The 87,777-nt window shown below is 53.5% G+C and carries 73 protein-coding genes, 1 tRNA gene and 1 pseudogene; 32 read left to right on the top strand and 43 right to left on the bottom strand.

Annotated features, from left to right (window positions below; genetic code table 11):
• Nucleotides 1-282: 282 nt before the first annotated feature.
• Together purH and purD are read left to right on the top strand one after the other, a co-directional pair.
• Nucleotides 283-1,857, top strand: a complete 1,575-nt coding sequence (gene purH, locus HY272_13540) for a bifunctional phosphoribosylaminoimidazolecarboxamide formyltransferase/IMP cyclohydrolase (protein MBI3773707.1) — start codon at nt 283-285, stop codon at nt 1,855-1,857.
• Between the two features lie 582 nt (nt 1,858-2,439).
• A complete protein-coding gene (gene purD / locus HY272_13535; GenBank protein ID MBI3773706.1) occupies nt 2,440-3,723 on the top strand; it encodes a phosphoribosylamine--glycine ligase in 1,284 nt (427 codons plus the stop codon).
• Nucleotides 3,724-3,763: 40 nt separating this feature from the next.
• On the opposite strand, the gene HY272_13530 is transcribed toward purD, so the two are convergent.
• Nucleotides 3,764-5,662: a tetratricopeptide repeat protein gene (locus HY272_13530; GenBank protein ID MBI3773705.1), complete on the bottom strand. Its 1,899-nt coding sequence runs from the start codon at nt 5,660-5,662 to the stop codon at nt 3,764-3,766.
• Nucleotides 5,663-5,941: 279 nt separating this feature from the next.
• Between HY272_13530 and HY272_13525 the strand changes: the two genes are divergently transcribed.
• From HY272_13525 to HY272_13515, 3 genes are all read left to right on the top strand, one after another.
• Nucleotides 5,942-6,325 carry a hypothetical protein gene (locus HY272_13525; GenBank protein ID MBI3773704.1) on the top strand — a complete coding sequence of 128 codons (384 nt, stop codon included), beginning with the start codon at nt 5,942-5,944 and terminating at the stop codon, nt 6,323-6,325.
• Entirely contained in the window at nt 6,325-6,474 is a 150-nt protein-coding gene (locus HY272_13520) for a hypothetical protein (protein MBI3773703.1), read from the top strand. The genes HY272_13525 and HY272_13520 overlap by 1 nt, the downstream gene beginning before the upstream one ends.
• 248 nt (nt 6,475-6,722) lie before the next feature.
• Nucleotides 6,723-8,558 carry a carbamoyltransferase gene (locus HY272_13515; GenBank protein ID MBI3773702.1) on the top strand — a complete coding sequence of 612 codons (1,836 nt, stop codon included), beginning with the start codon at nt 6,723-6,725 and terminating at the stop codon, nt 8,556-8,558.
• Nucleotides 8,559-8,629: 71 nt separating this feature from the next.
• On the opposite strand, the gene HY272_13510 is transcribed toward HY272_13515, so the two are convergent.
• From HY272_13510 to HY272_13500, 3 genes are all read right to left on the bottom strand, one after another.
• A complete protein-coding gene (locus tag HY272_13510) occupies nt 8,630-9,826 on the bottom strand; it encodes a hypothetical protein (GenBank protein MBI3773701.1) in 1,197 nt (398 codons plus the stop codon).
• A 508-nt stretch (nt 9,827-10,334) separates the two neighbouring features.
• On the bottom strand, nt 10,335-11,606 hold the full coding sequence (locus tag HY272_13505) for a hypothetical protein (protein MBI3773700.1): 1,272 nt from the start codon (nt 11,604-11,606) through the stop codon (nt 10,335-10,337).
• Nucleotides 11,607-12,034: 428 nt separating this feature from the next.
• The gene (locus HY272_13500) at nt 12,035-13,261 is read right to left on the bottom strand and encodes a hypothetical protein (protein MBI3773699.1); all 1,227 of its coding nucleotides are present in this window, start codon (nt 13,259-13,261) and stop codon (nt 12,035-12,037) included.
• A gap of 50 nt (nt 13,262-13,311) precedes the next feature.
• On the opposite strand from HY272_13500, the gene HY272_13495 reads away from it, so the two are divergent.
• The 3 genes from HY272_13495 (at nt 13,312) to hemF (ending at nt 16,780) form a co-directional block, all read left to right on the top strand.
• Nucleotides 13,312-14,100: a Sua5/YciO/YrdC/YwlC family protein gene (locus HY272_13495; GenBank protein ID MBI3773698.1), complete on the top strand. Its 789-nt coding sequence runs from the start codon at nt 13,312-13,314 to the stop codon at nt 14,098-14,100.
• Nucleotides 14,101-14,491: 391 nt separating this feature from the next.
• Nucleotides 14,492-15,645 (top strand): IS3 family transposase gene (locus tag HY272_13490; GenBank protein MBI3773697.1). Its coding sequence is split into 2 segments (ribosomal slippage): nt 14,492-14,747 and nt 14,747-15,645, totalling 1,155 coding nucleotides; the frame shifts between segments, so codons are not numbered across the junction.
• A 214-nt stretch (nt 15,646-15,859) separates the two neighbouring features.
• The gene (hemF, locus tag HY272_13485) at nt 15,860-16,780 is read left to right on the top strand and encodes an oxygen-dependent coproporphyrinogen oxidase (protein ID MBI3773696.1); all 921 of its coding nucleotides are present in this window, start codon (nt 15,860-15,862) and stop codon (nt 16,778-16,780) included.
• A gap of 37 nt (nt 16,781-16,817) precedes the next feature.
• On the opposite strand, the gene HY272_13480 is transcribed toward hemF, so the two are convergent.
• From HY272_13480 to tsaD, 7 genes are all read right to left on the bottom strand, one after another.
• Entirely contained in the window at nt 16,818-17,384 is a 567-nt protein-coding gene (locus HY272_13480) for a hypothetical protein (protein MBI3773695.1), read from the bottom strand.
• A gap of 154 nt (nt 17,385-17,538) precedes the next feature.
• Nucleotides 17,539-18,372 (bottom strand): symmetrical bis(5'-nucleosyl)-tetraphosphatase, encoded by an 834-nt coding sequence (locus HY272_13475; protein MBI3773694.1) that lies wholly within the window; start codon nt 18,370-18,372, stop codon nt 17,539-17,541.
• 104 nt (nt 18,373-18,476) lie between these two features.
• Entirely contained in the window at nt 18,477-18,917 is a 441-nt protein-coding gene (locus HY272_13470) for a D-tyrosyl-tRNA(Tyr) deacylase (GenBank protein ID MBI3773693.1), read from the bottom strand.
• Nucleotides 18,914-19,864 carry a prolyl aminopeptidase gene (gene pip, locus HY272_13465; GenBank protein ID MBI3773692.1) on the bottom strand — a complete coding sequence of 317 codons (951 nt, stop codon included), beginning with the start codon at nt 19,862-19,864 and terminating at the stop codon, nt 18,914-18,916. Before pip ends, HY272_13470 begins: the two co-directional genes overlap by 4 nt.
• A gap of 69 nt (nt 19,865-19,933) precedes the next feature.
• Nucleotides 19,934-21,742: a translational GTPase TypA gene (gene typA, locus HY272_13460; GenBank protein ID MBI3773691.1), complete on the bottom strand. Its 1,809-nt coding sequence runs from the start codon at nt 21,740-21,742 to the stop codon at nt 19,934-19,936.
• A gap of 186 nt (nt 21,743-21,928) precedes the next feature.
• A complete protein-coding gene (locus tag HY272_13455; GenBank protein ID MBI3773690.1) occupies nt 21,929-22,966 on the bottom strand; it encodes a VIT1/CCC1 transporter family protein in 1,038 nt (345 codons plus the stop codon).
• A 202-nt stretch (nt 22,967-23,168) separates the two neighbouring features.
• On the bottom strand, nt 23,169-24,182 hold the full coding sequence (gene tsaD, locus HY272_13450) for a tRNA (adenosine(37)-N6)-threonylcarbamoyltransferase complex transferase subunit TsaD (GenBank protein ID MBI3773689.1): 1,014 nt from the start codon (nt 24,180-24,182) through the stop codon (nt 23,169-23,171).
• Between the two features lie 160 nt (nt 24,183-24,342).
• Between tsaD and HY272_13445 the strand changes: the two genes are divergently transcribed.
• Both HY272_13445 and HY272_13440 read left to right on the top strand, forming a co-directional pair.
• Nucleotides 24,343-25,686, top strand: coding sequence for an ATP-binding cassette domain-containing protein (locus tag HY272_13445; protein ID MBI3773688.1), 1,344 nt, complete (start codon nt 24,343-24,345; stop codon nt 25,684-25,686).
• 15 nt (nt 25,687-25,701) lie between these two features.
• Nucleotides 25,702-26,463 carry an ABC transporter permease gene (locus tag HY272_13440; GenBank protein MBI3773687.1) on the top strand — a complete coding sequence of 254 codons (762 nt, stop codon included), beginning with the start codon at nt 25,702-25,704 and terminating at the stop codon, nt 26,461-26,463.
• A gap of 27 nt (nt 26,464-26,490) precedes the next feature.
• On the opposite strand, the gene HY272_13435 is transcribed toward HY272_13440, so the two are convergent.
• The 12 genes from HY272_13435 to moaA form a co-directional block, all read right to left on the bottom strand.
• Complete coding sequence (locus tag HY272_13435) at nt 26,491-29,157, bottom strand: tetratricopeptide repeat protein (protein ID MBI3773686.1); 2,667 nt, start codon at nt 29,155-29,157, stop codon at nt 26,491-26,493.
• An 85-nt stretch (nt 29,158-29,242) separates the two neighbouring features.
• Nucleotides 29,243-30,289 carry a hypothetical protein gene (locus HY272_13430; GenBank protein MBI3773685.1) on the bottom strand — a complete coding sequence of 349 codons (1,047 nt, stop codon included), beginning with the start codon at nt 30,287-30,289 and terminating at the stop codon, nt 29,243-29,245.
• Nucleotides 30,290-30,300: 11 nt separating this feature from the next.
• Nucleotides 30,301-32,736, bottom strand: a complete 2,436-nt coding sequence (locus HY272_13425) for an MMPL family transporter (protein MBI3773684.1) — start codon at nt 32,734-32,736, stop codon at nt 30,301-30,303.
• Nucleotides 32,737-32,776: 40 nt separating this feature from the next.
• The gene (locus HY272_13420; protein MBI3773683.1) at nt 32,777-34,246 is read right to left on the bottom strand and encodes a hypothetical protein; all 1,470 of its coding nucleotides are present in this window, start codon (nt 34,244-34,246) and stop codon (nt 32,777-32,779) included.
• 30 nt (nt 34,247-34,276) lie between these two features.
• Nucleotides 34,277-34,687, bottom strand: coding sequence for a hypothetical protein (locus HY272_13415; GenBank protein ID MBI3773682.1), 411 nt, complete (start codon nt 34,685-34,687; stop codon nt 34,277-34,279).
• A gap of 222 nt (nt 34,688-34,909) precedes the next feature.
• Complete coding sequence (locus tag HY272_13410) at nt 34,910-35,728, bottom strand: outer membrane lipoprotein-sorting protein (protein ID MBI3773681.1); 819 nt, start codon at nt 35,726-35,728, stop codon at nt 34,910-34,912.
• Nucleotides 35,729-35,888: 160 nt separating this feature from the next.
• Entirely contained in the window at nt 35,889-36,818 is a 930-nt protein-coding gene (locus HY272_13405; protein ID MBI3773680.1) for a hypothetical protein, read from the bottom strand.
• Nucleotides 36,819-37,175: 357 nt separating this feature from the next.
• Nucleotides 37,176-37,841, bottom strand: coding sequence for a histidine phosphatase family protein (locus HY272_13400; protein ID MBI3773679.1), 666 nt, complete (start codon nt 37,839-37,841; stop codon nt 37,176-37,178).
• A gap of 67 nt (nt 37,842-37,908) precedes the next feature.
• Nucleotides 37,909-38,388, bottom strand: coding sequence for a molybdenum cofactor biosynthesis protein MoaE (locus HY272_13395; GenBank protein ID MBI3773678.1), 480 nt, complete (start codon nt 38,386-38,388; stop codon nt 37,909-37,911).
• Nucleotides 38,389-38,391: 3 nt separating this feature from the next.
• Nucleotides 38,392-38,628, bottom strand: a complete 237-nt coding sequence (moaD, locus tag HY272_13390) for a molybdopterin converting factor subunit 1 (protein ID MBI3773677.1) — start codon at nt 38,626-38,628, stop codon at nt 38,392-38,394.
• A 14-nt stretch (nt 38,629-38,642) separates the two neighbouring features.
• Nucleotides 38,643-39,128, bottom strand: a complete 486-nt coding sequence (moaC, locus tag HY272_13385) for a cyclic pyranopterin monophosphate synthase MoaC (GenBank protein ID MBI3773676.1) — start codon at nt 39,126-39,128, stop codon at nt 38,643-38,645.
• A gap of 82 nt (nt 39,129-39,210) precedes the next feature.
• A complete protein-coding gene (moaA, locus tag HY272_13380) occupies nt 39,211-40,284 on the bottom strand; it encodes a GTP 3',8-cyclase MoaA (protein MBI3773675.1) in 1,074 nt (357 codons plus the stop codon).
• A 585-nt stretch (nt 40,285-40,869) separates the two neighbouring features.
• Here moaA and HY272_13375 point away from each other — a divergent pair.
• The 7 genes from HY272_13375 to HY272_13345 all read left to right on the top strand — a co-directional run bounded on the left by HY272_13375 (nt 40,870) and on the right by HY272_13345 (nt 47,437).
• Nucleotides 40,870-41,817, top strand: a complete 948-nt coding sequence (locus HY272_13375; protein MBI3773674.1) for a DUF1668 domain-containing protein — start codon at nt 40,870-40,872, stop codon at nt 41,815-41,817.
• The gene (locus HY272_13370; GenBank protein MBI3773673.1) at nt 41,792-42,562 is read left to right on the top strand and encodes a HesA/MoeB/ThiF family protein; all 771 of its coding nucleotides are present in this window, start codon (nt 41,792-41,794) and stop codon (nt 42,560-42,562) included. Before HY272_13375 ends, HY272_13370 begins: the two co-directional genes overlap by 26 nt.
• A 183-nt stretch (nt 42,563-42,745) precedes the next feature.
• Nucleotides 42,746-42,961, top strand: a complete 216-nt coding sequence (gene rpsU / locus HY272_13365) for a 30S ribosomal protein S21 (protein MBI3773672.1) — start codon at nt 42,746-42,748, stop codon at nt 42,959-42,961.
• A 52-nt stretch (nt 42,962-43,013) separates the two neighbouring features.
• Nucleotides 43,014-43,472 (top strand): GatB/YqeY domain-containing protein, encoded by a 459-nt coding sequence (locus HY272_13360; GenBank protein MBI3773671.1) that lies wholly within the window; start codon nt 43,014-43,016, stop codon nt 43,470-43,472.
• 31 nt (nt 43,473-43,503) lie between these two features.
• Nucleotides 43,504-45,291, top strand: a complete 1,788-nt coding sequence (locus HY272_13355; protein ID MBI3773670.1) for a DNA primase — start codon at nt 43,504-43,506, stop codon at nt 45,289-45,291.
• 124 nt (nt 45,292-45,415) lie between these two features.
• Entirely contained in the window at nt 45,416-47,257 is a 1,842-nt protein-coding gene (gene rpoD, locus HY272_13350) for an RNA polymerase sigma factor RpoD (protein ID MBI3773669.1), read from the top strand.
• Nucleotides 47,258-47,360: 103 nt separating this feature from the next.
• A tRNA-Ile gene (locus tag HY272_13345) sits at nt 47,361-47,437 on the top strand.
• A 334-nt stretch (nt 47,438-47,771) separates the two neighbouring features.
• Here the strand turns inward: HY272_13345 and HY272_13340 are convergent.
• The 7 genes from HY272_13340 to HY272_13310 all read right to left on the bottom strand — a co-directional run bounded on the left by HY272_13340 (nt 47,772) and on the right by HY272_13310 (nt 53,915).
• A complete protein-coding gene (locus HY272_13340) occupies nt 47,772-48,443 on the bottom strand; it encodes an RES family NAD+ phosphorylase (protein MBI3773668.1) in 672 nt (223 codons plus the stop codon).
• Nucleotides 48,444-48,474: 31 nt separating this feature from the next.
• A complete protein-coding gene (locus HY272_13335) occupies nt 48,475-48,861 on the bottom strand; it encodes a DUF2384 domain-containing protein (GenBank protein ID MBI3773667.1) in 387 nt (128 codons plus the stop codon).
• A gap of 178 nt (nt 48,862-49,039) precedes the next feature.
• On the bottom strand, nt 49,040-50,830 hold the full coding sequence (locus HY272_13330) for a tetratricopeptide repeat protein (GenBank protein MBI3773666.1): 1,791 nt from the start codon (nt 50,828-50,830) through the stop codon (nt 49,040-49,042).
• Between the two features lie 109 nt (nt 50,831-50,939).
• Nucleotides 50,940-51,590 carry a cytochrome C gene (locus HY272_13325; protein MBI3773665.1) on the bottom strand — a complete coding sequence of 217 codons (651 nt, stop codon included), beginning with the start codon at nt 51,588-51,590 and terminating at the stop codon, nt 50,940-50,942.
• Nucleotides 51,587-52,891 carry a cytochrome b N-terminal domain-containing protein gene (locus tag HY272_13320; GenBank protein ID MBI3773664.1) on the bottom strand — a complete coding sequence of 435 codons (1,305 nt, stop codon included), beginning with the start codon at nt 52,889-52,891 and terminating at the stop codon, nt 51,587-51,589. The genes HY272_13325 and HY272_13320 overlap by 4 nt, the downstream gene beginning before the upstream one ends.
• Before the next feature lie 11 nt (nt 52,892-52,902).
• Nucleotides 52,903-53,433 carry a ubiquinol-cytochrome c reductase iron-sulfur subunit gene (gene petA, locus HY272_13315; GenBank protein ID MBI3773663.1) on the bottom strand — a complete coding sequence of 177 codons (531 nt, stop codon included), beginning with the start codon at nt 53,431-53,433 and terminating at the stop codon, nt 52,903-52,905.
• Nucleotides 53,434-53,525: 92 nt separating this feature from the next.
• Complete coding sequence (locus HY272_13310) at nt 53,526-53,915, bottom strand: c-type cytochrome (GenBank protein ID MBI3773662.1); 390 nt, start codon at nt 53,913-53,915, stop codon at nt 53,526-53,528.
• A 359-nt stretch (nt 53,916-54,274) separates the two neighbouring features.
• Here HY272_13310 and HY272_13305 point away from each other — a divergent pair, with 359 nt between their 5' ends.
• From HY272_13305 to HY272_13290, 4 genes are all read left to right on the top strand, one after another.
• Nucleotides 54,275-55,324 carry an efflux RND transporter periplasmic adaptor subunit gene (locus HY272_13305; GenBank protein ID MBI3773661.1) on the top strand — a complete coding sequence of 350 codons (1,050 nt, stop codon included), beginning with the start codon at nt 54,275-54,277 and terminating at the stop codon, nt 55,322-55,324.
• Between the two features lie 3 nt (nt 55,325-55,327).
• Nucleotides 55,328-58,396 carry an efflux RND transporter permease subunit gene (locus tag HY272_13300; protein ID MBI3773660.1) on the top strand — a complete coding sequence of 1,023 codons (3,069 nt, stop codon included), beginning with the start codon at nt 55,328-55,330 and terminating at the stop codon, nt 58,394-58,396.
• Nucleotides 58,397-58,524: 128 nt separating this feature from the next.
• Nucleotides 58,525-60,387: a hypothetical protein gene (locus HY272_13295; protein MBI3773659.1), complete on the top strand. Its 1,863-nt coding sequence runs from the start codon at nt 58,525-58,527 to the stop codon at nt 60,385-60,387.
• Nucleotides 60,388-60,407: 20 nt separating this feature from the next.
• Nucleotides 60,408-60,755, top strand: a complete 348-nt coding sequence (locus HY272_13290) for a pentapeptide repeat-containing protein (GenBank protein MBI3773658.1) — start codon at nt 60,408-60,410, stop codon at nt 60,753-60,755.
• 242 nt (nt 60,756-60,997) lie between these two features.
• Here the strand turns inward: HY272_13290 and HY272_13285 are convergent, their stop codons facing one another.
• Nucleotides 60,998-61,987 (bottom strand): phosphotransferase, encoded by a 990-nt coding sequence (locus HY272_13285; GenBank protein MBI3773657.1) that lies wholly within the window; start codon nt 61,985-61,987, stop codon nt 60,998-61,000.
• Nucleotides 61,988-62,148: 161 nt separating this feature from the next.
• On the opposite strand from HY272_13285, the gene lptD reads away from it, so the two are divergent.
• From lptD to rsmA, 4 genes are read left to right on the top strand one after another with little or no spacing between them, the layout of a single operon-like run.
• Nucleotides 62,149-64,413, top strand: coding sequence for an LPS assembly protein LptD (gene lptD, locus HY272_13280; protein MBI3773656.1), 2,265 nt, complete (start codon nt 62,149-62,151; stop codon nt 64,411-64,413).
• A gap of 19 nt (nt 64,414-64,432) precedes the next feature.
• The gene (locus HY272_13275; GenBank protein ID MBI3773655.1) at nt 64,433-65,716 is read left to right on the top strand and encodes a peptidylprolyl isomerase; all 1,284 of its coding nucleotides are present in this window, start codon (nt 64,433-64,435) and stop codon (nt 65,714-65,716) included.
• Nucleotides 65,713-66,705, top strand: coding sequence for a 4-hydroxythreonine-4-phosphate dehydrogenase PdxA (pdxA, locus tag HY272_13270; GenBank protein MBI3773654.1), 993 nt, complete (start codon nt 65,713-65,715; stop codon nt 66,703-66,705). The genes HY272_13275 and pdxA overlap by 4 nt, the downstream gene beginning before the upstream one ends.
• Nucleotides 66,702-67,505, top strand: a complete 804-nt coding sequence (gene rsmA, locus HY272_13265) for a 16S rRNA (adenine(1518)-N(6)/adenine(1519)-N(6))-dimethyltransferase RsmA (protein MBI3773653.1) — start codon at nt 66,702-66,704, stop codon at nt 67,503-67,505. The genes pdxA and rsmA overlap by 4 nt, the downstream gene beginning before the upstream one ends.
• Nucleotides 67,506-67,541: 36 nt before the next feature.
• Here rsmA and HY272_13260 read toward each other — a convergent pair whose 3' ends face one another.
• The 10 genes from HY272_13260 to HY272_13215 all read right to left on the bottom strand — a co-directional run bounded on the left by HY272_13260 (nt 67,542) and on the right by HY272_13215 (nt 78,569).
• A complete protein-coding gene (locus HY272_13260) occupies nt 67,542-68,108 on the bottom strand; it encodes a polyisoprenoid-binding protein (protein MBI3773652.1) in 567 nt (188 codons plus the stop codon).
• A gap of 29 nt (nt 68,109-68,137) precedes the next feature.
• Nucleotides 68,138-68,962 (bottom strand): hypothetical protein, encoded by an 825-nt coding sequence (locus HY272_13255; protein ID MBI3773651.1) that lies wholly within the window; start codon nt 68,960-68,962, stop codon nt 68,138-68,140.
• Nucleotides 68,963-69,080: 118 nt separating this feature from the next.
• A complete protein-coding gene (locus HY272_13250; protein ID MBI3773650.1) occupies nt 69,081-69,815 on the bottom strand; it encodes a 1-acyl-sn-glycerol-3-phosphate acyltransferase in 735 nt (244 codons plus the stop codon).
• A 205-nt stretch (nt 69,816-70,020) separates the two neighbouring features.
• Nucleotides 70,021-70,560, bottom strand: a complete 540-nt coding sequence (gene gmhB, locus HY272_13245) for a D-glycero-beta-D-manno-heptose 1,7-bisphosphate 7-phosphatase (GenBank protein ID MBI3773649.1) — start codon at nt 70,558-70,560, stop codon at nt 70,021-70,023.
• Between the two features lie 90 nt (nt 70,561-70,650).
• A complete protein-coding gene (locus HY272_13240) occupies nt 70,651-73,848 on the bottom strand; it encodes a glycine--tRNA ligase subunit beta (protein MBI3773648.1) in 3,198 nt (1,065 codons plus the stop codon).
• 187 nt (nt 73,849-74,035) lie between these two features.
• Entirely contained in the window at nt 74,036-74,983 is a 948-nt protein-coding gene (locus tag HY272_13235) for a multicopper oxidase domain-containing protein (GenBank protein ID MBI3773647.1), read from the bottom strand.
• Nucleotides 74,984-75,217: 234 nt separating this feature from the next.
• The gene (locus HY272_13230) at nt 75,218-75,565 is read right to left on the bottom strand and encodes a cytochrome c (GenBank protein MBI3773646.1); all 348 of its coding nucleotides are present in this window, start codon (nt 75,563-75,565) and stop codon (nt 75,218-75,220) included.
• A gap of 5 nt (nt 75,566-75,570) precedes the next feature.
• A complete protein-coding gene (locus HY272_13225) occupies nt 75,571-76,266 on the bottom strand; it encodes a c-type cytochrome (GenBank protein ID MBI3773645.1) in 696 nt (231 codons plus the stop codon).
• Entirely contained in the window at nt 76,256-77,359 is a 1,104-nt protein-coding gene (locus HY272_13220) for a multicopper oxidase domain-containing protein (protein ID MBI3773644.1), read from the bottom strand. Before HY272_13220 ends, HY272_13225 begins: the two co-directional genes overlap by 11 nt.
• 301 nt (nt 77,360-77,660) lie before the next feature.
• A complete protein-coding gene (locus tag HY272_13215) occupies nt 77,661-78,569 on the bottom strand; it encodes a TonB-dependent receptor (GenBank protein ID MBI3773643.1) in 909 nt (302 codons plus the stop codon).
• A gap of 108 nt (nt 78,570-78,677) precedes the next feature.
• Here HY272_13215 and HY272_13210 point away from each other — a divergent pair, with 108 nt between their 5' ends.
• The 4 genes and pseudogenes from HY272_13210 to glnA all read left to right on the top strand — a co-directional run bounded on the left by HY272_13210 (nt 78,678) and on the right by glnA (nt 82,696).
• Nucleotides 78,678-79,253 carry a hypothetical protein gene (locus HY272_13210; protein ID MBI3773642.1) on the top strand — a complete coding sequence of 192 codons (576 nt, stop codon included), beginning with the start codon at nt 78,678-78,680 and terminating at the stop codon, nt 79,251-79,253.
• Between the two features lie 518 nt (nt 79,254-79,771).
• Nucleotides 79,772-80,809, top strand: a pseudogene (locus HY272_13205) (tRNA (5-methylaminomethyl-2-thiouridylate)-methyltransferase).
• Nucleotides 80,806-81,039, top strand: a complete 234-nt coding sequence (locus tag HY272_13200) for a sulfurtransferase TusA family protein (protein MBI3773641.1) — start codon at nt 80,806-80,808, stop codon at nt 81,037-81,039. Before HY272_13205 ends, HY272_13200 begins: the two are co-directional and overlap by 4 nt.
• 250 nt (nt 81,040-81,289) lie before the next feature.
• Entirely contained in the window at nt 81,290-82,696 is a 1,407-nt protein-coding gene (gene glnA, locus HY272_13195; GenBank protein ID MBI3773640.1) for a glutamate--ammonia ligase, read from the top strand.
• Between the two features lie 120 nt (nt 82,697-82,816).
• Here the strand turns inward: glnA and HY272_13190 are convergent, their stop codons facing one another.
• Both HY272_13190 and HY272_13185 read right to left on the bottom strand, forming a co-directional pair.
• Nucleotides 82,817-83,299 (bottom strand): hypothetical protein, encoded by a 483-nt coding sequence (locus tag HY272_13190; protein ID MBI3773639.1) that lies wholly within the window; start codon nt 83,297-83,299, stop codon nt 82,817-82,819.
• On the bottom strand, nt 83,296-83,595 hold the full coding sequence (locus HY272_13185; GenBank protein ID MBI3773638.1) for a nucleotidyltransferase domain-containing protein: 300 nt from the start codon (nt 83,593-83,595) through the stop codon (nt 83,296-83,298). The genes HY272_13190 and HY272_13185 overlap by 4 nt, the downstream gene beginning before the upstream one ends.
• A gap of 246 nt (nt 83,596-83,841) precedes the next feature.
• Between HY272_13185 and glnL the strand changes: the two genes are divergently transcribed.
• The 3 genes from glnL to HY272_13170 all read left to right on the top strand — a co-directional run bounded on the left by glnL (nt 83,842) and on the right by HY272_13170 (nt 87,621).
• Nucleotides 83,842-84,918: a nitrogen regulation protein NR(II) gene (glnL, locus tag HY272_13180; GenBank protein MBI3773637.1), complete on the top strand. Its 1,077-nt coding sequence runs from the start codon at nt 83,842-83,844 to the stop codon at nt 84,916-84,918.
• On the top strand, nt 84,911-86,320 hold the full coding sequence (gene glnG, locus HY272_13175; protein MBI3773636.1) for a nitrogen regulation protein NR(I): 1,410 nt from the start codon (nt 84,911-84,913) through the stop codon (nt 86,318-86,320). Before glnL ends, glnG begins: the two co-directional genes overlap by 8 nt.
• Nucleotides 86,321-86,448: 128 nt before the next feature.
• Entirely contained in the window at nt 86,449-87,621 is a 1,173-nt protein-coding gene (locus HY272_13170) for an ATP-binding protein (protein MBI3773635.1), read from the top strand.
• Nucleotides 87,622-87,777 lie beyond the last annotated feature (156 nt).

Here is an 87,777-nt window from a genome sequence, read left to right as displayed (position 1 = left end):
TGCGTAAACTGCTGCATGCCATTCACGGCATGTTGAAGGACAACAAGCCCTTCGATAACACCCGCTTTTACGCGATTCCAGCATGAGCCGGAAAGTGCAAAAATTACAGAAAAAATGCTTGACCTCGAACAGAGTATCTACAATCAAATCTTTTGCGCAGCAAGCTGCGGTGCATACAGCCCAAAGCGATTGAAAACCTCCGCGTCTTTGCGTCTCCGCGTTGGATTTTTTACCTGTGGCATTATTGATCTCTTATTTTTCACTTAACCTCAAAAAGCAACCATGACAACCATCAAACGAGCATTGATCAGCGTTTCAGATAAAACCGGCGTCGTCGACTTCGCCCGCAGCCTGCAAGGCATGGGCGTGGAAATCCTTTCCACCGGCGGCAGCGCCAAGCTGCTGCGCGAAAACAACATCAAAGTCATTGAAGTCTCCGACTACACCGGCTTTCCTGAAATGATGGATGGCCGGGTCAAAACCCTGCATCCCAAGATTCATGGCGGCATCCTCGGCCGTCGCGGTCAGGACGATGCGGTGATGGCCGAACACGGCATTGGCGCGATTGATCTCGTAGCCGTAAATCTCTATCCGTTCGCACAAACCGTCGCCAACCCCGATTGCGATCTCGAAACCGCGATCGAAAACATCGACATCGGCGGCCCAACCATGGTGCGCGCCGCCGCCAAAAATCATAAAGATGTCGCGATTGTCGTTGACGCCATCGACTACGCCATCATCCTTGACGAAATGACGCGCAACAACGGCACGATCAGTCACGAAACCCGTTTTCACCTTGCCTGCAAGGCCTTCGAACACACCGCCGGTTATGATGGAGCCATCGCCAATTATCTGGGCAGCATTACCGATGGCGGCCACAGCACCCAACATCGCGCCGACTTCCCTCGTACCTTCAGCGCCCAGTTTGTCAAGGCGCAAGACCTGCGTTATGGTGAAAATCCGCATCAGCGCGCCGCGTTCTATATCGAGGCCCGCGCGCGCGAGGCGAGCGTCTCCACTGCGGTGCAATTGCAGGGCAAGGAATTATCGTTCAATAACATTGCCGACACCGATGCCGCGCTGGAATGCGTCAAACAGTTCAAACAACCTGCCTGCGTCATCGTCAAACATGCCAATCCGTGCGGCGTAGCGGTTGCCGGCTCGATCCTTGATGCCTACAACAAGGCCTACAAGACCGATCCGACCTCTGCCTTCGGCGGCATCATCGCCTTCAATCAAGAACTGGACACCGATACCGCACGCGCCATTGTCGAGCGTCAGTTCGTCGAAGTCATTATCGCGCCCAGTGTCAGTGACGCTGCACTTGCCATCGTCGCCGAAAAGAAAAATGTGCGGCTGCTGGCTTGCGGCCAGTGGGGCGGCGGCCAACCGGAGCTGGATTACAAACGCGTCACCGGCGGCATGTTGCTACAAACACGCGACAACGGCATGGTCAGCGAACACGACCTGAAAGTCGTCACCCAACGCGCGCCCTCGGCCCAGGAACTAAAAGATTTGATGTTCTGCTGGCAGGTGGCCAAGTTCGTTAAATCCAACGCCATTGTCTATGCCAAAAACAATATGACGATAGGCATAGGCGCCGGGCAGATGAGCCGCGTCTACAGCGCCAGGATCGCTGGCATCAAAGCCGCCGATGAAAAATTGGAAGTGAAGGGATCAGTGATGGCTTCCGATGCCTTCTTCCCGTTCCGTGATGGCATCGACGCCGCTGCCGCTGCGGGCATTACCGCGGTGATTCAGCCGGGGGGTTCGATGCGTGACGAAGAAGTGATCGCCGCCGCCAATGAACATGGCTTGGCGATGGTGTTTACCGGGATGCGCCACTTCAGACACTAAGATGACACCCAAGAAAAAGCCCGCTTCCGCGGGCTTTTTATGCCACATCGGCTGTATCACCGGCGCGTGATTACAACCGAGCAACACCCCTTTTAGGCCACGCCGCGCCAACACGACTTTTGAACGTGTCGCAGCGTCCCTGATAAACCCATCAAAGACGTGATACCAGGTCGCTTGTTAACGACGGCGAAACCGAGGGAAGAAATATAGAGTCAGACTCACAGCACGCCCGCGCAGGGAACTGCTGTTGTGTAAATCGAGCACAAACGGCTTGTAACCGTGCCGTGATGTGAACCAGTTTGGCAGCCCAAAACACAGCCGTCTCTGGCGCGTAATGCCACAAAGCTCTCATACCCTCCCATCCGGTGTCCGCAGACACCCCCACCTGGTTTGATTTTGTTACCAGCCCTGTTGTCGGGCTTTAATTGATTTAAAATCTTGTTATTAGTTTAGATTAATATTTTTTAATCGGGGAAAAGTCTAACACAGTATTTAGAATTTGACCTACCCCCTGGCACTTTTTCACGTTAGAATCACCCGCCATAACGGCAAAGCACATAACCTGTTGGGACTTATAGAAAAATGAATGTGTTGATCATTGGCAGCGGCGGCCGCGAACATGCGCTGGCATGGAAAACTGCTCATTCCCCGCGAGTAACAAAGGTCTTTGTTGCCCCCGGCAATGCCGGCACTGCCCATGAAGCCAAAGTGGAAAATGTCGCCATCGCCGTTGACGACATCAAGAGGCTGGTGGAATTCGTCCGCAACCAAGGCATCGGCCTGACTATCGTCGGCCCTGAGGTACCGCTGGTACTCGGCGTGGTCGATGCCTTCCGCGCTGCTGGCCTGCGCTGCTTTGGCCCGACCCAGTCCGCCGCTCAGCTGGAGGGTTCCAAGGCCTTCACCAAGGACTTTCTGGCCCGGCACAAGATTCCGACCGCCGACTACGGCAACTTCACCGATATCAACCAGGCCCTGGCCTATTTGCGCCAGAAAGGCGCGCCGATCGTGGTCAAGGCCGATGGCCTGGCGGCGGGCAAGGGCGTGATCGTGGCTATGACCCTGGCCGAGGCCGAGACGGCAGTGCGCGACATGCTGGCGGGCAATGCCTTCGGCAGCGCGGGCAGCCGGGTGGTGATCGAAGAATTTCTCGACGGCGAAGAAGCGAGCTTTATTTGCATGGTGGATGGCAAACACATCCTGCCGATGGCCACCAGTCAGGATCACAAACGTATCGGCGACCAGGACACCGGCCCCAACACCGGCGGCATGGGTGCCTACTCCCCGGCGCCGGTGGTCACTCCCGCAATCCATGATCGGATCATGAAGGAAATCATCGAACCCACTGTTCGTGGCATGGCCGCCGAAGGCAATCCGTATACCGGTTTTCTGTACGCAGGCTTGATGATCATGGCCGATGGCTCGCCGAAGGTGATCGAATACAACTGCCGCTTCGGCGATCCGGAAACGCAGCCGATCATGATGCGCCTGAAATCGGATTTGGTCTCACTCTGTGATGCAGCGCTTGATGGCAAATTGAATACCGTCAGCGCCGAATGGGACACGCGTGCCGCTGTCGGCGTGGTGCTTGCAGCAGACGGTTATCCCAACGATTATCGCAAAGGCGATGTTATCAAGGGCCTGCCCACCACTGAAATGACAGACCGCAAAGTCTTTCATGCGGGTACCACAGAAAAGAACGGCCAGATCGTCACCAGCGGTGGCCGTGTGCTGTGTGCTGTAGGCTTAGGCAATTCAGTGAGCGAAGCACAACGCAAGGCCTATGAACTGACGCAACAAATTTCCTGGGAAGGCATGTATTACCGCAAGGATATTGGCTATCGCGCCATCGCCCGAGAATCGTAGAGGCGGGTTTCAAACCTGCCCCTACCCGCAATTAACGATGTTATTTTTGGGGCTGCGATACAACACCACCCGCACGTTGCGCCTGCGTCAGCAACTCTTCCAACCGTTGTACGCGTAGCGAACCGGGAACAGTTTTTTTCATCTTTTGCAAAATAGTGCGCGCGTGATCAAGGCGTTTATTCAGCACATAACAAACACCCAAATGATAGAGCAGATGATCGTCTTGGGATGACATCGCCTCCGCCCGTTCCAGAAACGGCAATGCCTCTCGCGGATTGCCGTGCTGAAGGTGAATCATGCCGATCCATTTATTGGCAAAGCCAGTATTTTTTATTTGTAACGATGCATATAACAACGGCATAGCGCGCTCATGGTCATTACGCTGCAATAAATTCTCGATCGCCATCATATAAACACTGATATTGTGCGGCTCAGCAGCCATCATCGCCTCATATTCGCGAAAACCGCGATCCGGATGCCCCTGCGATTCATAAAATTTTGCCAACTCGACGTGAGCCTCTTGATATGACTTCTCGTCACGAAATGCCTGTAACGCCAACTCTTGCACCTTGCCTTGTGGCACGAAACCGACCATCGTCTGCGCTCCCGCCTTTTTCGCTGCAAACGGTGGATGATCCGTCAAATTCAGTATCTGCATTTCCCCGATCACACGATCCAGTTCTGTAATCGGCCACGATTGCCGGTAAAACCAGGGAGGGATTTGATTCGCCTTCCAGAAGGGCTCGATGAAACCATAATGCTGCATGCTGTCAAAAAAGGCCTCGCTCATCAGAAAATAACCCTCAATATTCGGATGCACGTGTTCCAACATTAAACTGGCACCGATGATGCCATTCGGCGATGCGGCTTCGAAATAGGATTTCATCGGCACCACCGGTACATTAAACTCGGTTGCCACCTGATGTATGGCTTCATTAATGACCTCGGGCGCACGAAATGGCACACCATCCAGATCCTTCGCCCGATAATAGGCTACGCGTGCCTGCTCAAACTTGCCTTCGCGCTCCAGTTGTTGGGCCTTTGCATAGACGCTGTTTGCGGCTGGCTGCGCAGCATTTTCAAGCGATGCAAACGGAGGTTGATCGCGCACATTGCTCACCACCTCGCTAATCAATACCGGCACACCCGCCGCCTTGCTCTTGGCGAATATCTCTCTTAAATTGGCCGCGTAATTGTCCCTAGCCGCCTGAAATATATCGCCACCATATTCCACCTGCCGGTCACCGATCATGCGCTGCATGAGTGTCGTATCCCGTGAATTTGTAACCGATCCAGTGAGCCAACCCTTGCCCATACCGACCACATCACGCACCAGCGCCACTGTTTTAAACTGCAACAGCGCCATGTAAGTTTTAACCAGCCACCGCGAGCGCCCCAACGAGACCGATGATGCCGCCCCCAGAGCACCATAAAATTCGTTATGCCCAACATAAATCAAAATCGCATCAGGCTGCTGCGCCAATACTTCATCGACAAAATCCGTCAATGCAAAACTATTGAGTGCGGCGATGCCGATATTGACGACTTCAACATAACGATCAGGAAAGACATCAGAAAGCCGCTGTTCCAGCACTCGCGAAAACATGGCGTTGGTAGGATAAGGCCAGCCAGCGGTGGTCGACTCCCCCAGCACGAAGACGCGATAACCATTCTCTGGTTTATGGCGCCGAAACAGCTCTACCCGTGGCGACGGGGCATAACCGTTACGGCCGAAGTAGCGCCTGGCCACTTCCTCATTAGGCATCAAATACGGCTCATTGCCATAACGATCTGAAGCCTCGACAAACAACTCGTGTGGATAACCGTAATCAAAATAACGCAGCCCCATTTCGAGAACGCCAAAAAACAGCACCGGCAACGCCAGTGCCAGCGCATAAAACAGAAAAAGCCGCTTTTTGCTTGAAGCCACCGTAGACATTGACACTTCCGCGCCTAGCAACGCATGATCTTGGTTATATTGGTATATAGCGGTTTTATGGGGGCAGGCATTAGCCTGCCAAGATTAAAACGAAAACGCCCCTCTCCCCGAGGTAGAGGGGCAATAGTAGGGGCGAGTTTTAAACCCGCCCCTCCATAAATAATCCTCTCATCCCGGCCTTCTTTCGAAGGGGGAAGGAATAAATCATTTTTCAACAGCCGGTTAAGCCTTGAGAAAAACAGCCGAAATAACTAATGAGTGCAAAGCAGCCCTGATTTCATGAACCTATATCGCAGCGAACGACAATTTGGCCTGTTACTCGCCGCCGCGGCCGTGCTGGTGGCGTTTTGGCCACTGTTCAGCGCCAGCGCACCCCGCTGGCTCTGGTTATTGCCCGCGGCGACCTTGTCCCTGATCGCCTGGCGCGTACCGGCGCTGCTCACCCCCCTCGCCCGCGCCTGGCTGTGGCTGGGGCATCACCTGGGACGGATCAACACCTTTATTCTGTTGAGCGTGGTTTTTTTCCTGCTCATCACGCCGCTGGCGCTCCTGTTTCGCATCTTCCGTCGTGACCCGCTGGAATTACATGTTCCCCACCGCAAGAGTTTCTGGCATCGTCACGCACAAGCGCCCACGCCCGAATCCTTCAGGAATCAGTTCTGATGAGTTTTCTCAGCGAGCTCTGGCAATTTCTCAAAGTCAGGAAAAAAATCTGGTTGCTGCCAGTGATCATCGTTTTGTTGATGCTCGGCGTATTGATTGTCTTTGTTCAGGGCAGCGCCCTGGCGCCATTGATTTATACGGTGTTTTAATTGACTGATATAAACACATTTAACGAGCTGGTAACGCAATCATCATGAGCGCACATTGCCATCCCCTCCCCCTCAAGAGGGGGAGGGCCAGGGAGAGGGTGAAAACGTCTGGGAAAACCCGGCAAACCGCCCTCTCCCCAACCCTCTCCCGCCTGGCGGGAGAGGGAGTGTCCGCGCAGACTTTCGATGTAGGGTGCGCCATGCGCACCGGTGCGCGCAGCGCACTCTACCTTTAGTCAGTCGCCACCATGTGGATCCTCGGCATCTCGGCTTTTTATCACGACAGCGCAGCGGCGTTGATACACGATGGCGAGATCATTGCCGCCGCCCAGGAAGAACGTTTTAACCGTAAAAAACATTATGCTGATTTTCCCACCCAGGCCATCGAATATTGTCTACGTGAAGCCAACATCACGCTCGAACATGTTGATAGCATCATTTTCTACGACAAACCATTTCTTAAATTTGAGCGCCTGCTCGAAACCTACCATGCCTTTGCACCCGCTGGCTTACGTTCCTTTATCACCGCCATGCCCGTCTGGCTCAAGGAAAAATTGTTCCAGAAGCGGCTGCTGACACAGGAACTAAAACAACTGGCACCCGGCCTTGATCTGAGCGGTAAACTTTTATTCTCGGAACATCACCTCTCCCACGCTGCCTCTGCCTTTTACCCTTCACCGTTTGATAAGGCGCTGATCCTGACTATGGACGGTGTCGGCGAATGGGCGACCACATCGGCGATGATCGGTGAAGGCCGTGAAATCAAACCCGTAAAAGAAATCCGTTTCCCGCACTCGCTGGGCCTGCTTTATTCTGCGTTTACTTATTACACGGGATTCAAAGTCAACTCCGGTGAATACAAACTGATGGGGCTGGCACCCTATGGCGAGCCGGTGTACGCCGACCTGATTCGGCAACATCTGGTTGAAATCGCCGATGACGGCAGCTTCCGCCTCGACATGCGTTACTTCAATTACTGCACCGGCCTGACCATGACCAACCGCCGTTTCGACCAATTATTCGGCCGCAAACCACGCGCTCCCGAGACTGAAATCACACAAATGGATATGGACCTGGCGCGCTCAGTTCAGGAGGTCACCGAAGAAATCATTCTCAAGCTCGCCACGTCACTACGCAAGGAATATGACTACGAAAACCTGTGCCTGGCGGGCGGCGTGGCGCTGAATTGTGTCGCCAATGGCAAACTGTTACGCAGTGGTTTATTCAAAAATATCTGGATTCAACCGGCAGCGGGCGATGCGGGCGGCAGTGTCGGCGCGGCGCTGGTCGCTTATCATTTGCATCATCAACGGCCGCGCACCCCTCATCTCGGCGTGGACGGCATGAAAGGTGCCTATCTCGGCCCACAGTTCTCGAATACCGAAATTCGTGCGGTACTGTATGCCCAAGGCGTTAACTATCAGGAACTCACCGACGCCGAACTCATTGACCACGCTGCCCTCGCACTGAGTGAAGAAAAAGTCATTGGCTGGTTTCAGGGGCGTATGGAATTCGGTCCGCGTGCTTTGGGTGGCCGCAGCATTCTCGGGGACCCACGTTCGACACGCACGCAATCGGTGATGAATCTCAAAATAAAATTCCGCGAATCCTTCCGCCCGTTTGCACCTTCGGTGTTACGTGAAGATGTGAGCCAGTACTTTGAGCTGGATAGCGACAGTCCCTACATGCTGCTGGTCGCGCCGGTGCGCCAAGAACGGCAGCGCCCACTCTCCACAACAGACCAGCACAAGACCGGCCTCGACCGGCTCAACATCCGCCGCTCCGACATTCCTGCGGTAACCCATGTCGATTACTCCGCTCGCATTCAGACCGTGCATGCCGACACTAATCCCCGTTATCACGCGCTTATCAGTCGCTTTCTCGACCTCACCGGCTATGGCTTGGTGGTGAACACCTCATTCAATGTACGAGGTGAACCGATTGTCTGTACACCACAGGACGCGCTGCGCTGTTTCCTGCGCACAGCGATGGATGAACTCTATATTGGAAACTTCCGGATACAAAAAAATGAACAATCATTAGCAGATCATACAACGAAGACATCGTTTCAGCATCAACCTTGAAGCCGTTCTTTTCGCAGAGCCCTTTAACCTCCGTTGATCTGTATTAATGAACCTCTTACGCAGCCAACCAGTTACCGGTACAGGTGCATCGTCGGCTTGTTCAACCGGTACATCTTGCCATGCGCACCAGCCATGCATATTTGCTTGTTCTCGCCGTCCAATCTATTACAGACATTGACCGCTCGTTCTTCGTCAAAGTCCGCTAGTTTTTCGATCACCCCCTCGATACACATGATCTGGTCTTGCCGCCCGCCGTGAAGGCATAGCGACGGCAGCAGCGATGGGTGATCGGCCACGTCACGTGCATACATTGCACCCAATCCGTGAAAGCAGCCGAGCTGCTGTCTATCTGTCAAATCAAGACACATATCGATCAATTGCGGCTCGTTTAATTGCTGCGCCTCGGCGATTTCGTGCAGCATATAGCGATAACACGCTGCGGGATATTTCGTAAAGGTATCGCATGGATAGTGCGGACTGACGAGACTGGCCACCTCTGCCGAATCGGCTTTTAGCTCCAGCGCATCGCGATACTCCATAAAAACTCCGGTCGCGCAGTAATAATCCATTCCCGATGTCGTAAACCTCTCGCAGCCAACGAGTGACTTGGAAATATCATGGCCCGTAATCAGCATCAGCGCATGGCCAATACTGTGCGCACAGTTTCCCAGTTTATGCAGGCTCGCCATATCACCTTGAGCACAAATCACGTCCACATTTTTAACAACGTCTTCATACTTGCGCTCACCAAAAGCTTCAACGACAACACCGTGCATGCAGGCGTTCGTGCATCCATTACCGCATAATATCAGCGATTCATTCAGATTCTTGTTGTTAGCATAAACGGCCTTACCTAATTCATGGGCTTCGCCATGACAGAAGGGGTTCTTCAGCTCCAAAAAATCGAGCATTGCGCGGGCGCCTAGTTTGTCCATGTGCTTCACAAATACGAACCGCTTGTTTTTCGCGGCAGAATAAGCGTTACTGAATTGTTCTTTTAGTTGCGAGTCTGCAGCACTCCAGGCAGCGCCTAGATCGCGACGTGCTGCACTCGCGTGGTCTTCATGCGCGCGTGAATGGTAATCATTGGATTCTGCCCCATGGTCTTCAATCATAACCCGGCCATCTTCATGCGTGCGCAGATCGTGACCATCGAATCCGGCATTTGCCACAGGGGCAACCAACCCAATCAGCAAAATAATAACAGCAACATGCGTTTTCAATACGCGCACCGTTTCAACCTCGAGTCGATTTTTATAAGAATACATTGGACACCACCGTGTCCAGAGATGATTTTGGGAACGATTGGGCACCCTTCTTCATTTAGCTTCGTATTATGCTTTGTTGGCATCTTTATTTTCACTGGAATTCAGCAGACTGAGAAGTATCACCAATTCGGCACCTGTGAAGTGGTGAACACCTTTGCCAGTTAGAGCAGATGAGTTTCATGTTCAACTCTTATATTGATCACATCGCTTTCATGCAATGCCCGATTATGCGCTCCAAAATGCCATTTTTTGACTATACTATTTGCGCGCGTGTAAACGATGTGCCAGCCACCCTATTTCTCCGGCAAACCTCGCCATCTGCAATTATACTCAGCCACGTAAAACATGCATTCAGTACTTGCAGGTTAGATAGCTTTACATTGCCCCGTTGAATAGACCGGAGTTCTTCTATGATTTTGAATTACGATGATGTGATTCCATCCGAACATTCCATCAAATTTAATGTCAACAGGCCCTAGCTTTGATTTAGTATCGTTAACCCGAGATATTAATCCCAACCCTTGCTGCCCTCGCCTTTCCGGGTTGAACCTGCGTTCATACACGCCTTCGGACCGCCTATAATATTACTACTATTCGTTAGCCAATCAGGATTTATCGTCGGTTCACAGAAGCTGGTGAAATCCTTACCTTGCGGAGTAAAACCGGTCTCGACGAAGGCCGTAGCGGCGATGTCATAGTTATAGGTGCCGCCTCCGCCCAACGCCTTGAAAGAACCGGTCCCCGCCGTATAGGTGTAAGCACCCGCCGTGTAATTAGGATTGGAATTATTCGTATAGTGCGCCGTCATCGTCGCATTGGTCGTATCGTAGTCACCTTGGTCGGCCGCTGGCGTGCCCGCACCCGGACCCGAACCAGCAATCAGATTGGTGATGTTGGTGATCTTGCCCTGCGGCCCGTTGGCTTCGGCATCAGACATCTGCGTGCCGTCGGAATAACTCTTATGCCGCATATCGATGGTGTACTGGTTATACATCCCCGACGAATTGGCAAACTGGGTAATAATCGGCTTGCTGTTAAAAACAATCGTGCCACCCGTGATGCTCATATTGCCTGTGGTCTGGTTAAACGAGACCGTCCCACCCTGCAACCCTTTCAAAAACTCGGTGTTCACTGTAGCATCGGCATTAAAAAGCGTTTGGTCCATAATCACGCGCGTCGGGTTACCTGAACCATTCGACTGTTTTAACAGCGTGCCATCGTAGGGGTTAATTTGAGCATAGGTCGCAGTCGAGATACTGGTATTGTCAGTATAGGAGGCCGAAACAGGTCCTGAACTGTCAAACGTGTAAGTGCCACTGGTCGTGGCCTCGATAATATACTCAAACGTCATCTCGTTGCGTGCTTGCCCGGCTTTCAGCTTATCGCCAATGATCACGTGAAAGTATTTTTGGGAGGTTGCCGTGTCGGTAAATAGACCCTGGAAAAATGGCGTAGCATCATCATGATTATTAGAAATGTCGCGAGAACTGCCACTACCACCGCATTCGCTGTTATTGATACCGCTGACCACGGTGTAGCTCATATTGCAAGAAAAATCGACGAGGTAATTGCCGCTACCGCCGCTGTTCTTTTTATCATAAGTACCACCCGTCACACCCACGCCGGTAAAATTGGTGGTAAAGGCCGCCTCGGTCTCATGAATCCCGGGCGCGAAAAACAGGCTGGCAACCGCCGCTGCGATTACCGCCTTGCGGAGAATCTTTCTTTTCCCTTGTCCATTGACCACCCCATCCGTAGAGCCTGGCAAATATATATTCATGCCAATCACCGCCTTCTTAGACGAATATTTTTATCTGCTTAATTATTGATCTCATATACAAGTTATCGGCTGTATGACACTGGAACTTTAGGGTGTTATACAGACAGGCGGCAAATAATTGTTGCCTCATAAGCACTTGTTTTTATTATATAATTAACAGACAAGGCCACTCGCCCATCAGCCGCAATGGCTGACTGCACCTTAAATTCCATGCCATTATTAATATATCGGCAGATTTTAGGGGTACATTAATGCGCTATCAGGAAACCAAAAAAACCCGCTGCCACGCCTGAGCACGACAACGGGAAAAGTCTCTCTTCCTAATTCCCCTAATAGATCTTGTTGAGCTACGCTAACTGCGCGCCCTGCGGGGGGGGGGGGGGGATGCCCGCTACCCCCTCTCGTATCTAGTTTTTTGCCTAACCTTTTTAATCCCAACCCTTGCTACCCTCGCCCTTGCGAGTGGAACCGCCATTAGTACACGACAGCAGGCCACCTAGGGTATTGGTTCCCGATCGCCAATCCGGATTCACACTCGGCTCACAGAAGCCCGTGTAATCCTTGCCCGTGGGTATAAATCCGGTCTCGACGAACGAGGTGCCCGCGACGTCATAGTTATAGGTGCCACCACCGCCCAGCGCTTTGTTCGTGCCCGAACCATCGGTGTAGGTATAGGCGCCCGCCACCGTGTAGGGAGATGCCTGATTGACAAAATGGGCCGTGAATTCGGCATCCGTCGTATCGTAATCACCCTGATCGGCCGCCACGGCGGCGCTGCCTGCCACCTGCCGTAACTTGGTAATGTTGGTGATTTTTTGATCGAAGTTGATCGGCGTGCCATCCTGGTAGGTTTTGTCACGCATATCGATGGTGAACTGGTTGTACATCTCCGCCGAATTGGCAAATTGGGTAATAATCGGCTTGCTATTAAAATCAATAACCCCGCCCGAAACCGTCATATTTCCCGTGACTTTATTGAAATTGACCGCGCCACCCTTTATCCCTTTTAGGAACTGAGTGTTCACGGTACCGTCGTCATTGTAGAGCACTTGATTCATGATCGCCCGTGTCGGATTACCGGAACCAGCACCCTGTTTCAATTGTGTGCCGTCGTAGGGATTGGTCATGCTGTAAATCGCATTCGCATCACTGCTGTTATCGATATATGACGCAGAAACGGGGCCTTCAGAGTCACGGGTATAGATGCTGGTGGTGGCCTCGATAAAATACTCGAAGACCATCTCGTTCCTGGCCTGCCCCTTCTTGTTTTTATCGCCGATAATGACGTGGTAGAACTTTTTGTTGGTTCCGGATTCGGTGAAAATCGCTTGGAAGAACGGGGTGCCGTCATTGTGGCCTTTAAAATCGCCACCGCTGCACTCTTTATTGTTAACACCACTGACCACGGTATAACTCATGTTGCAGGCGTAATCGACGCGGTAATTGCCGTCAGTGCTGTTGCCTTGGTCGTAGGTGCCGCCGGTCACACCCACGCCGGAAAAATTGGTAGTGAAGGCGGCCTCGGTCTCGGGAATCCCAGGCGCGAAAAACAGGCCACCTGCTGCTACCAGCAAACCTGCCTGGCGCAACACCACTCTCTTCCCTACAGTTTCAGCAACCCCTTCCTTAGGGCCGGGCGTAAATGATGTCATCATCGCTCCAGCCTTACTTAATGTTGTCTTATCGTTATACTTAATCTTTCTTAATGTTATACAAGCTTGGCGATTATACACGTAATCCCCCTCCTGTCTATAGGACATTCAGGCTTTATTCAGAAACTCAGAAAAGGGCAAGCTTAAAGATCATCACCAAGCCAACTCTTAAGATAATTAAACCAAGAGAATCAATATGTTCCAGAATTTGCTATTATTCCGCTCTCAGGCAACAACAGATATTGAAACCACATGGCGTTCAGCATTCATTCAGCAGGTGTTCAGTGACCCCTTGGCAACTACGACAAGCCACGCGAATCCTGCATGGCGGCGGCGTGATCGCCTACCCCACCGAGACGGTCTACGGCTTGGGCTGTGATCCACTCTACGCCAAAGCAGTCTTTGCAATCATGGACCTAAAGCAGCGCCCCATTGAGAAAGGGCTGATTCTGATCGGCAGTCGCCTGGAACATTTGCTGCCTTATTTCGAACCTTTGGAAACACGGCGCATGGCTGCCATCCAACGCACCTGGCCGGGGCCGGTCACCTGGTTGTTGCCCGCCCGTACTCATGTCCCCGATTGGCTCACCGGCGGCCGCGACACCATTGCCGTGCGCATCACCAGCCACCCCGTCGCTGCGGCACTCTGCGCTCGCTTTGGCGGCGCGATTGTCTCCACCAGTGCCAATCCCGCGGGCAAACCACCGGCACGCAATCCCCTGCAAATACGGCGCTATTTTGGCAATACGCTCGACGATATACTGTGCAACGCCCACGCCAGCCGCGGCAGCGCCAGCGAAATCCGCGATGGCCGGAGCGGGCGTGTTATTCGCGCTGGGTGATTATTGTTCGCCAAAACATGCATGATGAAAACGTGCGTCCTTTCGCCCTCAGGGACGGAAATATCTGCACGTCTTGCTACACTGTTGAGCAAAGTATTCCTTCTCCCTCAGGGCAGAAGTATCTACACATGTTACGGCGAGAAAGAACTGCATGTATTCTGTTATCGTCTTCAACCGCCCCGTCCGCTTCGCGTCCCCCCCTCCTTATCCAAGGAGAGGAGTTTTTCTCCCCTCCTCCCGGGCTTTTGCGGGAGGGTGAGGCGGAAAAAGGAAAAGGTACGCTGTACCTTTTCCCCGCCGAACGGGTGCGCATTCCGCGCACCCTGTTGTGGCCTAATGAATCTGTACACCTTAATGGGATAAACTTCCATTACAAAAGAAGGTGTATATCATGACTAAAAATAGACCCGTTTATTCGGCAGAGTTTAAGAATGAAGCTGCAAGTTTGGTGCTCGACAAAAACTATTCTGTTGCAGAGGCGTGCAGTGCGATGGGTGTTGGCAGTACGGCGATGAGGCGCTGGGTAGATCAGCTTAAATCTGAGCGAGAGGGAATCACCCCGACAGCGAAAGCCATCACCGCTGAGCAGAGGAAGATTCAAGAACTTGAAGCAAGGATTAAAAAAATTGAATGGGAGAAAGACATACTAAAAAAGGCTACAGCTCTCTTGATGTCGGACACCATCAAACGATAGATTTTATACAGTCACTATCAAGGGAGCAGGGTGAAGTCGCGTCAATGTGTCAGCTATTCGATGTGAGCACCAGCAGCTATTATTACCGGATCAATCATAAAGACATTATTGATCCAGAGAGAGAACGCTTAAAGCATAAAGCGGTTGAAATACACGCGGCAAGTCGTGGGTCGGCTGGGGCACGAACCATTGCAGGACAACTCAGGCAAAGCGGGGAGAACGTAGGTCGCTACAAAGCTGCAAGTCTAATGAAAGAAGCAAATATAAGCAGTAAGCAACCACATAAACATAAATATAAAATAGCCGAGGACGAGTCAAAAATCGCGCCCAATCTTTTAGAGCGTGAATTTAGCGTTGAAGCGCCGAATAAAGTTTGGTGCGGTGATGTGACTTACATTTGGGCAGGCACGCAGTGGCTCTATCTGGCTGTTGTCATGGATTTATACGCGAGGAAGATTATTGGCTGGGCCTGCTCGGATAGCCCTGATGCACAGCCAACCTGTGCCGCACTTAGAGTAGCCTATGAAAGCCGTGGCAGACCGAAAGGCGTTATGTTCCACTCTGACCAGGGCTGTCATTACACGAGTTTGAAATATCGACAACAGCTCTGGCGATATCAAATAACCCAGAGCATGAGTCGACGTGGCAACTGCTGGGACAACGCGCCCATGGAACGATTTTTTAGAAGTCTTAAAACTGAATGGATGCCCAAAGAGTACTACAAATCTTACGATGAGGCAGAGAATGACATAGAGAAGTTTATTATTTTGCATTACAACTTTAAAAGAGGTCACAGTTACAATAACTATTTGACGCCTGATGAGGCTGAGAAATTAATTTGCTCCCATTAACTTGTACAAATTTACTTGACCACTACAGCCCGGGCGGGATGTGCCCTGAAGGGGTGCGAGTGCATGGATGCACGAGGTAGGGCAACGCAGGGAGCGGTTGCCGAGGGTGGTGGGCTTAATGCCGGGTCGTACTACATCTTCCCACAAGTGTAGATAGCTCTGCCCCATGGGAGAGTGGGAACATATTTTTAGTATTTGAACGAAGGAAAAACAAATGAGTTCACCCAACGTCAATGCCGTCAAAGATTATCTGCTCGGCATGCAACAGGAAATCTGCCGCCAGCTGGAAGAGGAAGATGGCGGCGCGCGCTTCATCGAAGACGCGTGGGAGCGTGAACAAGGCGGCGGTGGCCGCACCCGTGTGCTCACCGATGGCGCCGTATTTGAACAGGCGGGCGTAAATTTCTCGCACGTCTTTGGCAACAAATTACCCGCCTCCGCCACGGCACATCGCCCAGAACTTGCGGGCCGCAATTTTCAGGCCATGGGCGTGTCGCTGGTGATTCATCCGCGTAATCCCTACATTCCCACCTCACACGCCAATGTGCGTTTTTTCATTGCTGAAAAGGAGGGCGAGGATCCAATCTGGTGGTTCGGCGGCGGCTTTGATTTAACGCCATATTATGCATTTGAAGATGACGTCGTGCATTGGCACCGCGTCTCCCGCGATGCCTGCTTACCTTTCGGCAAAGAAGTGTATCCACGCTATAAGCAATGGTGTGACGAATATTTCTTCCTCAAACATCGCAATGAACCGCGCGGTGTTGGCGGTTTATTCTTCGATGATCTCAATGAATGGGGCTTTGATAAGAGCTTTGCCTTCATGCAAAGCGTCGGCGATCACTACATCAAGGCCTATCGCCCCATTGTCGCCCGCCGTAAAGAAAACGAATACGGGTCGCGCGAACGGGATTTCCAGCTTTATCGCCGCGGCCGGTATGTTGAGTTCAATCTGGTCTACGACCGCGGCACCTTGTTCGGTTTGCAAACCGGCGGTCGCACTGAGTCCATCCTCATGTCGCTACCACCACTCGTTTCCTGGCGCTATAACTGGAAACCGGAAGCGGGCACGGCCGAAGCGAAGCTGTATGAAGAATTCCTCAAGCCGAAAGACTGGTTGGCGAAGCGCGGATAATTGTTTTGTAGGGGCGATTCATGAATCGCCCCTAGCATTATTTATTCAACGGCATCGGCGCCATGACATGAACATATGGCGTATTGCGCCACATCACCCACGGACCACCGCTGTGATGATCGGTCGGCAATCCCTGCAACGTCTTTTCATCCGGCACCAGAATCATGAGGTGCGGCACACCTTTATCCATCCATTCATTGTCTGCTGTAGGACCTTTGGCATAGGGATCAGTATTACTTTCCGGGCCATTTTTCTGCAACATATAACCAAATCCCATTTTGGTATTGGTGAGTGTTTTTTTGTTCATCCAGGCATCGGCCCAAACCATCCACGGTTCATCCAGGCACATAGGATCATTGCCTGAGGTATCCGGCATGTCTGGAAAACACGTCCAACCATTTGTACCCTGGCGCAAGGTTGGCATTTTTTCACCTTTCTTGCCCGGCCAATCGAGAATGGTTGCGTCTTTGGAAATAGAGGATGGCGCAGAACTCATGGCATTTTGAATCTTGGCTGCTTTATCCATCTTGGCAGCACCTTGCACTACCGGAACCATCACGGCCATTAACCCTGCCACTACTAATAGAAAACCTGTCGGTTTCATAATAATCTCCCTATCCGTAAAAAATAGATAACCATATGCCGTCCTGAGACAACATCTCAGCGACAAACTTGATGAAGAATTACAGAGATGACCCTAGTGTATAGACGAGATGCTTACCGAATTCAATGTGACGACCTTGATCACAAGCAGTTAATTATTCTTTGCCGGGTTGGCGGACGCCAACACAATCAATCGTATGCCATTGCGGCGGCGATACGTCGATATGTAATGCAACAAGCTTGCCACCCCAGATACACCCCCCATCCAGAGCAAACGCGTTGCTGTGCTCGCCGATATCAAGCGTGGACCAATGGCCAAAAAGGATGCGTTCGGTCCGCGTTTTGCGTCCCGCCACATTAAACCAGGGCAACACACCGGGTGCTTGATTACCGGGCGCGCCTTTGTCTTTCAGATGCAAACGGCCATCGGCGTCGCAATAGCGCAGCCGGGTAAAACAATTGGTGATAAATCGCAGCCGCTCAATACCGCCTAGTTCCGACGACCAGCAATCCGGTTGATTGCCATACATGTGTTTGAAGTAATCACGATAATCAGGGCTACGCAATACTGCTTCCAGTTCGCGAGCACATTGTTGCGCCAGCGGCATATCCCATTGCGGCGGCAGGCCGGCGTGGATGAGCGTATAACCTAATTCAGCGTCGTGATGCAGCAGCGGTTGCTGGCGCAGCCAAAACAATAGGTCATCCCGATCCGGCGCATCGAGTACATTATCGAGCGTGTCTTTTGGATAGTGCTGCGAATGACCTTCTGCCATCGCCAGCAGATGCAAATCATGATTACCAAGCACGGTAATGGCGCGCGCACCGAGATCACGCACGAAGCGTAACACGGGTGCGGAATGGGGGCCACGATTGACAAGATCGCCGCAGAACCAGAGTTTGTCATCCGAGTTAAAACCAATATGATCGAGCAGGCGTTGCAGATCGTCGTGGCAACCTTGCACGTCCCCGATTGCGTAGACTGCCATTTTCATCACTCCTGAACAATTTATCTGTTTGTATTTTTCACCACAGAGGCACAGAGGACACAGAGTTAACCTTCGAAAAGCTCTGTGCCCTCTGTGGTGAATTATTATTTAACCTGCAACCAGAACGTCACCGGCCCGTCATTAACGAGCGCGACCTGCATGTCGGCGCCGAAACGGCCGGTGGCAACGATGGGATGCGCCGCATGCGCCACGGTTACCAAATAATCAAACAGACGACGGCCTTCATCCGGTGCAGCAGCCGGAGTGAAACTGGGGCGTGTACCTTTTTGCGTATCCGCTGGCAGCGTGAATTGCGGCACCAGCAGCAAGCCACCTCCGATATCACGCAGGCTGAGATTCATTTTGCCTTCGGCATCGGGAAACACTCGGTAGCCGAGCAACCGTTCCAATAGCCGATCAGCCTGAGCCTCGTTATCACCACGCTCAACGCCGATCAACACCATTAATCCGCGTTGTATCGCACCGACCACTTCACCTTCGACAGTGACACTGGCCTGTGTCACACGCTGGAGCAAACCAATCATGTATAGCGCAGCACCATTTCATTAGTGGCCTGAACCAGCGCATCGATAATTCCAGGCTCTGTTGCAGAGTGTCCGGCATCGCCGATAATTTTCAAATCCGCATCGGGCCAAGCCTTATGCAAGTCCCAGGCATTTTCGACCGGACACACAACATCGTAGCGACCATGAACGATAACGCCGGGGATACCTTTCAAGCGATAGGCATCATTGAGGATTTGATTGGGCTTGAGAAAGCTATCATTCACGAAATAATGACACTCGATACGGGCCAGACTCATCGCCGTGAATGGTTCACCAAAATGATCGCGCACCGCACGCGACGGTCGCAACGTGGCGCAACGTCCTTCCCAGATCGACCAGGCCTTGGCGGCGGACATGCGTTCAATTTCGTTATCGCTCGTTAAGCGGCGATAAAAGGCATGCAGCAAATCGCCGCGCTCATTCTCTGGAATCGGTTTGAGATAATCTTCCCAATAATCGGGGAAGATGCGACTGGCACCCTCCTGATAGAACCAGTGAATTTCTTGCGGTCGGCACAGAAAAATACCGCGCAGCACCAAACCCAGCACACGCTCGGGATACGTCTCGGCATATACCAGCGCCAAGGTTGAGCCCCAGGAGCCGCCGAATATCACCCACTTATCGATGCCCAACCGTTCACGAATCAGTTCGATATCCGCGACCAGGGCTTGAGTGGTGTTGTTTTTCAATTCGGCATGGGGACCGGAGCGGCCGCAACCGCGCTGATCGAACAGCACGATGCGATAACGTTCTGTATCAAAAAAACGGCGATGATATTCTTCGCAACCGGCACCGGGCCCACCGTGCAAAAATACGACGGGCAGGCCCTTGGGATTGCCGCATTCTTCGACATAAAGACGATGTGGCGCCTCGACGTCGAAATGATGCGTGGCGTAGGGTACGGTTTCTGGAAAGAGCGTGAGCATGACTATCTCCCTTTATTCCATTGATACCCTACAGTGTCCCCGCCTCGGGGACTTTTTTCAACCTCCCGCTTAGCGCGAGGAGCGCTTGCGATCATTCTCTGTCAACAGTCTTTTCCGAATACGGATAAACTTCGGCGTCACTTCAACCAGTTCGTCCTCGTCGATAAACTCCAGCGCTTGTTCAAGACTCATTTTGATCGGCGGCGACAGCACCAGATTTTCATCGGTACCGGCGGCACGAATATTGGTGAGCTGCTTAGCCTTGAGCGGATTAACGACCAGGTCGTTGTCACGTGAATGGATGCCGATCACCATCCCTTCGTACACTTCTTCACCGTGACCGATAAACAGGCGACCGCGTTCCTGCAAGCTGAACAGTGCATACGCCAGCGCTTTGCCAACGCCATTGGCGATCAACACGCCGTTGATGCGGCTACCGAAATCACCCTTTTTCATCGGGCCGTAATGATCGAAGACGTGATAGATGAGACCGGTACCTTGTGTCGCTGTCAGAAACTCGGTGCGGAAGCCGATCAAGCCGCGTGAAGGGATCACGTAATCCAGACGCACACGACCTTTACCATCCGGCACCATATTCTTGAGATCACCGCCACGCTCGCCGAGTTTTTGCATTACTCCGCCCTGATGCTGTTCTTCAACATCAACGGTGAGCTGCTCGTAAGGTTCATGTTTGACGCCATTGACATCACGCATAATAACTTCAGGGCGCGAAACACCGAGCTCATAACCTTCACGACGCATATTTTCGATCAGGATCGAAAGATGCAATTCGCCACGACCGGAGACACGGAATCTGTCGGCATTGTCGGTACGCTCAACACGCAGTGCGACGTTATGCACCAGCTCGCGCTCCAGACGCTCCCAGATTTGGCGCGAGGTAACGTATTTGCCATCTTTACCAGAAAAAGGTGAGTTGTTGACCTGGAAGGTCATGCTCACGGTTGGCTCATCGACACTGAGCGGCGGCAGTGCGTCGACTTTATTCGGATCGCAAAGCGTATCGGAAATATTTAGTTGATCCAGACCGGTAAAGGCGATGATGTCGCCCGCTTCTGCCTCAGGGACTTCAACACGCTTCAAGCCATGGAAACCGAGCACTTGCAAGATACGGCCGTTACGGGTCTTGCCTTCGCGATCAATCACGGTAACCGCTGAATTAGTCTTGACCTTGCCGCGCGTAATGCGGCCGATGCCGATAACGCCGACATAACTGTTGTAGTCGAGCTGACTGACTTGCATCTGGAACGGACCGCTGCTGTCAACCTGGGGCACCGGCACATGTTTGATCACGGCCTCGAACAGCGCCGTCATGTCACCCTCGCGTACATCCGCAGTCAAACCAGCGTAGCCATTAAGCGCAGAGGCATAGACGACCGGGAAGTCGAGCTGTTCATCGGTTGCGCCAATGCGATCGAAGAGATCGAAGGTTTGATCCAGCACCCAGTCTGCGCGGCTGCCGGGGCGATCCACTTTGTTAATGACAACGATCGGACGCAGGCCACGCGCAAGCGCCTTCTGCGTAACGAAGCGCGTCTGCGGCATTGGGCCGTCGACAGCATCCACCAGCAACAACACGGAATCGACCATCGACAACACGCGCTCCACTTCGCCACCGAAGTCGGCATGGCCGGGGGTATCCACGATGTTGATGCGATAGTCGCGCCAGCGGATGGCGGTATTCTTGGCCAGGATGGTAATGCCGCGTTCTTTTTCCAGGTCATTGGAATCCATCACCCGTTCCTGCATCTCGCCACGACCTTCGAAGGTGCCGGATTGTTGCAGCAGTTTATCAACCAGGGTGGTCTTACCGTGGTCAACGTGGGCGATGATGGCGATGTTGCGCAGATTTTCGATCACAAAAGTATTCTCAGCAGGTGAATAAAAGGTGCGCAATTATACCCGAAACCGAATAAAAACAGGGGAAAGGGGAAAGATAAAAGGGGAAAGGGGATGTGTCGGCCTTTGGCCGAGAACTAAATGCATTTAAATGTGCCGCAGGCGCACCACCCCTTCCCCCTTTTATCTTTCCCCTTTCCCCTGAATCTAAACCAGACTCACTCCCAACCAGCCACCTACCAAATAAGTCACTGCCCCAGCGCCACCGCCAATCAGCAACATCCGCAGACCGCTCCACCAGGCGGCACGGCCGGTAAACAGGCTCAACGTCGCGCCCACAGCAAACAGGCTGATAGCGCCGAGGATCGCAGCCCCCAGCACGGCCTGCGTACCCGCCCCGAACAAAAACGGTAACAAGGGCAATACACCCCCCACGGCAAAGGCACTAAATGAAGCCATTGCCGCTCCCCACGGTGAACCCAGGTCATCGGGGTTCATGCCCAGTTCCTCGCGGGCCAGGGTGTTAAGTGCATGCTCCGGATCACGAATCAATTCCTGAGCTATTTGCCGCGCCTGATCCATGGGCATGCCTCGGGCGTTATAAATCAGGGCCAGCTCTTCGGCCTCTTCCTCGGGATATTCAAGCAACTCATCGCGCTCAAGACCGATCTGATATTCATACAACTCACGCTGCGAACGCACGGACACGAACTCACCGGCCGCCATCGAAAACGCACCGGCGAGCAGACCCGCAGTGCCGGTGAGCATCACCACTTTGGCATCGGCCATCGCCCCGGCCATGCCCATGATCAGACTGGTATTCGACACCAGACCATCATTGATCCCAAACACTGCGGCGCGCAGATTGCCGCCGCTGGCCACGCCCATGTGCCGGCCACCGACCTCGCTGACCGAGGTCGGCATCACATGGCCATGCGCTAACGGTGGCGCAGAATAGACGGATACGCCACGCACTTTCATCGCCGCCAATACCGGCCGCAACGCGCGCGGGCCCATATTTCGCAGCAGGAACGCCACTATTCGGGCACGCGCTGACGGCACAAATTCAGGCGTCACCAATCCTGCCTGCACGATTTGTTTTTCCCATACCAGAGACTGCCCCTCAGCGGCCTCCGCCAACTCAGTGAACATCCTTTGTTTGAGCACATCCGGCTCGACGTCTATCACGACACGATACAACCACGCCGATTGTTTTTCTTCGTACCAGCTTTCTTGTGCGGACATTTTTTCTCCTAAAAGGCTTAAAATCTAACGCGGAAACGCAAAGACGTGGAGAAAAGCAATATAAATTTCTTATTCAACACGTACCGCTCCCAAGAACAGATGTCTTTCGTAAATTTTGGATTCCTCTGCGTCTCGGCAACTGCTCCATGCGTTGCCCTACCTCGTGCATCCATGCACTCGTCCGCGTTGGATTTTTCCAATCTCAAGCTGGCATCAATTCTTCCAGCCGCCAGCGCGCGCGTGCTGTAATCGCTACCGTTTCCTGTTGCCCAGCTTGCAATCGGCGCCAGCCGGCATAGGCAATCATGGCACCGTTATCGGTGCAAAATTGCGGTCGCGGATAATAAATCTGCACCTGTTGTTCCGTACTCAGACGCTGCATCCGTTCCCGCAAACGTTGATTGGCGCTCACGCCACCGGCCAACACCAGCCGCTTCATCCCTGTTGCTTCCAGGGCGCGGCGGCATTTAATCGCCAAGGTATCGGCGACAGCCTCTTCAAAGGCGCGGGCGATATCGGCGCGGGTTTGATCGTCATTGCCTGCCGACCGCAGCGTGGTGAGGGCATAGGTCTTGAGACCGCTGAAGCTGAAATCCAGGCCCGGCCGGTTGGTCATCGGCCGGGGGAACTTGAAGCGCGACGGATTCCCCTGCGCCGCCAGCGCCGCCAGCGCCGGACCGCCGGGATAACCCAGGCCCAACAGCTTGGCGGTCTTGTCGAAAGCCTCGCCCGCCGCATCGTCCACGGTATCGCCCAACAACCGGTACTGCCCGACGCCAGCCACCTCGACCAGCATCGTGTGGCCGCCGGAGACCAGCAGCGCGACAAAGGGGAACTCAGGCGGCGCCGGTTCCAGCATCGGCGCCAGCAGGTGCCCCTCCATATGGTGCACCGCCACCGCGGGCACCCCCCAGGCCCAGGCCAGGCTGCGGCCAATCGCCGCCCCCACCAACAGAGCCCCGATTAGCCCCGGCCCAGCGGTATAGCCTACCCCATTGATTTGACCGCCTTTTAGCCCAGCCTCGGCCAACACCTGCCGAATCAGGGGCAGGGTCTTGCGCACATGGTCACGCGAGGCCAGTTCCGGCACCACCCCGCCATAATCATCATGCAATTGCACCTGGCTATACAGGGCGTGGGCCAGCAGCCCGGCCTCACTGTCATAAATCGCGATGCCGGTCTCGTCGCAGGACGTCTCGATACCTAATACCCGCATCGGTCACCTATCCGTGAATTGAAACCAGGCATTGTAGCAGGCCCCTTGTGGCCAGATAAAAACAGCACTTGAAAGGAAAATCCCTCAGTAATCTGTTGGACATCGGCACGGATGGGCTATAATGGCCGCCCTATTTCTATAAAAAACAATGACTACACTTATGGCCAATTCAAGCGGGATCACGAGCGGGATTCGAGTCAGCGGTTTAACCAAGATCTTTAATGGCGGCGTCAAAGCGATTAATGGCCTTGAACTCGAAGTCAACGCCGGGGAAATCTTGGCCCTGCTCGGCCCCAATGGTGCCGGCAAAACCACGACCATCCGCGTCCTCTCCACCCTCAGCGGCTTTGATGAAGGGCAAGTCGAAGTCGCCGGTTACAACGTCGATACGCATCCTGAAAAAGTCCGCACCACTATCGGCGTCGTCGCCCAACAAACCGGGGTTGATTATTTTCTGACCGGCCGTGAAAACCTGGAATTACAGGGCCGGCTCTACCGGATGAAAAAAAGCGAAATTGATGCCCGCATTCAGGAACTGGCCACCTATTTCGAAATCGCCGACGCGCTTGATCGCCAGGTGATGACCTACTCCGGCGGCATGCGGCGCAAGCTGGATATCGCCACGGCACTGATTCATGGCCCCAAAGTTTTATTCCTGGATGAACCCACCCTCGGCCTCGACATCAAGAGCCGGCAGAACCTGTGGCGCTACATTGAGAAATTAAACAAAGAACAAGGACTCACCATTCTCCTCACCACCCACTACCTGGAAGAGGCGGATCATTTGAGCCATCGCGTCGCCATCATCAACAGCGGCAAGATTCAGGTTATCGACACCCCGGAAGCCCTCAAAAACGCAATTCACGGTGACGCAGTCATCCTGACCTTCAGCAGTGCAGGCCCGGAAGTCGGCACACTCACTTATGCACTGCACGAACTCCCCGGCGTGCGCGATGTGGTCTGGGAAAATGACAAACTTCATCTCTACGTTGACAACGGCGGTGAATCCGTACCAACGATTGTTCGTCTTGCCGGTGAAAAAGGTGTTGGCATCAAGACACTGTCACTGGCCCACCCTACATTGGACGATGTATTCCTGAAATACACCGGCAACTCCCTCGCCGAAGCCAAAGACAAGGAGGAAGGCGAAGAGTGGTGGCAGCAATGGGCCGGCAAAGGCGGTGGTAGTAAATGGGAAAAGAACTGGCAAAAGTGGCAGACCAAACTTGAAGAAAACGGCGACGAACAACAAAAGGCAGGCTGGCAACAACAGCGGCAGCAATGGCAACAACAAGATGTGACGTCCGAATCATCAACCTCTACGTCAGCCGAAGCTGTGCCAGCAGCGCAGGGCGCGCCTGAGCCCAAGACTACCGAACAACAATGGCCGCAACAGGCCGGACAATCCTGGCCCAATCAACAACAGTGGCCACAAGACAAGCAATGGCCAAACCAGTCGCAAGGCGACTGGCAAAAATGGCAATCCAAAGACGATAAAAATTAATTCGAGGACACGATTGTGTTGGCCGATACCTGGTACCTGTTTCTAAAATACACCAAAATCACTCTGCGCATGCCGATGTGGACGTTGTTCACCCTGGTTCAACCCTTACTCTGGCTGTTGATCTTCACCCAGCTATTTAAGAATGTCGTCAACATCCCAATGGATGATGGCAGCAGCTATGTTGATTTCTTTGTTCCCGGCGTCCTGGTCATGACAGCGCTGTTTGGTTCGTCGTGGTCTGGTGTGAGCCTGTTACGCGAAATCACTGCCGGCAGCGTCGACAAGATGCTGGTCTCGCCAGTGTCGCGAATCGCCATCGTCCTCAGCCGCGTTCTGCACTCAGCGGCGCAAGTCGTGCTACAAACTCTCGTCATCATCCTGGTCGCATGGCTGATGGGCGCCAAGCTTAATCTCGATCCGCTATCGTTATTGATGGCAATGTTAAGCGTCTTTTTATTGGGCGTTGGCTTGGCGGCATTATCCAACGGCTTTGCCATCGTACTGCAACGCGAAGAACCGCTGGTCATGATCGGTAACCTGATGACCCTGCCGCTGATGTTCCTCTCCAGCGCCATGGTGCCGAAGCAATTCATGCCCGGCTGGATCGAAAGCATCTCCCTGATCAACCCCATCACCTATGCAGTGGAATCAGTGCGCGCGGTGCTGGTGGGCACACCGGATTTCTCCAGCTATGGTTTCGGCGCTATGATCATGTTTGGATTTGCAGCAATCTCTCTGACTTGGGCGGTGAGCGCCTTCAATGGCCTACGTGACTAGCCGCCTGCTGGAAACAGCAGCATAACCTCAGAAGGTGTAGCGCACCCCAATATTGAACGCCTGCCGCGTATAGCCCCCCAGCGAGTTACTTTGTCGCGCCACCGCGCCGCTATAGATAATCCCCTCAACGATTTGCGTGGGATCATAGACAATACCGAGTGGCAAGTTGGAGCGCTGAATCAACGCCATATAGCTCACATTGACACTAAAGCTCTCGGTCCATTGATAATTCCCCCCCAGCCGCACCATGGTCGCCAGATTGATACGTCTTTTGGGGCCTGTTAACAAGGTCGAAGAGTCCAAGTTTTTGTACACATACAGTGTCGCCGACCCATCTGTAAACACCGAGACCTTTCCCCCCAACCGTTTATCCAACCGCCCAGAAAGTGCGTGACTGTAATAGGCGTAGTCCGCACCTAACGGCTGATTATTTTTGTTATCCGTAAAAGTATAGCCATACCCGAAAGGCATGCCCTCGGCAAACTGGCGATTAATGTACAGATTCAAAGACAGCGTGTCCGCATCAAAAAATGGACTCGTCTGAGTCGCCAGAGTTCGATAAGACCCGTTCACCTGATAGAATTTGCCGTTGTCACTTCGCCAAGATGCATCCAAAGAAAAATTATTGGTGCGACTGACATTATCTTCGGCCCGCAGAACTCCAAACTGACTTGATGCCTCATATCCCAGGGAAAAGTCATACCCCCAGCGACTTGTCTGTAATGACGGGGCTAACGTGAAATTAAAAAAATCATATTGCCCACGATGAAATGTTGAATACGTGGGCCGCGCATCCAGATGGAATTTATAATTCTTGTTGATCTTGTAGTTATACGCCACTGACGCATAAGTATCTGAACGATATTCAAATAGTCCATCATCACTCAAATTGGCATTGTCATCCATGGCCAGCGTATAACCCAGGGCATAACTAAAACCATTCGTCTGCCGCCGGAGAACATCCGCCCTCTGCTCAGCATACCGGCGCATCTTGTCATTTGCCTTGCTTGATTGCGCAATAAATCCATATTGAATGATCGCATCGTTTTCCCGGCTCAACTGCTCATACACCTGGGCCATATTCATTCGTGCCCCAACCTGATCCGGATAGCGTTTGATCACCTCATCATACCAACCGAGCGCGTCCTCAGGCTTTCCCTGCCGCAACTTGACCGCCCCCATATTCCACAGCGCTGTCAAATCGCCATCGAATCGTTTCAAAACTTCACGAAAAGCATCCTCCGCCCCTTCGAGCTCACCTTTTTCCAATCGTTGCCGTCCCTGTGCCAACAACAATAGACGCTGAATTTTTACAATCTGTTCCGAATCAGTCGCCACTGCCAATGCCGCGCTATACTGCCGCGCCGCTTCCGGCATTTTATTTTCTTCTTCGTAGATATAACCAAGACGCAATCGGGCGTCAGCATGCCCAGGATCCAGCGCCGCCGCCTTCTGAAAAGCTTCTTTGGCCTTATCTTGATTGCCAAGCTTCAACCAAATCTCACCCAATTTAAAATAAACATCGGGGTCCGCTGGACTTTGCGTCAATGCCGCCAGGTACTGATCCAGATCGCGATTCGTTTGCCTCACTTCCGCAAGACGCCCCCCCACCAACTGTTCAACCCGATTCAATAATGCGGCGGCACTGACCGCCACTTGCTGTTCACCGCCGCGAGCCACCACCAAATCCAATTCGCGAACGCCCTCTGGAATTCGTCGCGAATCCAAATACACCATCCCCAATCGTAATCGAGCCTCTAAATTATCAGGATTATGATCGACAATGCCTTCATACGCCTTTATCGCCTCTGGCAATTCATTCGCCGAATGATGCAATGCCGCCAAACTCATACCCACCTGGAAATTATCAGGATCAAGCTTGATGACCTCTTCGAACTCCTGCCGCGCCAAGACCACATCTCCGCCCTGGAGATATCGCACCCCACGAATGGTACCCAGCTTAATCTTTGATGTTTGCCCCATAGGTGACTTGGCTGCCAAATCAACCACTCTTTGATAGGATACCTCCGCTCCACTCACATCCCCCTTGGCCTCCAACACCATCGCCAAATGAAAGTGCGCTACCGGATTATTCGGCACCAGCCCAATCAGGCGCCGATAAATAGTAATCGCCTCATCAAAACGACCCAGCCGATACAAAGTAATCCCGATATTGTGCAAGACATCGGGCTCACCACCATGCCGCCGCATCAGCTGCATACCTATCTGATCCATTTCCTGTATTTTGCCTTGCGCCGCCAAGCCGTTAAACACCGCCAAGCCCACCTGCTTGTCCGCTTCCTGGGCCTCTTTGGATTCGGGGGGAGCCTTGCTCAAAATATAGCGATACTGCTCGATCGCATCTGTCGGATTTTTGGACTCAGTTAGAGCCCTGGCATACGCAAAACGCAGTGCAAGGTTGTCAGGCGACAATTCAACGCTGCGCCGAATCAATGGCAAGCCCTGCGCAAACTCACCGCGCTGAAAATGGATGATGGCCTGCTGATAATAGGCCTCTGCATTATTGGGATCCAACCTGACAACTTCTGCAAAGACCTGATACGCCTCGTTAAACTTTCCCTTTTGCATTGCCTCGCGAGCGACATCCAACAACCGGTTCACCGCCGGCTGAGCCGCTGGCAAGTCAATAGCTTCTTGCTGCGCATGCGAAATTGGAACTACAGAAACAAGCATCAAACAACAAAATGCTCGCGCGATCACACGCGAAAACGCTCCATTGAATCGATGTTTTCCCGCTCGCTGCATAATATAGCCGCTATTAAAAATACAGATTCAACCGCGCCAGAATCTTCCAGCCATCGAAACTTAGATCAAGGCGATCATAATCATCTCTGGATTTTGGTGGATTACGAAGATACTCCGCATAGCCATAGTTTGTATTAATCTTATATGGAAGAAACAAATCAAGATTATCCGTAATCAGAAAGTCCTGTTTCAGCGCCCCCTCTCGCAGCTGGACTGCACGCAATCCGATTAAATAGGAAGCCTCGATCCCCACCGACATCCAATCACGAAAGAAATAATCCCCCCCAATCCCGGGCTGCAGCGCCAGCAAACCTGTCGCCTGAGACATCAAAACGATATTCTTGGTCACTCCTTTAGCCAACCCTGTAAGATAGGTAAAAGATAAATCCTCGCGATAATCAATATCGTAAATCTCATTAAGCGTCAGTCGATAGTAGACCTTGTATCTCTTTGGCTCATCAATCACATAACGACGCACACCCGCATAGAATTCGTTATAAGACATCTTGGCCGCACGCTTCATATGCACTTCCGCCAACTCACCTTGCAGCGAAAACAAACCATCAATCGTCGCGCGAGAAGACGCTTCCCAGGTGCTACCACCAAATATCACCGAATTCTTACGGTCCAACTGCCACTGAAACTCCAGCCCCGCATTGGTACCCAACCCCAACTCAGGCAGCGGATTAGGAAAATAGAGACTCACACTGTCATTACCTCCGGTCGCGGCATTGGTAAGCGTCGCAGTCCCTGCAACAGGTGACTGAAATTCATATTGATTCAATTCCTCCAAGGCAGGACGATGCACGCCAAGGTACATCCCGACACTAAACGTCCGCTCCTCCGCCCCCCAAGCTGCGGCAACACCGCACACACTCAATACCAGCAGCTGCAACAATCGGACTGGAACATGCCGCGAATAAACAATCCGTTTCTTCACAACACACATTAAATGTCCACGCAGGAAAGAAACAAACGACACCTGACGTGAAAACTGAAAAAGGGCAACCGCCCCTTTTCTCAACACCCAACGCGGGAAAAGTCTCATCTGCCACAACATGGCGGAACTCATTATGTCTGCGTCCGCTTATCGAAGAGCGGCAAGACCATCAGCGCAACAATACAGCTCAAAATCATATAAATAACTACAAATACGCCTAATTTCACATGCGGCGGAAACTCCGACATGAACAACACGGCAAAACCTACCGTCACCACCACCGCGTTGAAAACTATTGTGCGCCCTATGCTCCGCAATGTATTTAATGCGGCGTCTTGATGATCCACACTCTGCCGTTCACGTCGATAACGAAACAGATAATGCACGGCATAATCGACCCCCACACCAATGGCCACCCCCGCCGCCAACGCTGTCGACACATCCAATGGCACTCTCAACCACCCTGCCGCCCCTGCCACCAGAATCGTGGTGATAGTCACCGGCACTATCGTCATCACTCCATAATAAAGCGACCCAAATAAAAATGCTGCCAACACAAAAATTCCCACTTTGGAGAAGATAATCGACGAGCCCTGGCTATCAATCAGCAAATCAGCCCAAATATAAGAATTATTCGCCGATCCCGCAAAATTAACGTCCACGCCAGGCCCCGCCAAATTAGCATCGATAAAGGCGCGTAATTTATCGATAATCGCCTTCAGGCGCGCAGTTTCATCTGTCTTGATTGAAATGCTGATGTTGGCACGCTGATAACCAAAATCCACCACCTCGTCCAGCAGTTCCGGCTGTCCGGAAACCGAGAACAAATAGAGCGCCTCAGCAATTTCCGCCCCCGATTTCGGCAACACATTGAATGAGTTATCTTCCGCATGCAGCGATTTATTCATGCTCTTCAGAAAATCAACGACCGACAAGGTATCTCCCACGTCTGGCAAGCTCTCGGCATAATTCTGTAGCGCCTCCATCTTCGCCAACAACACGGGATCTTTAAATGCATCACGCCGATCCGTCTCGATGACCACATTGAGGAATATGGTCCCGTCAAAACGCTGATTCAGCAACTGAGTCGATTGAGAAACCTCGCTGCCTTTTTTAAAATCACTCATCCAGCTGGAATTGACCTGCAAACGACTTGCACCCGCACCAACGACCAGTGTCACCACTCCAATCAGCAACAGCGAACGCCGCGGATTAGACATCAACCCTCGCCCCAGCGTTACCAACCATCGCGTCAACACATCTTGTTCAGCATGAACACGCATCGAGCGACGCTTGGATAGATAACCACTTACCTTGGGCGGCATTACCGACAATAATGCCGCTGCAAAGGTCACTGTCAGCAACCAGCTAAACACAATCCCTACCACCGTAAATAAACCGAACATTTTGAAGGGCGGCATATCAGCAAACAAAAACGTCAAGAAACCAATCGCCGTCGTCGCGGAGGTCATCACCAATGGCGAACCCAGCTCACCCAACACCTCGGCAACAATTTCCCCCGCTTTGCGATGCGGGTTGTCCAACACCTTGTTGTAATATTCACTCAGCAGATGCACAGAATCACCGATCCCCACGGCCACCAGAATTACCGGCAGCATCGTAGAAATGGTATAGAGGGGAACATTCAGAAATGCCATCAAGCCCAAAGTGGAAATTACTGCACCAGCCATGACCAACATCGGGATCGCAACACCAGGCCCGGTGCGAAAAACCAAGAACAATGCAAACGCCATTAACACCAGCAGCAAGGGAATCATGCGTTTCATGTCATCCATAGCATGCAAACCCGACGTCACTTCAATGACCGGCCTCCCGGCAAGATAAAACACATCGCCGTTATCCTTCGCCGTTACAAATACGGGCTTGGCTGCGGCATCAGCCGCCTTATCTCCAGCCGCCTTCCAGCCACCCGCCGAACTCCAATTGCCACCCTGCTGCCAGTTTCCCTGCCACTCACCCTCGCCCCCATTCTCAGCGGCAAGAATGCCTTTGATCTGCCAATAGGTCTGATAGCGGTTAACCGCCCCTTCCTTGAGCTTGGCGCGTATCATGGTCGCATTGCCATCGGTAGACACAAGATTGCCCACCAACAAATCCGCATGCTGCTGCACGCTTTGCTTCAGCGCTGCCATTTCCGTCTCGGTTTTTGGTGCGTATGGCATCAAGCGTTGCGCACCCATGGCCTCATCAGTTCCGACGAATACCGTCGCCGTCGCCAACGAAGCCACATCGATCGTACGCAAGGCCACTACGCCCGGCAGCGCCCCAACTTTTTCGGTAATACGCGCCACGCGCGCCAGGGTTTCAGCGTTATAAATAGATTTATGATTGTTTTCGATGACGATGACCACTGCATCTTTTACCCCAAACAGATGCTCGACCCGCTCATCGTATTTAATTGCCGGATGCCCCTTTGGCATGTACACCCGTGCATCAGTCTCCCAGCGCAACGATGACAATTGCATCGCCAGGAACACGATCATCGCGACCGTGATGATAAGGATCAGCTTGGGATATTGGGTGACTATTCCGTATAGCTTACGCATTGATCTAACATTCCATTGTTAATTTAACGTCAAAGATACCTTAGAACGAGTATTTAAACTCAACAAAGACGCGATCGTTATCATGAAAATTCCCCAGGAACTGCGCCACCTGAATCGAGTTGTTAAACTGCCCCGTCGCCGTTACACTGGAAGTCCCGAAATCGGACCCGCGTCCATCAAACATGTCCATGCCCACCGCAACCTGAAAACGGTTCGTCACCTGGAAGAACACCTTCGGCTTCCAGTAAGTCTCCTTCAATCCCTGTAAGTAAATGAAGAGCAACTGCGCCGTCATCGAATACTGAGGAAACTCACGTCGCATGAACAGATTATAGGACGTATCCGTCTGCTTCTGGATCAGCGTCGGCTCCCATCCCAACACTATCCACTGCATCATCCCAAGCGACACATCCCAGCCCATCATCACAAAATCGACACCGCCCCCCCAGCGAAAATGATTTTTCTGCGCCTCACCGTTGGTATCGACATAACCATCCTTGTCGATATCAGCAGTATTACTCCGCCCGAAAAATTTATCGGTCACATAAGCAAACTCACCCTTGAGAATGTAATTTCCCATTTGCCGAACAGCCGTCAAGCCGTACATTGAGATTCGTGTATAGGTTGGGAAAAATACTGCTGGAATCGTTCCGTCAATTTTAACTGTGCGAAAGATGACTGGAAAATCATCCCAAGTATAGAAATAGCTTAATGCCAATTCGGTATCGAGCCAGGTCGTCGACCAGCGCAGACCAATCTCTGTATTCTCCAGCTTCCACGACTCCGGCTTCGTCGTCCCCGGCACATCCTGCAATAACTCCCATTCTGATCCAGGAGGCGCTGGTTTATGAAATTTCAAATCCGGAATCAACAATAACTCAAAATTACCTGCATCAGCGTAGTGATCCAACTTAAAGGTCCAGAGCGGTATCCGGTAATCAAGCAAATCGGGCAGGATCAGTTCGCGGAAATCCATCGGATTGATTTCATCGACAATCCGCACCCCCTCTAGCACACCCCATACCACATATTGTTTACCCGCGCGCACATCCCACGAACCGTGTGAGACGTCTATGTACATCTCACGCGTCGCAATTACTGGCGAGTCTTTTTCGTGGGAAAGATTTTTAACGAAAGCCAACGGCTCATTTTGATTACGCTCCAAACGCGCAGCGATGGTTTCGTAATTGAACAAATCGTAGGCGAGGTCATAGTAAGCCCACCCCGAATAGGTAAGGTTCACCGTGTCGCTATAGGGATACTGAACATTGGCGTAAGCTATATTGCGAATTTTGGTAATCGAGCGCGGCTCACGCATTCGATACGCAGTTTCATTTTTTAGATAACCGCTCAGCCGAATTTTCGACCAAACACTTGTATCTTGCTCAAGATCGAGTTGCGTGCCAAATAAATCACTGCCGCCGGAACTGAACGCGCTCTCTTGGGCGTGTATCGTCCCGGCCATCAGCAATCCCGCCGCAAGAAAAGATATCAGTAATTGCCGTAACACTCGTGACCACCACCACCCTCATTTAGCGCATCAGATGCGGCTCTTGCACTTATCACACAACACAATGAGCTCACCTGCCCCCAGCCCCAAAGTCACGCTCTGCCCCGCATGCAACGAAATACTGCACCCGGAACATACAACATTGCGATTCAGTACCATCTTTTCCCAGCCCAAAACAGCCGCAAATCTATCATCCCTGCCGCCACTCTCTGCCACCGTCTGCCCAGACGTCATTGCGGCTTCTGCCTCCTTAAAGGCTTCTTCCAGAATATTGCGAATCAGGATTGAAACCGGTATCCCCAGGTCTTTGGATCGTTGTAACACGCGATCCCGTAATTCGCGCGGCACGCGTGCCCCAAGGTATTCTTCTTTACGCTTCATTGCCATGGAGAGCGCACGCTCCCGCATGATTTTCCCAGGATTGGGTATTTGATTACTCATTGGCCTTGTCCTCCGTGTCATAGGGCATCCATATACCCATGTCAAACACATGTGTAACAATGTTATACATGTGTCATCGCGAAGTCAAGCTCAACTACCCACGCAGCGATAACCAATCGTCCTTAAAGGACTTTTTATTATAAGTAATGTTATACATCAAATAAAAAACGCCGTCCAGAAAATCCTGAACGGCGCCTTGGACTAGCTCATGCTCACCGCCTGTTAACCACCTTTTTGCAGCTCTCGCTCCGTAAACTGGCGATCCTCCAACCCGACCCCCACCTTTACATCAGTGACTTCAAACAACGACTTGTGGCGCGTCTGTACGTTTTCTACCTGCACCCGGTCCCAGGCCCATGCCTTTCCCACCTGCTGCCACTTCAGTGTAGCCGTTTTTAGCAACATCCCCTGACGATCGAAATAATCGGTCTTCTGGCGTACGCAACCCGCCCAATTCTGCCCCTTGGCATACCACGACACACGTTTGCTATAGAGAGAGTTCGCTTCTTTAGGCACACTCTCCACTACATAGTGCGGCTGACCACCGAGATTCTCCACCCGAAGCAAGGTATGGGTATCAGCCGTTACTGGCCGATCATCGATATCGCCATAGGTCAAATCGGAACCCAAAAAGCTATCTCCAGGATCACGCACAGAAACGCGACGAATCTTGCGCAGTTGCGGTAAATACAACCATTGATCTGCCATTTTGCCACTGGCTGCCAAATAACCCCAGCGCAAAAAACCGGTGCCGCGAGCATCTGGCGGAAATTCAGTCATCAACACCATCTTATCCGCCACCTCGCCACCCGCCTCACGATAATTCTTCCACAGTCGACGATAGACGTTCTTACGTTCACTGCCATCCTTATCGATTAGAGTAATACTCAGCTGCGAAGTATTATCAGGCCCCGCGCTTTTGTACTCACATTGCTGCACAATATCATTCGCCGTTGGATCAGCCGCCATCGCCACCTCTACCAGAGACAAGCACAATAGCAGCGACAGACTTCCTCGAATATTACCCAAGACTTGTATCATCGCCCCTCCCTTTGCCAATCTGAAATTCATTACTCATCCACACGGACAACCGTCAAAATTGCCATCGCCAACAATGGCCACTATATCTATCTTTATTTCATAAAAAAAGAGAGGGGCATAACGCCCCTCTCTCTGATACCACCTATATCTACAGCCTAGCTTAGAAGCCAGTACCGTCGGTCGCAGTGCTGCCAAACACAGCCGGCCAACCACTTGGACCAACCGCCGAACCTGCTGTCAGACCGAACTTGCTGATCAGAGCCAGCGCATCGCTGACGTTATCAAAGTTCTGATAACCAAACTCCTGGCCCACGGTCGCATTCATGTTCTGACCGACATAAACACCCTTGATATCGTTACCCGTAGTATAGGTAATCGAAGTCGCCGGCGTAGCACCTGCCAGATTCAGAGTACCATTCGCAGAAATGTAGGTACCCTTGGCTTCAGCCAATAGGAACTCCTGCCAGTCGATACCGGTAGGCGCTGCCTGCCAGATCTGATCGGTGCCCAGAGCCGCTGTACCCGTCAAACCAACACGGCTGGCAACCTTCATCTTCATGTTGTTCGGTACACCAGCGGTCAGGTTCGCAGTATCGGCTTCATAGAAGAAGTCGGTACGGAAACCGCTACCAGAAGTATTTTTCAGGCTTTGTCCCAGATTAACAAGAGCACCCGCCCAACCAGACTGGATGGACGTGCTGCCACCGAAGGTGTCAGCACCCGACACTTCTTTCAAACGTTGCTTGTCCAAAATACCGCCAGCGGTATTTTGAGTCTGGACAAAGCTTTCGTCACCGAACGTCAGGTTAGCCAGATTAGGCTGGGTAGCCGTTGCACCCGTATCGGTGATGATTGTCTGGAAATAAGTCTTACCACCAGCCGTCGTATCAACAATTTGACGCTGAAAGAAACCATCACCCGTCACTGCGGTGCCACAGGTAAAGCCTGTTGGGCAAGCCGCGCCAATCGTGCCGGTAGACACAGACCATTGATCAAAATTAGCCGTCGTAGGAGCAGCCGCCATCGCTACCCCGGAAAGTACCAGGGCTGCAGAACCGATGGAGGTCGCCGCTTTCATAATATTACGCATTTTATAGCCTCCTAAACTTCACACGCTTACGGAGATGGCGCCGCATCCCCTCCTAAACCCTACCGAGAACTTTATACCACCCGTGCAGCAATACGGTCAACTGTTGCACAACAGAATACTACGGGGCCTACCCCCGTACAACAATGTATAACACCATCCTTGAATCTGTCAAGCGCTTCCACGCCCACATGCTATACATATTGGGTGGCGCAGGCCAATCCAAGCCTCGACCTCCAACATCCCTACCATAACGCTCCGGCCTGCGGATCAGATCCGCTTGCCCTGCTTTCCTATAAGGTTATCGGCCATCCAAGATTAGAACTTTAGCCTTTTCCAGTAAAAATGATGGAAATGATTTCAACCTTTTTCTCCCAACAGCGGCATTGGCTCTACCCCCATGCCATGACGAGAATGAAAATTCAAAAAAATCAAATTATTACCTTTAACTCCATAATCCACACAAGTTACCGAGGCCGGATCAATCCGGAGCTGCCGGTAAGCTGCCAAGGGCAACCCGATAGCTTCAGCCACCAAGGCCCGGATCGGGCCGACATGGGTCACGACCACGAGTGTTTGGCCGCGATGGGTCTCCACCAAGCGCTTTATCACCGCCTCAGTGCGCTCGACCAAGGCGTACATGGACTCGCCCTGCGACGGCTGGAAGGCCGCCTGATCCCGTTTCCAACACTGATATTCCTCGGGATACTGGCGCTCGATTTCATCAAAATAGAGCCCCTCCCAGATCCCGAAATGACGCTCGACCAAACCCGGATCGAGATTGACCGCCAACCCCTTAGGTGCTGCAATTGCAGCGGCAGTCATTCGCGTCCGCTGGCTCGGACTGGAATAGATTTGGTCCACAGAATGTACCCGCAACGCCTCGGCAGTAGTAGCCGCCTGCACCTGTCCACGAGCGTTCAGCGGCGGATCTTCAATGCTGTCGCAATAAATGCGATCCAATGGAAAATCCGTCTCGCCATGTCGCACGTAAAGAATACGGGTACTGGGTTCTTTTTCACGCATTAGAGAAATCTAACCGCTGTGGTGCAGAAAGGCCAGGGCGGACCTGAAGTCCGCCCTGGAGATTGATTTAAGCTGATCGCTTGACCGGCTTGGCATCGGTCACTTCGGCCTTGGGATCTTTCGAGTTGTGCTCAACCCAGTGCCGCCCGCCATTACGATCGGTTTCGCACTTCCAGAACGGCGCGCGCTCCTTGAGATAGTTGATAATGAAACGGCAGGCATCGAAGGCATTGGCACGATGCGCCGACCACACGGCCACCAGCACGATCGGATCATTGGGGAACATCTCGCCATAACGATGCACGACCAGGCTGTCAATAATTTCCCAGCGTTCCGCGGCTTCTTCACAAACACGCTCGATGTGCTTTTCAGTCATGCCTGGATAGTGATCCAAGATCATCGAGGTCACATTCTGACCTTCATTGAAATCGCGCATGGTGCCGACAAAGGAAACGACACCGCCATGCTTGCCATGCGGCAAGGTATCCTGAAAGGCAGCCACTTCACGATATGGATCAAACGGCGTTTCTTGGACGATGACTTTCATGCTTTAACCTCCAGTCACGGGCGGGAAAAACGCCACTTCGTCGCCTTCCTTGATCGTGGCCTTGGCGTCGGTATATTCCATATTGATCGCGATCAGCGTACTGTCCGGCAACGGCTGGCCGCCGGAAATCTTGCCCCACAATTCGGCGACCGTCGCGGTTTTACCGCTCAGCGCGATACTATCCTCGGCACGCCCCATCTTGTCACGCAGACTGGCGAAATAACGAACCTTAATATTCATGATCTCACCTCGCCTTATGCGCTAGCCGTGCGGCGCCAGGTGCCAGACTTGCCACCTGATTTCGCGGTCAGACCAATACCTTCCATCACCATGCCGCGGTCAACCGCTTTACACATGTCATAGATGGTCAGCAGCGCGACCTGAACTGCAGTTAATGCTTCCATTTCAACGCCAGTTTGCCCTTTGCAACGGACAGTCGCTTCGCAATAGACAGAGTTTTGCTCCGGCTCAGCCGTCAACTGCAAATCAACGGCTGTGATCATGATCGGATGGCAAAGCGGAATAATATCCGGTGTGCGCTTGGCGCCCATGATTCCGGCAACGCGGGCAATCCCCAGCACGTCACCCTTCTTGTGGCTGCCTTCCATGATTTTCTTCAACGTTTCGGCTTCCATGAAGATGCGGCCTTCAGCCGTCGCTTCACGCACGGTTTCAGACTTGGTGCCAACATCAACCATGTGCGCATCGCCAGCGGCATTAAAATGGGTAAATTCGCTCATCAATTAGCTCTCACTTTCCTAAAAAAACATAAAGGCGCCACCCGCGGCATGCACAGACTATGGGCGCCAGGAACCTTAATCTTTAACCCCCGATCTGGGTCATGCTGACCCGACCGATATCCTTGATGTTCACCTGCTGGGCAGCCACGGAGGCCTTTTTCGCCTCGAAACCATCCTTCGCCTTTTCGGAGAAGGCCTTGCGGAACACGGCGATGAGTTCATCATCACTGCCGTTGGCACGGATCAATTCCCGCAGGTCGTACTCCTGATCGGAGTATAGACAATTGCGAATTTTACCATCGGCGGTCACACGTATCCGCGAACAATTACCACATAAGCTACGGGTAAAGGCAGGAATAACGGCGATTTTACCCTTGTGGCCAGGGGCCTGGAAGATATGGTGCTCGGTACGGGTTCCCGGTGCCGGCTGAATACCGGGGTACATGCTTTCGATCTGATTGACCAAGCTCTCGGCGCTGGCGAAATGCACCCCCGACTCCCAGATTTGATGAGCGTCGAAAGGCATAAACTCGATAAAACGAACGGTCAGTTTCTTATCTCGCGCCAACTCGGTGAATTGACTCAATTCATCCTCGTTGAAACCGCGCATTAGCACCACATTGATCTTGACACGGGGGAATCCCGTAGCGATCGCCAAGTCTATGGCATCCATGACTTTTTCTACGCCTTCGCGGCGCGTGATACGGACAAATTTTTCCGCATCAAGGGTGTCGAGACTAATGTTAACGCCGGTCAACCCCGCAGCAAGCAGCTTATCGGCATAACGATCAAATAACAGGCCATTGGTGGTCATGTGCACCGATTTGACACCCGGGGTCGCGACAGCGCCTGCCACCAGCTCAACGATGTCCTTGCGAACCGTCGGCTCACCTCCAGTATAACGTACTTTCTTCACCCCCATCCTAGCCAACACGTTGATTATACGAAGAATTTCTTCGCCCGACAGGATCTGCTCCTTGCCTTTGAAATCAACACCTTCCTCAGGCATGCAATAGGTGCAACGCAGGTTACACTTTTCGGTTACAGCAATCCGGACATAGTCGAAAGTTCTACCGAACTGATCCTGCAGCGGGGGCAGCGGTGAAGTTAAATTTTGATTAGACGTGGTTTCCAACGCATTATCCCGCAGGTTCATTGCAGACTGGCTGATCGGCCCCATGGCTGTCTCTCCCATACATTCCACCCAATAGTTGAGTAAAAGAGTAGGGTACTAGCTCGCCACGCAAAAAACCATTGTTTTTTGCGGCCTTGCATGACAGGCGACAACAAACCTTCGTTCGTAGCCATAACCCTACTCACCTTCCTTCCTAACTATGGCGACCTGCCGCCCAGATTTTGTCATGCATCGACTGCATTGTTGTAGCCACAAGAAAACCACATTATTTCAACGGGTTATCTTCAGCCCAAACCACACATCCCTGCATCACAAGCCCAAGTACTTATACTATTTATCGGTCTTTAGTCGCCATTTCTTAAGTGCGCGATAGCCTTATAAACCTGTGCCATCTTCACATCTTTAAGGGGCGATAATAACTCACTTATTGTCTAACGCACAACTCCAGCTTAACGCCAGCTGAACAACAAAGCTGCATTTACAATAGTTCATTAAACACTCAATAACCAAACTCTATATAGATATTCTCATTTCTTATAGTTGACTCCCCCGCTAAATTAAGTAGAGTGCTGGGTTCATCAAAAAACGACAGTAATTTATGCGCCTATGACTTCAACTAGCTCAATCTCTAGCGGCCAGTGGCTGCGGCCACGCCCCCTGACCATCGCCCGCTCTCATCCCTCGGTGGCGGTATATAAGGATCAGGTCTATGCCTTTGGCGGCGGTGGGCCGCAATTCAAGAGCATGAATTCAGTCGTGCGCTACAAGCCGGCGACCGACATGTGGGCCGATTGCGCGCCGATGCCGAGCTTGCGCTCAGGCACCATGGCAATGACCGTTGGCGACCGAATCTATGTCATGGGCGGCGGCTTTAAGCAGGAGAACGGGAATTTTAAATTTCTGACGACGGTCGAGATTTATTACCCGGAGCGCGATACCTGGGAAAAGGGCCCGGATTTGTTGCAACCACACGATTATCCGGCGGTGGCGTTACTCGACAACAAGATTTATATCCTCGCCGGCCATCACCCCAATGCCACGCAAGGCGGGCCGAAGACTGATCCGGGATTTGATTTCTGCGAGCGTTTGGATTTGGCAACCGGAAAATGGGAAGCCATTGCGCCGCTGCCGACACCACGTTTTGCATTAGCCGCTGTAACCATCAACGGCAAGATTCTGGCCATGGGCGGCGTTGCCTTCCGCTCCGGTGATTTTGATAATTTCACCGTTGTTGAAAGTTATGATCCAAAACTTAATCAATGGCGGAGGGATGACACTTACACCTTGCCGTGGCCCGCGGCAGGATTAGGCGCCGCATATCTTGACGACAAACTTTATGTCTTTGGTGGCTATAGCAGCGATGACATTCATAATCGCACTGCCTGCTTTGATGTCAGCACCGGTCGCTGGCAACAAGTGATGGGCATGCCGGCACCGGTGGCGGCGATGGGCGTTGCCGTGTGTGGCGGTATGATTTATTCCATCGGCGGCTGGGCTGATGACGGCCGTACGCCGATCGACAAGGTCTATGCCTTCTCGCCAAAACAAAACTGACAACGGTTTTAGCAACGCGCAACTCAGCCGTTATAGCCGCCATATTTTATTGCCAGAGATCGATATCGCCGGCCAGCAGCGATTGCGCGACAGTCATGTGTTATTGATTGGTGCAGGCGGACTCGGCTCGCCTGTTGCGCTTTATCTTGTCAGCAGCGGCATTGGCCAACTCAGCATTTTCGATCCGGACACTGTAGAGCTGGGCAATCTGCAACGCCAGATCGCCTTTCGTGAGCAGGATTTGAATCATCCCAAAGCCTTTGCACTGCGTGACACTTTGCACGCATTAAATCCTGATGTCCTCGTCACGGCAACCAATGAACGGTTCGAAGGTGAACGTCTCTCTGCTGCCATCGCCAACGCGGATGTGGTCATCGATGCCTCGGACAACTTTGCCACTCGTTTTGCCGTGAATGAGGCGTGTGTTAAGGCAGGGGTACCGCTGGTCAGCGGTTCGGCCATCGGCTTTCGTGGCCAGGTCAGCGTCTTCTTCCCGGATCATGGCCCTTGTTATCGCTGTTTATACAAAGACGAGGACGAGGCGGGGCCACGCTGTGTGGAAGTAGGTATTTTCGCCCCGCTCACTGGCATTATCGGCGGTTTGCAGGCGGCCGAGGCGCTAAAGTTGGTTCTTCAGGCCGGTAAGTCGTTGGCGGGGCGGGTGATCACGGTCGATGCCCTGACCATGGAGATCCGCACCCTGAGCCTGAAACGGGATCCAGATTGTCCAGTGTGCGGGGATTGATTCATTAAAAATCTCCGCCCTTAGGGTAGGGGCACGGCGCGCCGTGCCCCTACGCGTGTGGAATCTTCCATCGGGGGCCCCTGCTCTGCGCCTCGGGGCGGCTACCCTTTGCATTTTGGCACTGTTCCCTCTAGAATACCCCCCTTTCTTTCACCCACGGGTTTTACCAAGGACTTATTACGTATGCCATTTGTACGCGTTAGAGAAAACGAACCATTTGAAGTCGCCCTGCGCCGTTTCAAGCGCACTTGCGAAAAAGCCGGCACTCTGGCCGAAGTGCGCGCCCGCGAGTTCTATGAAAAGCCGACCGAGATCCGCAAGCGTAAAGCAGCGGCAGCGGTAAAGCGCCAAGCCAAGAAGGTTTCGCGCGAAACGTCCAAGCGCATCCGTCTGTATTGATTCTTTGAAAGGGCTGGGATTTACTCGGCCCTTTCTCATTCACTGCATAACCATGGCGACGGACACGCTCAAATCCCGCATTCAGGAAGATATGAAGGCGGCGATGCGCGCCCAGGATAAACAACGCCTGGGAACGATCCGCCTGATTATGGCGGCCATCAAGCAACGCGAAGTCGATGAACGCATCATGCTTGATGATGCGCAAGTCATTGCTGCGATCGACAAAATGATCAAGCAGCGCCGCGAGTCGATCACCCAGTTTCAAGCTGCGGGCCGCGACGATCTGGTCGCCAAGGAACAGCAGGAACTCACCGTGCTGCAGACCTACATGCCGGCTCAACTCAGCACTGCCGAGATCGAGCAAATCATCGCTGAGGCCATTGTCAGCAGCGGCGCCCAAGGGCCGCAAGACATGGGCAAGGTGATGGGAATCGTCAAAGGCCGCGCCCAGGGCCGCGCCGATATGTCCCAACTCAGCCAGCTCATCAAAAACAAGCTCGCCGCACTTTAAGTAAACGGCGTCAGCGACTACACTGCCTGCCATGGCAGGCAAAATCCCACAGCAATTTATCGATGAATTATTAAGCAGGGTCGATATCGTCGAGGTCATCGACCGCCGGGTGCCGCTACGCAAGGCAGGGCGCGACTATCAGGCACGCTGCCCCTTTCACGAAGAAAAATCACCGTCGTTCACAGTCAGCCCCAACAAGCAGTTCTATCACTGTTTTGGCTGTGGGGCTCACGGCACGGCGATTGGTTTTTTGATGGCCTATGAGCATCTCGATTTCGTTGAGGCAGTCAAGGAGCTGGCCAAGCAAGCCGGTGTTGAATTGCCACAAACGGAAGAGACCAGCGAGCGCCCGCAAGCTGAAGGCTTGCACGAGATTCTGGCACAGGCGAATGTGTTCTTCCGCCGCCAGTTGAAGGAACATCCTGCCGCAGCCACCGCGATTGAATACCTGAAACAACGTGGACTGACCGGCGATATCGCCGCCGAATTCGGCATCGGCTATGCGCCGCCAGGCTGGGATAATCTGCTCAACGCGCTGGGCCGCACCCCCACCCAACGCCAACAGTTGCTCACCACCGGCATGCTGGTGCCCAAGGAAAACGACCGTTATTACGATCGCTTTCGCGACCGGATCATGTTTCCGATTCGCAATCGGCGCGGGCAGGTAATCGGTTTTGGCGGGCGCGTGTTATCGAGCGATGAGACACCGAAATATCTGAACTCGCCCGAATCGCCGTTGTTCCATAAAGGCCGGGAGCTGTATGGCCTGTACGAGGCGCGACAGGCGCTGCGCCACATTGATCTACTGCTCGTCGTCGAGGGCTACATGGATGTCGTGGCGCTGGCGCAGCACGGTATCCGCAATGTGGTCGCCACCCTTGGCACCGCGCTGACACCGGATCACGTGCAGATATTGTTCCGCACCACGGGTGACGTCGTGTTTTGCTTCGATGGCGACCGCGCCGGTCGCGCTGCGGCTTGGAAGTCGCTGGACATTGTTTTACCCGAGATCAGCGAGGGCCGTCAGGCGCGCTTCATGTTTCTGCCAGAACAGGATGACCCGGACAGTCTGGTTCGCCGCGAAGGCGCGACCGCGTTTCAGACGCGCATTGCCAATGCCGTCTCACTCTCGGAATTTCTATTTCAGTCGCTGGCCAGCGAGGTCGATATGTCAGCCGTGGATGGTCGTGCCCGCCTGGTGGAATTGGCACGACCCAAATTGAACAAGGTGACCAATGCTGTGTATCGCCTGATGTTAATTGCCGCGCTCGCCGAACGGGTTCATATGGGCCGTGATGAACTCGTGCGTCTGCTCGAAGACCCCACCAAGCCCCATTCAACCTCTGCGGCGAGGGCCAAGCCCCGCCCATCACACCGCGAACCACCCCGCGTATCGGCAGTGCGGCAGGCGCTGACCTTGCTGCTGAACCAGCCCTCCCTGGCCCTGGAGGCGGGCGATCCGGGCCGTTATCGCGGATTGCAGGAACCTGGCGTCGATCTGCTGGTCGAAGTATTGGAATTGATACAGAGGCAACCCCAGCTCAGCTGTGGCGCGATCCTGGAGCAGTGGCGCGAACGGCCCGAGGCTAAGCATCTGGCACGCCTGGCCCGCAGCCCAATCACCACCCCGGAAACGGGCATGGCGAGCGAGTTCTTAGGCAGCCTGCGGATCCTTGACAAGCTGCGGCTGGAACATGAACTGGAGCAATTATTACGCCATGGACAAACCGAAGGCCTAAGCAGTGACGGCAAACGCCGCCTGGCCGAGATTCTGGCCGAGAAAGACGCACTAACCCGAGGGATAACCCAGATTCATTAACCCTCAGCGGGATTTGTGCCTACCCGAAGGGGTTGTTTTGGTTTAGAATGAGCGGCTATTTTTTCCGGCCGTTTCCATGGTCAATTAGACAGCTTAATTTTTTGAGAAGGCAGCAATTGGACGTATGAGCCGCGAACAACAAGAATCACAGATTAAATTATTGATCGCCAAAGGCAAGGAACAAGGCTTCCTGACCTTCCACGAAGTCAATGACCACTTGCCCGAGGATATCGTCGATCCCGAACAGATCGAAGATATTATCGCCATGATCAATGACATGGGCATCCCCGTGCACGAAACGGCGCCGGATGCTGACTCATTGATTCTTTCCGACGCCACAGTTGCCGATGACGATGTCGCGGAAGCTGCCGCCGCCACACTGGCCACCGTCGACAGCGAATTCGGCCGCACCACCGATCCCGTACGCATGTATATGCGCGAGATGGGCACGGTGGAATTGCTGACACGCGAAGGCGAAATCAAAATCGCCAAACGCATTGAAGACGGCCTCAATCAAGTCTACCAGGCGCTGTCGAGCCATGCGGACAGCGTCACGCTGCTACTCACCTCCTACGACAAGGTATGCGCCGGCGAAATGCGTCTGGCCGAAATCGTGCGCGGCTTCGCGCTGGCCGAAGACGACGACAGTTATCTGTTTGCCGAAAAAGCCGCCGTCGTACCCGCTGCCGACGAAGAAGAGGAAGACGATACAGTCGTTGCTGATGGCGACGACAGTGAAGAAGCAGTCGATACCGGCCCGGATCCCGAGCAAACACGTCTGCGCATGGAAGCCCTACGTGAAGCGTTCAACAAATATACTGCTGCCGCCGCAAAATCAGGCCGCAACGCGAACAAAATCCAGGAACTGCGCCAGAAAATGTCTGAGGCCTTCCTGGAATTCAAGCTGGCGCCGCAGTTTAACGATCTACTGGTCACCCGATTACGCCAGACCATTGACCATATCCGCGATCACGAGCGCGTGATCATGGACATCTGCGTCAACGAAGCGCACATGCCACGCAAAGAGTTCATTACCTCATTCCCCGACAACGAGACCAATCTCGAATGGCTGGAAGAAGAGCTCAAGTCGCGCGGCACGCACGCCAAGGTATTGAAGGAACACAAGGACGAAATTCGCCGCGCACAGGAAGAACTGATCAAAATTCAAGATCGGTGCGGGATTGCGATTTCCGAGATCAAGGAAATCAACCGTAAAATCTCCATCGGCGAAGCCAAGGCCCGCCGCGCGAAGAAAGAAATGGTTGAGGCCAATCTGCGCCTGGTCATTTCCATCGCCAAGAAATACACCAATCGTGGCCTGCAATTCCTGGATCTGATTCAGGAAGGCAACATCGGCTTGATGAAGGCCGTCGATAAATTCGAATACCGCCGTGGTTACAAGTTTTCAACCTATGCCACCTGGTGGATACGCCAGGCGATCACGCGTTCGATTGCCGACCAGGCACGCACCATTCGTATTCCGGTGCACATGATCGAAACCATCAACAAGCTCAATCGCATCTCACGCCAGATGTTGCAGGAGATGGGCCGCGAAGCGACGCCGGAAGAATTGGCCGTGCGCATGGAAATGCCCGAGGACAAGATCCGCAAGGTGCTCAAAATCGCCAAAGAACCGATTTCGATGGAAACACCGATCGGCGACGACGAAGATTCGCACCTGGGCGACTTTATCGAAGACTCCACCGTGCTTTCTCCGCCCGAGGCCGCCACCATCGAGGGCCTGCGCGAAGCTACCGAGGAAGTTCTTGAAAGCCTCACCGCACGCGAAGCCAAGGTATTGCGCATGCGTTTCGGCATCGGCATGAACACGGATCACACGCTGGAAGAAGTCGGCAAACAATTCGACGTCACCCGCGAGCGTATCCGTCAGATCGAAGCCAAGGCCCTGCGCAAACTGCGCCACCCCAGCCGCTCGGATCAGCTGCGCAGCTTCCTGAGCGATTAAACCCGGCATTACCCGTACACAAAACGCCCCGCACTGCGGGGCGTTTTGTTATGGCCTAGCTGAATCAAGAAAGTTATACTACGCAGCGACTCTCATTTCTTTCGGGCCTGTAGCTCAGTTGGTTAGAGCAGTGGACTCATAATCCATTGGTCCTCCGTTCAAGTCGGAGCAGGCCCACCAATGATATCAATCAGTTATAGCATCTTTTCGCGTTTCCGAATTTTCAAAATTTCCCGTGTAGGCACTTTGAAGACCTGTTTTCTCAGCCTCCCCTCTCGCACCACAAAAATTTTGCCGGGCTTATTAAATCCGAATTCCATAATGGCGCCCCTTTAGGGCCTCCTCATGCATGAAAAGTAGTTTCGAAACTACTTTTCTACCCCCAATTACTTTATGTATGCCAATTCAGCGATCTGTCATACACAACCGCCGTTGCGTATGGTGACAATGCCATTTGCCATACACACGTCAACCTTCATCAAATACGGTAAGCCATCCGTATTCAACAGCGACTCTATACGACAAACTGCTCACGCTTAAACGTCCACCGCTCATCAGAACCATTGGCCTCGGCCCGCTCACAATTGGCTTCGGCTTCCGACAAGTAGAGAAACCAGGTTTGCATGATTTTCGGCGTCTTTGAATGAAAAGCCGTTGGCGAGAGCAAGGCGACATTGATTCCTTGCTTGATGTCTCTCACTGATTCATAGCGGATGAGTTCAGCGCCGGCTTGGCGCGCGGTATCTGCGAAGGTCTGTGTCGCTTGATAATCGGACGGATGTGTCCATATTGCCCTCTCTTTGACGAACGGCGGCGCGGTCAGGTCCAACACTCGATTTGATCGATAGTCGATTGAGAATACTGTCAGCCGTTCTTGGTGACGTGGCAGAACAGCATCCGGGGATTCCTGAAAAAACTTCAGCCGATAATTGCAGTGCTCAGCCAACGCAGTGCGGATCTGCTCGGAGGCGTAAAAAACGCCTTCGGTCGACCCGGCGCGACGAAATCGCGATCCTACTGGATATGGTGCGTTGTAGCGAAAAGGGGTGTACAGCAGGTAATGAAAACGCTCTGCCCCGCGCGGCACGGATGGTTTCGTTTGTTCCAGAATTTCTTCCAGCAGCGCTTGCTCTGCCTGGGTTTCCACCACTTTGCGGGTGGAGACGATGTGCTGACCCTCCACCACACGCCATACCGTCCGCGCCCTGCGACAGAACTCAGACGCGAGCGCGGTAGGCGTCCACATAATCCACTGTCTTGGTCAGTCCTGAAACGCTGGTGATGAGATTGAGCGGCACCTCGCGCAGGGCAGTGTTGTAACCCAGCAGCCAGGAACGCAAGGAGCGCTCATCGCCGGCGACTATCGCGTCGAGACTGCGAAAGAGGCGCACCAGGAGCGCGGCCAGCTCCCATTCTTTGCTCTGCTCTTTAAGCAGATAGCCTCCCGTTTTCATGCGGGAAACCGAGGCTTCACTGACGCCGAGCGTTTTCGCCAACACTACCTGGCGCAGCCCCATGATGTCCGCCGCCTTCACCACGGCCTGGGTCAACACCCGCTGCCGCTGGTGAGTGGCGTCTGAGTCAACCGCTTTACCCTTGTGCATGCCCGTAACCTCCGGCAGTTGCCATAGAAAGAATATCCCATATTTTTTTCTATGGCAAGTTTATATTAAGGTTATCGACGTCCACAACGGCATGCTTTAGGGCAACTTTTCAACAAACTGAATTGTTGTTCGAGCATAGGCCGACCAAGCCACAACAGTTCTAACTCATTAGAAAATATTAATTTTTTGCACAATCACTGACAGCAAGGTCGTTGACCAAATTCTGCTTCACAGTTTCAATTACGCTTCCCCAATCCCCAGCACTCTGCTGCCTGAACAAACGTGCAGTTGGATACCAAAGACTATTATTCCTTGCCAACAACCAGCGGAAATCAGGCACCTGTGGCAACAAAATCCAGACGGGTTTACCCAAAGCACCTGCCAGATGGGCCACCGAGGTATCTACAGCGATCACCAAATCCAGCACCGAAATCAGCGCCGCGGTATCGGAAAAATCATGCAGTTCGTCGGCATGTGATTGCAATTGCGGGAATTGAGCCATGACCAACTGATCCTCGGGCCGGACTTCTTTTTGCAGCGAGTGATACTCAATTTTCAGTCGCAACAACGGTTCCAGCGCGCGCAAGGCAATACTACGATTTCGATCATTGGCGTGAGTTGCACTCCCCGACCACACCAACCCCACCCGTGGCATGCGCTTCACACCGAGTCGTTCATCCCATTTGATTATTTTTTGTGAATCGGCCGAAAGATAAGGCACGTGCGCCGGGATTGTATCGAGTGTCGTTTTTAACGCTAGGGGCAAACTCAAAATCGGACAATGCAAATCAAATTCCGGCAGCTGATCCCATTGGGTCACCACTTCAACTTCAGCGGGAAGTGTTTGCATTAATGACGCTAGCGCAGGCGGCGCCGCCAACACCACTTTGGCACCCATGGCCGTAAGCATGGGAAGGTAGCGGCTGAACTGAATAACATCGCCCATTCCTTGCTCCGTATGCACTAGGATGGTTTTACCCACAAGCGACTGTTCACCTAGCCACAACGCTTGCTTAAATTGTCTGATATGACTTTTTAACGGCTCGGTTTTCCAGCGCCACTCATATTCCGGCCAACCTTCGGTAAACTTTCCCAACAGCAAATTGAGAATACCGATGTTGTAATGAGCCCGTGCATGATCGGGCTGAATGGAAACCACCTGATTAAAACTGGACAACGCCTCCTCAAACTTTTGCTGCTCACTTAGCAGAACACCACGGCTGTAATACGCATCAGTAAAACGTGGATTCAGTGCAATCGCTTTATCAAAAGCGGCCTTTGCCTCCTCAAAGCATCGCATTTCTTTCAGCGCATTGCCCAGATTGTAGTGAGCCTCAACATAATCTGGATCGATTGAAACTGCCCGCCTGAAATCGTGAACCGCATCATCCCGACGTTCCAATACCTCCAACAAGACCAGTCCTCGACTGTTATAGGCATGGGCATTATTCGGAGCCAGCGCAATGGCCTGATTGAAACTCACCAAAGCTTCTTCATGCCTCCGAAGGTCCAGCAGGACATTGCCTTGGTTGTGATAAGCCTCGGCAAAATTTGTGTTGAGCTCAATCGCCCTGCGATAACTGGCCAAAGCTTCATCGAGACGACGCAGTTCGCGCAAGACATTGCCGCGGTTGTTATAGGCATCTGCGTAACCGGGATTGAGCAACAGCACTTTGTCGTAACAAGCCAGCGCCTCCTCATATCGCTTAAGCTCCTGCAACGCCTTAGCCCGATTGAAATGAACGGCAAAATCCCGAGGTTGTACAACACTGGCCTGAGTGAAGGCGGCCAATGCCTCGTCAAAGCGCCCCGCTTGTCCGTACAAAATGCCAACACAGTGCAATGCGGTGAAATTACCCGGATCAGCGTGCAATACTTGCTGATACCCCGCCAATGCCTCCTGCAATCTACCTTGCTGGTGACTGGCAATGGCTAGTCCAAGCTGGACGTCAAGTGGATTATTAGGCACCGATGGACTCATCGGTTGCATGATAGCGAGGTTTACACCCGCAGCACAATTCGGGATGGAAACCGATCGAAGTGCGCGGGAAGGTGCGCACACCTCCCGCGCTTGATATTTAGCGTATCCGGCGCCAGGTACGACGCTTCACCAGATACAACAGGATAGTTAATAACACCAAGTAACCGATGACATAGACACCGATGCTACGACGAGTTTCGGCAGCGGGATCGGCCGCCCACTCCAGAAACGCTACGGTATCCCGCACGGTTTCTTCGATCTGCTTTCTTTGCGCATCATCGGTCGCCATACTGTAACCCAACATGTCCGGCATTTTTATACCTGGAAAGACGTGGTTGTCGGTATTGCCGTCCTTGTCGGTGTAATAACCCGTCCACAAACTATAAATATATTGAGGACCATTTTTACGCGCGACCGCCATCAACGATAAATCCGGCGGTACTTTGCCATAGGATTCTTTACGGATCTCGATCGGCGTCATGCTTTGGAGGGTTGCCTCCATCGGGTATTCGCCGCGCATTCCGTCCACTTGCGCCTGCGTCAGCCCCAGGGCCAGCAGATCCTGATATTTCACATATTTCAGGCTATGGCACATCAAGCAAACCCCGGTGACTGTCGCTGCCCCGCGCTGCCGTGCTTCTTGCGTCTTGGGAATTTCCACGTCTTTAAGTTCGACATGGGTTGAGGCATAGACGCCGGGCGACAGCAGACTCGCCGCCAACCCCATCGTTGCAATCCAACGTCTCATCGCTGCTCCTCCTCACCCAGACGCGCATGTATCTGTCTTAACAGCTCCTGGTCTTCTTTGCGACGATTGTGATGCTCGTCACGTGCCAACTCGATTTTTTCTTCATCTATCAAACGTTGCGCCTCGAGCGGCAAGCCTTGCTCTCGTGAACGACGCTCTTCACGCTTGGAAATAAATGGCAATAACAGGAAGATGCCAAAGTAAATAAAGGTTGAAATCTGGCCGACGTAAACCACCCAACCTTCCGGCGCTTGGGCACCCACATATCCCAGTACGATGACGTTGACGAACAAGACATAGATCATGATCCGGTAGCCAGGACGGAACAGCGCGCCGCCCGGCACACGGGAACGATCCAGCCACGGCAAGGCGGCAAAGATCAGGATCGATAACGCCATGGCAATGACGCCGCCGAGCGCGTCTGGAATCGAACGCAGAATGGCGTAAAACGGCAGGAAATACCATTCCGGCACGATATGCGCCGGAGTCTGCATCGGGTCGGCGGCAATATTATTGTCGGGCTCGACAAAGAATTCCGGCGCGAAAAACACGAAGGAACAGAACACAATCAGGAACACGCCCAAGCCAAAGAAATCCTTCATCGTGTAATACGGATGGAAGGGGATATTGTCTTTGTCATGCAGGGTGATTCCAGATGGATTGCTGCTCTTTACAAAATGCAGCGAGACAATATGAATCACCACCGCCGCACAGATAATGAATGGAAACAGATAATGCAGTGCGAAAAAGCGGGTTAGCGTCGCATCGCCCACCACGAAATCACCGCGCAACCAGGTGACGATATCATCACCAATTACCGGCGGCGTTCCAAACAGGCTGGTGATGACCTGCGCCCCCCAGTAAGACATCTGACCCCAAGGCAGGAGATAACCCATGAACGCTGTCGCCATCAGCAACAACAGCAACACCAAACCCGTCCACCATAAAAATTCGCGTGGCCGGCGATAGGAGCCATAATACAAGGTGCGTGCGATATGGATATAAATCACGATGAAAAACGCTGATGCGCCGGTGGAATGCATGTAGCGCAATAACCAGCCGTAATTGACGTCGCGCATGATGTGCTGAATCGAATCAAACGCCTGAGCGACATCCGGCTTGTAATGCATCGCCAGAAAAATACCACTGACCAATTGCACCATTAACACAAATCCCGCTAGAAAACCGAAATTCCACCAGTAATTGAGGTTGCGTGGCGTGGGATAATCGGTCAGCTCATGCTTGATGAATTGTGTAAGCGGAAACCGCTCGTCGATCCATTTGATGGCATTTTTAAACATGATTGAATCTCCTAGGCCTTGCCGATGATGATCTTGTCATCACCCAGGAATGTGTATTGCGGCACTTCAAGATTTCGCGGCGCCGGCCCATGCAGGATACGGCCGCTATTGTCGTACACGCTGCCGTGACAAGGGCAGGTCCAGCCGCTATCAGTTCGATTTGGCACGCATCCAAGATGAGTACAGATGCCCACCACTACCAGCCATTCGCTACGCTGCACGCGCTTACCATCTTCCTGCGGATCTTTACCGCCCTGATTTTGCTGCATGGCTCGGATCTCTTCCTCCGTGCGATGCGATACAAACACGGGTTTACCCTGCCACTCAACGGTATGGGTCTTGCCTTTTGGAATCGAACTGATATCGACCAATGACGTTGCCTTGGCCTGCACATCGCGACTCGGATTCATGCTGGCAATCAACGGCCAGGCTGCGCCGCAGACACCCACTGCGCCGACAATGGCTGTTGTTGCTGTGAGCAAAAACTCACGCCGTTGCGGGTCTTGAATTCGTTGGTCATGGTCATCTTTGTGATCTGCCATGTCTCTCTCCTCAGTACTGCAATGCCAGAAAATTCAGACTTCGGCCTAGCATACGCTGCGCGGCCTGAGCGCCTGCTTACCAAAAATTTTACCTAGTTATTTTGCGCACCCTGATCGATCCAGGCTTTGATCGCTTGAATTTGTTGATCGCTGAGCGATGGACGACCATCATGAGGCATTTTTATCACTTGATTTGCTCGCCCTTCTACCAGCAACACCAGTGTGCTGGTGAGGCTCTTGCCAGGGTTAATGACGGGCCCGTATTTGGTCCCCTTCATTAAACCTGCATAGGTTTCCATATTCAGAGCACTGGCTTTTTCACCCTTGCCACCGGTCTGATGACACTCAAAACAATTTTGCTGCAAGATCGGCAGGATGTCGCTGGCGTAACTTACTTTAGCGGTCGCCACTGTAGCTGTAACAGGCACCGTGACTTGGGTTGTTGTTTGCTTAGACTCGTTTGAGGAATCACTGCACCCCATGACCAGACCGGCCATCCCGAAAATGAATCCCACTTTGAATGTTGATCGCATTGCAAAACCCCTCTGCCACACTCAGGAATACTTATATATTTTATACGCCTATTCCCATTTTGGGTGGGTCGGCTGAACGCCAGCTGAACGCAACCCCCATAACCCCGCTCGTGAAATTTTTTCTGGTACAAAATGATGCTGATAGGCGAACTTGGTTAAAGTGTACAGTCCTGTAAGATAATTGGCGTTGCGCCCATAAATTCGGGTGGGGTAATCATTGCGATGACATGGCATTATCCTATAAATGGGGAACCACAAACGGCCGCCACCGATATTCATCATATATAGAAATCAGGGTTAATCCAGACATGCGTATCCACTATTCAGCGTTAATTTTGGTTTTTGTGACCGGCATATCCTTCGCGGCTCCGCCGTGGCCGCAAGGTGACAAACCCCCGCCAACGCCGGTACGGGCCCAGGCCGTCAGAACTGTTTCGCTGACGAAATCTGTCACTGCCGTGGGCTCATTGCGGGCTGACGAAACTGTGGTGATGAAATCGGAAATCGAGGGGCGCATCCTCCAGATCCACTTCACCGAAGGCCAGACCGTAAAGAAAGGCGCCAAATTGGTGAGCCTGGATCCCGCTGAAACTCAGGCGCAACTGGCGTCCAGCAGCTCAGAAGTGCGTATCGCACAGCTGACGTTCGATCGTCTGACCGAGCTGTTTGGCAAAGGGCTGTCGAGCCGCCAGGATTTGGATCAGGCGCAAGCGCGCCTGGATCAGGCCAAGGCAAAAGAGACGCTCGATAAAGTTCGTTTCGACAAGACGGTGATCACGGCGCCGTTTGACGGCATGATGGGGTTGCGCCAGGTAAGCCCGGGGGCTTTGGTGGACAAGAACCAGGCCATCGCCACCCTGGAAAAGATCAATCCGATCCAAGTCGAGTTCCAAGTCCCTGAGGTTCACATCGCCAAGCTCCGGCCTGGCCAGGATATTACCCTGACCGTAGATGCTCGTGTCGGCAAGACCTATTCCGGCCGTATCTATGCGTTGGATACGGCGGTGGAGGCGGCGACACGCAGCATCAACGTACGCGCCCGCTTATCCAACACTAAAGGTGAGCTGCGCCCGGGCATGTTCGCCCGCGTTGCGCTACCGCTGGGCGAGCGCGCCGATGCCTTGGTAGTGCCGGAGCAAGCCATCGTCCCCAAGGGACAAGATATGTTCGTGTTCAAGGTGGTGGACGGCAAGGCCATGCGGACGCCGGTGCAACTAGGGCAACGGCGCAACGGCGAGGTTGAGGTGGTGGATGGCGTCAAGGCTGGCGACATCGTGGTCACCGACGGCATGAAGCTGTTTGGCGACGGCATGCCGGTGATGGTGCAAGGGCCAATAAAACCGGCGGGGAAGAAATAGACTATGGTGTTATCTGATCTCTCCATCCGCCGACCGGTGTTGGCTACGGTGATGAGCCTGATGATCGTACTCATCGGCATCATCTCGTATCAACGCCTGTCGGTGCGCGAATATCCGAACATTGATTCGCCCGTGGTTTCGGTACGCACGGTTTACACCGGCGCCAGCGCCGAAGTCATCGAGAGTCAGATCACCAAGCCGCTGGAAGATTCGCTCGCCGGTATCGAAGGCATCAAGACGTTAAAGTCGGTCAGTCGCGAAGAGGTCAGCCAAATCACCATTGAATTCATACGCACGCGCGATCCCGATGCCGGCGCCAATGACGTGCGCGACCGTGTGGCGCGGGCGCGAGGTTTGTTACCCGCCGATGCCGATGAGTCGGTAGTGGCCAAAATCGAGGCCGATGCTCAACCGGTGATCTGGATCGCCTTCTCCAGCGATAAACACTCAGCACTGCAGATCACGGATTACGCTTCGCGTTTCGTCAAAGACCGGCTGCAAACGTTACCCGGCGTTGCAAGTGTCATCATCGGCGGCGAACGGCGCTATGCCATGCGCATCTGGCTGGATCGTGACCGGCTCGCCGGCTACGGCCTGACGCCACAGGATGTCGAAAGCGCGTTGCGGGCCCAGAATTTACAAGTGCCGTCGGGGCGCATCGAGAGCAAACAACGCGAATTCACCGTACTCACCGTCACCGACATGCGCACACCAGCAGAGTTTGAAAATCTGATTGTGCGCGAGGTCAATGGCTATCCGGTCCGTCTCAAAGACGTGGGCCGGGCCGAGATCGGCGCTGAGGATGAACGTAACTCTGTGCGTGTGAAAGGCAACCCGGCGGTCGGGTTGGGAGTGGTAAAACAATCCACTGCCAACACGCTGGAGGTGGCACAGGCGGTGAAGAAGGAACTGCCACGCATTCAGGCCGGACTACCCGCAGGGATGAAACTCCAGATCGGTTTCGATCAGTCAATATTCATCGAACGCTCGATCAAGGCCGTCTACGAGACCATGGCCGAAGCACTCGTATTAGTGGTGCTCGTGATCTTTCTGTTCCTGCGCTCAGGCCGCGCGACGTTCATTCCGTTTGTCACCATCCCAGTCTCACTGATCGGCGCCTTCATTTTTCTTTACGCCTTGGGCTTTAGCATCAACGTACTAACGGTATTGGGCCTGGTGCTGGCGATTGGTCTGGTGGTGGACGATGCCATCGTGATGCTGGAAAATGTGCATCGCCATATCGAGCTAGGCAAATCGCCATTGCAGGCCGCCTTTGCCGGCAGTAAGGAAATTGGTTTCGCCGTGATCGCCATGACCTTGACCTTGGCCGCTGTGTTTACGCCACTGGCCTTCATGACTGGCAACACCGGCCGCCTGTTTACCGAGTTCGCGTTGACGGTGACGGCGGCAGTATTGGTGTCTGGTTTCGTGGCCTTGACGCTGACGCCGATGATGGCGTCGAAAATTCTGCGCCAACAAACTCAGCACGGTACGCTCTACAACGTGATGGAGCGTGGTTTTGATGCTGTGCGCAACGGCTATCGCACAGCGTTGAGCCGCACACTGAATGCACGGTGGTTGGTGGTATTGGTGTTTGTGGTGACCGCAGGTGCGATGGTGTGGATTTACAAACAACTCAATTCCGAACTGGCGCCAGTGGAAGATCGCGGTTTGTTCGTCGGCATTATGATCGCCCCCGAGGGCTCCACCCTCAGCTACACCGATGGCTATGCGCGCGAGATTGAGAATATGTACCGCCAAGTACCTGAGATCAACAACTTCTTCATGGTGGTGGCGCCCGGCTTACAACGCCCCAATCCGGTGAATTTCGCCCTTTCCTTTGTCAGCATGAAGCCATGGGAAGAACGGCAGCGCGGCGTACCGGAGATCATCGGCGGTTTAATGCCGCAGATGATGGGACTGCCGGGCGTGATGGCCTTTCTTGTGCAACCACCGTCGCTGGGACAGGGGTTCCGCGACCCGCCGGTACAATTCGTGGTCCAGGCCAACTCCTATCCCGAACTGGAAAAGGTGGTCGACAAGTTGATGGGCAAATTGCGCGGCTATCCTGGATTAATCAATCCAGATTCCGACCTCAAGCTCAACAAACCGCAACTGGAGGTGAAGCTCAACCGCGACAAGGTGGCCGATGTGGGCGTCGACGTCGACCAGGTCGGCCGCACCTTGGAGACGATGTTGGGCGGGCGCCAAGTAACGCGCTTTAAGCAGGAAGGCGAGCAATACGACGTGATTGTGCAACTGGCCGACAGCGACCGCACGCGCCCCGGCGACCTGCGTGCCATCTTTGTCCGCAACAAGGAAGGCAAGCTGGTGCAACTGGATAACCTGGTCGGCGTACGCGAAACCGTGGCCCCTAAGGAACTTAACCATTACAACCGCCTACGCGCCGCGATTATTTCTGCTAACGTCGCCCCCGGTTACTCGCTGGGTCAGGCGCTGGCCTTCATGGAACAAACGGCCAAAGAGACGGTTAGCGAAGGCGTGCAGACCGATTATGCCGGCCAGTCGCGGGAATTCAAGGAATCGGGCGCCACCATGTATGTCACCTTCCTATTGGCCCTGGCCTTTATCTACCTGGTGCTGGCAGCTCAGTTCGAGAGCTTTGTTAGTCCGTTAGTAATCATGCTCACCGTCCCGCTGGCGATGACCGGGGCGCTGCTGGCGCTATTGCTGACGCATGGCACCCTTAACGTCTATAGCCAGATCGGCCTGGTGATGCTGGTCGGTCTGATCACCAAACACGGCATACTGATGGTGGATTTCGCTAATACCCTGCGCGACCAGGGAGTAGCTCTCAAAGAGGCCGTGATCGAAGCCGCCACCCTGCGCCTGCGGCCGATCCTGATGACCACCGGGGCGATGGTGCTGGGCGCGGTCCCCCTGGCCTTGGCCGTGGGTGCCGGTGCCGAGAGCCGCCGTCCTATCGGCTGGGTGATTGTGGGCGGCCTGCTGCTGGGCACCCTGCTGACGCTGTTTGTCATCCCCACCGCTTATACGCTGTTGGGACGGGAACGCCACCCCAAGACCGCCAGACCGGTCACGGACGGTTAAACCACAAATTGGGGCGGATTCCAATATCAAGCAATGAGTTATGAAATCCGAAGTTGTTCCGATATACCTATATCGAGTACTGTAACCTGACAAGTTAGCTGGCGTTTAAGGAGCAAACTTCACCCGCCATGAAATCACTTAAACTAAGCACGCCGCAGCGTAACAGCAACCCGGCGGTATCGTTCGACCCCAACATTGAACAAATCCGTGGCTTCATCAAGGGACTCCCCCTCGCCAATACGGGCGAATGCTGCCAGCGCATCGTGCAACTGTTGCACAAACTCAATCGCGCCCCGCTGAACGTCCAAGTGCGCGTCCAGATCATGGACATGATCCTGCCGCTGCTGGAAGACATTACCAGTTCCTTGCACACCAGTTACATCAACGCACCGCTGCCGTTAACAGACAAACGCGCACAGGTAGCGCAACTCATTCGCAACCTTTGGCTGGAAATGAGTTATGGCTACAAGATCGTGGTCAACGAGCTGCACGAAGATCAAATCGCCACCGGCGGCGGATCGGCTTATCTCTCACAAGCGATTTATTACGCTCTGAGTTTTCTCTCGCGCTTAATCGTCGACGGCTACGCCCTGTATACCCCCGAACCCAAACACATCTGGCAGGAAGTGAATCAACTCTATCTTCACGCCGAACAAAATCAGCTCCACCAAATCACGCTTAACTCAGTCGCATCGGCCAAAGAACCCAATCCGGCGACTATCGCCAATTCATATAAGCGCATCATTTTGTTAAGCCTGGCCAACCCCTATCATTTAATGCAGGGCGAAGCGATAAAATTGTTCCAACTGCTTAAAGACTGGTGCCATCACTGCGAGATCATTGCTCTGGGCGGGGCTGCTTTGCCTGAGGGCCGATTGTTCATTGATTTGGAAATGGATGCACCACCGATGTACGCCCCCAAAACCAACACCAAAATCCGCCCCAAAGAGGGACGGCTGCTGGAAATCAAATCGCTGATTGGGTCACTGGAAAACGAAATTCGCCGCCTCACTATCGAAGCTAAAAATACAACTCGCCAAAGCAGCCTCGCTCAACGCATGGAACGCGACATGTATTTTCGCTGGATCGAATCCTGGGGCGTGCGGCGGGAACGGATGAGTCACCGCAAACCAAAACAGGCGCCTGCGCAGTTACTGTGTGGCCTCACCGCCGCCCATCATTTCATCAGCGACAAAGAACCCTTCTTCCCGGAGCAGCTTGAGCTTCGGTTGCGCGGCCGGCAAGCCGATGCCCCGAGCGCCAAATCATCATTGGAACTCACACCAGAGACACACAAACCGTGGGAAACGGATGATCAGTCGCTGCGCTTAAAAACAGGAATCAATCAGCCCCGCACCTCCAAATTCAATACCACTGATCAAACTGATACCAAAGACATGTGGATCAAGGTCTACGCCACTTCGGAACAGACAGTTCAAGACTTTACCAATCTCAACCAGGAGGAATTTGACGTTCATGGCTGCGAACTGCGCAACGTCAATCAGGGCGGATTCGGCCTGTTTTGTCCCTCCTCCAGTAATTTTCCGGCACGTGTCGGTGAATTGATTGGTGCCAAGACTGACGATAACTCCAAGGAATGGGCTATCGGTGTCGTGCGTTGGATGAAAATTCAGGAAACGCCGGGCATTGAATTAGGTGTCCGCATTATCGCCAAAGACGCACTGTCCGTGGCGACAAAGGCCGTGATGGGCATCGGTCGCGGCGGCGAATATTATCGCTCGTTGATTGTGCCGGGCCTTGATCCCGGTCAACACCCCACCACCCTCATTGTCCCCTCTGCCGTCTACGATATTGGCTCGGTATTACTCCTGACCATGAACCATAAGCTGTTACACATTCGACTGATACGGCAACTGGAATCCACCAGCGCCTTCTCGCAATATCAATTTGAGATCGTTGAGGCGCCATCGGACGACCATCAACGCAGTGATTTGCAGGATACGCGCCGTGATTCAAAACTGTTTCGATAACCTGTGGCTGGAGGTGATATATGGCTGATGCCCCAAAATTAAAGAATGACGACCCCTATTATCGATTGTTACGCGACGGCAAGATCGATGATTTTAACAGGCAAAAAGCAGCGAATAAAAAAATCGATCTGAAGAACTGTGATTTTCGCGGTGTGGACCTGCGCGGCCTGGATGCCGAAGGACTGGATCTGCGCGACTGCTACTTTCGGCAATCCGACCTCCGCGGCATCGATTTCACCAATGCCAATCTTGAAGGCTCAAGCATCAATGCCGCCAAGATTTCCGGCACTTTCTTTCCACCGGAACTGGATGCCGCAGAGATCGAGCTATCGCTGCTGCATGGCACCCGGATGCGGTATCGCAAATAAATCCTTTTTAAAATCCAACGCAGAGACGCGGAGGCGCAGAGAAAACCTTGTTAGCCGCAAAGGATGTAAAGGTGCGCATAAAAAATCGCGATGTTCAAACAGCGAGAGAAATTTCCACATGACTCCCTTCGCGGTTAATTTTATTCTTCTCCGCGTTCTCTGCGCCTCCGCGTCTCGGCAATTGCTCCCGGCGTTGCCCTACCTCGTGCATCCATGCACTCGTCCGCGTTAGGTTTTTAATTCTAACCAAACCTCGGCAGCACCTTTTCTTCAATCAGCCGCCGCAATTCCTTTAACTGCGGCTCGTGCGCCACGACATCCACCACATAACGCAACGTGCGCGGAATATCATTGAGATAACCCGGTTTGCCGTCACGATGATTCAGGCGGGCAAAAATACCAATCGCTTTGAGATGACGCTGCACACCCATCGCATCAAACCAGCGTAACAGTTGTTCGAACTCAACACCGTCCAGAATACCGTGCTCCGTCGCCAGGCGATGATAATCGCGCACCCAGGCCCGCACCTGCGCCAATGGCCAAGCCACATAACAATCGCGCAATAACGAAACCAGATCATAAGTGACGGCGCCGATCACCGCATCCTGAAAATCCAGCACACCGGGATTGTCTGCCGTGGTCACCATCAAATTGCGTGAATGATAGTCACGATGCACCCATGCCCGTGGCTGCGCCAGGGCTTGTTGCGCCAACCAATCGAAATTCTCGGCCAGCGCATCGCGCTCGGCTGGCCCTAACACCACCCCTAAATGCCGACCCAGGAACCAGTCCGGGAACAACTGCATCTCCCGCATCAGCAATGCCTGATCGTAAGGTGGCAAGAGTGTTGAATCGATCGGTCCGTGGCTCTGTAAACGAACCAGGGAAGCAATGGCATCGCCGTATAAACGTGGCGCAGTGTCTGCCGACAAGGCCCCGAGATATTGCTGTGTCCCCAGATCCGTGAGCAGCAAAAATCCCCGCCCCAAATCCTGTTGCAACACCTTGGGGACATTAACGCCAAAGCCGCCCATCGCCGCCGCCACGGTCACAAAGGGACGGCAATCTTCCTTGTCCGGCGGCGCATCCATGACAATATAGGTATCGGTGCCGGTATCGACACGAAAATAGCGGCGAAAACTTGCATCGCTGGACGCTGGCGCGATACCAAACTCCTTGATCCCAAGGTCGCTCTTCAACCAGTAACACAACTCTTCCAGCCGTTGATCCACGTTCCGATCCTCACATTCTCTTACTAAAGCGATCCCGGCCCATCCGCAATACGGGAGAACACGGTATACTTGGCGCAGTTTGTTCTGTAGCCAGCGGTCATTCTATGCGATTTCTTCCGCCAGACAATATGATTAGCATGGCTGCCTTGACGTTTACTAGCATGCATAACCCATTGAGCCCGAAACCCGCAACCCTGATACCGCGCCGCCTGCCCCAGATGGTACTCGGCATCGGCCTGCTGGCGAGCAACAACAGCTGGGCTATCGAATCCTGGGCCTTATGCCATCGCTGGCCAACCGCGGAATTCCCCTCCTCGACGATCCCGAAAGCTCAGGCCCCGACACAACTCACCGCTGACTCCAGCCAGGGGAAACAGGACCAGAGCCTGGTGCTCAGCGGCAACGTGGTCGTTGAACGCCCTTATGAGCGGCTACTGGCCGACGAGGTCACCTATTTTCAAACTGAAAACCGGGTCAACGCTACCGGCAACCTGCGCTTTGAAACACCGGATCTGCGCGTTGACGGTCAGTCTGGTCGCATCAATCTCGATAATGACAGCGGTGAGTTTACTGAAACGCAATATTATCTCTTAAGCCACCATGGCCGCGGCGAAAGCGACAGGATTCTGATGCTGAATCCCGAAGTGACAGTCTTGAAGCATGCCAGCTACACCACCTGCGATCCGGGCGATGAAGATTGGGTGTTGCGCGCCAGCACCGTGACGCTGGATCAGGGTTCCGGCATGGGCAGCGCCTGGAACATGTATCTCAGCTTTCAGGGGCTGCCATTTTTCTATTTTCCTTACATCAACTTTCCTATTACTGACGAGCGCAAAACTGGCGTCTTGCCGCCCAGTATTGGCACCTCCCGCACCAACGGTACCGATATCGCAATCCCGATCTATCTAAATATCCATCCACAATTGGATGCCACCATCACACCCCATAATTACACCACCCGCGGTTTGCAATGGGTTAACGAAATCCGTTATCTCACGCATTATGGCAAGGGAAAGATTGGTGCTGAATATCTTGACGATCAAACCACGCGTACCACACGCACCTTGAACCACTTTGAACACGCGGGCGCCTTTGCTCCGAACTGGACTTCCGACATCAACTATAGCCGTGTCTCCGATAAAGATTATTTCCACGATTTCAGTAGCTCACTATCAACCACCAGCACCAGCCAGCTGGAGCGCCATGTCAAAGTTAATCACAGTTTTGTCGCAGCCAACCTGATGGCACAAGCCCAGGATTATCAAACCGTCGATGACACCATCCCTTACAGTGCACGCCCCTATCGGCGGCTACCGCAAGTGGCACTGACGGCAGACACAAGCCCGGTCGACTGGTTCCGCTACGGGGTCAATAGCGAATGGGTAAGATTCCACGAACAAGATCATCTCAACGGTGAACGCTTTGACCTGGCTACCTATGCCAGTTTACCGATGGAAAACGCCGCCGGCTTTTTCATCCCAAAATTGACACTACGCCACACGGATTATCAACTGGAAAAAGAAAATAACCCGTTGCCGGATCGAAGTCCGTACCGTAACATTTCCACCCTTAGCTTGGATTCGGGGCTGTTCTTCGAACGGGACATGAACTTCTTTGGAAGTTCATTACTACAGACCTTCGAGCCACAACTTTTCTATCTTTACACACCTTATCGAGATCAATCACTGATACCCGTGTTTGATTCGAGCACAGTTAGTTTTAGCAGTGCCCAGCTATTCCAGGAAAACCGCTTCTCGGGCCGTGATCGCGTCGGTGACACCGAGCAGGTCAGCCTGTCACTGACATCCCGGTTTTTGCAACAAGATGATGGCTTCGAGCGCTTTCGCACCACTGTCGGTCAGATTTACTATTTGCGCGATCGCAAAGTCAGCCTCGGCGGTGACGTACTCGATACCACGACCAACACCGATGCCATCCTCGAAGCCGAGGCAAAACTCACCCGCAACCTGAGTCTGCGTGGCGACCTGCTCTGGAATACCGCTTATGACACCATCACCAAGCGTTACATAAAGCTGCAACATCGTGCCTCGAACCGAGAGATCGTTAACATCGCCTACCGCGAGCAAGGCAACCGCGTCACCGCCCCCGGCAGTGTTACCAAAGAAATCGACGCCGCAGCCCTGTGGCCCCTCAATCCACGCTGGAGCCTGATCGGCAGGCGCTATCACTCCCTGCCAGACGACCGAACCCTGGAAAAGCTGTTCGGTGTAGAATATGAGAGCTGTTGCTGGGCCTTTCGTGCCGTCCGCCGTGCGGTCTACACCCCTGACAGCGTCACCCCTCAAAATGGGGCGCTACGCTACTCCTGGTACCTCCAGCTTGAACTTAAAGGCTTGACAGGCATTGGCGACCGGATCGAGACCTTGATGGAAGACACCGTGGTCGGCTACAAGGCCGCCAAATGAATTTGATACAGGCAGACAGATGAAAAAATATTGCGCATTAATTCTAGTTTTTGCAGTCGCCATTGCTCATGCGGATCCTGTTGAACTGGATCGCATCGTGGCTATCGTCAATAACGAGACGATTACTGCCAGCGAACTCAACCAGGAACTCAGGACTGTAAAGCTGCAGCTGCGGGAGCAAAACGCCAGGTTGCCTGCCGACGACATCCTGCGCGGGCAGGTTTTGCAAAAGCTCATTCTCACGCACCTGCAATTGCAACTTGCCAAAAGCAACAACATCGTCGTCGATGACGATACGCTCAATCGCGCCATTCAAAGAATTGCCGAACAGAACAAGATGTCGCTGACAGAGTTCCGTGTCGTCCTTGAAAAAGACAACTATGAATTCAACAAATTCCGCGAAGATATTCGTGCTGAAATCATCATGAATCGACTCCGGCAACGCCAGGTCGACAATCGCGTCAACGTCAGTGAGGCTGAGGTCGATCAATTCCTGGCGGAACAGCGCAAAAGCGGCAAGGCCGATGATGAGTACCATATCGCCCACATCCTGATTGCCGTACCGGAAACTGCGAGTCCCGAAGATATTCGTAGTGCCAAAGATAAGGCCCAGTCATTACTTGACCAGTTGCGTAACGGCGCCGACTTCTCGCAATTGGCCATCGGCGCCTCCAGCGGGCAACAGGCGCTCTCCGGCGGCGATCTTGGCTGGCGCAAAAGCGGTCAGTTACCCACGGTTTTTGCCAATATCGTACCCGGCATGCAAAAAGGCATGATCAGTGACCTCATCCGCAGTCCAAGCGGTTTTCACATTATCAAACTGCTTGACCAACGTGGCGGCGAACAACACATTGTCACCCAAACGCATGCCCGTCATATCCTGATCCGCACCAATGAACTCATTGGGGATGTTCAGGCACAAGAACGATTACAACAAATCAAACAACGCCTGATCGGCGGCAACAGCTTTGCCGACCTCGCCCGCACTCATTCCGATGATAAAGCCTCGGCGGCGAAGGGCGGCGACCTGGGCTGGAGCAGTCCGGGGCAAATGGTGCCTGTCTTTGAAGCAATGATGGATAAACTAAAGCCGGGTGAAATCAGCGAACCTTTTGAATCTAATTTTGGCTGGCATATCGTCGAAGTGCTTGAGCGCCGCACTCACGATGACACGGCCGAATTTCAGCGCAACAGCGCCCGCAAACAATTGATTGACCGCAAGGTGGATGAAGAACAGGAACTTTGGTTACGCCGCCTGCGCGATGAAGCTTACATTGATATCCGGCTCAACGAGAAACCATGATTCGCCTTGCGCTCACCCCCGGCGAACCCGCGGGCATTGGGCCGGATTTAACGGTCATGCTGGCGCAACAGGCGCCACAGGCGCCACAGGCAGAAATCATCGTTGTTGCCGATCCTGTGTTGCTCATGGCACGCGCCAGGGAACTTAAATTACCGCTGACGCTCACGCCCTGGCGACCAGGACAAGCCTCACCGGTGCGTCCTGGCCACCTCTACGTTTATCCTGTGCCACTCGCCGCGCCTGCGAAAACGGGTACGCTCAATCCCAAAAATGCGCACTATGTCCTTGAAACATTACGCGCCGCGACTACACTCTGCAGCAACGGCGACTGTGCCGCACTGGTCACCGGCCCGGTGCATAAAGGCAATATCAATGACGCAGGCGTGCCCTTCAGCGGCCATACTGAATTTCTGGCCGAACTGACGCATACGCCCCTGGTCGTGATGATGCTGATGACCACGGGTCTGCGCGTCGCGCTGGTGACGACCCATTTGCCGCTACGCGAAGTCTGTGATGCCATCACGGCCGATCGTGTCGAGAACATCACCCGCATCCTGCATCACGATTTGATCACGAGATTCGGCATCGCCAAACCGCGCATCCTGGTCTGCGGACTCAATCCGCATGCGGGCGAAGGCGGCCATCTTGGTCATGAGGACGACGCCATTATTGCACCGGTATTAACAAAGTTACGCGCTGAAGGGATGCGGCTCGAAGGCCCCTTACCGGCGGATACGTTGTTTGTCCCCAGCAAACTGCAACACGCCGATGCCGTACTGGCGATGTATCATGACCAGGGATTGCCGGTATTAAAACACTTGGGCTTCGGCCAAGCCGTCAATGTCACGCTTGGCCTGCCTATTATCCGCACCTCGGTCGATCACGGCACGGCTCTGGAACTCGCAGGCACAGGCAAGGCCAATCCCGGCAGCCTGGAGGCCGCCATCCGTGCCGCCATAGAGATGTCGCAAACATCGAGCACCGCATGAACACACACGACTCACATCGCGCCCGCAAACGTTTTGGCCAGAATTTTCTGCATGATGCCAATGTCATCCATCGCATCATCAACGCCATCAATCCACAAACGGGCGATAGAATCGTTGAAATCGGGCCAGGACTGGGTGCCATCACCCAACATTTACTCGATGCCGCTGGCAGCCTTGATGTGGTAGAACTTGATCGAGACTTGGTTACACAGTTAGAAAAGAATTTTGCAGACCACAACATTCGCATTCACTCGGGTGATGCTCTGCGTTTCGATTTTTGTACGCTGGCACAACCTACAGAGAAACTGCGCATTGTTGGTAATTTGCCCTACAATATTTCCACTCCACTGCTATTTCACTTAATGGATCAACTTTCCTGCATCAGAGACATTCACTGCATGCTGCAAAAGGAAGTGGTGGATCGCTTGGCCGCCGAACCCAACAGCGACGATTACGGCCGCCTGAGCGTAATGATTCAATATCATTGCGAGGTGGCGAAGCTATTCGATGTCGGCCCTGAGTCTTTCAGTCCGGCGCCGAAGGTTGATTCCGCTGTGGCGCGATTGAGGCCACATGCACAGAAACCAGTATCCGTTACTGATGAGACTATCTTTTCCAAGATTGTGGCCCAGGCCTTTAGTCAACGCCGTAAAACGCTGCGCAACGCATTAAAACTGTGGCTAACCGCGGAAGAAATGGAACCACTGGGCATCGACTCAAGCCGCCGCCCGGAGACCTTGAGCCTGAAAGAATTTGCCGACCTGAGTAATTTGGCAACCCAAAAACAAAGGGCGGTCTAGCCGCCCCTTATCATACCAAGTTGCGCCAGCAGCTTATCAGTTGCGGAACGCCTCGACCTCAAAACTCAATTTCATATCATCGCCGACCGCAGGCAACGCATATTTAATGCCAAAGTCGGAACGCTTAATGCTAGCGGCGGCATCAAACCCACACGCATATTTTCCCTTCGCTATCGGGTGATCACCGCAAGACATGCGGCTTACTTGCAATGTCACTGGCTTGGTAACGCCCACCATGGTGAGATCACCTTCTACCGTTGCCGACTTATCATCCTTGATCGTTACCTTGGTAGATTCATAGGAAATCACAGGAAACTCAGCGGCATTGAAAAAATCCGGCGACCGCAAATGTTCATCCCGTTTTGCAAATCCGGTATTCACCGAAGCGGGATCGATCTTCACCTGGACCGAACCGGTTTTTTTGGCCATATCGACCGTCAGCTTGCCTTCGGTTTTATCGAAACGACCATGCATGGTGGAAAACCCAAGATGGTTGATCTCAAAATGAGGAAAGGTATGAGCGGGATCAATCGTATATGACTCCGCCGCCATTACCGCCGAACTTAACGCCAACAATGAAACCCCTGCCACTATCGAACGCATGTTAACCCCTCACCAAAAAATAAAATAAATTAAACCGGCCATCCCCCACTTTTCTGATAAGTGAAGTAGATCGCCAATCCCACTGGCACCGATGTCATCACCAGCAACAACACACCACGCAACCACGTTGACCACCCCTCCGGCACCGGCACCCGCGCCAACAGGGGAATCAGGCCGAACAACGCCAGGTTGTACCAGGGTAAGCTAGCAAAGACTAACGCACCAAACCCGAGCAGTCCACACAACAATCCTACCGGTAATGCCATATTCGAGCCGGCAGCGGCTTCTTTGCCCGCGACATTCATTAACCAGCGCGCGCCAATCGCCGCCGCCAGGGCCCCGCCTAACTGACTGTACAACGCCGTCGCCCCCAACAAGGCCGTTATGCCCGTACCCGCCGCCAGACTCAAGGCCGCGCTATCGGCCGCCAGTGGTCGATCACGCAAACCCTCTATCATCGCTGCCATCCAGCCGACAAACAACGCGCCGCCACCGCCGATCAACAACATTTCCTGGAATTCATAACGGCCGAGTGCCGGCCACGTCAACCATAGCGCCGCTACCACACCCGAAATGAACAACATCGGCCAGACCCCACGCCGCCCAGGAATAATATCCAGCACCAAACCCACTGCCGCCGCAATCAATCCCAACAACAAGATTTTGGTGGTACTGCGCAGCGGGAAAAAATCGAATCCAACAATAAAATAGGCGGCTGCATAAAAACCTGCGGCCACGGCTAGGCCAGCCCAATACCAAGGCAACAACCGCAATAGCAACACCACCAGCAACGCCACCACGAAGGGAATGACAACCGATTGAATTACAGGATTTGCCAACAACTGTTCCAGCATGGATAAACCCCTTTGCCACGATCAGGACGATAGGCACCCATTCTGACACAGAGCATCACTCGGGCACAGCTGCCGGGAGAGAAGAACGAATAGGTGATACGAAAATAAAGTGAACGGCTTATTTACGGTCGATAACTTCTTCAGCGCGCCCGGTAATTTCAGTCATCGCCGCTGCAATCCAACGCTCTGCGGCCTCGTTAATCTCGGCAGCGCTCTTATCTGCCGTTGATATCGGCGCACCGATTTTGACTTTGATCACACCGGGATATTTAACAAATCCGCGCCGCCGCCAGAATTCACCGGCATTATGCGCCACCGGCACCACCTGATGACCGCTGGCCTCTGCCAGCTTGGCGCCACCGAAGGCAAACTTACGGCGCTTACCCGGCGGCATGCGCGTACCTTCGGGAAAGATAACAATCCAATGACCGCTTTCAAGTCGCGTCTTGCCTTGATCGATCAGTTGTTGCAGCGCCACACGGCCAGCGGCGCGATTGATCGCCACTGGCTGCAACATGGCAAGCCCCCAACCGAAAAATGGCATCCACATCAGCTCGCGCTTCAACACCCAGGTCTGCGGTGGAAAGATTTCCTGCAAGGCCAGGGTTTCCCACATCGACTGATGCTTGCAAAAAATGATCCCCGAATCACCGCTAATGTGTTCGTGACCTTCCACTTCGTAGCGTAAACCGCAGATCAATTCCAAGGACCGCATATTGAAGCGCGCCCATTGCGAGATGATTCTAAAGCGCGTTTTAAATGAGAAAGGAAAGGTCAGCACGGCCAATGGTGCAAACAATACCGCCGAGACCGCCATCACCAGAAAAAACAACAACGAGCGCAAATAAAGCATATTGATTCCTAGTTAAAATCCAACGCGGAGGCGCGGAGAAAATCTTGTTAACCGCGAAGGACGCAAAGGTACGCAAAGAAAACTGCGATGCACGAACAGAGAGAAATTTCCATATGATTTCCTTCATGCTCCTTTGCGGTCTTCGCGGTTAATTTTGTTTCTCCTCCGCGTCTCTGCGTTAGGTTTTGATCTCCCTGGCGAACAACTATTTTTCAGTCAACAGCGCATCGACGGCGGCAGCCAGATTTTCGTACACCTCATATTCATGCCCAGCACCGAGTTTTTCCAGGGTGCTTTTACCCTTACCGGTTAGCACCAGAATTGGCCGTGCGCCCACGGCAGCGGCTGCCTGTAAATCACGCAACGAATCACCGACTGCAGGCACTGCCTTGAGATCTACCATCAAACGCTGAGCAACCGCATGCAACAATCCTGGCATCGGTTTGCGGCAATCGCAGTCGTCTTCCGGGCCATGCGGGCAATAAAATACGGCGTCGATATGGCCACCAGCCTCTCCCACCAGCAGGTGCATCTTGTCATGAATGCGCATCAAGGTATCGAGGTCAAACAAGCCGCGCGAGATGCCAGACTGATTGGTCGCCACCACGACGCGATAATCAGCCTGCGTCAGACGGGCGATTGCCTCCAGACTGCCGGGAATCGGTCGCCACTCGGCGGGGGATTTGATATAGGCGTCGGAATCTTCGTTAATGACACCATCACGATCGAGAATAATCAGTTTCATCAATATTAACCTGGCAATTAAGTGTAACGCAGAAACTCCTTCCCCCTGCAAGGAGGGAGCTTAAGATGTAGTTGGATATCCTATCAATTACTAACCCTGCAACCGCGACACATCGGCGACATTAAGGAACAAGGCACGCAGGTTATAAAGCAACGCCAAGCGATTGTGACGCAAACTCACATCATCCACCATCACCATCACCTTATCGAAAAATACATCGACGGCTTCACGCAAGGCTGCCATTTGCTGCAAAGCCGAAGTGTAATCAAACCGTGCCAATGCCGGCTGCACCGCGTTCGCCACATGCGCCAGCTTTTCCGCCAAGGCCTTTTCCGCTGCTTCAAGCAACAAATGCGGCTCAACTTGATGCGGCACGGCAAGACCTGCCTCATGCGCCTGTTTGAGTATGTTATGGATACGCTTATTCGCCGCCGCCAGACTCTCAGCTTCCGGCAAAGCGCGGAAAACGGTCACCGCACGCACGCGCTGATCGAAATCGAACGGCCGGCCGGGACGCAATGCCAACACCGCTTCAAACACATCCGGCGCCATACCCGCCTCGTGATAATAAGCCCGTAGGCGATCCATCATGAAACTGTACACTTCATCGGCCACGTCAACCGCCGACAGCACCGTGGTGAAATTTTCCACCGTCCGCAACAACAGGGCATGCAGATCGACACGCTCAAGACGATTTTCAATAATCGTACGCAACACACCTAAGGCCGCGCGGCGCAAAGCGAAGGGATCTTTGTCGCCACTTGGCGCCTGCCCGATCCCGAAAATACCGACCAAGGTATCAATTCGATCGGCAATCGCCAGCGCTTGCCCCGTTGCTGAGTGCGGCACCGCATCACCGGCGAAACGCGGCATGTATTGTTCATCCAATGCCACCGCCACTTCTTCCGGCTCGCGATCATGACGGGCGTAATAACGGCCCATGATGCCCTGTAATTCAGGAAACTCACCCACCATCGCCGTCATCAAATCACACTTCGACAAATTCGCTGCTTGCCGAGCATAACTGGGATTACCACCCACGAATTCAGCCACATCCGCGGCTAACGTCGCAACACGCTGTGACTTATCATATTGCGTGCCGAGCTTTTGCTGGAACACGACCGATTTTAGACTTTCCATGCGTTGCGCCAACGGCGTCTTACGATCCTGCTCCCAGAAAAACGCTGCATCGCTTAAGCGTGGCCGCACGACACGCTCGTTACCGGCGCGCACCTGCGTCACATCGCGACTGTCGATATTGCTGATGGTGATGAAATTCGGCAACAAGCGGCCATTGCCATCCACTACATGAAAATATTTCTGATTGCCTTTCATGGTCGAGATCAGCGCCTCAGCCGGAACGTCTAGAAATCGCTTTTCGAATTCGCCGGTAATCGCCACTGGCCATTCGACCATCGACGTCACTTCATCGAGCAAATCTTCGTCGATGACAGCGTGCCCCTTGAGCTTTGCCGCGGCCTCTTCCACCTGACCTCGAATCGCTTCGCGCCGCGATTCAAAATCAACAACGACATGACCTTCAGTTTCGAGCACCGGCGCGTATGCCGCAGGCTCGCTAAGATAAATTGATTTTGGATAATGAAAACGATGACCACGCGTTTCACGCCCGGTGCGCACCGATAGAATTTCAGCATCGATCACTTCATCACCAAACAGCAACACCACCCAATGCACCGGCCGCACGAATTCAGCCGTACCTGCACCCCAACGCATGCGCTTCGGAATCGGCAATTGGTCCAATGCCTGTTGCAGCAGTTGCGGAATCAGCGTCTGCGCCGCTTGGCCGCGTTGTTCACTGCGATACACCAGCCAGCTGCCTTTGTCGGTCTCCAGTTTTTCCAGTTGTTCAACGGAAACGCCGCAGGAACGGGCAAAACCTTCGGTCGCTTTGGTCGGCATCCCATCAGCGCCGAACGCAGCGTTGAGTGCTGGTCCACGCCGCTCAACACTCTTATCGGGCTGCGTCACACTGACATCGCGCAACCACATTGCAAGACGCCGTGGTGCGGCATAACACTTGACCTCGCCGTGTTTCAAATCACTCTTCGCCAAGCCCGCGACAAAGGCCGTGGCAAAGGCTTCCGATAAACGCTTCAGCGCCTTCGGTGGCAATTCTTCAGTGCCGATTTCGATCAATAAATCTCTTGTAGCATTCATCGGCCGCTCTCCTAGTCCGCATTTCTCACCACTGTTCGTAGCGAGAGCGCCGAGATGCTGATCTGCCGGGGTGCTCGGAGCGGAAGACGGCGCCGGCGTAGTTGACACTACGTCAAGCCGGCTGGAGTGAGAACGCCCCGGCAGATCAGAGGGATCGGCGTTCGCAGTAGAAGAGTGGTGAGAAATGCGGACTAACATCGGGAAGCCCAACGCTTCGCGCCGGGCGTAATAGGCCTCCGCCACCGCGCGCGACAAAGCGCGCACACGGCCGATGAAACGTGCGCGCTCCGTAACGGAAATCGCACGCCGCGCATCGAGCAAATTAAACGTGTGTGAAGCCTTGAGCATTTGCTCATAGGCCGGTAACGGCAATCCCGCTGCAATTAGTTTATTGCTCTCATGCTCGCAGGCATCGAACCAAGCAAACAACGCTGCCGTATCGGCATGTTCGAAGTTGTAGGCCGACATCTCGACTTCATTCTGGTGAAACACATCACCGTAACTGACTTTGCCATTCGGACCATGCGTCCAGGTCAAATCGTAAACGCTGTCCACGCCTTGCAGATACATCGCCAGCCGCTCCAGACCGTAAGTAATTTCACCGCTCACCGGCCGGCAATCAAGGCCGCCGACTTGTTGGAAATACGTAAACTGGGTGACTTCCATTCCGTTGAGCCAGATCTCCCAACCCAGACCCCAGGCGCCCAGCGTCGGCGATTCCCAGTTGTCTTCGACAAAGCGGATGTCATGCACCAGCGGATCGAAGCCGAGCATGCGTAGCGAATCGAGATACAGCTCCTGTATGTTCGGCGGTGACGGTTTGAGCAACACCTGGAATTGATAATAGTGCTGCAGGCGATTCGGGTTCTCGCCATAGCGGCCATCGGTCGGGCGGCGCGAAGGCTGCACGTAGGCTGCGCGCCACAGCTCGGGGCCGATCGCCCGCAGGAAGGTAGCGGTATGGAAAGTACCCGCCCCCACTTCCATATCATAGGGTTGCAGGACCACACAGCCGTGGCCAGCCCAATAGTTCTGCAAGGCCAGGATCAGCCCCTGAAAGGTCGATACATTGTATCCCGCCGCCGTCGGCGCGGTCTTGTCTTTGCTCACAGCCTAAATCCCCGGCGCCGGTTGGCGCGATTGAATCGGTTCGAAGGATGAATTATACGTGTGAAGAGGGGCAAGGCACAAAAAGGATGCAGGCAGAATGCCTGCGATCCCAAATTATTGATGTGGCCACTTGATGCTCGAAATCGCATCCCCTCTCCCGCCGGGCGGGAGAGGGCGCGATTCGAGCTTAGCGAATGATGATGTTATCGCCCTTACCCGCCTTGGGATCGGCATCAGGCTTGTTCATCAGCACCGTGATGGCGCCGCGCATCGCCGCGCCCATGGTGTGGTCGACAATCGCGTTGTTGGTCGGATGATCCTTGGGCGAAACGATATCCAGCGTCGCCGCCTCGGAGACGCCCAGTTGCAGGGTCGCCATGCCATAGATCACGTTTTTGGGATTGCCGTTGAGATAGACGCGATCCCAAATCCCCGCAATCGGATGAATCGCCGCCGGCAGGTTGACATTGGCGTTCACGTAAAAGATACGCACGCGCTCGCCCGGCTTGGCTTCCAGCACCTGTGTCGCCTTGTCGTCATGCACCGGATCGTAGTGGAACATCTTGCCGTTGATCAGCGTACCCGTCCAACCCTGGTTCTCCATGATGGCGTGATGATTGTCGGCATCGGGGAAGAACTGACCCTGAACCAGAACATATTCACGATCCGGCTTGGGATAATCGGCACTGTAACCTTCTTTCGGATCGACGATGATGATGCCGTACATGCCGCGGGCAATGTGCTGGTGCATCGGCATCGAGCCGCAGTGATACATGAATACGCCCGGATATTTGGCGTCAAAACTGAATTTCTTGGTCTGTCCCGGTTTGATCGGACCGAACTCGCTCAACACATCGACGACGGCAGCATGGAAATCCATCGAGTGGCTTTCCTTGTTTTCAGGGTCATTGATCAATTCGAATTCGACGACATCACCTTCCTTGACTCGCACTACCGGGCCAGGAATCGAACCATCGTAGGTCCAGGCCGGATATTGAGTGCCCTTGTTGTCGATTTGCAGCATTCCTTCCTTGGCATGCATGGTCACCTTCACCGTTTTCGCCAGGGATGGCACCGAAAAACCTGCCAGCGCCGCTGCCACCGCCAATGCCACCACCTTGTTCTTGAATCGCATAATTATTGACCTCCGTTGAATGATTAACGAACTCGAATGACGTCGACTTAAATCAAAATGTAGGGCGGGTTAGCGTTTTTTTGCGTAACCCGCCACGTGTCGCGTAGCGACACAAAACATTTCTTAATGAGTGCCTCTCGGCACAGCCCGGTGGGTTACGGCGCAAAACACGCGCCCAACCCACCCTACATTGATTCTCGAATCGCCATTCAATCTAACTACACACTGCCCACTTCACTTCCCATAACTGCACTGACACAACTTCCGCAGATGACTCACTAGTCCGTGAATCTCGTCATCGGCAAGGATGTCGCCCCATGGCGGCATCAACACCGATTTATTGATCGCCACACCGCCTTCCTTGATGACCTTGAACAGATCATCGTCCGAGCGCATAGACATCTCCTTGGCGTCGGTGTGATTGCGAGGCTGCACCGACATATCGCGCACGTTAATACCCTTGCCATCGCCCTGCACGCCATGACACTGCGTGCAATAAGTGCGATAGTTCAGTTCGGACTGAACATCCGCCAGCGCCACCCCCTGCCACAGCGCCGCCAGCAACAACACACTCAAGCTCATCTTCTTCACTTTGCCGCCTCCTCGCCCAACAGGCGGAAGTAATGCACGAATTTCTGGATGTCGGTTTCACTCAGGTGTTTATTGGGCATAAAGATCTTCGGATCCCAAGCCTGCGGATTGGCCAGATAACTGACCAGGTAATCCTCCTGCAACCGCAGCGCCGCAGTGTAAACCTCCGGTCCCGATGCGCCGCCATAGCCCGACTCGATTTCGTGACAAGAGAGACAACCCTTAAACTTATCGAACATCATCTCGCCCATGTTACGGGCGATGGTGCCGGGCTTATAAGCCCCCGCCTTGATCAGCTCGCTATTACCCTTGCGTGTCATCAGCGCGGCAGTAACCGCCTTGGCATCAGCAGCGCTCAACGCCGGATGCGCTGGCAACGAAGCTGTGTCGATCTCATCACCCTTCGGCCCGGGCTTCACATGATCCGGGTAGTACATGCCAGCGGGGCGAATGCGCTGCGGCTTCTGCAACCAGCGCTCCATCCAACCCGCCTTGTACTTGTTCCCGGCATAGAACAGATCCGGCCCCTTGCGTGCCGCAAGTGCATCTATCGATGTCGGCGCTGGCCCCGTCAAGTTATGACAACTCGCACACTGACTGGCGAGAATGTCTTCGCCGCCCGCCAGCACCGGCAATGACAGTGCCGCCAGCAATATCCCACCACTGAACTGTTTCAGAAAATTAATGGCCATGACTATCCCGCCTCCTCTCGCGGCGGCCCTCGGTTTGCAGCGGCGTGCCCTTGAAACGCACGTTGTTATGCAGGCCGTATGGTTTTTTCATGGACTCGCTGTAGTAGAAATCCGGATCGTAGTCGGCAGGCGCCGCATGCGGATCGTCCGGAAACAGCGGTTTGATGCCGTCATAGACAATGGCCGTCATGACGCCGCCGCCGTGTTTGCCGTTGTTGGTGACCTGGGGATCGACATGGTCATGCACCATCCATATCCCTGGATTGTCCATCTCGATGATGGCATCGTAACGTTCGCCCGGGCCAATCAGAATCGTGTCCACATAATATGGCGCCGGCAGCGCACGCCCATCCTTGTGGGTGATTAGCATGTCGTGACCATGGGTATGGATAGAATGAATCTCCGCCCCCGCGCCGAACAGCCGCAGGCGCACGACATCGCCCTGCTTGACCTTGATGGGCTGGGTCAGGGGAAAGGCCTTGCCGTTGATTGAAAAATAATTCGAAACATCCAGGGGACTGCCGCCGGAACCCAGTTTCTCCGCATACTGCGAGTCCCACGAACTGAGCATCATGATCACATCCTTGGTCACCCTCTGCTCCAGCGCGGAAGGCTTGGCCGGATCGACGATCAATGGCCCCCACATGCCACGAATCCCGACGTGCTCGCTGACATTGACATGGCAGTGATACCAGGTACTGCCCGTCTTTTCGGCTTTAAATTTGTAGGTGAAGGTCTCGCCTGGCTCGATGGCCTTTTGCGTCACCCCTGGCACGCCATCCATCTGCCAGTTGTTGCGCTGATACTGGCCATGCCAGTGGATCGTGTGCGGCAGCGTGGTGTTATTGATCACGTTTACCACCACATCATCGCCCTCTTTGATGTGGATCAGCGGACCAGGCACCTGGCCATTGAAGGCAAAAACCTGATAATCGAGATCGGGCGCGACCTTGATCTTCATTTCGTCGATAGTGAGATTAAATTCGCGGGGCTCGGCCTGAACCAGCGCTGGAAACACTGCCGCACTCAACAAAAGCGCGACCGGCCCAAAAGCACGACACAGAATCCGGCGACAACGATGGATTGTTTCCATAACGTCTCCTCAAATGCAGTGGCCACAATGGCCCAAACCATGGCAAGCCATAACCGGCAACCATGAATTCCGGGCGTCACAGTTTTGAGGTGACGTTAGTTATAGGGGAAGTAGTACTACTCTGCGACGGTGGGGCAGAGACACTCCCAACATGAATCTAGGAAATTAATATTAAAAAGCTGTATTGTCAATACATGTTTTAAGACAACGCAACATCAACCATACCAGAAAACCACGAAAAGAAAGAATACACAAGGGTCTATCAAAAACGCTAAATACAGACCTCGAGATCTCGAAAAACCTAAAAACTCAACTCCACGCCGAGATTAATCGCGGCCGAATCCCAATTGACCTCGTTCAATCGAGTATCTTCCGTCGAACCATTGGCACGAAAGACACGATCCAACCCCGGCCTGGTCGACCAGCTCTGATAGTCCAACCCAAAAGTTAAGGCCAAACGTTCGGTCAGGCCATAACTGGAATTCAGCGATAACACCATGCCATGGCCATCGGCCCAATGGCTAAAACTGCGCGGATGCGCCAAATCAGCCCGCAGATTCCAGTTCGCCTCGGCCGTGTAATCCGCCTGGTGATATTCAACATCCAAACGCACCGTGAAATCACGGCTATCGTCGGTTTCCCACCACGAAAACCCTACCCATGGACCGCGCCAGTCGGCATCATAAGAACTATCCAACCCCGCAAATGATCCCGTCGCCGGAATTGTCTGAACCCCATCGACCATCTTCAATTTCTGCTGATTCACCGCATATCCTGCCAGCGGCATAATATGCATGTGCAGCGGTCCGTCATGAGTCAAATCCAGGCGATAACCCACTGCCACACTACCGTCGATCATAGAGCCATCGGCTTGATTGTTGGATCGTAAAAACTCACCGTTCCGGTTATCCAGACTGTAATCCGAATCTTGATTGTTGCCGTCTTGCACTTTGCTATAGCCACCGCGTGTGCGCAGTTGTGCCCGGCCCAGTTCAGCATTAAATCCGAGCCGCACTTGAGCGGTATCCAGGCTGCCCCACTTGAGCTCGGAAAGGACGTTAGGGTTCGCGCCATTAACATCACCCGCGATATTCCAATCCAGATTATCGACGCGGTAGCCAGCATCCGCCGTGATCGAAACCTCTGCCGCCATTGCATTACCCGCCATCATGCCACACCCCAAAAGGATGACTGCTTTGCCTAATTTCATGTTTTGCTCCTTGGCACCCATGTCTGTTCATCTTCTCTGAGAAATAGTCCAAAACTCAAGACGTTTCTGCTTCAGACCGATAACCTAATTATATGGAGGACTGGAAATATGCGTGGATTGGTACTCGAACCGACAGCCACAGCGCAATGGCAGGCGCTGGTCACCGAAGCCGAAACACTCGCCCATCGCCCACTGGACGAGAATCTGGAGAGTTATCTCGTCTTCACCCTGATGCGCTTCACGCAGCAACCCGCGCTTGCCAGCAGCATCCTCAGCCTCGAATTTCTCAACGGTCTGCAACAAAGCGGCCACCTGCGCCAGGAACAACTGCGCGACGTCGGCGACAAATGTCTGCTCTTTTCTGGCCTGTTTCCACACTTGGCAAAACGCCGTCTGGTAAAAATCAGCTTTTTTGTCGATCTTGGCCGCAGCGCCTATCAACAAGTGCAATGTGTCAGCCCCACCGGCATGGCCCAGCTCTACGGCCAACTGGCCACGGATTTTGTATCGCTGATGGACGTGCTACATGCGATGCGCGAGCTCGACGATCAGCATCCGGCACTCGACACCCTGAGCAATTTTGAATTGTGGGAAGACACGGGTAGCGAACAGGCGCGTGCCCAGCTTCAACGCCGCCAGCCGCAGGCAATCCCGGTTCGCGGCAATCACGGCAAAGTGCATTAATCTGGGGACAAGCATGATGTGACGCCAACGCTTCCGATAACGACAACACACGCATTGCCAGCCAGGCCGCCACATTGGTCAGCACGTAGGATGTGGTGAACGCAGTGAACCGCATCGTTCGCGATTGATGCGGTTCGTTCCTCACCGCATCCTACGGTGCTGCGAAAAGCCGATAGCCTGATGAGGACGATACGCGCGCATCACATCGTGGCCCGGGAGATGCAAAACTTCCCACACAGTGGCCGGATATATGGCAGCAACCTGTTACTCTCATCCCACTCACAACGCCTTGCAACGGGAGGACACCATATATGGGTTGAGCGTCTTTTGCGAAACCCGGGGTTCACAGTATTCGCGACCTAATGACCCCGGGTTTCGCAAAAGACGCTCAACCCATCAGACTACACGCTGCTAGGGCCTGTAAACCCTGATTTAGCCGATTATTCTGTCACAACCGGCTTAGGGTATAATTCCTGCCCCGTAGCCACCGCAGTGATCAATCCACCGTGCCCACTCCCCAACGCAAAGCCGTCGCCCTGATCTCGGGCGGCCTCGACTCCCTGCTCGCCGCCAAGGTGATGCTGGACCAGGGCATCCATGTCGAGGGCATCAACTTTTATACAGGCTTTTGTGTCGAAGGCCACACCCATGCCATCCGCAAACACGACCAACAGAAGCCAAAGCGCAATAACGCGCTGTGGGTGGCGGAACAGCTTGGCATCAAGCTACACATTATTGATGTCATCGATGAATACAAAGATGTGCTGCTGAACCCCAAGTACGGCTATGGCAGCAATATGAATCCCTGCCTCGATTGCAAAATCTTCATGGTCAACAAGGCGCAGCAGTGGATCGAGGAAAACGGCTTTGATTTCATTATCACCGGCGAAGTGATCGGCCAACGGCCGATGTCGCAGCGCAAGGACACGATGCCAGTGGTCGCCAAGCAATCCGGCGCCCAGGATCGGCTGCTGCGCCCACTGTGCGCGAAGCTGCTGCCGCCGACACTGCCGGAACGCGAAGGCTGGATCGTGCGCGACCAACTCTATGACTTCAACGGCCGCAATCGCAAACCGCAAATCGCGCTCGCCGCCAAATTCGGTTTCACGGAATATGCGCAGCCCGCGGGCGGCTGTTGTTTTCTCACCAACGAACACTATTCGAAAAAACTTGTCGATTTATGGCAGGCAAGCGGTCAGCGCGAATATGAACTGGACGACATTTTGTTATTGAAGGTCGGCCGCCACGTCCGCCCCAAACCGTACTTCAAACTTATTGTCGGCCGCGAAGAGGGCGAGAACCGTTTTCTCGAAGGGTATCGCAAGCAGTTTCCCTATTTCTTTACCGTCAGCCACAGCGGGCCGCTGGTGCTGGCCGATGGCGATCTGAGCAACCCAGTGGATATCGAGCTCGCCGCCCGTATCACCGCCCGTTTCGGCCAGGGACGCGAAGCGGAGCAGGTCGAAATCCAATACCATCACCCCGACGGCACATCGCAAACCCTGACCGTGGCGCCTCTGCTCAGCGCTCAGATTCCGGAGTCCTGGTACCTATGAAACACACACTCGATGTCCGCGGCCAACTTTGCCCAATCCCCGTGATTCGCACCCAGAATCAGGCGAAAAAACTTGCATCCGGAGACATTTTGGAGGTAGTGTGCACCGACCCAGGGGTACTTAGCGATATTCCTGCCTGGTGCCGCATTCATGGCCACACGGTGCTGAGTTCACAGACCCTGCCCAACCATGATGTTGTCATCACGCTGGAGATTGGGGGACGCATCTAACCGCGGGGGGGGAAGAGCTGCACAAAATTAGTGCATTTTTATAAGGCCGCGCTATATTGGTGCATAACTAAATTTCGCTGAGATCCCTTCGCATACGCAACCCTTTGTTAATGCGGGGCTTTGTTTCCTAAGTCTAAATGGCATATTTCATGCACTAATAGGAAGCCAAAATTTTGGGGCTGTTTCGTGTAGAAACGGCCGCATTTTTTAACTGTTACGACTGACCTAATTTTTACCGGAGGAAGAGCCCATGTCAGCCAAAGTTCTAAAGATGATTAAAGACAAGGACGTGAAATTCGTCGATTTCCGCTTCTGCGATACCCTCGGCAAGGAGCAGCACGTCTCTGTGCCAGCCCATACTATCGACGCCTCTCTTTTCAAAGAAGGCAAAATGTTCGACGGCTCTTCCATCGCGGGCTGGAAAGGAATTCAAGAGTCCGACATGGTCATGATGCCGGACGCCGACACCGCTGTCATGGACCCCTTCTCTGACGAAGCGACCCTGATCATCCGTTGCGACATCCTTGAGCCACACACCATGCAAGGCTACGAGCGTGACCCACGCTCCATTGCCAAGCGCGCTGAGGCCTACCTGAAATCTACTGGCATTGCCGACACTGCATTCTTTGGCCCAGAACCAGAATTTTTCATTTTCGACGACATCCGCTGGGGCGCTGACATGAGCGGCTGCTTCGTCAAGATCGACTCCGAAGAAGCTGGCTGGAACTCAGCCAAGGTCTATGAAGGCGGCAACATGGGCCATCGTCCGGGCACCAAGGGCGGTTACTTCCCCGTACCACCGGTCGATTCTTTCCAGGACATCCGTAATGCCATGTGTTTGGCACTGGAAGAAATGGGCGTTGAAGTCGAAGTTCATCACCACGAAGTGGCAACTGCGGGCCAGTGCGAAATCGGCACCAAGTTCAGCACCCTGGTCGACCGCGCCGACAAAACCCTGACCCAGAAATACGTGATTCACAACGTCGCTCACGCCTATGGCAAAACCGCAACCTTCATGCCCAAGCCAATGGTTGGGGACAACGGTTCCGGCATGCACGTGCATCAATCGCTGGCCAAGGCTGGCAAAAACCTGTTCACAGGCAACAAGTACGCTGGCCTATCTGACATCGCACTGTACTACGTTGGCGGTATCATCAAGCACGCCAAGGCCCTGAACGCGATCACCAACCCTTCGACCAACAGCTACAAGCGCCTGGTGCCTGGTTACGAAGCTCCGGTATTACTGGCCTATTCTGCCCGCAACCGCTCCGCTTCGATCCGCATCCCGTTCGTCGCCAATCCGAAGGGCCGTCGTATCGAAGTTCGCTTCCCTGACCCGACCTGTAACCCATACCTGGCCTTCGCTGCCATGATGATGGCCGGTCTGGACGGTATCAAAAACAAGATTCATCCAGGCGAAGCCATGGACAAGAACTTGTATGACCTGCCACCAGAAGAACTGAAGCAGATCCCACACGTCTGCCACTCGCTGGATCAGGCGCTGGATGCACTCGACCAAGATCGCGCCTTCCTCAAGGCTGGCGGCGTGTTCACTGACGACGTGATCGATGCCTTCATCGAACTGAAGATGCAGGAAGTCACCCGCGTCCGGATGACCACTCACCCGGTCGAGTTCGACATGTACTACAGCCTGTAAGCCTCGGCGATCAGGTGTTCACTACGAAGAAGCCCCCGCTAGCCGGGGGCTTTTTTATCTTATTATCCGCAAATAACGCAAATAAACGCGAAATGAAGAGCTAACGCTCTGTTAACATCATTACTGCTGATGGTTCTCAATATACTGTTTCGTATTTTCTATCGCCGCTAACAACTCATCCGCCAGACGGTTGGCTAGATTGAGCGCATCGGCAAATTCCTGGGGATCCTCAACATATTCATGAATTAATCGGTTACGTAATTCACGCGCAATCACCCAATTGTCAGCCGACACTACCAGACCCAGTTTTTCGGCGCGCTGCAACGTGTCAATGAAGGGAAGCGGTCGTTCGCCAAGCCAGGCAAAAACTCTCGGCAATAGCTTGTCTCCCACAGTGTCTTGAAGACGATTGAATTTTGCCGCAAATGATTCCGCCAGGTCTTCACGCGCGGCTTCTTGCTCCAGAGATTTAACCCAGTTTGCATCGACGGGCTTTTCAAAAAGCCGTTGCCGGGTACGTGCGAAATGAGCCACTTCACGCTCCAGTAGCGCCAAGGTTCGCCGAACCCGCTCCAGCTGTTCTTTTCGCTTCTGCGCGATCATAAGGCGATTCCTTGGGTTTTGGCCACGCGATGAATGGGCTGTTCATCCATGCCGGCGTCTTTAACGATAATATCGATTTTGCGATCACCCAGCTGTTTCTTCAGTTCTGCCTGCAACCGCAATGTTTTCTCCAGACGCTGCGGAACAATCTCCGGCAATTCAATGTAAAGATCGATATCGCCACCACGCTGGGCGTCATCCACCCGTGAACCGAAAAGATAGACACTGGCCGTGGACCCAAACATATACCGGGCAGCATTTCCAATAATTTCAGCTTGATTCTGAGTCAATCGCATATCGTGCTCCAATTCTAACCGACAGACATTGTCTACGCTCAATTAAGCCGCAGAATCTTTAACTTACTCATACTTCCCGCCTCCTGGCGCACCGTTTTGGTGCGAAGTGCTATAATGGTGCATGAGTGGGCATGCCCGCGACTGGATGAGATTTTTATCTTACATATAACACTATGATTATAAAAGGAATATTTACCCATCCTCGCGCCATCCACAAGTTGGTTTGGTTCTTGCTATATCCCTGTCATGGCACGCGATAACTTAGATCCCACAGTTCACTCCCGGCGCATTCTGGAGAACCTGAATGCGGCGGTGGTACTGTTTGATGCCCAGCTACAGTTGTTATATATGAACCCGGCTGCAGAGATGCTGTTCGCCCTCAGCACCCGTCGTGCGGCGGGCACACCGGCGGATAGGCTCTTAGGCGGCGAATCGGAATTACTCACCAACCTGCACCAGGCACTGGACTCGGGTCACCCCTTCACCGAGCGTGAGCTGACGCTGCACCTGCCGCTGGAACGAACGATCACTGTCGATTGCACGGTCACACCGATCATCGACGGCCAGGAACGCTCGTTGTTGGTGGAGATCACGCAGCTTGATCGCCAGCTGCGCATCGCCCGTGAAGAGCAATTGCTGGCCCAGAATGAGACGACGCGTGACGTCATCCGTGGCTTGGCTCACGAGATCAAGAATCCGCTCGGCGGCCTGCGTGGCGCAGCGCAACTATTGGAGCGCGAATTGCCTAACGCACAGCTTAAGGAATACACCGGCATCATCATCGGCGAGGCCGACCGGCTGCAGAAACTGATCAATCGCATGCTCGGCCCTCACACCCTGCCGCATAAGCAGTGGACCAACATTCACGAATTACTGGAGCGGGTGCGGCAACTGGTGCAAGCCGAAGCGCCAACAGGGATCACCCTCAAGCGCGACTATGACCCAAGCCTGCCTGACATTTACGCCGACCCCGATCAACTGATCCAGGCGGTGCTGAATCTGGTACGCAATGCCGTCGAGGCGATGGATGAGCGTGGCGAAATAATATTGCGTACCCGAATCCAGCGCCAATTCACAATCGGCAATCAGCGCCACCGTCTGGTAGCCTGCATTGAAGTGATCGACAACGGCCCCGGCATCCCAGCCGAAATGCTGGACAAGATTTTCTTTCCCATGGTCACCGGCCGTGTTGGCGGTACTGGCCTGGGGCTAACCATTGCTCAAAATCTGATTAGTCAGCACGGCGGTTTGATCGAGTGTGTCAGCCAGCCGGGCAAGACTGTATTTACGATTCTGCTACCGCTGGAGCTGCGCCATGAGTGACAAAATACGCGTCTGGGTCATCGACGACGACCGGTCGATTCGTTGGGTACTGGAACGCGCCTTTGAACGCGCCGAGATGGAAGTCACCTGTTTCGACAATGCCAACAACATTGCCGATCAATTACAGCGTCGCCAGCCCGACGCCTTGATCACCGACATTCGCATGCCGGGCGTCGATGGTTTGAAATTGCTTGATCACATACACAGCGAATATCCAAACCTGCCGGTGATCATCATGACCGCGCATTCCGATCTCGATAGCGCCGTGGCCGCGTATCAAGGCGGTGCTTTCGAATACATGCCTAAACCTTTCGATGTCGACGAGGCGGTCGATTTGGTAAATCGCGCTGTCGCCCATCGCCGCCAGCAATTTCGCACGCGCCGCGAAGAAGAACCCGGCTCTAGCGCCGAAATCATCGGCGAAGCACCCGCGATGCAGGAAGTATTTCGCGCCATCGGCCGCCTGTCGCGCTCCAACATCACGGTGCTGATCAATGGCGAATCCGGCACCGGCAAAGAACTCGTAGCTCATGCACTACATCGCCACAGTCCGCGCGCCAACAAATCCTTCATCGCGCTCAATACCGCCGCCATCCCGCGCGATCTGCTCGAATCAGAACTCTTCGGTCACGAACGTGGCGCCTTCACCGGCGCCCAAAGCAGTCGCCAGGGACGCTTTGAACAAGCCGACGGCGGCACATTATTCCTCGACGAAATCGGCGACATGCCGGCAGAACTGCAAACTCGTTTACTGCGTGTGCTGGCTGATGGCGTGTTTTATCGTGTGGGCGGCCACACGCCGATCAAGGTCGATGTACGCATCATCGCCGCCACACATCAAAATCTTGAAGAACGCGTCAAGCAAGGGCTGTTCCGTGAAGACTTGTTTCATCGCCTCAACGTGATTCGCATTCATTTGCCGTCACTGCGCGAGCGACGCGAAGACATCCCGCTGCTACTCAAACACTTTCTCAAACTCGCCGCTGCTGAACTCAACGTCGAACCCAAACTGCTGCGACCCGATGCCGAAGCGTATCTCGCGCGCCTCGACTGGCCCGGCAATGTCCGCCAACTCGAAAACACCTGCCGCTGGCTCACCGTCATGGCCTCCGGCCGCGAAATTCATGTTGAAGACCTACCGCCAGAACTAAAACCACAACCCAGCAGCAAAGGCACCAGCAGCGACTGGGAAACCGCGCTTCAACGCTGGACCGAACAAAACCTCGCCGCCGGCACTACCGGCCTGCTCGACGACGCACTGCCGACGTTCGAACGCATCGTCATCAAAACAGCACTGACTTATTCCGGCGGACACCGCCAAGACGCCGCTAAATTACTCGGCTGGGGGAGGAATACACTGACGAGGAAGATTAAGGAATTGGGGATGGAGGGAGAGGTGTGATGAACCGCCGAAGAGCAGCGTCGTCGCCATAAACTATATTTTGTACGAAAAATCAAATAGTTATAAATTTTATAGGAATATGAAAGTTCAACTTGCATATTTCACCCATCCAATACTATTATTTCATCATGATCCCCCGCATACTTTCCCCTACCCTAAAGGACTTGGCCAGCCAATATCCTGTCATCACCGTCACCGGACCTCGCCAAAGTGGAAAAACCACGCTTTGCCGTACCACTTTCCCCGCAAAACCCTATGTCAATCTCGAAACCCCCGATATCCGCGAATTCGCCCGCACCGATCCACGCGGATTTCTTACCACTTACGAGAGCGGGGCAATTCTCGATGAAATGCAGCGGGTACCCCAGCTGCTCTCTTACCTGCAGCCCATGGTCGATGAGAACCCCGAACCCGGACGCTTCATCCTGACAGGCAGCCAGCAATTCGAGGTCATGACCACGATTACCCAGTCACTGGCTGGACGCACTGCGTTATTAAAGCTGCTACCTCTAAGCATGGAGGAACTCACCGCCGCCGGGATCCATCTACCCCCCGATCAACAACTCCTGACCGGCTTCTATCCACGCATTTATGATGCCAAGCTCGACCCCACCCAGGCGCTCGGCGACTATTTCGAAACCTATGTGGAGCGTGACATCCGGCAGCTTGTCACCATCAAGGATTTAGCGCTGTTTGAAAAGTTTGTCCGGCTCTGTGCTGGCCGAATTGGCCAACTGCTCAACCTTCAGAGCCTCGGTAATGATGTCGGGATATCCCATACAACGGCTCGCAGCTGGCTCACACTGCTGGAGGCAAGCTACGTCGTTTACCTGTTGCAACCTTGGCATACCAACATCAGCAAGCGACAAATTAAAACACCCAAGCTCTATTTCTACGATGTCGGATTGGCGGCCTATCTTCTTGGCGCCGAAAATGAAACACACATCAACCGCCACCCCCTCAGGGGAAACCTGTTTGAGAATCTGGTGATCATTGAAGCGCTGAAATACCGCTACAACCGTGGCAAACGAAGTAACCTTTACTTTTGGCGTGATGCCAAAGGAAACAAGGTCGATCTGTTAATCGAGCACGGGCCAGACGTTGTTGCTGTAGAAATCAAGGCCGGGGCAACCATCAGCGGCGACTGGTTCAAAGGACTGCACACGTTTGCAGCGCGACTTCCTCTCCCACCCAAGACCTGTGCGCTGGTTTACGGCGGCGCAGAACAGCAAAGGCGCAGTGATATTACAATCTGGCGAGCAAGGGATGTAGCCGCCATGATGGAAGAAGTGAGCAGGTAACTGTTCGCCCCTCACCCGTAGATACTCTGTTCGAGGTCAAGCATTTTTTCTGTAATTTTTGCACTTTCCGGCTCATGCTGGAATCGCGTAAAAGCGGGTGTTATCGAAGGGCTTGTTGTCCTTCAACATGCCGTGAATGGCATGCAGCAGTTTACG

The organism is Gammaproteobacteria bacterium (genome assembly GCA_016200485.1).
GTDB lineage: Bacteria > Pseudomonadota > Gammaproteobacteria > Tenderiales > Tenderiaceae > JACQEP01.
This window is presented reverse-complemented; position numbering and strand designations above follow the sequence as displayed.

Bases quoted from the DNA above. Each gene is read 5' to 3' on its own strand.
- purH (MBI3773707.1), top strand. From the start codon at position 283: ATGACAACCATCAAACGAGCATTGATCAGCGTTTCAGATAAAACCGGC.
- purD (MBI3773706.1), top strand. From the start codon at position 2,440: ATGAATGTGTTGATCATTGGCAGCGGCGGCCGCGAACATGCGCTGGCA.
- HY272_13530 (MBI3773705.1), bottom strand. From the start codon at position 5,662: ATGTCTACGGTGGCTTCAAGCAAAAAGCGGCTTTTTCTGTTTTATGCG.
- HY272_13525 (MBI3773704.1), top strand. From the start codon at position 5,942: ATGAACCTATATCGCAGCGAACGACAATTTGGCCTGTTACTCGCCGCC.
- HY272_13520 (MBI3773703.1), top strand. From the start codon at position 6,325: ATGAGTTTTCTCAGCGAGCTCTGGCAATTTCTCAAAGTCAGGAAAAAA.
- HY272_13515 (MBI3773702.1), top strand. From the start codon at position 6,723: ATGTGGATCCTCGGCATCTCGGCTTTTTATCACGACAGCGCAGCGGCG.
- HY272_13510 (MBI3773701.1), bottom strand. From the start codon at position 9,826: ATGTATTCTTATAAAAATCGACTCGAGGTTGAAACGGTGCGCGTATTG.
- HY272_13505 (MBI3773700.1), bottom strand. From the start codon at position 11,606: ATGAATATATATTTGCCAGGCTCTACGGATGGGGTGGTCAATGGACAA.
- HY272_13500 (MBI3773699.1), bottom strand. From the start codon at position 13,261: ATGATGACATCATTTACGCCCGGCCCTAAGGAAGGGGTTGCTGAAACT.
- HY272_13495 (MBI3773698.1), top strand. From the start codon at position 13,312: ATGTTATACAAGCTTGGCGATTATACACGTAATCCCCCTCCTGTCTAT.
- hemF (MBI3773696.1), top strand. From the start codon at position 15,860: ATGAGTTCACCCAACGTCAATGCCGTCAAAGATTATCTGCTCGGCATG.
- HY272_13480 (MBI3773695.1), bottom strand. From the start codon at position 17,384: ATGAAACCGACAGGTTTTCTATTAGTAGTGGCAGGGTTAATGGCCGTG.
- HY272_13475 (MBI3773694.1), bottom strand. From the start codon at position 18,372: ATGGCAGTCTACGCAATCGGGGACGTGCAAGGTTGCCACGACGATCTG.
- HY272_13470 (MBI3773693.1), bottom strand. From the start codon at position 18,917: ATGATTGGTTTGCTCCAGCGTGTGACACAGGCCAGTGTCACTGTCGAA.
- pip (MBI3773692.1), bottom strand. From the start codon at position 19,864: ATGCTCACGCTCTTTCCAGAAACCGTACCCTACGCCACGCATCATTTC.
- HY272_13455 (MBI3773690.1), bottom strand. From the start codon at position 22,966: ATGTCCGCACAAGAAAGCTGGTACGAAGAAAAACAATCGGCGTGGTTG.
- tsaD (MBI3773689.1), bottom strand. From the start codon at position 24,182: ATGCGGGTATTAGGTATCGAGACGTCCTGCGACGAGACCGGCATCGCG.
- HY272_13445 (MBI3773688.1), top strand. From the start codon at position 24,343: ATGGCCAATTCAAGCGGGATCACGAGCGGGATTCGAGTCAGCGGTTTA.
- HY272_13435 (MBI3773686.1), bottom strand. From the start codon at position 29,157: ATGCTTGTTTCTGTAGTTCCAATTTCGCATGCGCAGCAAGAAGCTATT.
- HY272_13430 (MBI3773685.1), bottom strand. From the start codon at position 30,289: ATGTTGTGGCAGATGAGACTTTTCCCGCGTTGGGTGTTGAGAAAAGGG.
- HY272_13425 (MBI3773684.1), bottom strand. From the start codon at position 32,736: ATGCGTAAGCTATACGGAATAGTCACCCAATATCCCAAGCTGATCCTT.
- HY272_13415 (MBI3773682.1), bottom strand. From the start codon at position 34,687: ATGAGTAATCAAATACCCAATCCTGGGAAAATCATGCGGGAGCGTGCG.
- HY272_13410 (MBI3773681.1), bottom strand. From the start codon at position 35,728: ATGATACAAGTCTTGGGTAATATTCGAGGAAGTCTGTCGCTGCTATTG.
- HY272_13405 (MBI3773680.1), bottom strand. From the start codon at position 36,818: ATGCGTAATATTATGAAAGCGGCGACCTCCATCGGTTCTGCAGCCCTG.
- HY272_13400 (MBI3773679.1), bottom strand. From the start codon at position 37,841: ATGCGTGAAAAAGAACCCAGTACCCGTATTCTTTACGTGCGACATGGC.
- HY272_13395 (MBI3773678.1), bottom strand. From the start codon at position 38,388: ATGAAAGTCATCGTCCAAGAAACGCCGTTTGATCCATATCGTGAAGTG.
- moaD (MBI3773677.1), bottom strand. From the start codon at position 38,628: ATGAATATTAAGGTTCGTTATTTCGCCAGTCTGCGTGACAAGATGGGG.
- moaC (MBI3773676.1), bottom strand. From the start codon at position 39,128: ATGAGCGAATTTACCCATTTTAATGCCGCTGGCGATGCGCACATGGTT.
- moaA (MBI3773675.1), bottom strand. From the start codon at position 40,284: ATGAACCTGCGGGATAATGCGTTGGAAACCACGTCTAATCAAAATTTA.
- HY272_13375 (MBI3773674.1), top strand. From the start codon at position 40,870: ATGACTTCAACTAGCTCAATCTCTAGCGGCCAGTGGCTGCGGCCACGC.
- HY272_13370 (MBI3773673.1), top strand. From the start codon at position 41,792: ATGCCTTCTCGCCAAAACAAAACTGACAACGGTTTTAGCAACGCGCAA.
- rpsU (MBI3773672.1), top strand. From the start codon at position 42,746: ATGCCATTTGTACGCGTTAGAGAAAACGAACCATTTGAAGTCGCCCTG.
- HY272_13360 (MBI3773671.1), top strand. From the start codon at position 43,014: ATGGCGACGGACACGCTCAAATCCCGCATTCAGGAAGATATGAAGGCG.
- HY272_13355 (MBI3773670.1), top strand. From the start codon at position 43,504: ATGGCAGGCAAAATCCCACAGCAATTTATCGATGAATTATTAAGCAGG.
- rpoD (MBI3773669.1), top strand. From the start codon at position 45,416: ATGAGCCGCGAACAACAAGAATCACAGATTAAATTATTGATCGCCAAA.
- HY272_13335 (MBI3773667.1), bottom strand. From the start codon at position 48,861: ATGCACAAGGGTAAAGCGGTTGACTCAGACGCCACTCACCAGCGGCAG.
- HY272_13325 (MBI3773665.1), bottom strand. From the start codon at position 51,590: ATGAGACGTTGGATTGCAACGATGGGGTTGGCGGCGAGTCTGCTGTCG.
- HY272_13320 (MBI3773664.1), bottom strand. From the start codon at position 52,891: ATGTTTAAAAATGCCATCAAATGGATCGACGAGCGGTTTCCGCTTACA.
- petA (MBI3773663.1), bottom strand. From the start codon at position 53,433: ATGGCAGATCACAAAGATGACCATGACCAACGAATTCAAGACCCGCAA.
- HY272_13310 (MBI3773662.1), bottom strand. From the start codon at position 53,915: ATGGGGTGCAGTGATTCCTCAAACGAGTCTAAGCAAACAACAACCCAA.
- HY272_13305 (MBI3773661.1), top strand. From the start codon at position 54,275: ATGCGTATCCACTATTCAGCGTTAATTTTGGTTTTTGTGACCGGCATA.
- HY272_13300 (MBI3773660.1), top strand. From the start codon at position 55,328: ATGGTGTTATCTGATCTCTCCATCCGCCGACCGGTGTTGGCTACGGTG.
- HY272_13295 (MBI3773659.1), top strand. From the start codon at position 58,525: ATGAAATCACTTAAACTAAGCACGCCGCAGCGTAACAGCAACCCGGCG.
- HY272_13290 (MBI3773658.1), top strand. From the start codon at position 60,408: ATGGCTGATGCCCCAAAATTAAAGAATGACGACCCCTATTATCGATTG.
- lptD (MBI3773656.1), top strand. From the start codon at position 62,149: ATGCATAACCCATTGAGCCCGAAACCCGCAACCCTGATACCGCGCCGC.
- HY272_13275 (MBI3773655.1), top strand. From the start codon at position 64,433: ATGAAAAAATATTGCGCATTAATTCTAGTTTTTGCAGTCGCCATTGCT.
- pdxA (MBI3773654.1), top strand. From the start codon at position 65,713: ATGATTCGCCTTGCGCTCACCCCCGGCGAACCCGCGGGCATTGGGCCG.
- rsmA (MBI3773653.1), top strand. From the start codon at position 66,702: ATGAACACACACGACTCACATCGCGCCCGCAAACGTTTTGGCCAGAAT.
- HY272_13260 (MBI3773652.1), bottom strand. From the start codon at position 68,108: ATGCGTTCGATAGTGGCAGGGGTTTCATTGTTGGCGTTAAGTTCGGCG.
- HY272_13255 (MBI3773651.1), bottom strand. From the start codon at position 68,962: ATGCTGGAACAGTTGTTGGCAAATCCTGTAATTCAATCGGTTGTCATT.
- HY272_13250 (MBI3773650.1), bottom strand. From the start codon at position 69,815: ATGCTTTATTTGCGCTCGTTGTTGTTTTTTCTGGTGATGGCGGTCTCG.
- gmhB (MBI3773649.1), bottom strand. From the start codon at position 70,560: ATGAAACTGATTATTCTCGATCGTGATGGTGTCATTAACGAAGATTCC.
- HY272_13235 (MBI3773647.1), bottom strand. From the start codon at position 74,983: ATGCGATTCAAGAACAAGGTGGTGGCATTGGCGGTGGCAGCGGCGCTG.
- HY272_13230 (MBI3773646.1), bottom strand. From the start codon at position 75,565: ATGAGCTTGAGTGTGTTGTTGCTGGCGGCGCTGTGGCAGGGGGTGGCG.
- HY272_13225 (MBI3773645.1), bottom strand. From the start codon at position 76,266: ATGGCCATTAATTTTCTGAAACAGTTCAGTGGTGGGATATTGCTGGCG.
- HY272_13220 (MBI3773644.1), bottom strand. From the start codon at position 77,359: ATGGAAACAATCCATCGTTGTCGCCGGATTCTGTGTCGTGCTTTTGGG.
- HY272_13215 (MBI3773643.1), bottom strand. From the start codon at position 78,569: ATGAAATTAGGCAAAGCAGTCATCCTTTTGGGGTGTGGCATGATGGCG.
- HY272_13210 (MBI3773642.1), top strand. From the start codon at position 78,678: ATGCGTGGATTGGTACTCGAACCGACAGCCACAGCGCAATGGCAGGCG.
- HY272_13200 (MBI3773641.1), top strand. From the start codon at position 80,806: ATGAAACACACACTCGATGTCCGCGGCCAACTTTGCCCAATCCCCGTG.
- glnA (MBI3773640.1), top strand. From the start codon at position 81,290: ATGTCAGCCAAAGTTCTAAAGATGATTAAAGACAAGGACGTGAAATTC.
- HY272_13190 (MBI3773639.1), bottom strand. From the start codon at position 83,299: ATGATCGCGCAGAAGCGAAAAGAACAGCTGGAGCGGGTTCGGCGAACC.
- HY272_13185 (MBI3773638.1), bottom strand. From the start codon at position 83,595: ATGCGATTGACTCAGAATCAAGCTGAAATTATTGGAAATGCTGCCCGG.
- glnL (MBI3773637.1), top strand. From the start codon at position 83,842: ATGGCACGCGATAACTTAGATCCCACAGTTCACTCCCGGCGCATTCTG.
- glnG (MBI3773636.1), top strand. From the start codon at position 84,911: ATGAGTGACAAAATACGCGTCTGGGTCATCGACGACGACCGGTCGATT.
- HY272_13170 (MBI3773635.1), top strand. From the start codon at position 86,449: ATGATCCCCCGCATACTTTCCCCTACCCTAAAGGACTTGGCCAGCCAA.